Annotated in this window: 111 protein-coding genes, 1 tRNA gene, 2 pseudogenes and 1 riboswitch (2 of these 115 only partly in view); of the genes and pseudogenes, 52 read left to right on the top strand and 62 right to left on the bottom strand. The window is 74.0% G+C overall.

Annotation, left to right across the window (positions count from 1 at the left end; genetic code table 11):
* Positions 1-137 carry the beginning of a metal ABC transporter ATP-binding protein gene (locus tag ACQP04_RS34400; RefSeq protein WP_433504609.1) on the bottom strand. Its footprint begins 691 nt before the window's first position, so 137 of the gene's 828 nt are visible here — the first part of the coding sequence; it begins with the start codon at positions 135-137; the stop codon falls past the left edge of the window.
* Between the two features lie 11 nt (positions 138-148).
* Positions 149-1,120, bottom strand: a complete 972-nt coding sequence (locus ACQP04_RS34395; RefSeq protein ID WP_433504608.1) for a metal ABC transporter solute-binding protein, Zn/Mn family — start codon at positions 1,118-1,120, stop codon at positions 149-151.
* Positions 1,121-1,245: 125 nt separating this feature from the next.
* Here ACQP04_RS34395 and ACQP04_RS34390 point away from each other — a divergent pair, with 125 nt between their 5' ends.
* Complete coding sequence (locus ACQP04_RS34390) at positions 1,246-2,349, top strand: LacI family DNA-binding transcriptional regulator (protein WP_433504607.1); 1,104 nt, start codon at positions 1,246-1,248, stop codon at positions 2,347-2,349.
* A gap of 39 nt (positions 2,350-2,388) precedes the next feature.
* Here the strand turns inward: ACQP04_RS34390 and ACQP04_RS34385 are convergent, their stop codons facing one another.
* Genes ACQP04_RS34385 through ACQP04_RS34370 form a run of 4 tightly spaced genes read right to left on the bottom strand, consistent with a single transcriptional unit; the run spans position 2,389 to position 6,682 of the window.
* Entirely contained in the window at positions 2,389-2,946 is a 558-nt protein-coding gene (locus ACQP04_RS34385) for a TetR/AcrR family transcriptional regulator (protein ID WP_433504606.1), read from the bottom strand.
* A 22-nt stretch (positions 2,947-2,968) separates the two neighbouring features.
* Positions 2,969-3,760, bottom strand: coding sequence for a trehalose-phosphatase (otsB, locus tag ACQP04_RS34380; protein WP_433504605.1), 792 nt, complete (start codon positions 3,758-3,760; stop codon positions 2,969-2,971).
* Positions 3,753-5,180, bottom strand: coding sequence for an alpha,alpha-trehalose-phosphate synthase (UDP-forming) (locus tag ACQP04_RS34375; RefSeq protein WP_433504604.1), 1,428 nt, complete (start codon positions 5,178-5,180; stop codon positions 3,753-3,755). The genes otsB and ACQP04_RS34375 overlap by 8 nt, the downstream gene beginning before the upstream one ends.
* Before the next feature lie 56 nt (positions 5,181-5,236).
* A complete protein-coding gene (locus tag ACQP04_RS34370) occupies positions 5,237-6,682 on the bottom strand; it encodes a threonine/serine ThrE exporter family protein (protein ID WP_433504603.1) in 1,446 nt (481 codons plus the stop codon).
* 67 nt (positions 6,683-6,749) lie between these two features.
* On the opposite strand from ACQP04_RS34370, the gene ACQP04_RS34365 reads away from it, so the two are divergent.
* Positions 6,750-6,821: transfer RNA gene (locus tag ACQP04_RS34365), tRNA-Thr, on the top strand.
* A gap of 128 nt (positions 6,822-6,949) precedes the next feature.
* Here the strand turns inward: ACQP04_RS34365 and ACQP04_RS34360 are convergent.
* From ACQP04_RS34360 to ACQP04_RS34345, 4 genes are all read right to left on the bottom strand, one after another.
* On the bottom strand, positions 6,950-7,912 hold the full coding sequence (locus ACQP04_RS34360) for a TIGR03619 family F420-dependent LLM class oxidoreductase (protein WP_433504602.1): 963 nt from the start codon (positions 7,910-7,912) through the stop codon (positions 6,950-6,952).
* 42 nt (positions 7,913-7,954) lie between these two features.
* Positions 7,955-8,668 carry an SDR family oxidoreductase gene (locus ACQP04_RS34355; RefSeq protein ID WP_433504601.1) on the bottom strand — a complete coding sequence of 238 codons (714 nt, stop codon included), beginning with the start codon at positions 8,666-8,668 and terminating at the stop codon, positions 7,955-7,957.
* Positions 8,669-8,841: 173 nt separating this feature from the next.
* Positions 8,842-9,762, bottom strand: a complete 921-nt coding sequence (locus ACQP04_RS34350; RefSeq protein WP_433504600.1) for an NADP-dependent oxidoreductase — start codon at positions 9,760-9,762, stop codon at positions 8,842-8,844.
* Positions 9,763-9,815: 53 nt separating this feature from the next.
* A complete protein-coding gene (locus ACQP04_RS34345) occupies positions 9,816-10,454 on the bottom strand; it encodes an HD domain-containing protein (RefSeq protein ID WP_433504599.1) in 639 nt (212 codons plus the stop codon).
* A 191-nt stretch (positions 10,455-10,645) separates the two neighbouring features.
* On the opposite strand from ACQP04_RS34345, the gene ACQP04_RS34340 reads away from it, so the two are divergent.
* Together ACQP04_RS34340 and ACQP04_RS34335 are read left to right on the top strand one after the other, a co-directional pair.
* The gene (locus ACQP04_RS34340; protein WP_433504598.1) at positions 10,646-11,623 is read left to right on the top strand and encodes a GlxA family transcriptional regulator; all 978 of its coding nucleotides are present in this window, start codon (positions 10,646-10,648) and stop codon (positions 11,621-11,623) included.
* A 7-nt stretch (positions 11,624-11,630) separates the two neighbouring features.
* Complete coding sequence (locus ACQP04_RS34335; protein ID WP_433504597.1) at positions 11,631-12,056, top strand: SRPBCC family protein; 426 nt, start codon at positions 11,631-11,633, stop codon at positions 12,054-12,056.
* 25 nt (positions 12,057-12,081) lie between these two features.
* Here the strand turns inward: ACQP04_RS34335 and ACQP04_RS34330 are convergent, their stop codons facing one another.
* On the bottom strand, positions 12,082-12,762 hold the full coding sequence (locus ACQP04_RS34330) for a DUF899 domain-containing protein (protein WP_433504596.1): 681 nt from the start codon (positions 12,760-12,762) through the stop codon (positions 12,082-12,084).
* A gap of 251 nt (positions 12,763-13,013) precedes the next feature.
* On the opposite strand from ACQP04_RS34330, the gene ACQP04_RS34325 reads away from it, so the two are divergent.
* The gene (locus ACQP04_RS34325) at positions 13,014-14,207 is read left to right on the top strand and encodes a cation:proton antiporter (RefSeq protein ID WP_433504595.1); all 1,194 of its coding nucleotides are present in this window, start codon (positions 13,014-13,016) and stop codon (positions 14,205-14,207) included.
* A gap of 88 nt (positions 14,208-14,295) precedes the next feature.
* Entirely contained in the window at positions 14,296-14,439 is a 144-nt protein-coding gene (locus tag ACQP04_RS34320) for a hypothetical protein (protein WP_433504594.1), read from the top strand.
* A gap of 8 nt (positions 14,440-14,447) precedes the next feature.
* Here ACQP04_RS34320 and ACQP04_RS34315 read toward each other — a convergent pair whose 3' ends face one another.
* The 3 genes from ACQP04_RS34315 to ACQP04_RS34305 all read right to left on the bottom strand — a co-directional run bounded on the left by ACQP04_RS34315 (position 14,448) and on the right by ACQP04_RS34305 (position 16,560).
* Complete coding sequence (locus tag ACQP04_RS34315; protein ID WP_433504593.1) at positions 14,448-15,527, bottom strand: PLP-dependent cysteine synthase family protein; 1,080 nt, start codon at positions 15,525-15,527, stop codon at positions 14,448-14,450.
* A 25-nt stretch (positions 15,528-15,552) separates the two neighbouring features.
* Positions 15,553-16,161 (bottom strand): carboxymuconolactone decarboxylase family protein, encoded by a 609-nt coding sequence (locus ACQP04_RS34310; protein WP_433504592.1) that lies wholly within the window; start codon positions 16,159-16,161, stop codon positions 15,553-15,555.
* 84 nt (positions 16,162-16,245) lie between these two features.
* Entirely contained in the window at positions 16,246-16,560 is a 315-nt protein-coding gene (locus ACQP04_RS34305; protein WP_433504591.1) for a DMT family transporter, read from the bottom strand.
* A 14-nt stretch (positions 16,561-16,574) separates the two neighbouring features.
* Positions 16,575-16,640: riboswitch (guanidine-III (ykkC-III) riboswitch) on the bottom strand.
* 102 nt (positions 16,641-16,742) lie between these two features.
* Between ACQP04_RS34305 and ACQP04_RS34300 the strand changes: the two genes are divergently transcribed.
* On the top strand, positions 16,743-17,684 hold the full coding sequence (locus tag ACQP04_RS34300; protein ID WP_433504590.1) for an AraC family transcriptional regulator: 942 nt from the start codon (positions 16,743-16,745) through the stop codon (positions 17,682-17,684).
* A gap of 4 nt (positions 17,685-17,688) precedes the next feature.
* Here ACQP04_RS34300 and ACQP04_RS34295 read toward each other — a convergent pair whose 3' ends face one another.
* Complete coding sequence (locus tag ACQP04_RS34295) at positions 17,689-18,186, bottom strand: SCO family protein (RefSeq protein WP_433504589.1); 498 nt, start codon at positions 18,184-18,186, stop codon at positions 17,689-17,691.
* Entirely contained in the window at positions 18,183-19,646 is a 1,464-nt protein-coding gene (locus ACQP04_RS34290; RefSeq protein ID WP_433504588.1) for a hypothetical protein, read from the bottom strand. Before ACQP04_RS34290 ends, ACQP04_RS34295 begins: the two co-directional genes overlap by 4 nt.
* A 184-nt stretch (positions 19,647-19,830) precedes the next feature.
* On the opposite strand from ACQP04_RS34290, the gene ACQP04_RS34285 reads away from it, so the two are divergent.
* A complete protein-coding gene (locus ACQP04_RS34285; RefSeq protein WP_433504587.1) occupies positions 19,831-20,019 on the top strand; it encodes a hypothetical protein in 189 nt (62 codons plus the stop codon).
* Between the two features lie 144 nt (positions 20,020-20,163).
* On the opposite strand, the gene ACQP04_RS34280 is transcribed toward ACQP04_RS34285, so the two are convergent.
* From ACQP04_RS34280 to ACQP04_RS34260, 5 genes are all read right to left on the bottom strand, one after another.
* The gene (locus ACQP04_RS34280; protein ID WP_433504586.1) at positions 20,164-20,307 is read right to left on the bottom strand and encodes a hypothetical protein; all 144 of its coding nucleotides are present in this window, start codon (positions 20,305-20,307) and stop codon (positions 20,164-20,166) included.
* Between the two features lie 119 nt (positions 20,308-20,426).
* Positions 20,427-21,182 carry a gamma carbonic anhydrase family protein gene (locus ACQP04_RS34275; RefSeq protein ID WP_433504585.1) on the bottom strand — a complete coding sequence of 252 codons (756 nt, stop codon included), beginning with the start codon at positions 21,180-21,182 and terminating at the stop codon, positions 20,427-20,429.
* 104 nt (positions 21,183-21,286) lie between these two features.
* Positions 21,287-21,607 carry a hypothetical protein gene (locus ACQP04_RS34270; protein ID WP_433504584.1) on the bottom strand — a complete coding sequence of 107 codons (321 nt, stop codon included), beginning with the start codon at positions 21,605-21,607 and terminating at the stop codon, positions 21,287-21,289.
* Positions 21,608-21,796: 189 nt separating this feature from the next.
* Complete coding sequence (locus ACQP04_RS34265; protein ID WP_433504583.1) at positions 21,797-24,100, bottom strand: hydantoinase B/oxoprolinase family protein; 2,304 nt, start codon at positions 24,098-24,100, stop codon at positions 21,797-21,799.
* Entirely contained in the window at positions 24,097-26,196 is a 2,100-nt protein-coding gene (locus ACQP04_RS34260) for a hydantoinase/oxoprolinase family protein (protein ID WP_433504582.1), read from the bottom strand. The genes ACQP04_RS34265 and ACQP04_RS34260 overlap by 4 nt, the downstream gene beginning before the upstream one ends.
* Before the next feature lie 145 nt (positions 26,197-26,341).
* Here ACQP04_RS34260 and ACQP04_RS34255 point away from each other — a divergent pair, with 145 nt between their 5' ends.
* From ACQP04_RS34255 to ACQP04_RS34225, 7 genes are all read left to right on the top strand, one after another.
* On the top strand, positions 26,342-27,838 hold the full coding sequence (locus tag ACQP04_RS34255) for an FAD-dependent monooxygenase (RefSeq protein ID WP_433504581.1): 1,497 nt from the start codon (positions 26,342-26,344) through the stop codon (positions 27,836-27,838).
* On the top strand, positions 27,835-29,478 hold the full coding sequence (locus ACQP04_RS34250; RefSeq protein WP_433504580.1) for a (2,3-dihydroxybenzoyl)adenylate synthase: 1,644 nt from the start codon (positions 27,835-27,837) through the stop codon (positions 29,476-29,478). Before ACQP04_RS34255 ends, ACQP04_RS34250 begins: the two co-directional genes overlap by 4 nt.
* A complete protein-coding gene (locus ACQP04_RS34245) occupies positions 29,475-30,233 on the top strand; it encodes a maleate cis-trans isomerase family protein (RefSeq protein ID WP_433504579.1) in 759 nt (252 codons plus the stop codon). Before ACQP04_RS34250 ends, ACQP04_RS34245 begins: the two co-directional genes overlap by 4 nt.
* Positions 30,230-30,940: a TetR/AcrR family transcriptional regulator gene (locus ACQP04_RS34240; protein ID WP_433504578.1), complete on the top strand. Its 711-nt coding sequence runs from the start codon at positions 30,230-30,232 to the stop codon at positions 30,938-30,940. Before ACQP04_RS34245 ends, ACQP04_RS34240 begins: the two co-directional genes overlap by 4 nt.
* Before the next feature lie 143 nt (positions 30,941-31,083).
* The gene (locus tag ACQP04_RS34235; RefSeq protein ID WP_433504577.1) at positions 31,084-31,758 is read left to right on the top strand and encodes a VOC family protein; all 675 of its coding nucleotides are present in this window, start codon (positions 31,084-31,086) and stop codon (positions 31,756-31,758) included.
* Positions 31,755-32,003, top strand: a complete 249-nt coding sequence (locus tag ACQP04_RS34230; protein WP_433504576.1) for a hypothetical protein — start codon at positions 31,755-31,757, stop codon at positions 32,001-32,003. The genes ACQP04_RS34235 and ACQP04_RS34230 overlap by 4 nt, the downstream gene beginning before the upstream one ends.
* Complete coding sequence (locus ACQP04_RS34225; protein WP_433504575.1) at positions 32,000-33,256, top strand: alpha/beta hydrolase; 1,257 nt, start codon at positions 32,000-32,002, stop codon at positions 33,254-33,256. The genes ACQP04_RS34230 and ACQP04_RS34225 overlap by 4 nt, the downstream gene beginning before the upstream one ends.
* Here the strand turns inward: ACQP04_RS34225 and ACQP04_RS34220 are convergent.
* Entirely contained in the window at positions 33,238-33,741 is a 504-nt protein-coding gene (locus tag ACQP04_RS34220; RefSeq protein WP_433504574.1) for an Lrp/AsnC family transcriptional regulator, read from the bottom strand. The genes ACQP04_RS34225 and ACQP04_RS34220 overlap by 19 nt on opposite strands.
* Before the next feature lie 210 nt (positions 33,742-33,951).
* On the opposite strand from ACQP04_RS34220, the gene hppD reads away from it, so the two are divergent.
* Together hppD and ACQP04_RS34210 are read left to right on the top strand one after the other, a co-directional pair.
* Entirely contained in the window at positions 33,952-35,112 is a 1,161-nt protein-coding gene (gene hppD / locus ACQP04_RS34215; protein ID WP_433508490.1) for a 4-hydroxyphenylpyruvate dioxygenase, read from the top strand.
* Between the two features lie 111 nt (positions 35,113-35,223).
* On the top strand, positions 35,224-36,075 hold the full coding sequence (locus ACQP04_RS34210; protein ID WP_433504573.1) for a MaoC/PaaZ C-terminal domain-containing protein: 852 nt from the start codon (positions 35,224-35,226) through the stop codon (positions 36,073-36,075).
* Here the strand turns inward: ACQP04_RS34210 and ACQP04_RS34205 are convergent.
* Complete coding sequence (locus ACQP04_RS34205) at positions 36,072-37,073, bottom strand: LacI family DNA-binding transcriptional regulator (protein ID WP_433504572.1); 1,002 nt, start codon at positions 37,071-37,073, stop codon at positions 36,072-36,074. The genes ACQP04_RS34210 and ACQP04_RS34205 overlap by 4 nt on opposite strands.
* An 82-nt stretch (positions 37,074-37,155) precedes the next feature.
* Between ACQP04_RS34205 and ACQP04_RS34200 the strand changes: the two genes are divergently transcribed.
* Positions 37,156-38,565: an MFS transporter gene (locus ACQP04_RS34200; RefSeq protein WP_433504571.1), complete on the top strand. Its 1,410-nt coding sequence runs from the start codon at positions 37,156-37,158 to the stop codon at positions 38,563-38,565.
* A 52-nt stretch (positions 38,566-38,617) separates the two neighbouring features.
* Here ACQP04_RS34200 and ACQP04_RS34195 read toward each other — a convergent pair whose 3' ends face one another.
* Entirely contained in the window at positions 38,618-38,926 is a 309-nt protein-coding gene (locus ACQP04_RS34195) for a YciI family protein (RefSeq protein ID WP_433504570.1), read from the bottom strand.
* Between the two features lie 178 nt (positions 38,927-39,104).
* On the opposite strand from ACQP04_RS34195, the gene ACQP04_RS34190 reads away from it, so the two are divergent.
* Positions 39,105-39,755 carry a hypothetical protein gene (locus ACQP04_RS34190; RefSeq protein ID WP_433504569.1) on the top strand — a complete coding sequence of 217 codons (651 nt, stop codon included), beginning with the start codon at positions 39,105-39,107 and terminating at the stop codon, positions 39,753-39,755.
* A 410-nt stretch (positions 39,756-40,165) separates the two neighbouring features.
* Here the strand turns inward: ACQP04_RS34190 and ACQP04_RS34185 are convergent, their stop codons facing one another.
* Positions 40,166-40,501: a DUF6191 domain-containing protein gene (locus ACQP04_RS34185; RefSeq protein WP_433504568.1), complete on the bottom strand. Its 336-nt coding sequence runs from the start codon at positions 40,499-40,501 to the stop codon at positions 40,166-40,168.
* A 625-nt stretch (positions 40,502-41,126) separates the two neighbouring features.
* Between ACQP04_RS34185 and ACQP04_RS34180 the strand changes: the two genes are divergently transcribed.
* Both ACQP04_RS34180 and ACQP04_RS34175 read left to right on the top strand, forming a co-directional pair.
* Complete coding sequence (locus tag ACQP04_RS34180; RefSeq protein WP_433504567.1) at positions 41,127-44,363, top strand: carboxyl transferase domain-containing protein; 3,237 nt, start codon at positions 41,127-41,129, stop codon at positions 44,361-44,363.
* Positions 44,364-44,425: 62 nt separating this feature from the next.
* Complete coding sequence (locus ACQP04_RS34175; RefSeq protein WP_433504566.1) at positions 44,426-45,271, top strand: class I SAM-dependent methyltransferase; 846 nt, start codon at positions 44,426-44,428, stop codon at positions 45,269-45,271.
* A gap of 3 nt (positions 45,272-45,274) precedes the next feature.
* Here ACQP04_RS34175 and ACQP04_RS34170 read toward each other — a convergent pair whose 3' ends face one another.
* The gene (locus tag ACQP04_RS34170; RefSeq protein WP_433504565.1) at positions 45,275-45,616 is read right to left on the bottom strand and encodes an MmcQ/YjbR family DNA-binding protein; all 342 of its coding nucleotides are present in this window, start codon (positions 45,614-45,616) and stop codon (positions 45,275-45,277) included.
* Positions 45,617-45,733: 117 nt separating this feature from the next.
* On the opposite strand from ACQP04_RS34170, the gene ACQP04_RS34165 reads away from it, so the two are divergent.
* The 3 genes from ACQP04_RS34165 (at position 45,734) to ACQP04_RS34155 (ending at position 49,516) form a co-directional block, all read left to right on the top strand.
* On the top strand, positions 45,734-46,360 hold the full coding sequence (locus ACQP04_RS34165; RefSeq protein ID WP_433504564.1) for a TetR/AcrR family transcriptional regulator: 627 nt from the start codon (positions 45,734-45,736) through the stop codon (positions 46,358-46,360).
* Between the two features lie 220 nt (positions 46,361-46,580).
* Positions 46,581-47,948, top strand: coding sequence for an MFS transporter (locus tag ACQP04_RS34160; protein ID WP_433504563.1), 1,368 nt, complete (start codon positions 46,581-46,583; stop codon positions 47,946-47,948).
* Positions 47,949-47,962: 14 nt separating this feature from the next.
* Entirely contained in the window at positions 47,963-49,516 is a 1,554-nt protein-coding gene (locus tag ACQP04_RS34155; protein WP_433504562.1) for an AMP-binding protein, read from the top strand.
* 10 nt (positions 49,517-49,526) lie between these two features.
* On the opposite strand, the gene ACQP04_RS34150 is transcribed toward ACQP04_RS34155, so the two are convergent.
* Complete coding sequence (locus ACQP04_RS34150) at positions 49,527-50,399, bottom strand: NmrA family NAD(P)-binding protein (protein WP_433504561.1); 873 nt, start codon at positions 50,397-50,399, stop codon at positions 49,527-49,529.
* A gap of 128 nt (positions 50,400-50,527) precedes the next feature.
* Between ACQP04_RS34150 and ACQP04_RS34145 the strand changes: the two genes are divergently transcribed.
* Entirely contained in the window at positions 50,528-50,794 is a 267-nt protein-coding gene (locus ACQP04_RS34145; protein ID WP_433504560.1) for a hypothetical protein, read from the top strand.
* Here the strand turns inward: ACQP04_RS34145 and ACQP04_RS34140 are convergent.
* Together ACQP04_RS34140 and ACQP04_RS34135 are read right to left on the bottom strand one after the other, a co-directional pair.
* Positions 50,779-51,174, bottom strand: a pseudogene (locus tag ACQP04_RS34140) (SRPBCC domain-containing protein); the annotation flags it as partial. The gene ACQP04_RS34145 and the pseudogene ACQP04_RS34140 overlap by 16 nt on opposite strands.
* 54 nt (positions 51,175-51,228) lie before the next feature.
* Entirely contained in the window at positions 51,229-51,603 is a 375-nt protein-coding gene (locus ACQP04_RS34135) for an ArsR/SmtB family transcription factor (protein ID WP_433504559.1), read from the bottom strand.
* A 116-nt stretch (positions 51,604-51,719) separates the two neighbouring features.
* On the opposite strand from ACQP04_RS34135, the gene ACQP04_RS34130 reads away from it, so the two are divergent.
* Positions 51,720-51,878: a hypothetical protein gene (locus tag ACQP04_RS34130; RefSeq protein WP_156067558.1), complete on the top strand. Its 159-nt coding sequence runs from the start codon at positions 51,720-51,722 to the stop codon at positions 51,876-51,878.
* A gap of 40 nt (positions 51,879-51,918) precedes the next feature.
* Here ACQP04_RS34130 and ACQP04_RS34125 read toward each other — a convergent pair whose 3' ends face one another.
* The 7 genes from ACQP04_RS34125 to ACQP04_RS34095 form a co-directional block, all read right to left on the bottom strand.
* Positions 51,919-52,740, bottom strand: a complete 822-nt coding sequence (locus ACQP04_RS34125; RefSeq protein ID WP_433504558.1) for a DUF1707 SHOCT-like domain-containing protein — start codon at positions 52,738-52,740, stop codon at positions 51,919-51,921.
* Between the two features lie 95 nt (positions 52,741-52,835).
* On the bottom strand, positions 52,836-53,633 hold the full coding sequence (locus tag ACQP04_RS34120; protein WP_433504557.1) for a TIGR03943 family putative permease subunit: 798 nt from the start codon (positions 53,631-53,633) through the stop codon (positions 52,836-52,838).
* Positions 53,630-54,595, bottom strand: coding sequence for a permease (locus tag ACQP04_RS34115; protein ID WP_433508489.1), 966 nt, complete (start codon positions 54,593-54,595; stop codon positions 53,630-53,632). The genes ACQP04_RS34120 and ACQP04_RS34115 overlap by 4 nt, the downstream gene beginning before the upstream one ends.
* A gap of 119 nt (positions 54,596-54,714) precedes the next feature.
* Entirely contained in the window at positions 54,715-55,521 is an 807-nt protein-coding gene (locus ACQP04_RS34110) for an adenylyltransferase/cytidyltransferase family protein (RefSeq protein WP_433504556.1), read from the bottom strand.
* Between the two features lie 77 nt (positions 55,522-55,598).
* The gene (gene catA, locus ACQP04_RS34105; RefSeq protein WP_433504555.1) at positions 55,599-56,465 is read right to left on the bottom strand and encodes a catechol 1,2-dioxygenase; all 867 of its coding nucleotides are present in this window, start codon (positions 56,463-56,465) and stop codon (positions 55,599-55,601) included.
* 5 nt (positions 56,466-56,470) lie between these two features.
* Positions 56,471-58,045, bottom strand: a complete 1,575-nt coding sequence (locus ACQP04_RS34100) for a 4-hydroxyphenylacetate 3-hydroxylase family protein (RefSeq protein ID WP_433504554.1) — start codon at positions 58,043-58,045, stop codon at positions 56,471-56,473.
* A 47-nt stretch (positions 58,046-58,092) separates the two neighbouring features.
* Positions 58,093-58,656 (bottom strand): flavin reductase family protein, encoded by a 564-nt coding sequence (locus ACQP04_RS34095; protein WP_433504553.1) that lies wholly within the window; start codon positions 58,654-58,656, stop codon positions 58,093-58,095.
* Between the two features lie 128 nt (positions 58,657-58,784).
* Between ACQP04_RS34095 and ACQP04_RS34090 the strand changes: the two genes are divergently transcribed.
* Positions 58,785-59,615: an IclR family transcriptional regulator domain-containing protein gene (locus ACQP04_RS34090; protein ID WP_433504552.1), complete on the top strand. Its 831-nt coding sequence runs from the start codon at positions 58,785-58,787 to the stop codon at positions 59,613-59,615.
* Positions 59,616-59,687: 72 nt separating this feature from the next.
* On the opposite strand, the gene ACQP04_RS34085 is transcribed toward ACQP04_RS34090, so the two are convergent.
* A complete protein-coding gene (locus tag ACQP04_RS34085; RefSeq protein ID WP_433504551.1) occupies positions 59,688-60,608 on the bottom strand; it encodes an alpha/beta hydrolase in 921 nt (306 codons plus the stop codon).
* An 11-nt stretch (positions 60,609-60,619) separates the two neighbouring features.
* Complete coding sequence (locus ACQP04_RS34080) at positions 60,620-62,317, bottom strand: flavin-containing monooxygenase (RefSeq protein WP_433504550.1); 1,698 nt, start codon at positions 62,315-62,317, stop codon at positions 60,620-60,622.
* 152 nt (positions 62,318-62,469) lie between these two features.
* Between ACQP04_RS34080 and ACQP04_RS34075 the strand changes: the two are divergent.
* Together ACQP04_RS34075 and ACQP04_RS34070 are read left to right on the top strand one after the other, a co-directional pair.
* Positions 62,470-62,946 (top strand): annotated as a pseudogene (locus ACQP04_RS34075) (AAA family ATPase); the annotation flags it as partial.
* 491 nt (positions 62,947-63,437) lie between these two features.
* Positions 63,438-64,940 (top strand): LuxR C-terminal-related transcriptional regulator, encoded by a 1,503-nt coding sequence (locus ACQP04_RS34070; protein WP_433504549.1) that lies wholly within the window; start codon positions 63,438-63,440, stop codon positions 64,938-64,940.
* A gap of 7 nt (positions 64,941-64,947) precedes the next feature.
* On the opposite strand, the gene ACQP04_RS34065 is transcribed toward ACQP04_RS34070, so the two are convergent.
* Positions 64,948-65,358: a winged helix-turn-helix transcriptional regulator gene (locus tag ACQP04_RS34065; RefSeq protein WP_433504548.1), complete on the bottom strand. Its 411-nt coding sequence runs from the start codon at positions 65,356-65,358 to the stop codon at positions 64,948-64,950.
* 86 nt (positions 65,359-65,444) lie between these two features.
* Between ACQP04_RS34065 and ACQP04_RS34060 the strand changes: the two genes are divergently transcribed.
* A complete protein-coding gene (locus ACQP04_RS34060) occupies positions 65,445-66,299 on the top strand; it encodes an SDR family oxidoreductase (RefSeq protein WP_433504547.1) in 855 nt (284 codons plus the stop codon).
* 21 nt (positions 66,300-66,320) lie between these two features.
* Here the strand turns inward: ACQP04_RS34060 and ACQP04_RS34055 are convergent, their stop codons facing one another.
* The 6 genes from ACQP04_RS34055 to ACQP04_RS34030 form a co-directional block, all read right to left on the bottom strand.
* Complete coding sequence (locus ACQP04_RS34055; protein ID WP_433504546.1) at positions 66,321-67,040, bottom strand: DUF1990 family protein; 720 nt, start codon at positions 67,038-67,040, stop codon at positions 66,321-66,323.
* On the bottom strand, positions 67,037-68,086 hold the full coding sequence (locus tag ACQP04_RS34050; RefSeq protein WP_433504545.1) for an NAD-dependent epimerase/dehydratase family protein: 1,050 nt from the start codon (positions 68,084-68,086) through the stop codon (positions 67,037-67,039). Before ACQP04_RS34050 ends, ACQP04_RS34055 begins: the two co-directional genes overlap by 4 nt.
* 124 nt (positions 68,087-68,210) lie before the next feature.
* On the bottom strand, positions 68,211-68,654 hold the full coding sequence (locus ACQP04_RS34045; RefSeq protein WP_433504544.1) for a histone-like nucleoid-structuring protein Lsr2: 444 nt from the start codon (positions 68,652-68,654) through the stop codon (positions 68,211-68,213).
* Between the two features lie 181 nt (positions 68,655-68,835).
* Complete coding sequence (locus ACQP04_RS34040; protein WP_433504543.1) at positions 68,836-69,531, bottom strand: NADPH-dependent F420 reductase; 696 nt, start codon at positions 69,529-69,531, stop codon at positions 68,836-68,838.
* A 14-nt stretch (positions 69,532-69,545) separates the two neighbouring features.
* Entirely contained in the window at positions 69,546-70,325 is a 780-nt protein-coding gene (locus ACQP04_RS34035; RefSeq protein WP_433504542.1) for an SDR family oxidoreductase, read from the bottom strand.
* Positions 70,325-71,335 (bottom strand): aldo/keto reductase family protein, encoded by a 1,011-nt coding sequence (locus tag ACQP04_RS34030; protein WP_433504541.1) that lies wholly within the window; start codon positions 71,333-71,335, stop codon positions 70,325-70,327. The genes ACQP04_RS34035 and ACQP04_RS34030 overlap by 1 nt, the downstream gene beginning before the upstream one ends.
* A 105-nt stretch (positions 71,336-71,440) precedes the next feature.
* Between ACQP04_RS34030 and ACQP04_RS34025 the strand changes: the two genes are divergently transcribed.
* The 7 genes from ACQP04_RS34025 to ACQP04_RS33995 all read left to right on the top strand — a co-directional run bounded on the left by ACQP04_RS34025 (position 71,441) and on the right by ACQP04_RS33995 (position 80,074).
* Positions 71,441-71,941 carry a DUF1269 domain-containing protein gene (locus ACQP04_RS34025; protein ID WP_433504540.1) on the top strand — a complete coding sequence of 167 codons (501 nt, stop codon included), beginning with the start codon at positions 71,441-71,443 and terminating at the stop codon, positions 71,939-71,941.
* Between the two features lie 15 nt (positions 71,942-71,956).
* A complete protein-coding gene (locus ACQP04_RS34020) occupies positions 71,957-72,211 on the top strand; it encodes a hypothetical protein (protein ID WP_156067560.1) in 255 nt (84 codons plus the stop codon).
* Positions 72,212-72,224: 13 nt separating this feature from the next.
* Entirely contained in the window at positions 72,225-73,589 is a 1,365-nt protein-coding gene (locus ACQP04_RS34015; RefSeq protein ID WP_433504539.1) for a diacylglycerol/lipid kinase family protein, read from the top strand.
* Between the two features lie 194 nt (positions 73,590-73,783).
* The gene (locus tag ACQP04_RS34010) at positions 73,784-76,384 is read left to right on the top strand and encodes a LuxR C-terminal-related transcriptional regulator (RefSeq protein ID WP_433504538.1); all 2,601 of its coding nucleotides are present in this window, start codon (positions 73,784-73,786) and stop codon (positions 76,382-76,384) included.
* 145 nt (positions 76,385-76,529) lie between these two features.
* Positions 76,530-76,955, top strand: coding sequence for a DUF7144 family membrane protein (locus ACQP04_RS34005; RefSeq protein WP_433504537.1), 426 nt, complete (start codon positions 76,530-76,532; stop codon positions 76,953-76,955).
* A gap of 48 nt (positions 76,956-77,003) precedes the next feature.
* The gene (locus ACQP04_RS34000; RefSeq protein WP_433504536.1) at positions 77,004-78,452 is read left to right on the top strand and encodes a DUF2252 domain-containing protein; all 1,449 of its coding nucleotides are present in this window, start codon (positions 77,004-77,006) and stop codon (positions 78,450-78,452) included.
* Positions 78,449-80,074 carry an MFS transporter gene (locus ACQP04_RS33995; protein WP_433504535.1) on the top strand — a complete coding sequence of 542 codons (1,626 nt, stop codon included), beginning with the start codon at positions 78,449-78,451 and terminating at the stop codon, positions 80,072-80,074. The genes ACQP04_RS34000 and ACQP04_RS33995 overlap by 4 nt, the downstream gene beginning before the upstream one ends.
* Before the next feature lie 4 nt (positions 80,075-80,078).
* Here ACQP04_RS33995 and ACQP04_RS33990 read toward each other — a convergent pair whose 3' ends face one another.
* Genes ACQP04_RS33990 through ACQP04_RS33975 form a run of 4 tightly spaced genes read right to left on the bottom strand, consistent with a single transcriptional unit; the run spans position 80,079 to position 84,713 of the window.
* Positions 80,079-81,074 (bottom strand): S-adenosylmethionine:tRNA ribosyltransferase-isomerase, encoded by a 996-nt coding sequence (locus ACQP04_RS33990; protein WP_433504534.1) that lies wholly within the window; start codon positions 81,072-81,074, stop codon positions 80,079-80,081.
* On the bottom strand, positions 81,071-81,751 hold the full coding sequence (locus tag ACQP04_RS33985; protein WP_433504533.1) for an SDR family NAD(P)-dependent oxidoreductase: 681 nt from the start codon (positions 81,749-81,751) through the stop codon (positions 81,071-81,073). Before ACQP04_RS33985 ends, ACQP04_RS33990 begins: the two co-directional genes overlap by 4 nt.
* A 29-nt stretch (positions 81,752-81,780) precedes the next feature.
* Positions 81,781-83,538 (bottom strand): hypothetical protein, encoded by a 1,758-nt coding sequence (locus tag ACQP04_RS33980; protein WP_433504532.1) that lies wholly within the window; start codon positions 83,536-83,538, stop codon positions 81,781-81,783.
* A 17-nt stretch (positions 83,539-83,555) separates the two neighbouring features.
* The gene (locus ACQP04_RS33975) at positions 83,556-84,713 is read right to left on the bottom strand and encodes an alpha-hydroxy-acid oxidizing protein (RefSeq protein WP_433504531.1); all 1,158 of its coding nucleotides are present in this window, start codon (positions 84,711-84,713) and stop codon (positions 83,556-83,558) included.
* Positions 84,714-84,866: 153 nt separating this feature from the next.
* Here ACQP04_RS33975 and ACQP04_RS33970 point away from each other — a divergent pair, with 153 nt between their 5' ends.
* From ACQP04_RS33970 to ACQP04_RS33960, 3 genes are read left to right on the top strand one after another with little or no spacing between them, the layout of a single operon-like run.
* Positions 84,867-85,550, top strand: a complete 684-nt coding sequence (locus ACQP04_RS33970) for a TetR/AcrR family transcriptional regulator (protein ID WP_433504530.1) — start codon at positions 84,867-84,869, stop codon at positions 85,548-85,550.
* Complete coding sequence (locus ACQP04_RS33965) at positions 85,537-86,916, top strand: 4-hydroxyphenylacetate 3-hydroxylase N-terminal domain-containing protein (protein WP_433504529.1); 1,380 nt, start codon at positions 85,537-85,539, stop codon at positions 86,914-86,916. Before ACQP04_RS33970 ends, ACQP04_RS33965 begins: the two co-directional genes overlap by 14 nt.
* Positions 86,917-86,969: 53 nt before the next feature.
* Positions 86,970-87,428, top strand: coding sequence for a VOC family protein (locus ACQP04_RS33960; RefSeq protein ID WP_433504528.1), 459 nt, complete (start codon positions 86,970-86,972; stop codon positions 87,426-87,428).
* A gap of 80 nt (positions 87,429-87,508) precedes the next feature.
* Here ACQP04_RS33960 and ACQP04_RS33955 read toward each other — a convergent pair whose 3' ends face one another.
* The 3 genes from ACQP04_RS33955 to ACQP04_RS33945 are packed head-to-tail and all read right to left on the bottom strand — an operon-like array spanning position 87,509 to position 90,335.
* Entirely contained in the window at positions 87,509-88,021 is a 513-nt protein-coding gene (locus ACQP04_RS33955) for an MSMEG_0572/Sll0783 family nitrogen starvation response protein (RefSeq protein ID WP_433504527.1), read from the bottom strand.
* A 56-nt stretch (positions 88,022-88,077) separates the two neighbouring features.
* On the bottom strand, positions 88,078-88,926 hold the full coding sequence (locus ACQP04_RS33950) for a carbon-nitrogen hydrolase family protein (RefSeq protein WP_433504526.1): 849 nt from the start codon (positions 88,924-88,926) through the stop codon (positions 88,078-88,080).
* A gap of 11 nt (positions 88,927-88,937) precedes the next feature.
* On the bottom strand, positions 88,938-90,335 hold the full coding sequence (locus tag ACQP04_RS33945; RefSeq protein ID WP_433504525.1) for an MSMEG_0569 family flavin-dependent oxidoreductase: 1,398 nt from the start codon (positions 90,333-90,335) through the stop codon (positions 88,938-88,940).
* A 1,037-nt stretch (positions 90,336-91,372) separates the two neighbouring features.
* Between ACQP04_RS33945 and ectA the strand changes: the two genes are divergently transcribed.
* From ectA to thpD, 4 genes are all read left to right on the top strand, one after another.
* The gene (gene ectA / locus ACQP04_RS33940; protein WP_433504524.1) at positions 91,373-91,900 is read left to right on the top strand and encodes a diaminobutyrate acetyltransferase; all 528 of its coding nucleotides are present in this window, start codon (positions 91,373-91,375) and stop codon (positions 91,898-91,900) included.
* A gap of 10 nt (positions 91,901-91,910) precedes the next feature.
* Entirely contained in the window at positions 91,911-93,167 is a 1,257-nt protein-coding gene (ectB, locus tag ACQP04_RS33935) for a diaminobutyrate--2-oxoglutarate transaminase (protein WP_433504523.1), read from the top strand.
* A 7-nt stretch (positions 93,168-93,174) separates the two neighbouring features.
* Complete coding sequence (locus ACQP04_RS33930; protein ID WP_433504522.1) at positions 93,175-93,585, top strand: ectoine synthase; 411 nt, start codon at positions 93,175-93,177, stop codon at positions 93,583-93,585.
* A 144-nt stretch (positions 93,586-93,729) separates the two neighbouring features.
* Entirely contained in the window at positions 93,730-94,644 is a 915-nt protein-coding gene (thpD, locus tag ACQP04_RS33925) for an ectoine hydroxylase (RefSeq protein WP_433504521.1), read from the top strand.
* A gap of 82 nt (positions 94,645-94,726) precedes the next feature.
* On the opposite strand, the gene ACQP04_RS33920 is transcribed toward thpD, so the two are convergent.
* The gene (locus ACQP04_RS33920; RefSeq protein WP_231498300.1) at positions 94,727-95,518 is read right to left on the bottom strand and encodes an SGNH/GDSL hydrolase family protein; all 792 of its coding nucleotides are present in this window, start codon (positions 95,516-95,518) and stop codon (positions 94,727-94,729) included.
* A gap of 138 nt (positions 95,519-95,656) precedes the next feature.
* Here ACQP04_RS33920 and ACQP04_RS33915 point away from each other — a divergent pair, with 138 nt between their 5' ends.
* A complete protein-coding gene (locus ACQP04_RS33915; RefSeq protein ID WP_433504520.1) occupies positions 95,657-96,433 on the top strand; it encodes a DUF3159 domain-containing protein in 777 nt (258 codons plus the stop codon).
* A 128-nt stretch (positions 96,434-96,561) separates the two neighbouring features.
* On the opposite strand, the gene ACQP04_RS33910 is transcribed toward ACQP04_RS33915, so the two are convergent.
* The gene (locus tag ACQP04_RS33910; RefSeq protein WP_433504519.1) at positions 96,562-96,699 is read right to left on the bottom strand and encodes a hypothetical protein; all 138 of its coding nucleotides are present in this window, start codon (positions 96,697-96,699) and stop codon (positions 96,562-96,564) included.
* Positions 96,700-96,918: 219 nt separating this feature from the next.
* Between ACQP04_RS33910 and ACQP04_RS33905 the strand changes: the two genes are divergently transcribed.
* Positions 96,919-97,758, top strand: a complete 840-nt coding sequence (locus ACQP04_RS33905; protein ID WP_433504518.1) for a hypothetical protein — start codon at positions 96,919-96,921, stop codon at positions 97,756-97,758.
* Positions 97,759-97,780: 22 nt separating this feature from the next.
* On the opposite strand, the gene thiE is transcribed toward ACQP04_RS33905, so the two are convergent.
* Positions 97,781-98,443, bottom strand: a complete 663-nt coding sequence (gene thiE, locus ACQP04_RS33900; protein ID WP_433504517.1) for a thiamine phosphate synthase — start codon at positions 98,441-98,443, stop codon at positions 97,781-97,783.
* Positions 98,444-98,564: 121 nt separating this feature from the next.
* On the opposite strand from thiE, the gene thiO reads away from it, so the two are divergent.
* The 5 genes from thiO (at position 98,565) to ACQP04_RS33875 (ending at position 102,132) form a co-directional block, all read left to right on the top strand.
* On the top strand, positions 98,565-99,659 hold the full coding sequence (gene thiO / locus ACQP04_RS33895) for a glycine oxidase ThiO (RefSeq protein ID WP_433504516.1): 1,095 nt from the start codon (positions 98,565-98,567) through the stop codon (positions 99,657-99,659).
* The gene (gene thiS, locus ACQP04_RS33890; protein ID WP_433504515.1) at positions 99,656-99,856 is read left to right on the top strand and encodes a sulfur carrier protein ThiS; all 201 of its coding nucleotides are present in this window, start codon (positions 99,656-99,658) and stop codon (positions 99,854-99,856) included. The genes thiO and thiS overlap by 4 nt, the downstream gene beginning before the upstream one ends.
* Before the next feature lie 2 nt (positions 99,857-99,858).
* Complete coding sequence (locus tag ACQP04_RS33885; protein WP_433504514.1) at positions 99,859-100,629, top strand: thiazole synthase; 771 nt, start codon at positions 99,859-99,861, stop codon at positions 100,627-100,629.
* Between the two features lie 74 nt (positions 100,630-100,703).
* The gene (locus tag ACQP04_RS33880; protein WP_433504513.1) at positions 100,704-101,231 is read left to right on the top strand and encodes a gamma carbonic anhydrase family protein; all 528 of its coding nucleotides are present in this window, start codon (positions 100,704-100,706) and stop codon (positions 101,229-101,231) included.
* Positions 101,232-101,235: 4 nt separating this feature from the next.
* Positions 101,236-102,132, top strand: coding sequence for a Gmad2 immunoglobulin-like domain-containing protein (locus ACQP04_RS33875; RefSeq protein WP_433504512.1), 897 nt, complete (start codon positions 101,236-101,238; stop codon positions 102,130-102,132).
* Here ACQP04_RS33875 and ACQP04_RS33870 read toward each other — a convergent pair.
* The 7 genes from ACQP04_RS33870 to ACQP04_RS33840 all read right to left on the bottom strand — a co-directional run bounded on the left by ACQP04_RS33870 (position 102,119) and on the right by ACQP04_RS33840 (position 109,765).
* Positions 102,119-102,730 carry a hypothetical protein gene (locus ACQP04_RS33870; RefSeq protein WP_433504511.1) on the bottom strand — a complete coding sequence of 204 codons (612 nt, stop codon included), beginning with the start codon at positions 102,728-102,730 and terminating at the stop codon, positions 102,119-102,121. The two genes, ACQP04_RS33875 and ACQP04_RS33870, sit on opposite strands and share 14 nt — an antisense overlap.
* Positions 102,731-102,775: 45 nt before the next feature.
* A complete protein-coding gene (locus tag ACQP04_RS33865; protein ID WP_433504510.1) occupies positions 102,776-103,477 on the bottom strand; it encodes a MadR family response regulator transcription factor in 702 nt (233 codons plus the stop codon).
* Positions 103,474-104,922 (bottom strand): MadS family sensor histidine kinase, encoded by a 1,449-nt coding sequence (locus tag ACQP04_RS33860; protein WP_433504509.1) that lies wholly within the window; start codon positions 104,920-104,922, stop codon positions 103,474-103,476. The genes ACQP04_RS33865 and ACQP04_RS33860 overlap by 4 nt, the downstream gene beginning before the upstream one ends.
* 10 nt (positions 104,923-104,932) lie before the next feature.
* Positions 104,933-106,252 (bottom strand): iron-containing alcohol dehydrogenase, encoded by a 1,320-nt coding sequence (locus ACQP04_RS33855; RefSeq protein WP_433504508.1) that lies wholly within the window; start codon positions 106,250-106,252, stop codon positions 104,933-104,935.
* A 273-nt stretch (positions 106,253-106,525) separates the two neighbouring features.
* Positions 106,526-107,644, bottom strand: coding sequence for an XdhC family protein (locus tag ACQP04_RS33850; RefSeq protein ID WP_037048682.1), 1,119 nt, complete (start codon positions 107,642-107,644; stop codon positions 106,526-106,528).
* Positions 107,645-107,682: 38 nt separating this feature from the next.
* Complete coding sequence (locus ACQP04_RS33845; protein ID WP_433504507.1) at positions 107,683-108,846, bottom strand: vWA domain-containing protein; 1,164 nt, start codon at positions 108,844-108,846, stop codon at positions 107,683-107,685.
* 13 nt (positions 108,847-108,859) lie between these two features.
* Complete coding sequence (locus ACQP04_RS33840) at positions 108,860-109,765, bottom strand: AAA family ATPase (RefSeq protein ID WP_433504506.1); 906 nt, start codon at positions 109,763-109,765, stop codon at positions 108,860-108,862.
* Positions 109,766-110,292: 527 nt separating this feature from the next.
* On the opposite strand from ACQP04_RS33840, the gene ACQP04_RS33835 reads away from it, so the two are divergent.
* Positions 110,293-110,514: the 5' end (the start) of a transglycosylase family protein gene (locus tag ACQP04_RS33835; RefSeq protein WP_433504505.1), read on the top strand. 345 nt of this gene lie beyond the right edge of the window; 222 of the gene's 567 nt are visible here — the first part of the coding sequence; its start codon is at positions 110,293-110,295; its stop codon lies beyond the right edge, outside the window.

The raw sequence follows: 110,514 nt of genomic DNA, 5'->3' as shown, positions 1-110,514 counted from the left end.
GGGCCCAGGACCGCCAGGAACTCGCCGGGCCGGACGTCGAGGTCCAGGCCCTCCCACAGCACCCGCCTGCCGAACGCGACCCGCGCATCCCGCAGGGCGACCGCCGCCGGGGGTGCCGTCGGGGGTGTCGCGGTCATGACCTCATTGTTCACGCCGCTCCGTTCACCGCGCCCGCCAGGGCGTCGAGCTGGGCGGTCTGCCACGCGACGTAGGAGTCCACGCCGTCCGGCAGAGTCTCGCTGACCTCGACGACCGGCACGCCCTTGGCCTTCGCCGCGTCCTCCACCTTCTGCGTGGACGGGCTCTCGGTCTGGCTGTTGGCGACCAGCGCCTTCACCGGGTCCGGCCCCTCGACGATCTCGAGCGTCGACGCCAGCACCGCCGCGGCCGGGTCGGTGCCCCCCTCGACGGCCTCGCTGAACTCCTCGGGCGTGGCGTTCTGCAGGCCGGCGGCCTCGGTCAGGTACAGCGGGACCGGCTCGGTGACGGCGATCCGCTGGCCGGAGTGCCCGGCCTTGATCGCGTCGACCTTCTGCTGCAGCCCGTCGAGGTCCGTGCCGAACTTCTGCGCGTTGGCGGTGAACGTCGCGGCGTTGGCCGGGTCGGCCGTGCCCAGGTCCTTGGCGATCTCGTCGGCGACCTTCCGCACGGTCGGCAGGCTGTACCAGACGTGCTCGTTGAACTCGCCGTGGTCGTGGCCGTCGCCCTCCGCGTGGCCGGCCTCGGGGGCGCCGGGCAGGCCGGAGAGCTGCACGGCGTCGATCACCGTGGCCTTCGTGCCGGACGACTCGACGAGGCGGGAGGCGAAGTCGTCGTAGCCGCCGCCGTTGACCACGACGAGCGCGGCCTTGGCGACGGTCGCGGCGTCGGCGGGGGTGGACTCGTACTCGTGCGGGTCGGCGTTCGGTGAGTCGATCAGCGACGTGACCTGGACGAGGTCGCCGCCGACGGCGGAGGCGATGCTCCCGTAGACGTCCGTCGAGGCGACGACGGCGACCTTCCCGCCCGCGGCGGAGGTCGGGGGGGACCCGGTGCCGCCGGCGTCGGATCCCGAGCCGCAGGCGGCGAGGGAGACCAGGCCGGCGGCGGCCAGGAGGGTGGTGGCGAGACGCGTTCTCATCGTGGGGTCGTGCTCCGTATCAGGCTGTGCGCATGGTTTTATTGAAAACCGTTGTCACTTCACTCTAGCGGGTGGTGGCAGGCCGGGCTACCGAGCGCCCACCGGGGGCGGCTACCTTTCGTGACATGACCGGTTCACCCCACGTCAGGCGGCCGGCGACGCTCGCGTCGCTCGCCGCGGAGCTGGGCGTGTCCCGTACCACCGTCTCGAACGCCTACAACCGCCCCGACCAGCTCTCCGCGCCGCTGCGGGAGAAGGTCCTGGAGGCGGCGCGGCGGCTCGGCTACCCGGGCCCGGACCCGGTGGCGCGCTCGCTGCGCACCCGGCGCGCCGGGGCCGTCGGCCTGCTGCTCACCGAGGCGCTGTCCTACGCCTTCCGCGACCCGGTGGCCACCGGCTTCCTCGAGGGGCTGGCGCTGGCCTGCGAACAGGCCGGGCAGGGCCTGCTGCTCGTCCCGGTCAGCCCGGAGCACGCCGACGTCGCCGCGGTGCACCAGGCGGGCGTCGACGGCTTCGTCGTCTACTCCGTCAGCGAGGACGACCCGCATTTCCGCGCCGTGCTCGAGCGGCCGGTGCCCACCGTGGTCTGCGACCAGCCCGTCGGCGTCGAGGGCGTCGACCGGGTCAGCGTGGACGATCGCGAGGGCATGCGCGCGCTCGGTGCGCACCTGACCACGCTGGGGCACCGCAAGATCGGCGTGCTGTGCATGCGGCTGGGCCCGCAGCGACACGACGGGCCGGCCGACCTCGTCCGGCAGGAGAACACCTCCTACCCCGTGCAGCGCGAGCGCATCGGCGGTCTCCGGGACGCGCTCGTCGACGCCGGCGTCGACTGGTCCGCCGTGCCCGTCGTCGAGCGGTTCGAGCACAGTCCCGAGGCGGGGGCGTCGGCCGCGCGCGAGCTGCTGGCCTCCTACCCGGACGTCACCGCGCTCGTCTGCACCTCGGACGTGCTGGCCATCGGCGCGCTCCAGCACGCCACCGAGGCCGGGATCGCGGTCCCGGACCGGCTCACGATCACCGGGTTCGACGGCGTTCCGGAGGCCGAGCGGGTCGGCCTCACGACCGTGCGGCAGCCCGTGCGCCGCAAGGGCCAGGTCGCCGGGGAGTTGCTGCTGCAGCGCGGCGAGCGCAACAAGCCCAAGCAGATCGTGCTGCCCACCGAGCTCGTCGTGGGTTCCACCAGCGGCCCCGCCACGCAGACGGAGAAGTTCTTCTCGGGCTGGTGACCCGTGAGCGGCAACTGTCCCTGGAGGGGCACTCGGCACTCACGACCCCGGCTGACCTGCGACGTCGTCCGGGCGCAGCTGGGCGGTGACCTTGCGGGCGAGGGCGGCGACGTCCTGGTCGGGCCCGGGCGCGACGTTCCCCTCCAGGACCAGCGACGCCAGCCCGTGCACCAGCGACCACGCCGCCAGCCGCCGGGCCCGGTCCCGCCCCTCGCCCTCCAGCACCGCGGCCGCCCGGGCCCGGGCCTCCGCCAGCTCCGGGTCGTCGACGCGGACGAGGTCGGGGCTGCGCATCACGGCGAAGTGCGCCGGGTGCCCGACGGCGAACACGACGTAGGCCACCCCGGCCTCGGCGAAGTCCGTGGCGTGCGCGGCGAGGGCGCCCGCGAGCAGTGACCAGCCCTCCGCGGCGACGGCGGTGAGCAGCCCCGTCTTGTCCGTGAAGTGGTGCATCGGGGCCGCGTGCGACACGCCCGCCCGGCGCGCGAGGTCGCGCAGGCTCAGCGCCGCGACCCCGCGCTCGGCGATCACCTCGACCGCCGAGGTGAGCAGGGTCCGTCGCAGGTCGCCGTGGTGGTAGGGCTTCACCCGCGACATCTTGCCAGTGGCAAGTCGGTGCTCAGCGTCGGACGCGCGCGAGGGCCCGCAGGACGCCCGTCACAGCCTGGGGGTCGACGACGCGGTGCTCCGCCGCGGTGTCCCCCTCGCCGACCTTCACCCCGACGTCGCCCGGCCGGAGCCGGGTGAACACGGACTCGTCCGTGACGTCGTCGCCCGCGAAGAACACGGCGTCGGCACCGAGCCGCTCGCGCAGCGCGTCGACGGCAGCACCCTTGCTGACCTGCAGGACCGCGAGGTCGATCACCGCCTTGCCCTCCGTGGAGTCCACGCCCTCCCACCTGCCGGGCCCGGCCCGGACGGCGTCGAGCACCCTCGTGCCGACCTCTGGCGCGGCGTTGCGGACGTGCACCGCGACACCGGCCGGCTTGTGCTCCAGGGTCACCCCGATCTCGCCCTCGACCAGGTCGACGAGCGCGAGGGTCAGCTTCTCCTTGAGGTCCTGTTGCGCCGGGCTGAGCAGGGAGCCGTCCCCGTCGGTGAGGCCGGGCCCGTACTCGCCGCCGTGGCTGCCGACCATCCGGACCGGCTCGGTGAAGCCGGAGACGGTGCCCAGGTCCGTCAGGCCGCGCCCCGACAGCAGGACGACGGTGGTGCCCGGCGCCCCGGCGAGCTCGCGGACCGCGTCGGCGGAGTCCGGCAGGGGCCGGGCGTCGGAGGGCACGGGCACGATCGGGGCCAGCACGCCGTCGAAGTCCAGGGCGACGAGCAGGGTGCCGGCCTCGCCCAGCCGGTCGATCGCCGCGGACAGGGCGGGGTCGAGCTGGTCCGGGTCGAGCTCGGGCTCAGCCATGGGCCGGCTCCAGGCCAAGCGCGTCGAGGAACGACCGGGCCCACCGGTCGACGTCGTGCGTCATGACCTGCTTGCGCAGGGTCCGCATCCGCTTGCGGCCCTCCTCCGGCGGCATGGTCAGCGCGGCGTACAGCGCCTCCTTGACGCCGTCCGTGTCGTGCGGGTTGACCAGCAGGGCGCTGGTGAGCTCGGCCGCGGCACCCGCGAACTCGGACAGCACCAGCGTGCCGCCGAGGTCGTGCCGGCAGGCGACGTACTCCTTGGCGACGAGGTTCATGCCGTCGCGCAGCGGCGTGACGAGCATGACGTCCGCGGCCAGGAAGAAGGCCGCGAGCTCCTCCCGCGGCAGCGACTGGTGCAGGTAGTGCACCGCGGGGTGGCCGACCTTCGCGAACTCGCCGTTGATCCGGCCGACGGAGAGCTCGATGTCGTCGCGCATCCGCTGGTAGTGCTCCACGCGCTCGCGGCTCGGCGTGGCGAGCTGGATCATCACCGCGTTCTCGGCGGTGATCCGGCCCTCCTCCAGCAGTTCGTGGAAGGCCCGCAGCCGGACGTCGATGCCCTTGGTGTAGTCGAGCCGGTCGACGCCGAGGACGACCTTCTCCGGGTTCCCGAGGTCCTCCCGGATCTGCGCCGCGCGCTTGACGACGGCCTCCGTGCGGGAGAGCTGGTCCAGCTGCGCCGAGTCGATGGAGATGGGGAAGGCGCCGAGCTTCACGGTGCGCCGCCCGACCGTGACCTCGTTGCGGTTGCGGACGGCCCCCGCGCCGGTCAGGCGGGTGGCGAGCCACCGGAAGTTCCGCACACCGCCCGCGGTGTGGAAGCCGATCACGTCCGCGCCGAGCAGGCCCTCGACGATCCGGGTCCGCCAGGGCAGCTGCATGAACAGCTCCGTGGGCGGGAACGGGATGTGCAGGAAGAAGCCGATCCGCAGGTCGGGGCGCAGGTCGCGGAGCATCCCCGGCATGAGCTGCAGCTGGTAGTCCTGGATCCAGACGGTCGCGTTCTCGGCGGCGACCTTCGCGGTGTAGTCGGCGAAGCGCTGGTTGACCTTCAGGTACGCCTGCCACCAGTGCCGATGGAACACCGGCGGGGCCACGACGTCGTGGTAGAGGGGCCAGAGCGTGCCGTTGGAGAAGCCTTCGTAGTAGTTCTCGACCTCCTCCGCGCTGAGGCCGACCGGGTGCAGCTGCAGGCCGTCCTCGACGAGCGGGCCGACGTCGGCGTCGGGCACGCCGGGCCAGCCGATCCACGCGCCGTCCCGGGCGCGCAGCATGGGCTCCAGGGCCGTGACCAGGCCGCCGGGGCTGCGCTTCCAGCGCCGGCCGCCGTCGGGCAGCTTCTCCAGGTCGACGGGCAGCCGGTTGGCCACGACCACGAAATCGGGCGGGGGAAGCTCGGACTTGCTGTTGCGGGCCACCTGATCCTCCTCGCGCCGCCGGCGCGGCCGTCGCCGGCGGATCCTCGGGGAGAACCCTACTGACCGCCGGGCAGGTTCGCGGGCTCTGAATCGTCGGCGGCGGCGACGGGTTCGGGGTCGCCCGACGCGGTGCGCAGGCGCGGCCGGGCGAGGAACTCGCCGAAGGTCACGCCCGCCGCCAGCGCCAGCCCGATGGCCAGCGCCAGCGTGACGGTGACCAGTCCTTCGGACAGCCCCTCGACGGCGAGTTCGTAGAAGCCGCGGTACGCGGTCAGGCCGGGCAGCAGCGGCGTGACACCCGCGAGCGTCACGACCAGCGACGACACCTGCCGGGTGCGGCGCAGCAGGCCCGCCCCGATGCCGATCACGATGGCCGCGATCCCCGTCGCCGCGACCGGCCCGATCCCCGAGTACTGGTTGAGCGCGCTGTAGACGCCCCAGCTCACCGCGCCCGTCCCCGCCGCGTAGAGCAAGGCGCGCAACGGTGCGTAGCCCGCCAGGGCGTACCCGGCGGCGGCCACCGCGCCGGTGGCGACGGCCAGCGTGAACCGTCCGACGCTCGCCGAGGTCGAGCCCGCGACGTCGAGCGCGATGCCGACCGCGAACCCGAACTTCAGGCCGAGGACGACGCCGGTCAGCAGGCCCGCCGACAGGAGTGTGATCTCCGCGACACGGCCGGCCGCCGTGACGTAGTAGCCGGAGATCGCGTCCTGCACGGTGCCGACCACGGACAGTCCGGACAGCAGCACGGTGATCGACGACGCGACGACCAGCGACGGCCGGGTGCCCGGCGGGAACAGCCCCGCCGCGAACAGCCCGATCGTCACGGTGGTGGCGAGCAGACCGCCCGTGACCTGCTGGAAGAAGGCCGGGAGCCCCCAGCGGTTGAGGATCCGCCCGACCCGGTCGATCGCGCCCGTGACCAGGAACGCCGTGATCGCCGTGACGGCGCCGCCGCCCAGCAGCACCGCGATCGCCCCGGCCAGCACGCCCCAGCCCGCCGTCGCCGTCCAGCGCGGGTAGGGGTGGCGGGCGTTGACCGCGTCGTCGAGCTCGCGGGCGGCGGCCCGTACGTCGAGCCGGCCCTCCACCACGGCATCGACCACGGCATCGACGGCCGCGAGCCGCGTGAGGTCCAGCGTCTTGTACTTGACGAGCCGCATCGACGTGACGGGCGACGCCGCGTTGCCGCGGTGGCAGCAGATCGTGATCGACGTGAACGTGATGTCCACGTCCACCGCCGGCAGACCGCAGATCTCCGCGAGCCGCAGCATCAGGTCCGTGACCACCCCGACGCTCTCCCCGCTGGAGAGCTGCACCTCGCCCACCCGCATGCAGAAGTCGAGGACCTCCTGCACCCGGGCGTCGTCGGGCACCTGCGGCCCGACCATCAGCATGGGCAGCGTCGGCGGACCCGCCGCGAGGAGTCGGCGGGCGTCGCGCTTCAGCGTCGCCCGGAGCCGGTTCGCCAGCCGCTCGGCGGGGTTCAGCTCGTCCACCACAGGCGTCAAGGCTGCCAAACGACCGCGGCGCTCTACGATGTGGGCTGCCGGGCGCGAGTCCGGCGGTGCCGGTGTAGCTCAGTGGTAGAGCAACTGTCTTGTAAACAGTAGGTCGTCGGTTCGATCCCGACCTCCGGCTCAGGGCCTGGCCAGCGGGTCCGGTCAGCGTCCGGGCGGTCGATGCCTCGGGCGGAGGCCCATGACCGGTCGGTTCGAGGGGTCAGGCCGGACCGGGAACGAACGGGGTCACATCCTCGCAGTTCACGCTCACGGCGCGAGGACGCCGAGGCGGTCGGCCGCCTCGACCACCTCACCGAGCAGCCCGAGCCACTGGTCGACGTCGGCGCGCTGCAGGCCCACGTCGAGCCCGAGGCCCTGGCCGCCGGCGAGGTACACCTGGGTGACCCCGATCTCGCGGGCGGCCATGAGGTCTTCGGCGATCTGCTCGGGCGATCCGCCGAGGAACGGTCGGCCGTCCCCGATCGGCTCACGGGTGATCGGGGTCGGCCAGGGCGCCTGGTCGACCACCATGAGGTCCTCGGGGTCGCGGCCCGCCTTTCGGGCGGCGTCATGGAACGCGGACACGACGCCGCGCAGGTCCTCCGCCGAGGAGGCGACCGGGATCAGGCCGTCCGCGATCCGGCCGGCGCGCTCGACGGCGGCCGGCGCGAACGCGGCCATCAGCACCGGAATGTGGGTCTGGACCGGCTTGGGGTTCACCTCCGACGGCGCGATCCGGTAGAACTCGCCTTCGTGCCGGACCGGGTCCGGGCCCCACGCGGCTCGCATCGCCGTGATGAACTCCTCCGTGCGGGCGCCCCGGCGGTTGGTCGACACGTTCGCCGTCTCGAACTCGCGGTGCTGCCAGCCCTGTCCCAGGCCGGCGATGACCCGGCCGCCGCTGAACCGGTCCAGGGTGGCGAACCGGCGGGCGAGCGACACGGGTACGTGCAGCGGCGCCACCATGACCGCGCTGCCCAGCTTGATCCGCTCGGTCACGGCGGCGACATAGCTCAGCGTCTCCAGCGGCTCGTACGTCGAGCGGTAGAACTCCGGCACCATGCCGGGTTCACCCGACGAGTACAGAACGACCTTCTCGAGCGGGCGGAGCAGGCGTTCGAACGTCCACAAGGCGGCGAAGCCGAGCCGTTCGGCCTCCTGGGCGACCTGGACGATCGTCTCCGGCGAGGTCTGCGGCCCGGCGGTGGGCAGTGCGAGACCGAGTTCCATGGGTCCTCCGACGGGTGGGACTGGTGAGGGAGCGTGTCGTTCTCAGGCCGCCGCAAGGCTCCCGCCGCCGTCGACGCGCAACGTCTGGCCGGTGATGAAACCGGCGTCCTCGGACAGGAGGAAACAGATCGCCGCGCCCAGCTCCTGTGGCGTGCCGAGTCGGTCCACCGGAATGGCTGCCAGGTAGCGGGCCTCGGCGGCCGATCCCGACGGTGTGTTGCTGCGGAACAGCTCGGTCTCGGTCGGACCCGGCGCGACGGCGTTGACCGTGATGCCGGTCGGACCGAGCTCCTTGGCCCAGACCCGGGTGCACGCCTCGAGCGCGGCCTTCGCGGCGCCGTACGCGGTGCGCTCGGGTGTGCCGAGCGCGACCATGCTGGTGACGTTGACGATCCTGCCCCAGCCGGCGGCGCGCATACCGGGTAGGGCGGCCTGAGCGACCTGCACGGCGACCCGGACGTTCACGTCGAAGAGCCGGCCGAGGTCGTCGAGGTCGACAGACCCCAGCGGGGCGAGCGTGACCATCCCGACGTTGTTGACGACGGCGTCGACGGAGCCGTCCGCGAGGATCGCCTCGAGGGCACCCGCGGTGGCGGCGCGATCGGCGAGATCAGCGACGTGGAACTCGCCGGGGAAGCTCGCCGGTGCGCTGCGGGCGATGCCCACCGGCCGATGCCCGGCCGCGGCGAGCTGCTCCGCGACCGACCGGCCGATGCCCTTGGACGCTCCGGTGATCAGTACCCGTCTGCTCGTCACGCGCGTGAATCCTTTCCACCGAGATGTTGTGACAGCGCCGCTGGTCCGACTGATTGCACGAAAATGGCCGACGTGTCATGCCGGAACAACCGTGGCGCAGGAGTTGGCGAGGAATGGCGCCGGCAACGGCGCCACACGTACTTCTGCGCCCGTTCCTGAAGCCGTTCGCCGAGTCAGTCCTTCGCGACCTGGATGATCGTCTTGCCGGGCGTGCGGCGGTGGCGGGCGAAGGCGGCGGGCGTCTCGGCGAGGGGGCGGACGTCGCCGATGATGGGCTTGAGTCGGCCGTCCCGGAGCCGCTGGGCCAGGTCCGCGAGTCGCGTGCGATCGGGCTCGACCACGAAGAAGATCGCGCGGCCGTCGGCGGGTCGGACGGCGGGTGGCTCGGCGATGGTCACGAGGGTGCCGCCGGGGCGCACGAGGGCGGTCGAGCGCTCGAGGACGTCGCCGCCGATCACGTCGAGGAGCACGTCGACCTGGCCGACCCCGTCCAGCGGGTCGGCGCCCAGGTCCAGGAACTCCTGCGCGCCGAGGTCGAGCACGACGCTGCGGTCGTCGGCCCGACCGGTGCCGATCACGTGGGCTCCGACTTCCCGGGCGAGTTGGACGGCGATCGACCCGACGCCGCCGGCGGCCCCGTGGATCAGCACGCTCTGCCCGGTGGTGAGCCGCGCGTGGTCGAAGAGTCCTTGCCAGGCGGTCAGCCCGGAGATCGGCAGTGCGGCCGCCACGGTGTGGTCGATGTCGGCGGCGAGGGGTGCGAGGTTGCGGGCCTCCACGGCGGTGTACTCGGCCAGGGAGCCGTTGCGGGTCCAGTCGGCGAGTCCGAAGACCCGCTGCCCGACGGTGAGGCCGGTCGTGCCGTAGCCCAGCTCGACGACGACCCCGGACAGCTCGTGCCCGGGCACGCTGGGCGTGCGGTCGCGGCCGGCCCGGTCGGTCCAGGTGCCGGGCCAGTCGAGCTCGCCGGGGGTGAAGCCGGCGGCGTGCACCCGGACGACGACGTCGTTCTCGGCGGCGTGCGGGTGGGGCAGGTCGGTCAGTGCGAGCCCGGCGATGCCGGCGTCGCGGTCCCGGACGGTGATGGCGTGCATGTCAGTTCCTTCCAGCCGACGAGTTGTTGCGCTGTCCTCGATGTCAGTTGCCGTCAGCTCGGCCAGGCCGAGCCGAGAATCCGCTCGACGGTGGTCGTGCGCCGGAAGTCGGGGACGAAGTGCTCGAGGACGTCGGAGTTCACGGTCCCGTTGGTCGTGTCCGGACGGTTCTTCATCCCGTCGTGATAAGCGCGCAGGAACTCGTTCTTGAAATCACCGCGCGGGTGCACGGCGAGGATGTCCTCCACCTGGTCGGGATCCAGGCCGTCGAGGCCGAAGCCGAGCACGTCGGTCAGCACGCCGAGATAGGTGGCGGCGATCTCCGGTCCCATGCGGTCGGGGATCCCCGGCGTCGTGTGCAGCGCGATCGCCGTCCACACGGTGTCGGCGGCCGCGGTGGAGAAACCCTGTTCGAGCAGGAACCTGCGCCCGTGGTCGGCCCCGTCGACCTCGAACCGCTGCTCCACGTCGGAGAAGGGCGTGGCCAGGCCGGCGTCGTGGAACATGGCGGCCAGGTAGAGGAGTTCGGGATCCGGTGCCACGCCGAGCCGCTGAGCATGGATCTGGCCGAAGAAGAACACCCGACGGGAGTGGTGGTAGATGAGCGGGCTCGTCGTCTCCTGAATGAGACGGGACGCTTCGGCGACCGCCGCCGTCTCGGGGATCTCCACGCCCGCGATGACCTCTGTCATGTCTTCTGCGCTTTCCACTGGTCGTTGTCCGACCTCGATGCTGCCGACCACCACACGCCGCGCGCTGCCTTCGTCCGGCCAGGAACCCCTCACATCAGGACCTGAGCTCCGCCGCTTGCCGTGGCGCGGGCGAGGCGCTAGCAAGGGCTGTGTCCTCGTCCGCCGCTCCCGCTGCCGACCGGCCCTCGGCGATGCCCGGTGACGCGCCGCACCGCGTCGCGTTCCTCGTCTACGACGGCGTGACGCTGCTGGACGTCGCGGGCCCGGCGGAGGTGTTCACGGAGGCGAACCGGTTCGGCGCCGACTACCACGTCGTGCTGCTGTCGCCGACCGGCGAGGACGTCACGTCGAACCTCGGGTTCAGGGTCGCGGTCGACGGCGCCGTCTCCGCCGAGCCCGCAGCGGGCACGTACGTGGTGGCCGGCTCGAGCCTCTATCCGCGCACGCCCGTGCCCCGGGAGCTGGCGGACGCCGCACAGGTCCCGGCGGCAGGCGCCGGCCGCGTCGCGTCGATCTGCACGGGCGCGTTCATCCTCGCCGCCGCCGGCCTGCTCGACGGCAGGCGGGCGACCACGCACTGGAAGGTCACCCATGAACTCGCCGCCCGGTGCCCGACGTGCCGCGTGGAACCCGACGCGATCTACGTCCGGGACGGCACCACGTACACCTCGGCGGGGGTGACCGCCGGGATCGACCTGGCGCTCGCACTCGTCGAGGAGGACCACGGATCGGACGTGGCCCGCGACGTCGCCCGCGCCCTGGTGGTCTACATGCAGCGTTCGGGTGGCCAGTCGCAGTTCTCCGCCCCGCTGCAGGGTCCGCCACCCCGGTCCTCGGCCCTGCGGAAGATCACCGACCTCGTGACGGCGGCCCCCCAGGGCAACCACTCGCTCGGTGAGCTCGCGAAACACCTCAACGTCAGCACCCGCCACCTCACCCGGCTCTTCCACGACGAACTGTCCACCACACCGGCCCGCTACGTGGAGAACATCCGCTTCGACATGGCAAGAGCGTTGCTCGACCAGGGGCACACCGCGACACAGGCCGCGGCTCTCGCCGGATTCCCCAGCTACGAGAGCATGCGCCGGGTGTTCGCGAAGAAGCTCTCCATCAGTCCCGCGGCCTACCAGCGCCGCTTCGGCACCGCCCGCCGCGCCAACGCCGGATGATGAGGTCATGGGTTCCTACGAGCGGACGATCGCGGTCGCCGCACCGCCGGACCGGGTGTGGGCGGTGCTCGAGGACGTCGAGTCCTGGCCGGCGTCGACGCCCTCGATGTCCTCCGTGCGCCGCAGCGTCGAGGGCGCGCTCCGGGTCGGGGAGCGGGTCCGGGTGCGGCAGCCCCGCCTGCCCCCGGCGGTGTGGACCGTGACCCGCGTCGAGCCCGGCCGGTCGTTCACCTGGACCTCGCGCGCCCCGGGCCTGCACTCCGTGGGCGACCACGAGATCCGCCCCGGACCCGAGGGGTGCACCCTCGTCCTCCGGTTCGCCCAGACCGGCCCGCTCGCCGGGCCGGCCTGGCGGCTGATGGTGCGCACCGTCCGTCGTTACGTCGACCTCGAGGCCGAGGGGCTGAAGCGACGGGCGGAGTCGTCGGACTGACCAGCGTCCGCACCGACGACGAGACTCAGCCGGTGGGCCCGTAGGCCGCCGCGATCTCCTCCGACCCCACCCAGCGGCTGTAGGTCGGACCCTGCGGCCACCCCTCCGGCGAGTCCTGCCACACCTCCTGCCGGCCGTACGGCAGCAGGTCGACCAGGCCGAACAGGTAGCTCAGCTGCTCGGTGCCGCGACCGTTGGTGTGCCAGGTCCGGTAGACCGTGTCGCCGTCGCGCAGGAACACGTTGACCGCGAACCCGCCGCCGGGCGGGGCCCCGACGTCGGAGCCGAACGAGCTGTTCGCCGTCGAGTACCACTCCATGGTGTTGCCGACCCGGCGCCGGTAGGCGAGTGCCTCGTCGATCGGGCCCTGGGTGACGACCACGAAGCGGGCGTCGAACTTCGCCAGGCCCTCGAGGCGGGTGAACTGCGAGGTGAAGCCGGTGCAGCCGCCGCACTGCCACTCCTCGCCGTCGTGCCACATGTGGTTGTAGACGATCAGCTGCGGGGCGTCGCCGAAGACGTCGACGAGCCGGACCGGGCCGTCCGCGCCCTCCAGCACGTAGTCGGGCATCTCGACCATCGGCAGCCGCCGGCGCTGGGCGGCGATGGCGTCGAGCTCGCGGGTCGCGGCCTTCTCCCGCACCCGCAGCACGGCGAGCTCCTTCTCCCAGGTGGCGGCGTCGACGACGGGCGGCAGTGCGGACATGGTTCCTCCTCCGGTTCAGCTACTCCCCGGGGCAGACCGACCGGGCGCCGCGGACTCATCGGTCCCGCCGTCGAGGAGTCCCGGGCGGCGCCGAACCTGCTTCCCCGCCGTCCGGCGAGGACGGCGGACCTCTCGACCGGGGCGGCGATCCGCGCGATCATGCCCACACCGGGTGCCCGAGGGTTAGCGCGTGGCGGGGTCCCGACGAGCAGGTGGGTGAACGGCTCCCCGTCGGCGAAGGGGATCGGTAGGTGAACGACGTCGGCAGCGCCCTCGACAGCCTGCTCGCCATCGCGGTCGTCGCGGCGCTCGCCCCGCTGCTGCTCGGCCTGTTCCCCCGGGTGCGCGTCCCGCAGGTGGTGCTCCTGCTCGCCGGCGGGATCGTCGTGGGGCCGCAGGTGCTCGGCGTGGCCGCGCCGGCGCCCGTCGAGCCGCTCGCCGACCTCGGGCTGGGGTTCGTGTTCCTGCTCGCCGGCTACGAGCTCGACCAGCGGCTGTACCGGCAGGACGCGGGGCGGCGGGCGCTGCTGGCCTGGGTGGTGTCGCTGCTCCTCGCGCTCGGGGCCGTCGGGCTGCTCACCTCGCTGGGGCTGGTGCGGGCGTTCGTGCCCGTGGCCCTCGCGATGACCACCACCGCGCTGGGCACACTCGTACCGGTCCTGCGCGAGAACGGAATGCTGCGCGGCCGGCTGGGCGGATACCTGATGGCCGGGGGCGCGGCCGGGGAGCTGTTCCCGATCCTCGCGATCGCCGTGTTCCTCGGCATCGCCAACCGGTTCGTCGCGCTGCTGTCGCTGGCGGCGGTGGCCGTGCTCGCGGTGCTGCTCGCCGTCGCGTCCCGGGTGATGCGGCCGGGCGGGCGGCTGGCGCGGGTCTTCGACGAGCGCCAGCACGAGACCAACCAGATCACGCTGCGGTTCACGGTGCTGCTCCTCGTGCTGCTGCTGGCGGTCACCGAGCGGTTCCACCTCGACGCGGTGCTGGGCGCGTTCGTGGCCGGGATGGTGCTGCGGCGCTGGGCCGGGCCGAGCGCGCCGGTGCTGGAGGAGAAGCTCGACGTGGCCGGGCACGGCTTCCTCATCCCGATCTTCTTCGTGTACTCCGGCATGACCATCGACCTGCACGCCATCGCGCAGGCCCCGCTGCGCCTCGTGCTCTTCTTCGGGCTCATGATCGCCATCCGCGGGCTACCGGCCCTGCTCGTCTACCTCGGCGTCCTGTCCCCGCGCGAGCGGATCCAGACCGCGCTGGTGACGGCCACCGCGCTGCCGCTGGTCGTCGCGCTGGCCCAGATCGGGCTGCGGAACGGGACGATGCTGCCGGAGAACGCCGCCGCCCTCGTCGGCGCGGCGGTGCTCACCGTCCTGGTCCTGCCGACCGTGGCCGTGTCGATCCACCGGCCGGCCGTGGAGGAGAGTCCCCGCCGCGACGCGCCCTCGCCCTGACCGCACCGGGTCCCTCCGGCCCTATCGCCGCGGCGGCGGGAGGGGCAGGCTCATGGGCGTCCGTCCCGGCCCGACCGAGGAGCACCGGATGACACAGCCACACGAACCCGCCGCCGTCCCGGACGAGGTGCCGGCGAGCACCGAGCGGCCGGCGACGACCGGCCCCTACGACGACGAGACCCTTTCCCGCCTGTTGCACGACCTCGACGTCGCCAACGACTGGCACCCCTGAGGGTCGGCTCAGAACTCGCCCGTCGCGAGGAACCGCTCGATCCGCTCGGTGTGGGGTGCGAGGTCCAGGCCCTGGGCGGCGACCCAGTCGTCGTCGTAGTAGCTGTGCCGGTAGCGCTCGCCGCCGTCGCAGATCAGGGTGACCACGCTGCCCCGCACGCCGTCGGCCAGCATCCGCGCGACGAGGTGGTAGACGCCCCACAGGTTCGTCCCGGTCGAGCCGCCCGCGAACCGCCCGGTGTGTTCGTACAGGTGGCGCACGGCGGCGATGCTCGCGGCGTCCGGCACCGGCAGCATCAGGTCGATCACCCCGGGCACGAAGCTGGGCTCCATCCGCGGGCGCCCGATCCCTTCGATCCGGCCCGGCATCCCGGTGGCGTAGTCCGACGCGCCGCTCGCCCAGCCCGGCAGGAAGGCCGAGTTCTCCGGGTCGACGACGGCCAGCCGCGTCGGCATCCGCCGGTAGCGCAGGTACCGGCCGATCGTCGCCGAGGTGCCGCCGGTGCCCGCCCCGACGACGATCCACTCCGGCACCGGGTACCGCTCCTGCGCGAGCTGCGCGACGATCGACTCGGCGATGTTGTTGTTGCCCCGCCAGTCCGTCGCCCGCTCGGCGTGGGTGAACTGGTCGAGGTAGTGCCCGCCGCACTCGGCGGCCAGCCGCTCCGCCTCGGCGTACATCCCGGCACCGTGCTCGACGGGGTGGCAGCGGCCGCCGTACCGCTCGATCAGCGCGATCTTCTCCGGGCTGGTGGAGCGCGGCAGCACCGCGACGAACGGCACGCCGATCAGCTGCGCGAAGTACGCCTCGGACACCGCGGTGGACCCGGAGCTGGCCTCGACGACGGTCGTGTGCGGCCCGATCTGTCCGCTGACCAGGGCGTGCAGGAACAGCGAGCGGGCCAGACGGTGCTTGAGGCTGCCGGTGGGGTGCACCGACTCGTCCTTGAGGTAGACGTCGACGCCCCAGTCGGCGGGCATCGGCAGGACGTGCAGGTGGGTGTCCGCGGAGCGGTTCGCGTCCGCCTCCACGCGCCGCACGGCCTCGTCGACCCACAGCCGGTCCGTGCCCGCCCGTTCCACCGCCACGGCGGAACCGTATCCGCCTGTCCGCCTACCGGGAGTCGGGGCCGGCGGGCCGGAAGGTCGCCAGCGCGCCGGCGAGCATCGAGTAGTAGCCGACGAGCCAGACCAGGGCGGCGAGGGTGTCGCGGCCGAGCGCGGCGAGGGTGGCGGCGTACAGCTCGTCGTCGACGTCGCGGTCGACGAGCAGGGCCCGGGTGACCCGCCACGCGTGCTGCTCGGCGGCGTCGAGCCCTGCCGGTTCTGTGCCGTCGAGCAGGGCCTGGAGCTGCGCGGTGGTCAGCCCGGCGTCCCGCGCCGCGCCCTCGTGCGAGGCCCACTCGAACTCCGACCGCGTGTGCGCCGCGACCGTGAGGACTGCCAGCTCGCGCAGCCGCGGGGGCAGGTCGGGGTCGGTGCGCAGGGCGGCGCCGACCTGCTGGACGGCGGACCCGATCCGCGGGGAGAACAGCATCGCCCCGAACGGGCCGAGCAGCCGCTCCTCGTCGTCGACGAGCGGGACCCGGCTCTGGGCGCGGCGCGGACCGGTGGCGATCAGGTCGTGCAGGGCGGCCCGCTCGGGGTCCAGGTCGGCCCGGGCCTTCGGGCGGCTGCGCGGCGGGCCGGGGCGTTCGGGGCGCCCGACGAGCTCGTCGGTCACGCGAGGTGCGCGCTCTCGGTCGTCATGGTCCTCCTCCTGGCGAGGTCGACCGGAGCGTACGGCGGGACCCCGGTGCAGGGACGGTCAGTGCAGGAACTTGAGCCCCACCACGCCGGCGACGATCGCGAGCAGGCACAGCAGCCGGGCCGCGGTCGTGGGCTCGCCGAGGGCGACCATGCCGTAGAGCGCGGTGCCGACGGCGCCGATCCCGACCCAGGTCGCGTAGCCGGTGCCGACGGGGATCGACCGCAGCGCGTACGCGAGGCCGGCCATGCTCAGGACCAGCGCCACGAGGAACGTGACGGACGGCAGGACCGCGGTGAAGCCGCGGCTGCGGGCCAGCGCCGCGGCCCAGACGGTCTCGAGGACACCCGAGACGACGAGGACGATCCACGCCATGACACACCTCCGGGAGGGCGTCGTCTTGTCGTGCCGGGTACGACGCACTCGTCCGGGGAGTCCGCGGGAGGCGGGTCCGCGATCGACGGTAGCAACGCCCGCGCTCGCCGGGGGTGGTTGGTGACCGGTCTGACCGCACCGAACGCCGCCGGAGGGGCCGCGAATCCGGCTAGCATCACGGGATGTTCTCGGCGGCGGCCTCCTCGTTCGACGAGTGGAGCGCGATCGCCGAGACGAGCTTCGTCCCGCTCCGGGTCCGGCCACCCGCCGCGGGAGGCGCGGGGTTCCGCGGCGAGATCGTCGGACGCGGGCTCGACACCCGCCTGGGCCTCTCCCGGATCGCTGCCGACCCCTGCCGGATGACCCGTTCCGGGTCGGTGGACGACGCGCCCGACACCCTCTTCCTCTCGATCCAGCGCAGCGGCGCGGTCCGCGTCGCGCAGGCGGGACGGGTCGCCCGGGCGGTCGCCGGCGAGGCCGTGCTGTACCGCAGCCGCGAGCGGCTGTCGCTCGAGTGCGAGGCGTCGACCTCCTGCCTGACACTGCAGGTGACGGGGGAGTGCGCCGAGCTCGACGAGGCCGCGGTCTCCGCCGGCCTCGCGCGGACGATCCCGGGGTCGACCCCCGCACTGCGCGTGCTGGCCGCCACCGCGGGCACGCTCGAACGGACCGTCGACGGCCTGGACGCGGTGTCGGCCGCCCGGATGTCGTCCGCGGTGCTGCAGATGCTCGACGCGCTGCTCGGCTCGCTCGGCGGCACCGAGACACCGCCCACCGGCCCGGTCGCCCTCGCCGCGACGATGCAGCGGTTCGTCCTGGAGAACCTCACCGATCCCGGCATGTCCGTCGATACGATCGCCCGGCGCTTCGGTGTGTCCGGCCGCTACGTCACGCGCGTGTTCGCCGAGGCGGGACAGCCGCCGCCTGCGACGTTCCTGCGCGACGAGCGCCTCCGGCGGGCCGCCCACCTGCTCGGCCGCGAGCACCGCCCGACCGTCGCCGCCGTGGCCGCCCGGTGCGGGTTCGCCGACACCACCACGTTCACCCGGGCCTTCCGGCGCCGGTACGGGGTCGCGCCCGGGGCGTGGGCCCGCCCGGGTGAGCCGCCGCTCGTGTCGGCCTGAGGGCTCATGTCCGCGCCGCGGCGAGCAGCGCCGTCAGGTCCGCGACGATGCTCTCGGCGTCCCGGGTGTCCGACCAGTACCGGGCCGGGGCCGCGGCGGGGTCGAGCAGGTACGTCATTGCGGTGTGCTGCACGTCGTGGCCCGCCGGGGTGTCGCGGCGGCGGGTGAAGACCCGGAAGGACGCAGCCGCGTCCCCGGTCTGCTCCGCGGTCCCGGTGAGCCCGGTGAACCGCGGATGCGTGGCCTCGAGGTGGGCCTTGAGTTGCTCCGGGGTGTCGCGCTCGGGGTCGACCGTGACGTACAGCGGGACCACGGCCGCGGCCGCCTCGCCCAGCCGGTCCAGTGCGTCGTCGAGCTTGGCCAGGGCGCGGGGACAGACCACGCGGCACGAGGTGAACCCGAACCGGACCAGCTGCCAGCGCCCGCGGTAGGTCCGCTCGGTGACCGGGGTGCCGTGGTGGTCGACCAGCGAGTACGTCGCGCGGATCGGCGGGGCGGTCACGGCGCGGCCACCAGGTCGACGGCCGCGCCGTCCGGCACGTCGAGCACGGACGGGATGCGCGGGGTGACCTCGGTGCCGCCCAGGCGCAGGCGCGTTCCCGGCGGGAGGCCGGCCAGCGTGACGGTGCCCTCTCCGGGGACCGTCCGGTCGCGGCGCAGGCGGGCGTGCAACGTCCCGTCGACGACCTCGGCGCGGCTGACCTCGACGTCGCGGTCGACCGCGGCCAGCCGCGGCGCGTCGTGGTGGCCGGCCGGCCAGGGCTCCTGGTAGATGCGCCGCAGGCCGTCCGCGACGTTCAGCCGCGCGTAGCCGAGCAGGACGTTGCCGGACATGGGCTCGATCTCGGTGCGCCGCCCGTCGGCGTCCGACGGCGTGTCGTTGCGCGGGTAGTAGAGGCCGCCGTCGCGCCAGGTGGGGGCCATGAACCGGTCGGCGTGGGCGAGCAGGCCGTCGAGGGTCTCCCGGTCGCCCATCTCGGAGGCCCAGGCCGCGACCCAGCCGAAGTCGCAGGTGTCGGACACGATCTCCTGGCCCATGACATGGCGGGCGGGCGCCGACGGCACCGACACCGTGCCGTCGGGCCCGGGTTCGAGGAAGTCGGCGACCTGCCGCCGGTAGTGCCCGTGCACGAAGTCGTGGTTCCAGGTGTTCATCAGCGCGCCGCACCAGGCGTCGACCCAGGGGGAGGGACGCTCGTTGGGCCGCACCTCCCGGGTGTCCTGGGAGATCATCATGGCGTAGTGGCCGGCCTCGTCGAGGCGGCCGAAGTCGGCCCAGGCCTTCTCGTAACCGGCGACGACGTCGTCGGCGCGGGTACCGCCGGTGATCTGGTCGTGCAGCCGGAAGCCGAGGATCGCAGGCTGGTTGCAGATCTGGAACACGCAGTTCGGCTCGCACGCGACGCCGAGGTAGCCACTCTCGACCATGAGCCAGTAGAGGTGCTCGGTCAGCGAGTCCCGGTCGTAGGCGAACCGCTTCTCCGGCCCGCCCCAGAAGAACGACCAGTGCCGGAAGGTGAGCGAACCCGGCGCGGCGTAGTGGTCGGTACCGAAGAGCTGGTCGTGCAGCGCGGCGCAGGACTGCACGTACGCCGAGTACATGATGTTGTCCCGCACGACCGGGTCCCACTCCTCGGCGAGCCCGTCCGAGAGGTGGGCGTTGAACACCGAGCCGCCGCGGGAGACATCGCGCCAGTACAGCCACACCTCGGGCATGAGCAGCTTCTCGATCAGCCGGCGGATCGTGGGGGCGAACAGGCCGGGCGCCGCGGGCAGCCGGTGCCGGTGGGCGAGGGCGAGCCCGTAGACCATGTAGGCGAGCTGGAAGCGGTAGCCGCCGAAGTCGTCCTGGCTCACGCCCTTGCCCTGCATCAGCGACCAGTCGTTGGGCAGCTGCCGGGACAGGTTGTCCCAGTGCCGCAGGTGCCCGAGCTGCTCCCGGGTCAGGACCCCGTGGGACATCGCCGTCCTCCCTCCGACGGCCGCCCGCACCGCGGTCCGCCGCGCCGGACGCTAGCCGCTCCCCGGGCCTTCGGACCGTCGATCCGGGAACCCGGAAAAGGCGTTCCCGGAACACGGCGCGCGCCGATGAGTCGGGGCCCGCACCGGAGTCTCACCTGCGAGGACCCGGACCAGGAGGCACACCATGTTCACCACGACGCTCTGCCGGACCTGCACCGCCATCGTCACCGTCCCCGAGGGCGCGCTCGCCACCCGGCCGTGCCGCTGCCGCGGCTGCGGCGCCGTGGTGACGCAACGACCATGGGAACCCGAACCGACGGCCCAGGTGCTGGCCTTCCCCGCGCCGGGAACGCGGCTCGTCCGTGCCGCGTGACCCGCCGGCCCGGGAAGCGCGCCTCCTCCACCGAGCACGAGGCGCCGACGCACCCCCACACGTCACTGGGCGCCTCCCCTCGGGGGAGCGCACGGCGACGATCCTCCAGCCGCGGTGTGCGCTCGCCCCGAGCGCGCACGAGGGTCAGCCGACCATCCGGGCGACGAGCCGGCGCTGCAGGTGGAGGGCGGGTCGGGGGGCGCCGGGGCAGGGGGACGGCGCCTGCTCGTCCTGCAGGTCGCGACGGTCCTTCGGGGCCGGGCGGGTGAGGGTGGCGGTGGCGGTCATCGGATTCTCCTTCGTTCGCTGCTGAGGAGAACCCTGCTCCCGATCGCGGCCCGGCACCGTCGGCCCGACGACGGATGCGCCGGGGGAGCGCCGTGTCGGGCGATCGGGGGACGGCCGCCCTACAGGAACCGGTGGTCGACGGCGACCTTGCCGGTCGACGAGCCCGCGGGCCGCTCGTGCTCGCCCTCCTCCTCCTCCTCCGGCTCGTGCGCGAGCAGGTCGCGCTGGCTGGGCAGGAGCACGACGTCGCGGTTGTGCAGGGCCAGGGCGCGGGCGTAGCGCTGGGCGATGTCCTGCATCGGGGTGTCCGTCCCGCCGACCCCGAAGACGGTGCCCGCGTAGTCCAGCGGGCCCATCAGCTCCCGGATGCGGTCCCGGTCCGACGGCGGGACCAGCTCGGCCGGGTCGCCGCCGGCGAACCAGCCCATCGGCACGGCCGTCCCGGCCGGGACGAACGTGTTGACGTGCACCACCGCGTGGAAGTCGAGCTCCGCGCCGACCCCGAGGCGGGCGCCGTTGAACACCACCGCGCCGGTCGCGATGCGGGTGTCGCCCTCGATCACGCAGCCGGTCAGCGAGGCGTGCGGCCCGACGAGCACGTGGTCGCCGAGCCGGGTCGGGTGCCGGGCGACCCCGCGCACCACCGCGTTCTCCATGATCACGCAGTGGGCCCCGATCTCGACCGGCCCGCCCTCGGCGGTGATCACGGCCCCGAAGAGGACCCGGCTGTGCGCGCCGACGGTGACGTCCCCGCACAGCACGGCGTTGGGGGCGATGTAGGCGGACTGCGCCACCCGGGGACTGTGCAACCGGTGCCGGACGAACACCGCGTGCCGGCCCACCGGCCGTGGGAGCGGCTGGTACTCCTCGCCCATGATGGCCTCCCGACGAACGTGCCCGTGCGGGTCCGCGATTGTCCTCGGGGCCGGCGCACGCGACAAGGTCCGCGAGGCCCTCGGCCTCGCGGACCCGCCGGTCCTCAGCAATGCGGCAACACGGGCGCGACGGAGATCGCGCTGCGGTGCACGTACTCCGAGCCGTGGGAGCCGGAGATCCGGAACCAGTTGGGGTTGCCGGTCAGCGTCTCGCCCTCGGTATGGCAGATGGTCTGCATCCCGGTCCCGGGTGCGAGGTCCCGGATCGGTGCGGACTGCGTCGACGGGCTGGAGTAGGAGGTCGTCGGCGCGAGGACGAGCCCGGTCGGGTCGGCGTGCTCGGCGGCCCCGGCCACCCCGGCCAGCCCGACGAGTCCGAGGACGGCGAGCCCGCCGGTGGCGGCGACCGCGATGCGCTTGTTCATCTTCAGGAGTCCCTTCGTGGCGTCTGCCCGGGTGGTTCCGGGGTCCTCCGAAGGGTGCTGCGGCGTGCCCGCCGCCGGGACCGGGTGATCGGCCGACGCCGCGGGGGACTCGCGAGGCCCCTGACCGATGGACGGCAGGGGCGGAACGGGTGGGCGAGCGGCGGGGAGCGCCGCTCGCCCACCCGTCGGTCAGCCGGCCGTGACCGTGAGCCGGCCGAGGGTGGCGGCCCGGTCGGGATGGTCGGCGGGGACGACCGCGGAGGACAGCGCCGTCCAGCAGGACGGGCAGCTGTACTGCCGGAACACGACGGGCGCGTCGACGTAGTCGGCCGCCTGCGCGATGATCTGCGGCCCGGCGTCGGTCGGCGGCCCGTCGTAGACCGCGAGGGCGAGCGGGCCCTCCCCGGTGTCCCCGAGGATCTCGGCGCAGTGCGCGCAGGCGACCGCGGAGCCGACCTCGACGAGGTTGTCGTCGACCCGCTTGACCGACGACAGGTCCGCCTTGCCGCGGGTCCCGCCCGCCACCCGGGACCGGTCGCGCCGGACGCCGCGCAGCCGCTCCCGCTCGGCCGCCGTCGCCGCCGGGTCGACCGTGCCGTCCGCGAGGACCACGCCGTACACGCCGGCCGCCGCGTCGGCGGTGATCTTCTGTTCGCGCAGGTCCCGGGCGACGGCCTCGGGGTCGCGGGTCAGGGGGTCGCCGTAGCCCCCGCCGCCCTGCCAGGTCATCGCGAAGACCTCGCCGGGCGCCAGGTAGCTCGACGCGTAGTTCTGCCCGGGCTCCAGCGTGTCGCCGACCTCCTCCAGCGAGGACGGCATCCGGCCGGAGCCGAGCAGCTCCGCCACCCTGCTCTGCCGCGCGACGACGTCGAGCCCGCTGTTGCCGGGGTGCCCGCCGGACAGGCCGGCGTTCTGCGCCACCGCCTTTCCTGCGCTCGCGAGCACGAGGCCCATCGGGAGGCTGGTGCCGTGGGGGGTGATCGCGATCGAGGCACCGAGCCCGCCGCGGTGCCGCCCGGGCCCGCCGGAGTCCGGCACCTCGCGCCGCCACAGCGTGAGGACGGGGTAGAGGAACTCCGTCATCTCGACGTCCGGCACCCGGCCCATCGGGATGCAGAACAGCCCGCCGGTGTCGACGCCGTCGGCGTGCGGCCGGGCGCCGTACCCGCCGGCCATCGGCTCCATCATGATCGACAGGAACGGGGCGGGCTGCTCGCCGCGCTCGTCCAGCCCGGCGATGACGGCGGTGTCCCAGGTGCCGCAGCAGGTGGCCTGGACGTTCTTGCCCAGCTCCAGGTCCCGGTCGAGCATCTGGGACAGGCACTCGGCGATCAGGCTGCCGGTCAGCCAGGCCGGCCCGATCGGCCCGCGCCCGACGGCGGCGGGGAAGGTCGCGTTGTTGAGCGTGCCCTCCTCGGTGACCAGGTCGAAGCAGCGCATCAGCCCGCCGGCGGACCACGGGATGTCGTTGGCCAGGATCGGCAGCAGCGCCAGCATGACTCCGCCGCGCATGCCGGCGTAGGTGCAGTTGATCACGCCGGCCTGTGGGTCGGTGCCCGTGAAGTCGAAGGTCAGCCGGTCGCCGGTCTTGGTGGTGGTGACCGTGATCTTGTGCAGGTTCCGGTCGCCCTCGTGGGACTGGTCCTGGTAGCCGGTGGCGGTCCACGAGCCGTCCGGCAGCGCGGAGAGCTTGTCCCGCAGGCGGGTCTCGGCATCGGACATCATCCGCTTCATCACGGCCTTGACCGTGTCCGGCCCGTACTGCGCGATCAGGGCGTGCAGCCGCTCGGCGCCGACGTTGTTGGCGCCGATCTTGGCCCGCAGGTCCAGGCCGACCAGCATCGGGACGCGGGAGCGCCGCACCCAGAGGTCGGCGACGTCACGCTGCAGCCGGCCCTCGCGCACGACCTTGACCGGTGGGGTGGGCAGCGACTCGGAGAAGACGTCCTGCGCCGCCGGGGAGAACGAGCCGAGGCCGACGCCGCCCAGGTCCGGCTGGTGGGCGATGGCGCTGGTCCAGGCGAAGAGCTTCCCGTCGTGGAAGACGGGCTGGTAGACGATCACGTCGTTCTGGTGCAGCCCGCCGCCGACCCACGGGTCGTTGCACAGGAACATGTCGCCGGCCTCGATGCCGGGGTTGTCGGCGCGGTTGCGCAGCGTCCAGTAGATCGCCAGGTCCACGGCGCCGACGAGCATCGTGTTGTAGAGGCCGACCTGGACCTCCTGGCCCAGCTCGTCCGAGATGGCGAAGTCGAAGTCGTTGGCGTCGGTGACGATCGGCGAGCCGGACATGCGCTTGAGCGCCTCGCCCATCTCGTCGGTCACCGACCAGAGCCGGTGCCGGATGACCTCGTAGGTGAGCGGGTCGAGGGCGTCGATCTGCTCCTGGGTCACGCTGTGCACCGGGAGCGACGACGGCAGCGAGCGGGCCAGCTCGTCGGGGTCGACGGGGCGGCTGGAGAAGGCCTCCGAGCCGGGGATCGGCATGGTCATCGGGCGCTCCTGCGAATGGTGAGGTTGCCGAGGTGGTCGACGGTGCCCGTCGTCCCGCCCGGGACGACGACGGTGGTGGTCGGCACCTCGACGATCGCCGGGCCGGTCAGGACGTGGCCGGCGCGCAGCGCGGCGTAGTCGTGGACGGGGGTGTCGACGTAGCCGAGGCGGGCGTCGAGCTGAACGGGGCGCGTGGTGACGGGCTCGGCCGGACCCTCGGCGTGCGGGACGGAGGGCAGCTCGGGGCTGAACGGCAGCACGCCGATCCCCCGGACCCGGAACGTGATGGCCTGGATGCCGGCCTCGCGGAACCCGGCGTCCTTGCCGAACAGCTCGGCGTAGCGCTTCTCGAACGCCGCCGCGGCGGCCTCGATCTCGGCCATCCCCAGGGCACCGGGAGCGACCGGCGCGGTGACCTCGGCGAGCTGCATCGTGTACCGCATGTCGATCTCGCGGTGCAGCTCGACGGTCTCGAACCGCACCCCCTGCCGGTCGAGCCCCTCGCGGACCCGCTTCTCCAGATCGGCGAAGTTCCGCTCGGCGCGGGCCGGGTCGAAGGGCACGATCGTCGGGTCGGAGAGCTCGGCAGCCAGCACGATGTCCGACGACGCCAGTCCGAACGCGGAGAACGCGCTCGCGACCGGCCCGAGCGGGACCACGACCTCGTCGCAGCCCACCTCGGCGGCGTACCCGGCGCAGTGCGCGGGGCCCGCCCCGCCGAAGGCGTAGAGCACGAAGTTGCGCGGGTCGTGCCCGGCCTCGACGACCGTCTTGCGCAGCAGGTCGCCGGTCTGCGCGTTCTGCACCGTGTAGATCGCCGCCGCGGCCTCCTCGACGGTCAGCCCGAGCGGCTTGGCGATCTGCGTGTCGATGGCCTGCCGGGCGAGGTCCAGCGAGAGGGGCTTGCGCCCGCCGAGCAGGCCGCGCTCCGGGAGGATGCCGAGCACGAGGTTCGCGTCCGTGTTCGTGGGCTCGGTGCCGCCGCCTGCGTAGCAGGCGGGGCCGGGGACGGCCTGGGCGCTGCGCGGGCCGATCCGCAGGTTGCCGCCGGCGTCGAGCCAGGCGATGGCGCCGCCGCCGGAGCCGATCGCGTCGACGCGCAGCGTGGGGACGTTGATCGGGTGGTGGTTGATCACCGTGGTGGTGTCGCGGACGGGCTCGCCGTCCACGACCAGGCCGGCGAGGAAGGTCGTGCCGCCGACGTCGGTGGAGATGATGTTGCGGTGGCCGAGCTGGCGGCCCAGGGCCACCGACCCGACGACGCCGCCGGTGAGCACGGACCCGACGGTGCTGATCGCGGCCGCCGGCGCCTCCTTGGCGGCCACGGCGCCGCCGTTGGACTGCATGACGAGCAGCGGACCGGTGAGGCCGTTGTCCCGCAGCGAGGACTCCAGCGTGCCGAGGTAGTCCCGCAGGCCGGGCCCGATCTGCGTGCTCATGATCGTGGTGGCGTTGCGGGAGAACTCCCGGATCCGCGGGCTGACCTCGGAGGACAGTGCGACGAAGACCTCCGGGTCCGCCTCCGCGATCAGCTCGCGCAGCCGGCGCTCGTGCACCGGGTTGCGGAAGGACCACAGCAGGGAGACGGCGATCGCGCGCACCCCGTCCGCCAGCAGGGCCCGGATCGCGGCGCGCGCCTCGTCCTCGTCGAGCCCGACGACCACGGTGCCGTCCCGGTCGATGCGCTCGGTCACCTCGAGGGCGTGCCGCTTCGGCAGCAGCGCGTGGTCCTTGCTCTGCCCGAGGACGTGCTGCAGCTCGTGCGGGGAGCGGCCGAGGTACCGGCCCTCCACGTTCATGATGAAGATCGAGTCCCGGTGGCCCTTGGTGGTGAGGAACCCGACCGGCGGCACGTTGCCCATGACGAGGGCGTTGAGCGACGACGTCGTCCCGTGTGCGATGTGGTGGGTCTCAGCCAGCATCTCGGGCAGGGGTTTCCCGAGCTGGTCGGCCAGCAGCCGCAGGACGTCGAGGACGCCCTGCGAGTAGTCCGGCGGGGTGGACGGGGACTTCGCGGCGAGCACGGTCCCGGCGTCGTCGTCGAGCACGGCGTCGGTGAACGTGCCGCCCACGTCCACGCCGATGACATAGGCCATGGCTGGCGCTCCTTCGCGCAGGGGTGACTGACGGATGCGTAGACTATTCAACACATCCGACGGCAGTCAACCTTGACTTCTCCGGCTTACGTGTCGTCGAATAGTCGACGACAAAGTCAAAGAGGCTGGTACGGAGAGGGAGCAGATGCAGCCACGTCGCGTCGCGGTGCTGGGCGGAGGGCCGGGCGGGCTCTACGCCGCCCGCCTGCTCAAGCTCGCGGATCCATCCTGCGAGGTCGTCGTGCACGAGCAGGGCGAGCCCGACACCACCTTCGGTTTCGGCGTGGGCCTGGCCGCGGGCACGCAGCGCAAGCTCGAGGCGGCCGACCCGGACACGCTGCGGGACCTCGTGGCCGCGGGCCTGCGGCACGACATGACGATGCAGGTCGGGCCGCACACGACCCGGGTGCGCAACGACCGGCTGATCGGCATCGCGCGCACCGAGCTGCTCGCCGTGCTGCAGCGGCACGCGGAGAAGGCCGGCGTGGTGCTGGAGTTCGGCACGCGCGTGACCGCCGGGGAGCTCGACGCGGACGTGGTGGTCGCCGCGGACGGGGTCAGCAGCGCGACCCGCGAGAACGGGCCGTTCGGCGGGCGGATCGAGGTCGGCCGGGGCCTCTACCTGTGGTGCGGCACCGACTTCGCCCTCGACGACGCCGTCTTCGCACCGGTGGAGACCGAGCACGGGGTGTTCGTCACACACGCCTATCCCTACTCCGGCGGGCGCAGCACCTTCCTCGTCGAGACCGACGAGGAGACCTGGCGACGGGCCGGGTTCGACGCGTCGACGCAGGCCACCCCATTCGACGCCTCGGACGAGACCTCGCTGCGCTACCTCCGGGAGGTCTTCGCCGAGCAGCTGCGCGGGCAGCCGCTGATCGGCAACCGGACGCGCTGGCTGCGTTTCCGCACCGTCCGCTGCGACCGCTGGTCGGCGGGCAACACCGTGCTGCTGGGCGACGCCGCGCACACCGCGCACTTCTCCATCGGCTCGGGCACGAAGCTGGCGATGGAGGACGCGATCGGCCTGGTCGACGCGCTCCGCGCCGAACCGGACCGGGATGCGGCGTTCGCGCGCTACGAGGCGGTGCGCCGGCCCGCCGTCGAGCGGCTGCAGGAGCTCGCCCGGCGCAGCCAGCTGTGGTGGGAGTCCTTCCCCGCCCGGCTGCACCTTCCCGTGGAACGGCTGATGGTCGCCTACATGTCCCGGGCCGGGAACGTGCCGCTGGACCGGTTCGCGCAGACCAGCCCGGACGTCGTCGGCACGGCGCTGGAGCAGTACGCCGGTGAGCGCGCCGACGTCGCTCCCGAGGGCATCACCTCCTGGGTCCTCGACCACCCGCCGACCCGCGACCGCGCCGCCGACCTCGTCCCGCTGCACTCCGCGCTCGACGACCCGTGGTCCGCGGCCGGGGACGCGCTCGTCGCGCAGGCGCGGGGCACGGCCGGGGTCCGGCTCACCGGACCGCCCGATCGCCCTGCGCTGCTGACCCGGCTGGACCTGGCCGAGCGGATCGGCCTCGAGGCCGGCGTGCCGACGGCGGTGGAGGGACCGGCCGCGCTGCGCGACGATCTGGCGGCCGGGTTGGTCAGCGGCCGCACCGACCTGGTGGTGCTCATCGACGTGCAGGAGACGCCATGACCCTCGCCCAGGCCCCCCTGGTCCCGTACCCCGAGGCCGACGTCCGCGCCTACCGCGAGGCCGGGCTGTGGGGCACCGCCACGATCGCGACCGAGTTCCACCGGGTGGCCCTCGTCCACCCGGACCGGGAGGCCGTCGTCGCCCTCGACGGCCGGCTGACCTACCGCGCGCTCGACGAGCGCACCGACCGGCTCGCCGCCGGGCTCGCCGGGCTCGGGCTGCGGCCCGGCGACCCGGTGCTGTTCCAGGTCACGAACCGGCTCGACGCCGTCGTCGCCTGGTACGGGGTGCTGAAGGCCGGGCTGGTCCCGGTCGCCACCCTGGCCGCGCACCGCGGACACGAGATCGGCGAGATCAGCCACCGCGTCGGGGCGGTCGCGCACCTGGTCGAGGCGGGGACGCGCGGCTTCGACCTGGTCGGCTTCGCCGAGGAGCAGCGGGCGGGGCACCCGACGCTGCGGCACGTCCTGGTCGTCGGCGACGACCCGCGCGGCGTGGCGCTGTCGGCCCTCGGCGCCGGCGTCGACCGGGACTCCGCCCGGGCGCTCGTCGAGAGCGTCCAGGGCGACCTGGAGCCCGACGCCGTCGCGGCCTTCCAGCTCTCCGGTGGCACCACCGGAGTGCCCAAGGTGATCCCGCGGCTGCACGCCGAGTACTGGTACAACGCCGCGGAGTACGCGCGGTCCTGGGGCTGGACCGCGGACACCCGCGTCGCGCACCTGATCCCGATCATCCACAACGCCGGGATCGTCTGCGCGGTCCACGGCCCGCACAGCGTCGGCGCCTGCCTGGTCCTCGGCACGCCCGACCTCGACGAGTCGTTGCCGCTGATGGCGCGCGAGGGCGCGACCCACGTCCTGCTCGGGCACGGGCACTACCGGGCCGCCGGGCACCCGGACTTCCCCGCGGCCGTCGCGGCCGTGACCCAGGTCGTGCTGTCCGGCAGCAAGGTCCCGCCCGCCCTGTTCGACGGCCTGGAGGCCCGCGGGCTCTGGTCGGGGCAGCTGTTCGGGATGGGCGAGGGCCTGTTCCTCACCACCCGGCCGGGCGCGCCCCGGGAGGCCCGCGCCACGACCGTCGGCACCCCGCTGTCCGCGCACGACGAGGTGCGGATCCTCGAACCCGGGACGGAGGACGAGGTCCCGCCCGGCGAGGTGGGCGAGCTGTGCTGCCGCGGGCCCTACACCCTGCGCGGCTACTTCGACGCCCCGGAGCACAACGCGCGGGCCTTCACGGGCGACGGGTTCTACCGCACCGGCGACCTCGCCGCGCTGGTCGAGATCGGGGGGCAGCGGTGCGTCTCGATCGAGGGCCGGATCAAGGACCTCATCAACCGCGGCGGCGAGAAGATCAACGCCGAGGAGGTGGAGCTGCTGCTGCTCCGCCACGCGCGGATCACCGGCGCCGCCGTGGTCGCCATGCCGGATCCGCGGCTCGGCGAGCGGACCTGCGCGTACGTGGTGGTCGACGGGCCCGACCTGACCCTGCCCGAGGTGCGGGAGCACTTCGCCGAGCTGGGCGTCGCCAAGTTCAAGTGGCCCGAGCGGATCGAGCACCTCGCCGAGATCCCGCGGACGCTCGTGGGCAAGACCGACAAGAAGGCCCTGGCGGCCGACATCGCTTCCAAGGTGGGTACATGAAGAGGATCGGGCTGGTCGTCCCCAGCTCCAACGTGACCGTCGAGACCGAGATCCCCGCCCTGCTCGCCCGGCACCCCGAGCGGTTCTCCTTCCACTCCAGCCGGATGCGGATGCACCAGGTGTCGCCGGAGGAGCTCAGGGCGATGAACGCGCAGCGCGAGCGGTGCGTGGACGAGCTGGCCGACGCCCGCGTCGACGCCCTGCTCTACGCCTGCCTCGTCGCGCTGATGGCGCAGGGGCCGGGGGAGCACCAGCGCGTCGAGAAGGAGGTGCGCGCGCAGATCGACACCGTGGTCCTGTCCAGCGCGGGCGCCCTGGTCGAGGGGCTGCAGGCGCTGGGCGCGCGGCGGATCGCGCTGGTCACGCCGTACCTGCGGCCCCTGGCCGAGCAGGTCGTCGCGTACCTCGAGGCGGAGGGGTTCGCCGTCGTCGACTGGGCGGCCCTCGAGGTGGGGGACAACGCCGAGGTCGGCTGCATCCCCGGCGACCGGGTGCTCGGCGCGGCCCGCGGGCTGGACCTGACCGGTGCGGACGCCCTGGTGATCTCCGCCTGCGTGCAGATGCCGTCGCTGGACCTCGTCGCGCCCGCCGAGGAGGAGTTCGGGCTGCCGGTGCTGTCCGCGGCCACCGCCGGAGCGTACGCGCTGCTGCGCGGGCTCGGTCTCGATCCGGTGCTTCCCGGGGCGGGGAGGCTGCTCGCCGGGGCCGGACGGTCCGCTGCGCACGCTCCGGCGCCACCTACCATCGGCGCATGAGCGAACCGGGGGCGGGCCGGAAGGGCGGGCGGGCCGGCACGGCCCGGCGCGAGCTGGTCGAGAACGAGCTCTACGAGCACGCCACCCGGCTCTTCGCCGAGCGCGGCTTCGCCGGCACGAGCCTGCAGGACATCGCCGACGCCCTCGGCATCACCCGGCCCGCGCTCTACTACTACGTCAAGAGCAAGGACGAGCTGCTGGCCAAGCTCGTCACCGAGGTCACCAACGGCCCGCTGGACGAGCTGAACGCGCTCGTCGAGCGGGACGAGGACCCGGTCCGGCGACTGCGTGGGATCGTCGAGGTGATCGTCGGGAGGCGGACCACGCAGCCCGCGCGGTTCCGGCTGCTCATCCGCTCCGAGGCCGAGCTCCCGGCCGAGCTCACCGCGGCCTACGACGAGAGCCGCCGGGCGGTGCTCAAGGTCATCGCCGGGGTGATCGACGACGGCGTCCGCGCGGGCCGGTTCCGGCCCGTCGACGCCCGGGTCGCGGCGCTGGGCGTGCTCGGCATGTGCAACTGGGTCGCCTGGTGGTTCCATCCCGGCGGCAGGGACACCGCCGTGAGCGTGACCGACCAGCTCGCGGACATGGCCGTCGCCGCCCTGGTCCGCCCCGACCACCAGGCCCCCGAGGCCGAGGGGCCGGCCGCCGCCCTCAAGCTGCTGCGCCAGGACCTCGACCACCTGGAGCGCATCCTCGATCTCTGATCCCGCCGACCCACGGGCCCCTCCGCCGCAGGTGGAGGGGCCCTTCCTGTGTCCGAGCCCGCATTCGTCAGTGTCGTCGAACTGTTGACTCATCCGTCGACAGACGCGTACCGTCGACGGCGTCCGACACGAGGAGGCTGTTGATGAGCGAGCGGGACCACCGGGTGCAGGGGGTCGACCACGTCGCGTTCCCGACCTTCGACCCGGCCGCGACGGTGCGCTTCTACCGGGACGTCCTGGGGTTCCCGGTCGTGCACTCGATCTGTGCGGCGGGCTGGGGGCCGGAGGACCACCCCGACTTCATCCACTTCTTCTTCGACATCGGCAACTCCGACCGGATCGCGTTCTTCTACTACTTCGGCACCGACACCTCGGTCGGCGGCGCGGAGGGGGAGAAGGGGGACGTCTACGCGCGTTTCGGCGCGGACGTCCCGGAGTACTTCGTCCGGTCCCGGCACCTCGCCATCCACGTGGACGACGAGGAGGACCTGCTGGAGTACCGGCGCCGGCTCGACGCGAGCGACTGGCCGGTGGAGATGCAGATCCAGCACGAGACGATCGAGTCGATCTACACGCACGACCCGAACGGCTACATGTTCGAGATCACGAGGGCGATGCGGCCGGTCACGCCGCAGGAGGACCTCGACGCGAACCTCACGATCGACGCGCTGCTGGACGTCGTCGCCGAGCCCGGGCCGACCTTCGGGAAGCTGCTGGCGCGCAAGGCCGAGCTGATCGTGGAGCGCCTCGGGGGACGGCAGCCTGCGGAGCAGGCGGGGTGGGCAGGCCCGGCCGACTGGGAGCCGGTGCGCTCGTGACCACGCTCTACGTGCTCGACGTCCCCGAGAACACCGCCGTCGCGAAGGTCGCCGCCGAGGACCCGGCCGTGAGCGTCGGGCAGATCGGGCCGTACTTCGCGATCAGCGCCGCCGGGCCGATCGTGATCGACCGCCGCGCGACGGGCTGCCGGCACGCGGTCTGGTACTCCTGCGTCGGCGGGGTGGCCCGGGACGGCCGGATCACCCAGCACGACAAGGACGCGCTGCGCGTGGAGCCGGCGTGACCGGCGGTCTGGGCGCGGGCCGCTACCTGGCCGCGGGGCAGCGGCCGGATTCCACGGTCACCACCGTGCACGAGCTGACCACCGTCGACGGGGCGACCGTGCGCGGTGTGCTGGCCACGGTGCCCGGGGCCCGGACGGTGGTCTGCCTGATGCACCCGCGCCAGGACGTCACGCACCACCCGCTGGTCCCGCTGCTGCTGCAGGCCGGTGCGGCGGTGTGGACCCAGCACACGCGCTCGGTGAACAACGACCTCACGCTGGTCCACGAGCAGGCACTGCTCGACGTCGCCGCGGGCCAGGTCTTCCTGCGCGAGCAGGGCTTCGAGTCGGTGGTGGTGCTGGGGCACTCCGGCGGCGGCACGCTCTACGCCTTCTACCTCGAGCAGGCCGCACTCGCGCCCGGCGACCGGATCGCCACCACCCCCGGCGGCCGGCCGACGAAGCTCGCCGACGCGCCCATGCCGGTGGCCGACGGCGCGGTCTTCCTGGCTCCGCACCCGGGGCAGGGGGCGCTGCTGCTGGGCTGCATCGACCCGTCCGTCGCCGACGAGTCCGACCCGCTCTCCGTCGTCCGGGAGCTCGATCCCTTCTCGACGGCCAACGGGTTCGCCGAGCCGCCGACGAGCGCGACGTACTCCACGGAGTTCCTGCAGCGGTACCGGGCGGCGCAGCGCGACCGCGTCGCCCGGATCGACGCCGTGGCGCGGGAGCACCTCGCCCGCGCGGCCGAGGCGCGCGCCGCCGCCAAGGCGACCGGGAGCGCGGCGGACCGCCGCCGCTCGCTGGCCCCGCGGATCCTCACGGTGTTCCGCACGGACGCGGACCCCCGCACCGTCGACCTCTCCCTCGACCCGAGCGAGCGGCCCTACGGCTCGCTGTTCGGCAGGCGCCCCGACCTGATCAACTACGGCCAGGTCGGCTTCGGGCGGCTCACCACCCCGGAGGCCTGGCTCTCCACCTGGTCCGGGCTCAGCACCAACGCCGACTTCGTCCGCTGCGCCCCCGGCGTCGCCGTGCCGACGCTGTTCGTGGAGCTCACCGGCGACCAGGCGGCCTTCCCCTCCGACACCCGCCGCATGATCGCCGCCCTCGGGTCGGACGACCTCACGGTCGCCTCCGTGCGCGGCCTGCACTTCGGCGGCGCGATCGCCGAGGGCGAGCCGACGGGCAACGAGCTCGCCGCCACCGAGATCGAGGGCTGGCTCGACAAGCGCTTCGCCCTCGCCCGAGTCGATCAGTCCTCGCGGCGGTAGGCGGGGGCGCGGGGTGGGGCGGGGCGCGGTGCGCTCTCCAGCAGCGGGCCGGTCCGGGGCGGGACGACGACCGAGAGCACGACCACGCTCGTCGAGCGCCCCACCGAGGGGGACCGGTTGAGCGCGAGCAGCGCCTGCTGGAGGTCCTCGTGCGAGGAGGCGGCGAGCCGGCAGAGCACGTCGGACGAGCCGGTGGTGGCGTAGGCCTCGAGGACGGCGGGCTGGGCGGCCAGCTCGGCGGCGACGTCGTCGAGGGCGCCCTGCGCGATCTCCAGGCTGACGAAGGCCTGCACCCCGTGGCCGGCGGCGGCGAGGTCGATCTCCGGTCCGTACCCGGTGATCACGCCGGCGCGTTCGAGCCGGTCGAGGCGGGCCTGCACCGTGCCGCGGGCGACCTGGAGGGTGCGGGAGAGCTCGAGGACCCCGACGCGGGTGTGCTCCCGCAGCGCGGCGAGCAGGTCGACGTCGAGCGCGTCGAGTTCCATGTGGGCGGACTGTACAGCTGCGGGGCCCGGGAACCGGCCGAGAATGGGCGGAACGGCCAGCTCGGGTCGGCGCTGTTGCGAGGGATCGGCCGGAGAGGTGTCCTTCGTGTGCAGAGCCGCACGAGGAGGCCCGTCGTGACCGTCGATCAGTCCCTCACCGGCCAGGCCCCCGCCGGCCAGGCCCTCACCAGCCAGGAACGCCTCGCCGACCTGGACCTCGACCAGCTCCGCCAGCTGGTCGGCCTCGTGGAGTACGACGGCGAGGGCGATCCCTTCCCCGTCACCGGCTGGGACGCCGTGGTCTGGGCGGTCGGCAACGCCACCCAGACCGCGCTCTTCTACCAGGTCGTGTTCGGGATGGAGCTCGTCGCGTACTCGGGCCCCGAGACCGGCAACCGCGACCACCAGGCCTACGTGCTGCGCTCCGGCGCCGTCCGGTTCGTGTTCCAGGGCGGCGTCCACCCGGACAGCCCGCTGCTGGACCACCACCGCCGGCACGGCGACGGCATCGTCGACATCGCGCTCGAGGTGCCGGACGTCGACCGCTGCATCGCCCACGCCCGGGCGCAGGGGGCGACGATCCTGGTCGACCCGCACGACGTCGCCGACGAGCACGGCACGGTCCGCACCGCCGCGATCGCCACCTACGGCGAGACCCGGCACACCCTCGTCGACCGCTCCCGCTACTCCGGTCCCTACCTGCCCGGCTACGTCGCCCGCACCTCCGCCCACGCGACACCCGAGGGCGCGCCGCGGCGGCTGTTCCAGGCCCTGGACCACGTGGTCGGCAACGTCGAGCTCGGGCACATGGACGAGTGGGTCGACTTCTACAACCGGATCATGGGCTTCACGAACATGGCCGAGTTCGTGGGCGAGGACATCGCCACCGAGTACTCCGCGCTGATGAGCAAGGTCGTGGCCAGCGGCAACCACCGGGTGAAGTTCCCGCTCAACGAGCCGGCCGTCGGGCGGAAGCGCTCGCAGATCGACGAGTACCTCGACTTCTACGGCGGGCCGGGCGCCCAGCACCTCGCGCTGGCGACGAACGACATCCTGCGGACCGTGGACGTGCTGCGCGCGAGGGGGATCCAGTTCCTCCCGACCCCCGACTCGTACTACGAGGACCCCGCGCTGCGGGCCCGCATCGGCGAGGTCCGCGTGCCGATCGAGGAGCTGCAGTCCCGCGGGATCCTGGTCGACCGGGACGAGGACGGCTACCTGCTGCAGATCTTCACCCGGCCCCTCGGCGACCGCCCGACCGTGTTCTTCGAGCTCATCGAGAGGCACGGCTCGCTCGGCTTCGGGAAGGGCAACTTCAAGGCGCTGTTCGAGGCGATCGAGCGCGAGCAGGCCCGGCGGGGCAACTTCTGAGCCCCGTCGGCCGGCTCGGGGTCGAGCTGCTCGCCCCGCGGCTCGGCTGAGGCTTCCGGCGGGCGGGTCTCCCGCCCTAGGCTTTGAGGCAGCTGAATCAAAGGAGATCTCATGCCTCTGGCCCCCGACCTGCTCGGCACCCGCAGCGAGCCCGCCGAGTTCTCCTGGGACCGCGACGACGTGCTGCTCTACGCCCTCGCCGTCGGCGCCGGCCAGGACGACCCGCTCGACGAGCTGGCCTTCACCACGGACAACACCGAGGGTGTGACCACCGCGGTGCTGCCCACCTACGCCGCGATCATGACCCGGGTCGGCGCCGTGCCCCTCGGCGACATCGACCACACGAAGCTGGTGCACGCCGAGCAGGCCGTACGGCTGCACGCCCCGCTCCCGGTGGCGGGCCGGGTGCGGGTCACCGCCGAGGTCACCGGCGTGTTCGACAAGGGCAGCGGAGCCCTGGTCGAGACCACGTGCGAGGCCGTCGACGCGGCCACCGGCGCCCCGCTCGCGACGACGGTCGGCTCCGCGTTCATCCGCGGCGAGGGCGGCTTCGGGGGCCCGCGGGGCGGCTCCGCGGCGGCCCCGGCGCCGGACGGCCCGCCGGACCACGAGGTGCACTACGCCACCGGGCCCGGCCAGGCCCTGATCTACCGGCTGACCGGGGACCGCAACCCGCTGCACACCGACCCGGCCTTCGCCGCCCGCGGCGGGTTCGACCGGCCGATCCTGCACGGCATGTGCACCTACGGCTTCACCGCCCGGGCGCTGCTGCACACCGTCTGCGGGGGCGATCCGGCCCGGTTCGCGTCCATCGAGGGCCGGTTCACCGCGCCCGTCCTGCCCGGCGACCGGTTGACCGTCGCGATCTGGCGGGACGAGACCGGCGGCGCCACCTTCCGCACCACGCGGGACCCCGACGGCGCCGTGGTGATCGACCGCGGCCGGCTGCGGACGGCAGGCTAGCTCCGGCGGGGTCCCGTCGAGTCCCGGGCGACGAGCGGCGCGGGCAGCACGACCTCGGTCGCGTCGATCCGGCCGGTCAGCATGTCGACGAGTGTGCGTCCGGCCTGGTCGGCGGGGCTGGCCAGGGTGGTGAGCGGCGGCCGGCAGAAGGTCGCGCCGAAGATGTCGTCGCCGCCCACCACGCTGAGCGCGTCCGGGACCGCGACGCCGCGGTGCTCCAGCCGCTGCAGGACGCCGATGGCGAGCAGGTCGTTGAAGGCGATCACGGTCGTGGCGTCGGTGGCGAGCGCGGCGTCCGCGGCCGCGGCGCCCGCCTCGAGCGTCGGCGGGAAGGGGCCGAGCACGGTCAGGGCGACCCCGTGGCGGCGGCAGTGCGCCGCGAGCGCCGCGCGTCGGGTCGCGTCGGCCCACGAGGTCGCGGGTCCGCGCAGGTAGGCGACCGTGCGGTGGCCGAGGCTCGTCAGGTGCTCGACGACCTGGCGACCCGAGTCGTCGAAGTCGACGCACACGCTGGGCAGCTCGGGCAGTGTGCGGTTGAACAGCACCACCGGACGCCGATCGCGGAGCCCGTGCAGACCGGCGTCGTCGACGCGGGAGGAGAGCACGAACCCGTCGACGAAGGGGGCGAGCCGCTCCACGTGCGCGGCCTCGAGCTCCGGCTGCTCCTGGCTGTCCGCGATCACCAGGGTGTAGCCGGCGGCGGCCGCCTGGGCCTCGGCGCCGCGGATCAGACGGGCGTTGTGCGGGTTGGCGATGTCCGGCACGACCAGGCCGAGCATCCTCGTCCGGCCTGAGGGCAGGGCCTGGGCGATGCGGTTCGGCCGGTAGCCCAGGCGGCGGGCGACCTCCTCGACGTGCGCGCGGGTCCGCTCGCTCACCCGGCCGGGGTTGGACAGCGCGCGCGAGGCGGTCGACGTCGCGACCCCGGCCTCGCGGGCCACGTCGTAGATCGTGACCGGGCGGGACGGGCCGCCCACGGCGCCGTCGCTGTGATCCATGCCCGGAGTGTGGCACGCGATTGGCAATTCCCGGCAACCGGTTGCCATGATGTGGCGGGCCGAGTCGAGTGAGGGGAGCCGGATGCGCGCCACCGAGGGTGGACGGAACGACACGGTGGACGGGACGACCGCGGGACGCGCAGCAGACGGAGGGGGCAGGGCTCGGCTCATCTGGATCGCGGCGCTGCTCGCGTACGTCCTCGCCGTCACGCAGCGGACGTCGCTCGGGGCCGCGGGGCTCGACGCGGCGGACCGCTTCGGGATCTCGCCGAGCGAGCTGTCGCTGTTCGTGCTGCTCCAGGTCGGGGTCTACGCCGCGGGGCAGATCCCGGCGGGCCTGCTCGTCGACCGGTTCGGCCCCCGGCTCGTCCTCGCCGTCAGCGGGCTGATGCTGGGCGGCGGCCAGGCCCTGCTCGCGTTCGCCGGGTCCGTGCCGGCCGCGGCGACCGCGCGCGTGGTGGTCGGGGCGGGCGACGCCCTGGTGTTCGCCGCGGTGATGGCGCTGGTGCCGCGCTGGTTCCCGGCCCGCCGGGTCCCGCTGCTGACCCAGGTGACCACGATCGTCGGGCAGCTCGGTCAGATCCTCTCCACGCTGCCGCTGCTCCTGCTGCTGCACGCGACCGGCTGGTCCACGGCCTTCGGGGTCGCGGCGGCGGGGAGCGTGCTCGCGGCGGTGGTCGCGGGCACGGTCGTGCGCAACGGTCCGGGCGGCGCCCCGGCGCCCGACCCGGTGCCGGCGAGGGAGCTGCTCGCCCAGGTCCGCGCGGTGTGGCGGCGGCCCGGCACCCGGCTCGGGTTCTTCGGGCACATGGGCACCCAGTTCTCGATGATGACGTTCTCGCTGCTCTGGGGCCTGCCGTACCTGGTGTCCGCGCAGGGCCTCGACGCCGTGACCGCGGGCGCCCTCATGACGCTGCTGGTGGTCGCCTCGGTCTGCGTGGGCCCCGTGGTCGGGATGCTGACGGCGCGGCACCCGATGCGCCGGTCGTGGCTGCTGCTCGGCGTGATCGCCGCGACGGTCACGGTGTGGACGGTCGTGCTCGCGCTGCCGGGTCCGGCGCCGTTCTGGCTGCTCGTGCTGCTGATCCTGGTGCTCGCCGTCGGCGGGCCGGGCTCGGTCGTCGGGTTCGACATCGCGCGGACCACCAACCCGCGCGGCAACCTCGCCGTGGCCCAGGGCATGGTCAACATCGCCGGCTACAGCGCCTCGCTGGTGCTGCTCGCGGCGGTCGGCGCCGTGCTCACCGCGCTCGGCGGCTTCACCGCGGAGGCGTTCCGGGTCGCCTGGCTGCTGCAGTACCCGATCTGGGCGCTCGCGGTCGTGGGCATCCTCGCGACGCGGCGCAAGGCCCGCCGGCTCGACGCGGCCCGCGGGATCGCGCCGCGCCCGTTGCGCGAGGTGGCCGCCGGGCTCCGCCGGCCGCGGCCGCCGCGACGCAGGCCCGCCGCCCCGACCTGCCGGCCCGCGGCCACCCGGCGCGTGCCGGGCTGAGACGCACCGGGCGCGTGCCGGACCGGGAACGGCCCGGCACGCGCTGCGTCCGTCAGGCCTGGCCGGTGAGCGCGCCCGCCACCGGGCCGAGCGGCGGCGCCCACTCGCGGATGTCGGCGGCGGAGACCACACCCGCGGTCGTGAAGGGGTCCTTGTCCACGATCGCCTGCACCGCGGACTTGTCCTCGGCGCGGAAGATCAGCAGGCCGCCCGGGGCCTCCGCGGGCGCCCAGGCGCCGGCGGCGAGGAGGGACCCGCTGTCGACGAACTCGCGCAGGTAGTCACGGTGGGCGGGCCGAGTGGCGTCCCGCAGCTCGGTGTCGTCGGTGTACGTGTAGATGACGGCGAAGGTCGTGGCCATGCCGCCGATCCTCGCACGCGCCGCGCGCCTGCCAGGACGATCACCGGTCGGCGTCGCCGTGATCCCGGCGAGGGACGGGAACCGCTCCGGCACCGCGGCCGTTGAGCAACCGTGCCCGTTTCGCCCGGTTCGTCCGGAGGGGTGCCGAGCGCCGTCACCGTGGAGAAGGAGAAGTCAGGTGGGCCTGTTCGACAAGCTCAAGGAGCGGTTCGCGCCGTCCGGAACCGCCGGGCCGCAGGCCGGGTACGCGCACGGGGGCCACGGACAGGGCGGATTCGGGCAGGCCGGCTACGGACAGGGCGGCTACGGACAGGGCGGCTACGGACAGGGCGGCTACGGACAGGGCGGCTATGGCGGGCCGGCCCGCGACGCCCAGGACCCGGACGAGGCGGCGGTCGAGCGCTACCGGTACATGCTGCGCACCGCGCCCCCGGAGACGGTGGAGCAGGCGCACGCCGAGGCCTTCGCGAAGCTGACCCCGGAACAGCGGCAGAAGGTGCTCGCCGACCTGGGCAACGAGGTGCCGCCGGCCGAGCGGGCGACCTCGAGCGACCCGCAGGCGCTCGCCCGGATGGCCACCCGCGCCGAGATGCGCAACCCCGGCACCCTGGAGCGGAGCTTCGGCGGCGGCCGGGGCCCGGGCATGGGCGGGATGATCGCGGGCACGTTGCTGGCCAGCGTGGCGGGTGCGTTTATCGGCACCGCCATCGCCGGCGCCCTGTTCGACGACCCCGGTCTCGACGGCGACCTCGCCGCCGGTGCCGAGGAGCCGGTCGACCAGGGCGGGTTCGACGAGGGCTTCGACGGCGGCGACTTCGGCGAGTTCTGACCGGACGGCCCGCGCCCGACCGAGGTCCGCCCAGGACATCCCCGGCACGGCGGACTTCGCGATCAAGGCCGTGGTCGAGCGGCTCGACCTGCCCGAGCGGGAGCCGAAGCGGATCGCGCTCCCGCCGCAGCTCGTGGTGCGGGGCACCACCGCCGTGCCGCACGGGGCGTAGGCGGGGCGGCGATCACGGGCAGGAGGTGCGCGCGCCTCCGCCCGTGATCACGGGTCACCGCCACCATCCCTCGACGGGATGACGCGGGTGCCGGCCCCGGAAGGGCGATGCCGTGAGGAACGCATCCAGCAGGCCGGCTGCCCGCTGCGCGGTGCAACGAGCGACTCCTGCCCCGGATACTGCTTCGTCCCACTCGTCGACCGGACGGGGGACCCCGGAGATCGGCGCGTGCTCCTGATCAGCGGCGGGGCGGGCGGACGACGGTCACGACCCCGGCGTCGAGGTCGACGGCGGTGCGTGGTGGGGCGCCCTCCGCCTCGTCGTCGCGCAGCAGGGACCGGGAGTGCCGTTCCTCCAGCTCGGCGCGCTTCGCCCCGGTGAAGAAGGCGTCCACCTCCTCGAAGCCGCTGCCGGACAACGGGAGCGACTGCGGCCCGGACCGCTCGCGGGTCCGGCGCCAGAACAGCAGGCTGCGGCCGCGGGCCCAGAGCCCGAACCGCTCCAGCGCCACGAGCAGGACCAGCAGGCAGACGAGCCCGGGCAGGGTCAGCGCGAAGAGCACACCGGCGGCCACCCGGCCAGCGTCCCGTCGGCGACCCCGCACGGCAAGGTCGATCGCGGCCAGGATCCGGCCGGAGGCGTTCCCGGCGTGGTCCCCATGGACACGCTCACCCCGTTCCGCATCGGCGTTCCGCAGGCCGTGCTCGACGATCTCGACCGCAGGCTCACCACCGCCCGCTTCCCCCCGACGCGCTCCCCGGCATCGGTTGGGGGCACGGCGTCCCGGTCGACCACGTGCGCGAGCTCGTCGACGTGTGGGTGACCGGCGTCGACCGGCGGGCGGAGGAGCACCGGCTCAACGCGTTCGGTGTGCGCGTGTGGCTGGTCGAGCTGCCGCTGCCATACGCGGACAGCGATCATGGGCGGAAGGGAGCTCGGGGACGGTGGCCTTCACGCGCTTTCACACTCCGTGATCGCGAGCTGAGTGCGAGTGCGGCTGGTGGAACCGCCACTGCCGCACGCAGATGGAGATCAGGGGCGGAGCCGGGGACGCCGGACGCGCCGTGGGGCGGAGAGCGGGTCATCCGGCGCTTCCGCTCCGCCACGGTTGACGATGACGCCATCGTCAACAACCCTCTCGGTGACGACGTCGTCGCGGCCACGGCCGCGCCCCACGGAATGCCGAGGTCCCGACCAGCGTGTTCACCCGACTCCTGATCGCCAACCGCGGCGAGATCGCCGTCCGGATCGCCCGGGCCGCCGCCGATCTCGGCGTGCCGTCCGTCGCGGTGCACACGACCGACGAGCCCGACGCGCCGCACGTCGCGAAGGCCGACGCCGCCGTCGCGCTGCGGGGCGCGGGCGTGGCCGGTTACCTCGACGTCGACGACGTGCTGCGGGCCGCGGAGGAGGCCGGCGCCGACGCGATCCACCCCGGCTACGGGTTCCTCAGCGAGAACCCGCGGTTCGCGCAGGCGTGCGCGGAGCGGGGAGTCCGGTTCGTGGGGCCGTCGCCGGAGATCCTCGCGGCGCTGGGGGACAAGACGCGGGCCCGCGACCTCGCCGAGGCCGCCGGGCTCCCGGTGCTCGCCGCCGCGGACCGGGACGGCGCGCGGGCGCTGCTGGCGGCGACCGGCGCCGTCATGGTGAAGGCGGTCGCCGGCGGTGGCGGCCGCGGGATGCGCCGCGTGACCGATCCCGCGCAGCTCGACGAGGCCCTGGCCCGCTGCGCGTCCGAGGCCGGCGCGGCGTTCGGCGACGACCGCGTCTACGTCGAGGAGCTGCTCACCCCGGCCCGGCACGTGGAGGTGCAGATCCTCGGCGACGGCACCGGTGCGGTCACGCAGCTCGGCGAGCGGGACTGCTCGATCCAGCGCCGGCACCAGAAGATCGTCGAGGTGGCGCCGAGCCCGGGGCTCGACCCCGAGGTGCGGGCGCGGCTGCTCGCGGCGGCGATCCGGCTCGGCGAGTCCGTGCGCTACTCCGGCCTGGGCACGGTGGAGTTCCTCGTCAGCGCCGACCGGATCGTGTTCATCGAGGTCAACCCCCGCCTGCAGGTGGAGCACACGATCACCGAGGAGGTCACCGGCGTCGACCTCGTGCAGACGCAGATCCGGCTGGCGGCCGGCGCCACGCTCGCCGAGCTGGGGCTGACCCAGGAGGAGGCGCCGGAGCCGCGGGGCGCCGCGCTGCAGGCCCGGATCACCCTCGAGCGCACCAACCCCGACGGCACGACCACACCGTCGGCCGGCGTGCTGACCGCCTTCGAGCTGCCCGCCGGGCGCGGGATCCGGGTCGACGCCGCCGGGCACACCGGCTACCGCACGAGCCCCCGGTACGACCCGCTGATCGCCAAGCTCGTGGTGCACTCCGCGGACTTCGGCACCGCCGCGGCCCGGACGCACCGGGCGCTGTCGGAGGTGCACGTCGGCGGCGTCGAGACGAATATCGACGTCCTGGCCGGGATCGTCGGGCACCCCGCCTTCGCCGCCGGCGAGCTGACCACGGACTTCCTCGACACCCACCTCGCCGAGATCCTCGCCGCCACCCGGCCGCACCGGTACGTCGAGACCGCCGCGGACGCCGCCGTGCCCGAGGAGCGCCGCGAGGTCGACGGGGACGCGGTGCGGGCCGAGGCGCCCGGCACCGTCGTGGCCGTCGAGGTCGCCGAGGGCGAGGTCGTGCGGGCCGGCCAGGCACTCGTCGTCGTCGAGTCGATGAAGATGGAGCACGTCGTGGCCGCGCCCGCGGCCGGGCGGGTCGGCGCCGTCGTCGTGGAGGCGGGGGACACCGTGGCGCCCGGCGACGCCCTGCTCGCCTTCACCTCCGACGCGGCGGCGGCCGAGGAGGCGGAGGCCGCGGCCGCCGTCGACCTCGACCACGTCCGCCCGGACCTCGCCGAGGTGCGGGAGCGGCACGCCCTCGGGCTCGACGAGCACCGCGGGGCCGCCGTCGAGAAGCGGCACCGCACGGGGCTGCGGACCGCGCGGGAGAACCTCGCGGACCTGTGCGACGAGGGCAGCTTCATCGAGTACGGGCCGTTGGCCATCGCCGCGCAGCGGCTGCGCCGGTCCCTCGACGACCTCATCGAGCGCACGCCCGCGGACGGCATGCTCGCCGGCACCGCGACGATCAACCGCGACCTCGTCGGCGAGGAGAACGCCAACGCGGTGGTGCTGTCCTACGACTACACCGTGCTCGCCGGCACCCAGGGCCACACCAACCACAAGAAGAAGGACCGCGTCTTCGAGCTCGCCGAGCGGCGGCGCTGGCCGGTGGTGGTCTACGCCGAGGGCGGCGGGGGCCGCCCCGGCGACACCGACGGCAGCTGGGCCTCCATGCTCGACGTCCCGGCCTTCGAGATCTTCGCCAGGCTCTCGGCCCGGGTGCCGCTGGTCGGCGTGGTCGCGGGCCGGTGCTTCGCCGGCAACGCCGCGCTGGCCGGGCTCTGCGACGTGATCATCGCCGTCGAGGGCACGAGCCTCGGCATGGGCGGGCCCGCGATGATCGAGGGCGGCGGCCTGGGCGTGGTCGCGCCCGACGCCGTCGGGCCGATGTCCGTGCAGGTCCCCAACGGCGTGGTCGACGTCCTGGTCCCCGACGAGGCCGAGGCCACCCGCGTCGCCCGGCAGTACCTGTCGTACTTCCAGGGTCCGGTGCGCGAGTGGGAGGCGCCGGACCAGCGCGCGCTGCGGCACGTCGTGCCCGAAAACCGGGTGCGGGTCTACGACATGCGGGCGGCGATCGAGGGCCTGGCCGACGTCGACTCGGTGCTGGAGCTGCGCCGCGGCTTCGCGCCCGGGATGATCACGGCCCTGATCCGCGTCGAGGGCCGGCCGATGGGGCTGATCGCCAACGACCCCACCCACCTCGGCGGCGCGATCGACCACGACGGCGCGGACAAGGCCGCCCGGTTCCTGCAGCTCTGCGACGCCTTCGGGCTGCCCGTGGTCTCGCTGTGCGACACCCCCGGCTTCATGGTCGGCACCGAGTCCGAGACGCACGCGACGGTGCGGCACTTCAGCCGCATGTTCTCCGTCGGCGCCAACCTCTCGGTGCCGGTGGGGCTGGTCGTCACGCGCAAGTGCTACGGCCTCGGCGCGCAGGCGATGATGGGCGGCTCGCTGAAGGCCCCGGCCTTCGCGGTGGCCTGGCCGACGGGCGAGTTCGGCGGGATGGGCCTGGAGGGTGCGGTCCGGCTCGGCTACCGCAAGGAGCTGGAGGCCGTCGCCGACCCTGCCGAGCGCGAGGAGCTGTACCGCAAGTACGTCGCGGCCGAGTACGAGAAGGGCAAGGCGCTGTCGGTGGCCACCGTCTTCGAGATCGACGACGTCATCGACCCGGCCGACACCCGCCGCTGGATCGTCTCCTCGTTCCCGGAGCGCAAGGTCGGGCCGCAGCCCGAGAAGGTGCGGCCGAACATCGACACCTGGTGACCCCGCGGCGCCGGCCCCCACGGTTCCGCGGGCTGCTTGCGCCCGCTCGGTAGCGTGGGCGCGTGACCGACCCGACGCTGGGCGAGCTGACGGTGGGCGTGGAGGGCCTCGCGCTGCTGCGGCTGCTCCACGCCGACGGCACCGACGCGGCCACGGCCCGGGCGATGCGGATGGCGGAGACCCGGGACCTGCTCGGCCGGCTGGAGCGGGACCCGTCGCTGCAGGGACCGCTGGGGGTGGAGCTCGACCTGCGCGAGGGGTACGCGCGGTGGGCACCGACCTACGACGGCCCGCTGCGGCTGTTCTCGATCGAGGAGCCGCCGATGCGGAGCCGGTTCGACGCCTGGCCCGCCGGTGAGGTGCTCGACGCCGCGTGCGGGACCGGGCGCCACGCCGTGCGGCTGGCGGAGCGGGGGCACGTCGTGGTCGGCGTCGACCAGTCGCCGGACATGCTGGAGCGGGCGCGGACGAAGATCCCGGGCGGGCGGTTCCTCGAGGGCACGCTCACGGACCTGCCCCTGCCCGACGCGTCCGTCGACGCCGCGGTGTGCGCGTTGGCCCTGGTCCATGTGCCCGAGCTGGAGCCGGCGGTCGCGGAGCTGGCGCGCGTGGTCCGGCCGGGCGGGCGGATCCTGGTCAGCGACGTCCATCCGTTCCTGGTGCAGCTCGGCTGGCAGGCGCAGTTCCCGAGCGAGACGGGCCGCTCCTACATGCGGCTGCACCGGCACCGGGTCACCGACTACGCCCGGGCCGCGCTGGCGGCGGGGTTGGTCGTGCACGGCGCCGAGGAGCCGGTGCTCACGCCGGAGGCCGCCGTGACCCCGACCGTCGAGCTGGTTCCGGAGGCGACGCGGACCGCGTTCGTGGGCCTGCCCGGCGTGGTGGTGTGGGAGCTCGCCCGGCCCTGAGGCCTACGGCTCCGTGCGCATCCGCCAGGCGTCGACGACCAGCTCGGAGAGCCGCTCCGGACCGACCTTCTCCAGGCGCACCATCACCAGCGGCAGCCCGTCGTAGCTCGGCGTGGTGAAGAACAGGTCCGGCTCCCCCAGCAGCAGCGCCTGCTTCTCCGCCTCGTCGCCGACGTACAGCACGGCGATGTCCGTGCGGAGCACCCGGCGCTGCCCCGGCACCCGCTCCGGGTAGGACCAGACGAACCCGCGCCCGCCCACGCGGAAGTCGAACCCGTCGCTGTCGATCTCCTCGACGCCCGCCAGGGACAGCGCCAGCCGCCGCACGTCCTCCGCGTCAGCCACCGCCCCTCCCGATCACGCCCGGGAGCGTAGCGAGAGGGACCGACAGAGCGGACATGTCGTGGGTGAATGTCGACCGTCACGAGTGACTGCTGCGCGCCCCTCGCCTACCCTGCAGGTGTGACGCCCACCTCGGACGTCGACCGGGCGGCACCGTCGCCGCCGGCGGTCGACAGCAGGACCCGCATCCTGGACGCGGCGGTCGCGTGCCTGGTCGAGGAGGGCTTCAGCGCCGCCACCACGCTGCGGATCCAGGCCAGGGCGGGGATTTCGCGGGGCCGGCTGCTGCACTGGTTCCCGTCCCGTGAGGCGCTGCTGCTCGCGGCCGCCGAGTACCTGGCCGACGAGCGGATCCGGGAGACCGTCGAGCGCATCGACACCCACCTGCCCGCCGACGTCCCGGGGCCGGTCCGGGTCGCGCAGGTCGTCGAGTTCATGTGGCTGACCTTCCACGAGCCGCACTTCTGGGCCGCGATGGAGATCTGGACCGCCGCCCGGACGAACGACCGCATCGCCGCCGCGCTGCTCCCGGCCGAGCGTCGCCTCGGCGGGGTGATCCGGGCCGGGGTGGACCGGATGTGGGGTCCGGAGCTCGCCGGGCACCCCCGCTATCCCCAGCTCCGGGAGATGCTGGTGACCAGCATGCGGGGTGCGGCGCTGACCTACTCGTTCGACCACCGCGACCCCCGGCGCGACCCGCACCTCGCGCACTGGACGGACGTCGCCCGGGTGCTCCTCGAGATCTGACGCTCCGGAAGATCCGGGCGGCAGTCAGGATTGACTGTCGGTCGTCCGTCGTCGTAGCCTCGTCGCGCCGCACCCCGGCAGGTCAACGCCCGACCTGCGGCTCCCGGTCGATCGACCGTGACGGGGTGGCCCACCGAGACGTCGGCACGGGCCTGCAGGCACCAATCAGTCAGAGTTGACCGACGAGCCCCCGGCCGCGGTCTGCACCCTGGAGACGACAATGCAGTCAGACGCCGACGCGGCCCTCCCCGAGGCCGCGCCGCCCCGCCGTTCCGCCCGGGCGTCCGTGGCCGCGGCCCTCTCGACCTCCCTCGAGTGGTACGACTTCTTCATCTACTCCACCGCGGCCGCGCTGGTGTTCAACACGACCTTCTTCGCGACGGACAGTGCGGTGGTCTCCGCGCTGAACTCGTTCGCCACCGTGGCGGTCGGCTTCATCGCCCGCCCCATCGGCGGCATCGTCGCAGGTCAGCTCGGCGACAAGTACGGGCGCAAGCCGGTGCTGGTGGGTGCGGTCGTCCTGATGGCCGTCGCCACCTCCCTGATCGGGTTCGTGCCGTCCACCCAGGCCGTGTGGCTCGCGCCGACCATCCTCGTGACGCTGCGGATCTGCCAGGGCCTGGCCGTCGGGGCACAGTGGGGCGGCGCGGTCCTGGTCGCGACCGAGAACGCGCCCGCGCACCTGCGCGGCTACTACGGCAGCTTCGCCCAGCTCGGCGTGCCGATCGGCGTCGTGCTCGGCAACGTCGCGTTCCTGCTCGCCACCGCCTTCGCGTCCCCCGAGGCGTTCGTCACCTGGGTGTGGCGGATCCCGTTCTGGATCAGCCTGGTCATGCTGCCGATCGCCTTCGCCATCCACCGCTACCTGGAGGAGACGCCGGAGTTCCAGGCGGCCGCCGCGAAGGCGGCGACGCAGCCCCAGGTGCGCCGCTCGCCGTTCTTCGAGGTCCTGCGCCGGAACCCGGGCGCGATCCTGACCGCGGCCGGCGCGAACACCGTCGGCATCGTGTTCTTCTACGCCACGATCACCGGCTCGGTGCAGCTCGTCACGACCTACCTCGGCGTGGCCCGGTCCACCGTGCTGACGTGGATCCTGATCGCCTGCGTGGTGATGATCCCGCTCGTGCCGTTCTTCGGCTGGTTGTCGGACCGGATCGGCCGCAAGCTCGTCTTCGGCCTCGGCTCGGCCGCGATGCTGGTGTGGGCCGTGCCGATGTGGCTGCTGATCGCCGCGTCGGGGCCCGACCGGATCTGGCCGTTCGCGGTGGCCGTGCTGGGCGCCGTCGTCGCGATGGCGCTGCAGACGGGCACCCAGGGCACGCTGTTCGCGGAGCTGTTCCCCCCGGAGATCCGCTTCTCCGGGGCCTCGCTCGGCTACCAGATCTCCGCGATCGTGGGCGGGTTCGCCCCGTTCGTCACCGTCGCGCTGATCAACGGCGATCCGGGCAACGCCTGGCGGGTCGGCGTGCTGATCGTCGTGCTCGCCGCCGCCGCGCTGCTGTGCCTGCAGCTCATCAGCCGCCGCCGCTACCACTCCACCGCCGCCCCGGCCGCCGCCACCGGCACCGAGGCGACCGCGGCCCGCTGACGCCGGAGACCCCCGTGCAGACACCCACCTCGGACACACCCTTCCCCGACGCGATCGCGCAGACCGACCCCGGGCGCCCGGCGTACGTCATGGCCGCCAACGGTCAAGTCGTGACCTACGGCGAGCTGGTCGACTCGTCCCGGGCGATCGCCGCCCTGCTCCGGTCGCGCGGACTGCGGCACGGTGACTGCGTCGCGATCCTGATGGCGAACACCGCGGACTACCTGCCGGTGGCCTGGGCGGCGCAGCGGAGCGGCCTGCGGTACGTCGGGCTGCCGGTCCGGCTCGAGCCCGCGGAGGCGGCCTACATCCTCCGCGACTCCGGGGCCCGCGCGATCGTCGTCAGCCCGGCGTACACCGAGCGGGCGGCGTCGGCCCTGCGCGAGGCGCCCGAGGTCGGGCTCCGGCTCACCACGGGTTCCGCGGAGGCGGGGTTCGAGGAGCTGGCGTCGGCGGTCGCCGCCGCCCCACCGGTCGTCCTCGAGGAACGGGAGGGTGTCGACCTGCTCTACTCCTCGGGCACGACGGGGCGGCCGAAGGGTGTCGCCGCGGCCCTGCCGCTGGCCCCGCTGGGCACCCCTCCGGGTGTCGCCACCCTGCTGCACGACCGTTGGGGCCTCGACGAGGAGGCGGTCTACCTCTCGCCGGCCCCGCTCTACCACGCCGCGCCGCTGCGGTTCTGCATGACGGTGCACCGCTACGGCGGCACGGTCGTGATCATGGAGAAGTTCGACGCCGCGGCCGCGCTCGAGCTCGTGGAGCGACACCGGGTGACCCACACCCAGATGGTGCCGACGATGCTGATCCGGATGCTCAAGCTGCCGCCCGAGATCCGGGCGGCGCGCGACCTGTCGTCGCTGCAGGTCGTCGTGCACGCGGCGGCCCCGTGTCCGGCCGGGGTCAAGCGGGCGCTGATCGACTGGCTCGGGCCGATCGTGCACGAGTACTACTCGTCGACCGAGAACTACCTGTTCACCGCGATCGACTCCGAGGAGTGGCTCACGCACCCGGGATCCGTCGGACGTGCGCTGGTCGGGCGGCCGCACGTCCTCGACGACGACGGGACGGAACTGCCGCCCGGCGAGGTCGGCACGATCTGGTCCGAGGGCGGGCTGGAGTTCGAGTACCTCAACGACCCGGTCAAGACCGCGGGCTCGCGCAACGACCGGGGCTGGACCACGGTCGGCGACCTCGGCCACGTCGACCGGGACGGCCACCTCTTCCTGGCCGACCGCCGGTCCGACCTGGTGCTGTCCGGCGGCGTGAACATCTACCCGCAGGAGGCGGAGAACGTCCTGGTCGGTCACCCGGACGTCGCCGACGCCGCCGTGTTCGGCATCCCGCACGACGAGCTGGGGGAGGTCGTCCACGCCGTCGTCCAGGTGCAGCCGGGGCGGGTTCCCGGTCCGGAGCTCGCCGAGCAGCTGCTCGCCTGGTGCCGGCAGCACCTCTCGACGTACAAGTGCCCGCGTGCCCTGGACTTCGCCGACCGGCTCCCGCGCCAGGCCACGGGCAAGCTGTTCAAGCGCGAGCTGAAGGAGCGCTACGCCGCCCGACCGGCGGGCTGACGGGCCGACCTCACTCCATCAGCGGCCGCAGGACGCGGTGCGCCCACTCGCCCAGGGTGGTGGGGGTGGTGGTGAGCGCGGTACGGGGCGGGTCGGGCCGGAGGTCCCGCGTCCCGGCCGTCATGCCGACGATCCCCTCGACCGCACCCTCGCCGAGGCCGGCACCGCGGAGGGCGGTGCGCACGTCGTCGTCGGAGAGGCGGTGGTAGGTGACGGGCCGGCCGAGGACCTCGGTGAGAACGCCCGCGACCTGCGAGTACGTGAGGTCCTCGGGGCCGTGCACGCCCTGCACGACCCGGCCCGACCAGTTCCGCGCCAGCAGTCGCGCCGCGGCGACCTCCCCGATGTCGCGCGGGTCCACCCACGCCATCGGCTCCTCCCGGTCGCGGGCGGCGGCGAGGACGCCCTGCCGCAGCCCGTCGACGTCGGCGAGGAGGTTGGTGAAGAAGTAGCCGCAGCGCAGGTGGGTCACCGTGGCGCCGGTCGCGTCGAGCATCTCCTCGATGCGGCCGAGCCCGTCGATGTGGCCGGCGCCGGTCCGCAGCTCGGCGCCGCCGCTGCTGAGGAACACGTTCCGGCCGACCTCGCTCGCCGCGGCCGCGAACACCTCGCCGAGCGCGGCGGACTCCTTCACCGGGTCGTCCGCGGTGTGCGGGGTGACGTCGAGCCAGAACGCGGCCTCGGCCCCCGCCGCGGCCTCCCGGACGAACGCGGGGTCGGTGAGGTCCCCCTGGCGGACGTCGGCGGCGGCGCGGACGGCCGGGTCGAGCCGTCCCGGGTCGCGGACCAGCAGGGTCGGCCGGGCCCCGGCCTGCAGCAGGAGCTGCACGACCCGGCTCCCGACGTGACCGGTGGGGGCGGTGACGACGATCCGTTCGCTCATCACCTCTGCCTACGGCCCAACCATGACAGGAGCGGTCAGGGACGCCCACCGGATACGTCCGTCACCGCGTTCTGTGTACGTAGTTCTCCCCGGTGCGCGGGACCCGTCCGGACGCGCACAGTTCCTCCATGACGATCCGCCTGGTCACCGGGACGGCCGGGCTCGACGGAACCGCCCCGGACATCCCGCCGCACGACCGGTCCCGCTTCCGGGCCGCGGCCCACCACGCGCGCCGGCTCTACCCCGGCTGCGTCGGCGAGCTCCTCCATCGCGAGCTGGTCGCCTACGCCGACTTCGGGCACCGCTTCGACCGCGAGGCGCTCGTACCGCGCCTCGCCGACGAGCTCCTCGCCAGGCCGGTCCACCCGGTCGACGGGCATCAGCCGGGGGCGTAGGCGCTCCAGTCCGGCATCCCGGTGCCGTGGAGGGAGGCCTCGAGCCGGTCGAGGTACCAGTTCCAGCCCGCCTCGACGTCCGCCGGGTCGAGCCCCGGGACCAGCCGCTGGGTGAAGACCAGGTCCGTGCCCCCGCCGGCCGGGGCGAGGTCGACCTCGATGAGCCACGCCTGCCCCTCGGGCCCGTCGGGGACCTCGACGGCGAGCCGGTGCGGCGCCGCGCACTCGTGGATCGTCACGGTGACCGGTTCGGCCACGGCCCCGCCCGCGTCGACCTCGCCGGTCACGGTGAGCTCCACGGTGCCGCCGGGGCGGCCGGTGCCGGTGTAGGAGCCGAACCAGCGGGCCAGCCGGGCGGGGTCGGTGAACGCCGCCCAGACCTCCTCGACCGGGTCGGGATACGGCGCAGGGTCAGGGTGCGGCGGTCGCCGGGGTCAGGCAGTGCCACGGTGCTCTCCCGTCGGGTCGGCGGCGCGCCGGGCGCGACGGCCGCGGTGGAGTTCGGTGTCGAGGGCGTCGAGCCGCGCGGCGGGCCCGACCGGCGCGGCGTCGTCGGCCAGCGGGCGGAACCGGCCCAGCCAGTCGTCCAGCTCGGCGAGCCCGGCGAGGCGGAGCGTGTAGACGCGGTGCTGGCCCCGCACCGCGGACTCGACGAGCCCCGACTCCCGCAGGACCCGCAGGTGCCGGCTCACGGCCGGGCGGGTGATCGGGAACCGGGCGGCGATGTCGCCCGCCGTGGCCGGGCCCTCGGCGAGGAGCTCGACGACCTGCCGGCGCAGGGGGTCGGCCAGCACCGCGAACGCGTCCACGACCCATATGTAACCGCAGACGTACTTAACCGGCAAGTGCACACATCGGGTCGCGGTTTCGGCCGCCGCCGGGTGGGGATGCCGAGCGTGACCATCCCGGCGTCCAGGGAGGACCCGTGCCGAACCCCGACACCGACCCGCGCGACGACGAGGCGGCCGAGCCCGTCGACGCGCCGACCCGCGACGTCGACCCGGGCACCGCCCGCCCGACCGACGACGGCCGCGACGACCGCACCGACGCCGAGCGGGAGGCCACCGAGTTCGGCGGGGAGTGAGGCCGGGCCGAGGGCGGTCCGGGGCCGCGTCAGGGACGGATCAGCGCGCCTCGTGCGGGTGGACCGCGACGATCGAGCCGTCCGGGCGGGCCTCCAGGTAGCCGGTCTCGCCGTACTCGTTCGACGCGTAGACGGCGATCCGCGGGCCGGTGCCCTCGTCGTCGATGATCAGGTAGCGGCTGGTCGGGTCGGGCACCTTCAGGCTCTCCGGCGCCCCGGCCACGAGCCCGAGCGCGGTCGCCGCGTCGATCGTCGCGAGGTCGACGACCGGCTGGTCCGCGTCCCGCGTGCCGGCGGGGCTGGGGCCGTCGAGGCCGCCGCGGTAGGTGTAGGACTGCGCGCGGCCCGGCGATCCCTCGACCGGCACGGTCAGCACGGCGTAGTCCGGGTAGATCGTCGCGTCGGCGACGACCGCGGTGCCCAGCCGGGAGCGGAGGTCGTCGACGAGGCGGCCGAAGCCCTCCGGGGTGTGCAGCCCGGCCGGGGTGACGACGACCGGGGCGACCTGGCGGCCCGCCGCGACGCTCTCCCCGGCCGCGACCGTGGCCGGGGCGCTGGACCGGGCCACGGCGTGCCCGACCCCGAACCCGACCCCGAGCAGCGCCAGCGCGACCAGCACGCCGGCCCAGCGCGTCCCGCGGGAGCGCTGCGGCCGGTCCGGGGGCAGCAGCGCGATCGGGCGCTCGAGCTGCAGGTCCGCGACCAGCGCCTTCAGCTCGCCGAGGGTGGTGGCCCGCAGCGCGGTGGCCGTGCGCTCGCGGTGCTCGGCCCCGTCCATCTGCCCCTCCGCGTACGCGGCGTCGAGGGCGTTGCACAGCGCGTTCCGGTCCGCGTCGCGGGCCCGGGTGCGGAGGGAGGACACGGCCGAGATCGTAGGACCGGGGTCACACCACACCGGACGGGGCCCGCCGGTCGGTGCTGGTCAGGGCCGGTCTGGTCGGCTCCGGTCGGTGCCGATCAGGGCAGCTCGTAGGGGTCCTGCGGGGCGGCGACGGGCCGGACCTCCAGCGCGGTGATCCGCGCGGTGTGCGTGCCGTCGCCCGGGGCGTAGGTGCCCGTGACCTGCTGCCAGGAGTTGCGCGCGGGCACCCGCTCCGCCGGGGCGCCGGCCGTCTCGACGAGGTAGCTGCGGGCGTCGGCGGCGCAGCAGCTGATCACCATCCGGCTCAGGTACCAGCCGCCCTCCTCGCGCGGTGTCACGAAGCCGGTGAGCACGACGGTATGGCCGGTCAGCGTCCGGCCGTCGCCCCACGCGGCGCGCTCCGCGTAGTCGTGCAGCTCGACCGGGACCGGGCCGGGCCCCGAGAGGGCCTCGGTGGCCACCGTCGCCGGGCGCGGCACCTCGGCACCGGCGCGGTCCGCGGCGAAGGCGCCCAGCGCGGGCGGCGGCACGAGCAGCACGAGGAACACGGGCAGCACCAGCAGCCAGCCGACGCCCGGGACCCGGGAGTGGTCGTGCCCCTCGGTCTGCTCGTCGGCGCGGAGCCGCTCGAGCGTCTCGCGGTCCGCGGCGAGCGGGCCGCGGGTGTGCACCCGTGCCCGGGCCAGCCGCGCGGCCCCCGCGGACTCCTCGGGGTCCGCGCGCAGGCCGGCGACAACCCCCCACACGCCGGCGGCCATCAGCAGCCCGCCCGCGATCGCGAGCAGCGGCCCGTGCCCGGGGCGGACGTAGTCGACGTAGTTGCCGAAGACGACCAGCTGCACCGCCACCGCGCCGAGCACGAACAGCAGGATCGGTGCGACGAGCCGGTTCACAGCAGGACCCCGCCGACGACCGCGCTCACCACGACCGCCACCACGAACGTCGCGGGCGCGAAGCGCTGGGCGAAGCGGCGGCCGAAGGTGCCCGCCTGCATCGCCACCAGCTTGAGGTCGACCACCGGCCCGACGACGAGGAACGCGAGCTTCGCGGTCAGGGAGAACCCGGACAGCCCGGCGACCACGAAGGCGTCGGCCTCCGAGCACACGCACAGCACCACGGCGAGCAGGGCCAGCACCAGCAGCGAGACGACGGGGACCCCGCCGATCCCCGTGGTCCAGGCCGGGTCGACGACGACGTTGAGGGTCGCGGCGGCCAGCGCGCCGACCGCGAGGAAGCCGCCGGCGTGCAGGAAGTCGTGCTGCAGGGTGGTGCGGAAGCGCTCACCGCGGGTGCCGCCCTCGCGGTGCGCGGGCCGCGGGGGGCGCAGCCACTCCGGCCGGCCCAGCGCCGACCACAGCCACCCCATCACCAGCGCCACCGCGAGGGAGCCGACGGCCCGCGCCACGACCATCTCCGGGTTCTGCGGGAAGGCGACGGCCGTCGCCACCAGGACGATCGGGTTGATCGCGGGGGCCGAGAGCAGGAAGGCCAGGGCGGCCGGCGCGGCCACACCGCCGGCCATCATCCGCCCCGCCACCGGGACGGACGCGCACTCGCACCCGGGCAGCACGCCGCCGGCGACCCCGGCGACCGGCACCGCGGCGGCCGGTCGACGGGGCAGCACGCGAGCGAGCGCGCCCTCCGGGACGAAGGCCGAGATCGCCGCCGACAGCACCACGCCCAGCACCAGGAACGGCACCGCCTGCAGCACGATCGCCACGAACACCGTCGACCAGGTCTGCACGGCCTCGTTCGTGCCGAGGACGAGCTCGAAGGCGTACCGCCCGACCAGCGCCGCCGCCGTCACGCCGAGCAGGACGATCGGCACCACCGGCAGGGGCGGCGGCTGCCGCACCCGGTCGTGGTGCCCGGCGGGGTGTCCGCCGTCGGCTCGGGTCTCCGTCACGCGCTCCCCTTCCGTGGGCCCTCTGCTTGTCGGGCCGCGGCGGGAGCCGTTACGGATCGAGGTTCACGTCACCGGATCCGCTCGAGCAGGTCGACCGCGACCGTCCCCTGCGGACGCCCCGCGACCAGCAGCGTCCGTCCCCGCACCTCCACCACCGTCGGGGTGGTGCCGACGCGGGCCCGGTAGCGGCCGTCGGGCGGCAACGCCACGCCGTCGGGGACTGTTGGCCGGGCCCCGTCGGCCCGGGCGAGCACCCGGTGCGGGCGGCCGAGGACGTTCCGCGCCCCGAGGAGGTCCCCCGCCGCGACGAGCGCGCGGACGCGGGTGGACGAGCAGCCGGGCAGCAGCGGCACGCCGTGCGCGGTGAAGTCGTGCCGGGCGCCGAGCCGGCGGAGCAGCCGGACGTCGCCGGCCCCGCGGTGCCCGAAGCGGAAGTTCTCCCCGACGACGACGTCGGTGGCGCGCAGGGCGCGGACCAGCACGTCCCGCACGAAGTCGACGGCCGGGGTGCGGGCGACCTCGCCGTCGAACGGCAGCACGAGGACGGCGTCCGCGCCGTGCGCGCGGGCCAGCTCGGCGCGCCGCTCCAGGGTGACGACCGGGGTGGTGTCGCGGGCGGGCCCCGCCACGGTCGCCGGGTGCGGGTCGAAGGTGGTGAGCACGACCGGGAGCCCGCGCCGTCGGCCCAGCTCGACGGCCCGGTCGAGCAGCCGCGCGTGGCCGCGGTGCAGCCCGTCGAACACCCCGAGGGTGACCACGGACCGGCCCCACCACCAGGGGACCTCGTCGAGGCCGTGCCAGTACCCGCCGGACGCGGCGTCGGACTCGGTCCCGGACTCGGTCCCGGACGGGGGTCGTTCGAGCGTGACCGTCATGGCGGTCTCCCTGTCGGACGGCGGTCCCGCCCGGCCCCGGGCACGCGGGGCCGGACGGACACCGGTTCGGACGGACCTCAGGCGGGCTCGAGGACGAAGTCGTAGACCGTCGTCCAGCTGCCGTCGGACTGCTGCCGGGGGTCGAGGACGAGCTCGTCCTTGGTCGCGGAGGCGACGTCGGAGTCGAGCCACTCACCACCGGCGAAGTAGAGCTGGGTGGTGATCTGGCGGTGCCCGTCGGCCCGCACCATCAGGTGCAGGTGCGCGGGCCGCCACGGGTGCCAGCCGGCGGCGGCGATCATCGCGCCGGTCGGGCCGTCCGTGGGTATCCGGTACGGCGCGGGCTTGATCGTGGTGATCGCGAAGCGGCCCTCGTCGTCCGTGACGATCACGCCGCGCAGGTTGCCGTCGGGCAGGTGCGGGGCGAACCCGGAGTAGTAACCGTCCGCATCGGCCTGCCAGAAGTCGACCTCCGCACCGGCCAGCGGGCGGCCGTCGAGGTCACGGACCTGGCCGGAGAGGACGAGCGCCTCGCCCTTCTCGTCCGGGCGCATCGGCAGGGTCGCGACCGGGCCGAGCCGCTGCTGGCCGGGCAGGTAGTACGGGCCCTCGATGGTCCCGGAGCTGCCGTGCCCGGTCTTCGCGGCGACCTTCTCGACCTCGTGCTCCACGAACACGTCGAGGAACAGCGGCCACTCGCCGCCCTCGCCGACGTCCATCAGCCAGCGCTTCACGGCCTGGAACTCGGGGTAGGTCACCTCCTCCTCGCGGATGACCTGGTGGATCGCCTCCAGGGTGCGGCGGACGAGCCGGTCGGCGCGCTCCGTGGAGGTGGCCGCCGATCCGCGGCGCTCGCTGCTGGCGCGGAAGGCCTCCGAGGCGTTGGCGCCCGAGCCGGCGGCGGTGGGGGACGGTTGCGTTGCCGGATCAGATGTCGTGGTCATCGTGGTCAGCTCCGGTGGCGCAGGAAGGAGACGTCGTCGTTGCCGATGAGGTCGGGCACGGTCCAGCCGTCGAGGTCGTACTCGGCCAGGCACTGCTCGGCCAGGCCCTTCATGTGCGCGGTGGTGCCCTGGGCCTCGGCGGCGAAGAGCAGCTCGGCCTTCACGTTCTCGTGGTTGCCGGAGTAGTTGCGCTCGTACAGCTCGTGGCGGCCGCCGAACTCCGAGCCGACCGCGTCCCACAGCGCCTTCATGACCTTGACCCGGTCGACGGCCTCGTAGCCGCCTGAACCGCGGACGTACTTGTCCAGGTACGGCCGGACCTCGGGGGTCTTGAAGTCGATGGAGTGGGAGTTGAGGTAGATCAGGCCGGACGCGACGTCGGACTCGATGATCTCCTTGATCCGCGGGTACGCCTGGATCATCAGCATCCGGTAGGTCAGGCCGTAGTCCAGCTTGGGGAGCAGCGTTCCGTTGGTCCACTCGTCGGGGTTGCGGGCCATGGCGTCGGCGAGCGCGAAGAACGTGTTGCGCCAGCCCACCACCTCGCCGACGCGGGTCTGCACCCCGCGGAAGTCCTTGCTGCCGGTGATCTCCAGGGCCTTGAGCAGCAGACCCGCGATGAAATCGATCTTCGTGGCGAGCCGGATGCAGCCGTGGAACGTGAAGCGCGGGATGAACCCGGAGACCGGGAAGAAGCCGTTGATCTTCTCGATGTCGCCGTAGAGGAAGACGTTCTCCCACGGCACCAGGACCTTGTCGAACACGAAGATCGTGTCGTTCTCGTCCATGCGCGAGGAGAGCGGGTAGTCGAACGGGCTGCCCATCACCGCGGCCTGCTGGGTGTAGGAGGTGCGGCAGATCAGCTTGATGCCCGGCGCGTCCATCGGCACCGTGCAGATGAGCGCGAACTCCTTCTTCTTGATCGGCAGCCCGTAGTGCGCGATGAAGTTGTAGTTCGTGATGGCCGAGCCGGTGGCGACGACCTTCGCGCCGGACACGATCAGGCCGGCGTCGGTCTCGCGCTCCACCTTCATGAACACGTCGCCGACCTCGTCCGGCGGGAGGTTCCGGTCCACCGGCGGGTTGATGATGGCGTGGTTCCAGTACAGGACCTTCTCCTGCGACTCCTGGTACCAGCGCCGCGCGTTGTCCTCGAACGGCGCGTAGAACTCGCTGTTCGCGCCCAGCGTGCCGAGGAAGCTCGCCTTGTAGTCGGGGGAGCGGCCCATCCAGCCGTAGGTCATCCGGGACCAGGTCTCGATGGCGCGGCGGTCGGCCAGCAGGTCGTCGACCGAGTGCGGGGAGCGGAAGAACGGGTGGGTGACGCCACCGTTGCCGGTGTCGGTCGGCACCGTCAGCTTGTCGCGGGTGGCCGGGTCGTGCAGGGCGTCGTAGAGCCGCGCGGTCATGCGGACCGGGTTGCGGAAGGCGGGGTGGGTGGTCACGTCCTTCACGCGCTCGCCGTAGACCCACACCTCCCGGCCGTCCTGGATGGACGAGATGTACTCGTCACCGGTCATGGGAGCGGTCGCGGTGGGCGCCGCGGCGTCGAAGGCGGTGCGGTCCTGCTGGAGCGTCATGGATCTGGCCCTTCTTCTGCGGTGAACAGCGGGTCGTGACGTGGGGATCAGGCGGCGTGCGGCCGCAGGGGCAGGAAGCGGGTGCTCGTGTCGAACCAGCCGGCCTCGGGGCAGTCGAGCGAGCCGCCCCAGTGGGTGCCGGTCTCGCGCGGGCCGAGCTCGCGGAACGCGCCCGCGTAGAACAGCAGCGGATCGGTGTCCGTGACGGCGATGTGCTCGACCTCGCCGACGACGATCAGGTGGTCGCCGCCGTCGTAGGTGCGCCACGGGCGGCAGGAGTAGACCGCCGCGGAGCCGACGAGCACCGGTGCGGTGGGGCCGTCGGCCCACTCGGGGCCCGGGTCGGCCGGGCGGCCGGCGAAGTGCCACGCGGTGTCGAGCTGGCCGGCGCCGAGCACGTTCACCGCGAACGGCGCCCCGTCGAGGTAGCCGCACGCCTTCGACTTCCGGGTCAGTGTCACCTGGCAGAGCGCCGGCTCGAGCGAGACCGCGGTGAAGGCGTTCACCGTGGCGCCGTGCGGGGTCCCCTCGTCGTTCCGGCAGGTCACCACGGTGACGCCGGTGGCGAAGCGGCCGAAGGCGTTGCGCAGCTCCCGGGGCGGAACCGTCATCTCGCACCTCCCTGTGCTGTGGTCGTACGCTGTGCGTACAAGCTGCACGCTTTGCGTTCAACGGGTTGGAGAGTGCCCCAGGCCACGCGGAGCGGTCAAGCCCCCGTTCCCGAGAGCGGTACGGAAGGATGGGTCCGATGAGCACCGGCGACACCGAGCGGGGGAGCGAGCGGGACTACGTCCAGAGCCTCGAACGGGGCTTCGCGGTCCTGCTCGCCTTCGACGAGGAGATGACCACCCCGACCCTCGCCGAGCTCGCCGCCAGGACCGGTCTCTCCCGGCCCGCCGTGCGCCGCCTGCTGCTCACGCTGCAGCGGCTCGGCTACGTCGAGAACCACGGAACGCGCTGGTCACTGACCCCGCGGGTGCTCACCATCGGCCAGCACTACACCGCCACCAACGCCCGCATCGAGCTCGCCCAGCCGCACCTGCTCCGGCTCGCCGAGCGCACCGGCGAGTCCGCCTCGCTGGCCGAGCTCGACGAGTTCGACGCCGTGTACGTCGCGCGCGTGCCGGTGCGCCGGATCATGAACATCAACGTGGCGGTCGGCTCCCGCGTCCCGGCCCACGCCACGTCCATGGGCCGGGTGCTGCTCGCGTGGGCGGGTCCGGCCCGCATCACCCGCTTCCTCGAGGAGGCGCCGCTGCGCGCCCACACGTCGCGGACGACCACCGACCCGGCCGAGCTGCGGATGGCGCTGTCCGAGGTCCGCGAGCAGGGCTGGTCGATCGTCGACGGCGAGCTGGAGGAGGGGCTGCTCTCCGCGTCCGCGCCCGTGCGGGACCGGACGGGCGCCGTGGTCGCGGCCCTGGCCTCCTCGACGTCGGCCGGCCGGCTCGCGCCGGAGCGGCTGCGCGAGGAGACGGTGCCGCTGCTGGTCGAGACCGCCACCGCGATCTCGACGGAGCTGGGCTGGTCCCCGCGCACCCCGCCCGTCGTGCGCGACGGGTTCTTCTGAGAACCCGTCGGCCGCCGCCGAGGCCCCTTCGACGAGGGGGCGGTCCACCGATTCCCTTGACCGCGGCCGGGGTCACAGCGTCGCCCGCAGGTGCTCGACCGCCGCGGCGTGGATCTCGGCGCTGCGCGGCACCGCGGCGGAGGCCCAGTAGAGCGCGTGCACGAGCCCGTCGACCCGGCGGGCGGTGACCGGGACCCCGGCCGCCCGAAGCTGCGCCCCGAACGCCTCACCCTCGTCCCGCAGCGTGTCGAACTCGGCGGTCACGACCAGCGTCGGCGGCAGCCCGGCGAGGTCGGCGGCGTCGAGGGCCAGCCGCGGGTCGGTGAGATCCTCGGCTCCGCGCACGTACTGCGCGCCGAACCAGGCGAGCGCATCGAGGTGGATCAGGTAGCCCTCGGCGAACTCGCGCCGCGACGCCGTGTCGGCGGCCGGGGAGACCAACGGGTACAGAAGCACCTGGGAGCGCACCGCGGGCTCGCCGTCGTCGCGCGCCCGCAGGACGGCGGCCGCGGCGAGGTTCGCGCCGGCGCTGTCCCCCATGACCGCGATCCGGTCGGGATCGCCGCCGTGGGCGGAGATCTCCTTCGCGGTCCAGCGCAGGGCGGCCACGACGTCGTCGTGCGCCGCGGGGAACCGCGCCTCGGGGGCACGCCGGTAGGTCACCGAGACGACCACGGCCGGGGCGTCGAGGGCGAGGGCGCGGGCGGGTTCGTCGACGACCTCGAGGCCGCCTGCGACGAACCCGCCGCCGTGGACGTGCACCACGACGGGGAACGGCCCGGTGCCCGGCGGCACGTAGACCCGGGCCCGGTGGGCGGGATCGGGGCCGTAGGCCACGTCGGCGACGGCCGCGACCTCGCGCGGCGGCTTCTGCAGTGCCGTGAACGAGGCGACGGCCTGCCGGGTGGCGTCCACCCCGATCGTCTCGAAGGAGCGGAAGCCGGTGCGGGCGAGCCCGTCGAGCAGGGCGGCGACGGCGGGGTCGAGAGGCATGGTCGGTCCCCTCAGGCCTGCGCGACCGCGCGGGCGGCGGTGTGGTCTGCGGTGTCGTCGGCGGGGTGGTCGGCGGGGTGGTCGGAGCCGGCGGACAGCCGGAACCCCTCGTACCCGCGGGCGACGACCTCGTCGCACTTCGCGCGGTAGGCCGGCGCCCCGCCCAGGTAGACGAGGACCCGGCGCGGTTTCCCCGGCACGTTGCGACCCATGTACCAGGAGGTGGGGGAGTCGGGCAGGAGCGTCGCCCGGGCCAGCTCCTCGGTGTGGGCGACCCACTCGTCCTCCGCCTCGGCGGTGGGCTCGACGACGTCCCGCCCGGTCGCGCGCAGGTGCCGGAGGGCGTCGGCGGTGAAGTCGACGTGGTCCTCGATCGCGAGCGGCATGTTGTAGAGGACCGACGGGCTCTGCGGGCCGGTGATCATGAAGAGGTTGGGGAAGCCGGCGGCCATCAGGCCGAGGTAGGTCCGGGGCCCGTCGGCCCAGTGGTCGGCGAGGCGCAGCCCGTCCCGGCCGGTGACGCCCATCGCGAGCAGCGGCCCGGTGCAGGCGTCGAACCCGGTGGCCAGGACGAGGACGTCGAACTCGTGCTCGGTGCCGTCGGCGAGCCGGACCCCGCGCGGGGTGACGGCGTCGATCGGGTTCGCGCGGACGTCGACGAGGCTGACCGTGGGCCGGTTGTAGGCCTCGTAGTAGTCGGTCTCCAGCGGGGGCCGCTTCGTGCCGTACGGGTAGCCCTCGGGGGCGAGCAGGTCGGCGACCGCGGGGTCGTCGACGCGCTCGTGGATCCGGTCGCGGATGTATCCCGCGACCGTGTCGTTGGCCGCCCGGTCGAAGAGGATGTCGCCGAAGGAGTCGATGAACAGGCGGAACCCGCCGCGGTCCCACCGGTCGTCGAACACCCGCCGGCGCTCCTCGGGCGTCACGGCCAGGGCCGAGGGCTGCACGTCCGAGTACGGGACGCCGAGGAAGTGGTTGCGGGAGGCGTCGCGGATCGCGGCGTACCCGGCCTTCTCCGCGGCCTCCTGCGCCGGGTCCGTCGGGTGGTTGCCGATGGGGGTGGCGTAGTTGGGGGTGCGCTGCAGCACGGTCAGCTGCCCGGCGGTCTTCGCGATCTCGCTGATGGCCTGGATGCCCGAGGAGCCGACCCCGATGATCCCGACCCGCCTGCCCGCGAAGGAGACCTCCTCGTGCGGCCAGTTGCCGGTCGCGTACACCTCGCCGGCGAAGTCCTCGATCCCCGGGAACTCGGGCTTCTTCGGGACCGACAGCGTGCCGGCGCCGGAGATCACGTACCGGGCGCGGTGGGTCTCGCCGGTGTCGGTGGTGGCGGTCCACAGCGACGCGGCGTCGTCCCAGGTGAGCGAGGTGATCCGGGTGCGGAACCGGATGCTGCGGCGCAGGTCGAAGCGCTCCGCCACGTGCTCGAGGTAGCGCAGGATCTCCGGCTGGGCGCAGAACCGCTCGCTCCAGTGCCACTCCTGCTGGAGGTCGTCGTCGAACGAGTACGAGTAGTGGACGCTCTCGATGTCCACGCGGGCGCCGGGGTAGCGGTTCCAGTACCACGTGCCGCCGACGTCACCGGCGGCGTCGAACGCGATCACGTCGAGCCCCAGGTCGTCGCGCAGGACGTGCACCGCGTACAGGCCGGCGAACCCGGCTCCGACGACGATCGCGTCGCGCGTGTCCGGGGCAGGGGAAGTCACCACGGGATCCAGCCTCCTTGGATGGGTTCGGGTCGGCGCCCCCGTCCGCAGGCGCGAAGGCGCTGGTGGGACGGGGTGAGCGCTACCACCGAGACTGGCCGGGCGGGCCGGCGGCGCGACAGGGCGAGATCACCCCACTCCGCCGGTGCGGGCCGATGGGGTGGCCACCCGGGTACACCCGTCCGGGCGCGGGTGGCCCCGCCCGGGTGTTCCTCCGTGCGATGCTCGTGATCCCCGTAGCGCGACGGTCAGGAGGCGTCATGGCGGACGTCGTCGGGGACGCGCGGGTTCCCGCCGCCCTCCGGGGACGGGGTCTGCGACCGGCGGTCACGCGGATGACCAGCTTCGTCGGCCGCCGGCAGGCGGTGGACCGGTTGCACGCCGAGCTGCACGCCGGACGTCTGGTCACGGTCACCGGGCCCGGCGGGGTCGGCAAGACCCGCACCGCCCTCGCCGTCGCCGAGGCCGCGGACTTCCCCGACGGCGTGCTGGTGGTGGAGCTCGCCAGCGTCACCGACCCCACACAGGTGGCCCCGGCCGTCGCCACCGCGCTCGGGGTGCCCGACCAGTCCAACCGCGACGCCGTCGACCGGGTCGTCGACCACCTCTCGGGCGCGGCGGCGCTGCTCGTGGTGGACAACTGCGAGCACCAGCTCGAGGCCAGCGCGCTGCTGATCGTCCGGTTGCTCGACGCCCTGCCCCGGCTCACCGTGCTCGCCACCAGCCGGGAACCCCTGGGCGTCCGTGGCGAGCAGGTGCACCTGCTCGCGCCGCTGGCCGTCCCCGGTGAGTCCGACGCCGAGGGCGACTCCGCCCTGGAGCACGTCCCGGCGGTGCGCCTGCTGGTCGACCGGGCCCGCGCGGTGCTCCCGGACTTCGCGGTGACCCCCGAGAACCGGGCCGCCGTCGTCGCCCTGTGCCGGCGGCTCGACGGGCTGCCGCTCGCGATCGAGCTCGCGGCCGTCCGGCTGCGGTCGCTGTCGGTGTCGCAGGTGGTGGAGCGGCTCGACCGGGGCTTCCCCCGGCTCGCGGGCTCGGACCCCGCCGTCGGCCCGCGGCAGCGGTCGCTGCGCGCGCTGATCGACTGGAGCCACGACCTCTGCGGCCCGGACGAACGGCTGCTGTGGGCCCGGCTCTCGTGTTCCCGGCGGCCGTGGACCTGGAGACCGTCGAGGGCGTGTGCGGGTTCGGCGAGCTCACGGCGGACCGCCTGCTCGACGCGCTCGACGGGCTCGTCGGCAAGTCCGTCGTGGTCGCGGACCGGGACGGGGAGCGGCTGCGCTACCGGCAGTTCGTCACCCTGCGCGAGTACGGGGCGGAGCTGCTCGCGGACTCGGGCGAGGAGGGCGTCGTCCGGCGGCGGCACCGCGACCACTTCATCGACCGGGCCCGCGCCTCCGTGGCGCGGTGGTGCGGCCCGCACCAGGCCGCCGACCTGGCGCGGTTGCGCGAGGACCACCCCAACCTCATCGCCGCGCTCGCCTGGTCCGTCGACACCCCCGGTGAGGCGCCCGCGGGCGCCCGGCTGGCCGTGCTGCTGCGCTACCACTGGATCGCGGGCGGCTTCCTGACGTACGGGCGGCGCTGGCTGGAACGCCTCCTCGACCGGCTCGACCCGGGCCTGCCCGAACGCGGCCACGCGCTGTGGGCCGCCGCGTGGGTCGCGCTGATCCAGGGCGACCGGGCCGTCGCGCGGACGTACCTGGCCGAGTGCGCCGGGATCGCGGACGCCCTCCCGGACCGCGCCATGCAGGGGCACGCGGCGCACTGGCGGGCCCTGCTCGACCTGTTCGAGGGCGACCTGCCGGCGGCCGCCCGGCTCTACGACCGCGCGATCGCGATCCACCGCGAGGTCGGCGACGTCGGCTCCGCGCTCACCGCCGCCTTCCAGCTGGCGATGGCCCAGACCTACGGCGGTCGTCCGGCGGAGGCGCTGCGGACCTGCGCGGCGGTGGTCGACCGGGCGTCGGCGGACGGCGAGTCGTGGAACCGCGGGTACGCCCACTGGGTCGCCGCGATCAGCCACCTGCACCTCGGCGACCTGCCGCGGGCCGAGGAGGCCGTGGTCGGGACGATGCGGATCGAGCAGGACTTCCGCGACGGCGTGTGCACCGCGCTGTGCATCGAGGTGTGCTCGTGGATCGTGGCGGCCCGGGGGCGGGCGGCCGACGCCGCGGCGCTGGCCGGCATCTCGGGCTCGGTGTGGCGCCGCCTCGGTACGTCGCTCGACGCCTTCGGGCCGCACGCCAGCGCGGAGGGCCGGCGCCATGCCGGGCTGGTGGACCGCGAGCTGGGCGAGGCGCGGGCTGCGGAGCTCCGTGCCCGGTACGACCGGGTCGGTCTGCAGGAGGCCGTGCGGCTCGGGATCGAGCTGGGGGTGCGGGGCGAGCCCGACCGGGAGCGGGTCGATCCGGGACCGACCGCCTCGCCGCTGACCTCGCGGGAGAACGAGATCGCCGGGCTGATCGCCGCGGGACTGAGCAACAAGGCGATCGCCCGCGAGCTCACCATCTCGCCGCGCACGGTCGACGGGCACGTGGAGCGCATCCTGCGGAAGCTGGACTTCACCTCCCGCACCCAGATCGCCTCGTGGCTCGCGGCCTCTGCCGCCCGGGCGGGTTCCTGACCGGCGTTCAATCGCCGCGGGCGTCGTAGCGCTCGCGGGCGGCGGACATCTCCGCGACGGACCCCTCGAGCAGGTCCGCGAGCCCGCGCAGGCTGTCGGCCACCTTCTTGCCGAGGCCGGTGAGCGAGTACTCGACCCGGGGCGGGATCGTGCTGTGCACCTCGCGGGTGACCAGCCCGTCCCGCTCGAGGGTCTGCAGGGTCTGCGACAGCATCCGCTCGCTCACGCCGTCGACCCGGCGGCGCAGGGCGTTGAAGCGGTAGGCGCCCTCGCCGAGGGCCAGCAGGGCGAGGATGCCCCACTTGCTGCCGATCTCCTCCAGTGCGGTGCGCGACGCGCAGTGGCGGGCGAACACCGTGGTCACGAGCTCGTCGGACGGGGCGCAGGCGGGTGCCGGGTCCGGAGCTCGTGTGGCCACGCTCTCAGCCTACCGCTGACGGGAACAACTGCGCTTACGAATAGTTAGTACTGTCGAAGCGCACACCACCCAGGAGGCGACGGCACATGACCACCTACGCAGTCACGGGAGCGACCGGCCACCTCGGCGCCCTGGCGATCGAGGCCCTGCTCGAGAAGGGCGTCCCGGCCGGGGACGTCGTCGCGGTCGTCCGGGATGCGGGCAGGGCGGCGGCCCTCGCCGCCCGCGGCGTCCAGGTCCGGACGGCCGACTACACGCAGCCGGGGACGCTGCAAGCCGCGTTCGCCGGCGTCGACCGGCTGCTGCTGGTCTCGGGCAACGAGGTCGGCCGGCGGATCGCGCAGCACGGCAATGTGATCGACGCGGCGAAGGAGACCGGCGTCGGGCTGATCGCGTACACCGGCATCACGCGCGCCGACACCACCGGCAGCCCGCTGGCGCCCGAGCACAAGGCCACCGAGGAGCTGCTGGCCGCCTCGGGCGTGCCGCACACGCTGCTGCGCAACAACTGGTACGTCGAGAACTACACCGCGCAGCTCGCCGACTACCTCGCCCGCGGCGCGATCGTCGCCGCGGCCGGCGAGGGCCGGGTCGCCGGGGCCGCCCGCCGCGACTACGCCGAGGCCGCCGCGGTCGTGCTGACCGGCGAGGGCCACGCCGGCCGGAGCTACGAGCTGGCCGGCACGCCGTTCACGTTCAAGGAGCTCGCGGCCACGATCAGCGAGGCGAGCGGTCGGGAGGTCGAGTACCGGCCGGTGGGTCCCGGCGAGCTGATCGGCATCCTCACCGGCGCCGGGCTCGACGAGGGCACGGCCGGGTTCGTCGTCGCGCTCGACGAGAGCATCGCCCGCGGGGACCTCGACATCGAGAGCACCGACCTGCCCGAGCTGCTCGGCCGCCCGCTCACCCCGGTGGCCGACGTGGTGCGCGCCGCGCTCTGAGCCTCGTCCGGCGGCCGGTCGTCAGGTCCGGTCGGCCGCCGGCGGCAGGAGCCGCCGCCCGTGGACGGGGTGGGCGACGCGGATCCGCGCGCGGTCCCACGGGTCCGGCCGGGCGTCGCCGGGGACCAGCACCAGCGGGCCCGTTCCCGGGGTGCGCCGGCCGGGCGGCTCCAGGACCGTCCGCTCCCGCACCCGCTCGCCGATGCGGCGGTAGAAGCGCAGCTGGCTGTGCCGGCCGAAGAGGCCCCAGCCGAGCCCGAACACCGGGCCGAGCCGCGGATCGGGCTTCCAGCGCACGCTCGCCCGGAACTCGACCCGTCCGGACGTCCGGTGCTTGGCCACCCGGTACAGCACCCGCCCGCGCTGCAGGTGCCCGTCGAGCGTCGCGTACGCCCAGCCCCAGATCCGCCAGCCGTCCTCGTCGGCACGGTCGACCACCTCGGTGATCCGCACGCCCATGAGGAAGCGCAGCGGGCCGAACCGCCCGTCGAGCAGGATGTCCCGGCCGAGCAGCTCCGAGTCGCGCAGGTACGCCGCGCGCAACAGCTCGGGCGGCGTGAAGTCGTAGTCCCGCACCAGCGCCGTCGCGCGCTCCCAGATCCCGTCCGGCACCGGCTCGCCCGGTCGCTCGGTGCCCAGCTCGTGCACGTGCTCGTCGACCGTCCAGCCGGCCTCCGCCCCCGGGTCGTCCGTGACCGCGCGCTCCTGCAGCCCCTCGACGACGGCGAGCAGGCCGCTCATCCGACGGCGAGCGCGGGGCTCAGGGTGGTGGCGTCGTGGACCAGGCCGTCGAGCAGGATCCGGACGTTCTCCGCGGTGCCGACCTTCGCCTCCCAGCCGAGCTCCAGCCGGGCCCGGCCGGTGTCCATCACCGGCGTGCGGACGGCGACGTCGAACCAGCCGGGGGACAGCTCGAGCGCGTGCAGCCGGAACAGCAGGCCGATCACGATCCGCGCCAGGTCGTGCGGCACGGGGAGCGGCCGTGCGCCGATCAGCCCGGTGAGCTCGTGCGCGTCGAGGGCGTCGGCGGCGATGTTGAACGCGCCCCGCGCCCGGCGGTCGAGGATCGCGACGATCGCCCGGCCGAGGTCGTCGGCGTGCACGAACTGCAGGACGGTGTCGCTCGGGACCGGGAACAGCGGGACCTTCCCGTCGGCGAGCAGGCCGAACAACACCCGCGGCACGATCGGGCCGAGGAAGAGCCGGGCCATCTCCCGTGAGGCGTCGCGCTGCACCACCAGCGTCGGGCGGACCCGCGCGACGGCCACGCCGGGGTTGGCCCGCTCGAACGCGTCGAGCATGCGCTCGGCGATGATCTTGTCGCGGCTGTAGGCGGAGCGCGGCTGCCCGGTGACCGGCCAGCTCTCGTCGACCGGCCGGGTCGGGTCCTGCGGGGCGGACGCGTAGGCCCCGAGCGACGACGCGAACGCCAGGTGGCCGACACCGGAGCGCCGGACCGCGCGCAGCAGGGCCGCGGTGCCGTCGACGTTCGTGCGCCGCAGCGCCGCCTCGTCGCGCACCGGCTGGATGGCCCACGCGAGGTCGACGACGGCGTCGGCGCCGGTGAACACGTCGGTGAGCTGCCGCTCCGCGTCCGCGGTCGTGAGATCGATCGCGTGCCACTCGGCCTCGTCGTAGGGCGGGACGGGCGGCGGCGGGCGTCGGCACACCGCGCGCACCCGCATGTCGGGCACGTCCTTCAGCACCCGCAGCAGCCCGGTCCCGACATTGCCCGACGCGCCGACCACCACCACGGTGCGTTCGGGCGCTCCTGCTCGTTCCGGCATCGTGCTCCCTTCCCTCGTCCGGAAGGGCATTACCGGTACGGGGCCGCTCAACCCCCGTACGCGGAAGGGCCTCCGACCCGCGGTCGGAGGCCCTTCATTCGGTGCGTTCCCGGGGCGCCGTTCCTCAGCTCGCCGCGGCGACCTTCTTGCGGGTGCGCCGCTTCGGCTTCGCCTCGGATTCCGCCTGCTGTTCCGCAGTGGCTTCCGGGGCGGCTTCCTGCGCCGGTTCGGGGGCGGCTTCGGGCGCCCGGGCCGGGGTGCCGCGATTCGCGTACGCCTCGAGCACGTTCGACGGGATACGGCCCCGCTCGGAGACCTGGAACCCGGCCGAGACCGCCCACTCGCGAATGGCGGCGTTCTCCTCCCGGGTCTTGCCCGGCGAGGAGGGAACCCGCGCGTAGTTCCTGCGCCCGGAGCCGGACGAGGACCGGCGCGCGGCGCCCACGAACGGCGCGAACGCCTCCCGGAGCTCCGACGCGTGCTCCGCGCTCAGGTCGATCTCGAATTCCTTGCCGTCCAGTGTGAACGTGACCGTTTCGTCCGCCTGACCGCCGTCGAGGTCGTCCACCAGGGTGATATTCGTAATCTTCGCCATCGTTCACGTCCGATCGCCGTACTCGCGGGTTGCCCCGATTCTCCACGGATTCGGTGAAAAGTCGAGGACGGTCACGCGGGAGTGGTGATTCGTGCACCGCGAGTGCCATTCCGCGCGCGTTCCGCGGATGTGCGCGACCCGTGAACGACCGCGATCAGGCGGCGCGGAACTCCTCCGGGCGTTCGCGGGTCGCCTCGGCGAGGGCCCTGCGGGTGCGCTCCGCGTCGTAGTCCTTGCCGTACACCGGGGTGCCGGGCTGCTGGCGCCACGACTCCTCGAGCGGACCGCCGTCGACCGGGTCGAAGCCCAGCTCGTCGACGAGCGCGAAGACGGTGTCCTTGCCCGGACCGTCCGCACCCGCGATCGGCAGCGCGATCCGGCCCTCGGTGCCGCGCGGCTTCCCGCGCTCCAGCAGGTGCTTCCAGTAGATGCCGTTGAACACCTTGTACACCGGCGTGCCGAGCAGCCCGGCCACCCACACGCTCTCCGGGGTGCCGTCCTCGAGCGCCTCGATCCGGCCGTCGCGCTGCTGCGGGTAGTAGTTGTTCGTCTCGATCACGGGCGCCCCCGGCTTCGCCGAGGAGACGATGCCGGGCTCGAGGTCCGGGGTGTTCTTCTGCGGGATGCTGACGATCACGACGTCCGCGTCGGCCGCCGCCTCACGGGCCCACACCGGCGTCGCACCGGTCTCCGCGGCCAGCTCCGCCAGGGTCTCCGGGGCGCGGGAGTTCGCCACCCGCACCTCGTGCCCCAGCGCGGTGAGCCGCCGCGTCAACGTGCCGCCGATGTACCCCGCACCGATGATTCCGATCCTCATGTCCGCGGCAACCGAGGCCGCCGCGAAGACCATTCCCGGAGGGTGATCTACAGCACTCCCGGGTAGGCGCCGCCGTCGATCAGCAGGTTCTGGCCCGTGATGAACCCCGCGTGCGCGGAGCAGAGGAAGGCGCAGGCGGCGCCGAACTCCGCGGGCTCGCCGAAGCGGCGCGCGGGGATCGTCGCGCGCCCGTCGGCCGCGATCTCCTCCACGGTGACGCCCTGCTGCTCGGCTGCGACCTTCTGCCCGGCCGCGAGCCGGTCGGTGGCGAAGGAGCCGGGCAGCAGGAAGTTGATCGTGACGTTCGCGTGCGCCACCGACCGCGCGACGCCGGCGAGGAACCCGGTGAGGCCGGCACGGGCGCCGCTGGACAGGTCGAGGCCGGCCAGCGGCATCTTCACCGAGCCCGACGTGATGTTGACGATCCGGCCGAAGCGCCGCTCCACCATCCCGTCGACGACGGCCTGGACCAGCCGGATCGGCGTGGCCATGTTGGACCGCACGCCGGCCAGCAGCGCCTGCTCGTCGATCGCACGGAAGTCCCGGAAGGGCGGCCCGGCGTTGTTGTTGACCAGCACGTCGACCTGCGGCACGGCGGCCAGCAGCCGGTCCGGTCCGTCGGGCGTGTCGAGGTCCGCCCCCACCGGGACCACCTCGGCCCCGGTCGCGGCGGCGATCTCGGCCGCGGCCTTCTCGGCGGCGGCCTGCTCCCGCCCGTTGACGACGACGGTGCAGCCCGCCCGGGCCAGCTCCTCGGCGCACGCCCGGCCCAGCCCCCGGGTGGAGGCGCAGACGACGGCGGTGCGGCCGGCGATCCCCAGGTCCATCAGACGGGCCGCCGCTTCGGCGTGGCGCGGGCGACGAGCGCGGGATCGCGGGTGACGGCCTCGCCGAGGACGTCGTCGATCGCGGCCATCGCGTCGGCCGGGATGCGCACGCCCGCGGCCTTCGCGTTCTCCTCCACCTGCTCGGGGCGGGAGGCGCCCACCAGGGCGGCGGAGACGTTGCGGTTCTGCAGCACCCACGCCACGGCGAGCTGGGCCATCGTCAGCCCGAGGTCGCCGGCGACCGGCCGCAGCTTCTGCACCCGGGCGAGGGTGTCGTCGGCGAGGAACCGCCTGATCGCGTCGCCGCCGCCCCTCTCGTCCGTGGCGCGCGAGCCCTCGGGCCAGGCCTCGCCGGGCAGGTACTTGCCGGTGAGCACGCCCTGCGCGATCGGCGACCACACGATCTGCCCGATCCCCAGCTCCTGCGAGGTGGGCACGACCTCGTCCTCGACGATCCGCCACAGCATCGAGTACTGCGGCTGGCTGGAGACCAGGGAGATTCCGAGGTCGACGGCCAGGGCGTGGGCGCGGCGGATCTGGTCGGCGGTCCACTCGCTGACGCCGATGTAGAGCGCCTTGCCGGCCCGCACGACGTCGGCGAACGCCTGCATCGTCTCCTCGAGCGGGGTGCACACGTCGTAGCGGTGCGCCTGGTAGAGGTCGACGTAGTCCGTCCCGAGCCGGCGCAGGCTCCCGTCGATGCCCTCGAGGACGTGCTTGCGCGACAGCCCCTGGTCGTTCTTCCCGCGCGGCCCCACCGGCCAGTAGACCTTGGTGAAGATCTCCAGCGACTCGCGCCGCTCGCCCTTCAGCGCGGCCCCCAGCACCTCCTCGGCCCGGCCGTTGGCGTAGACGTCGGCCGTGTCGAAGCTGGTGATCCCGTGCTCGAGGGCGGCGCGCACGCACTGCGTCGCGACGTCGTTCTCCACCTGTGACCCGTGCGTGAGCCAGTTGCCGTACGTGATCTCGGAGATCTGCATGCCGGAGCGGCCGAGGTAGCGGAAGTGCATGGCCCCATCGTGCACCCGCCGAGGTTCGCCCCCGTCGGGTGAGGTCCGCACCGGAGGCGGCCACGACAGTCGGTCTCCCGACCGACATCGAGGAGAGGCGGATCCATGGCGACCCTGACCGTCTGGAAGTTCGACGACCCGGGCGGCGCCCGGAACGCGCTGGATTTGGTGGAGCGGCTGCAGAAGCAGGAGCTGCTGACGCTCGAGGACGCAGCCGTCGTGACGTGGCCCGAGGACCGCAAGAAGCCGAAGACCGAGCAGCTGCACAGCATGAAAGGCGCGGGTGCGCTGGGCGGCAGCTTCTGGGGCCTGCTGTTCGGGCTGCTGTTCTTCGTCCCGCTGCTGGGCATGGCGGTCGGTGCGGCGATGGGAGCCCTGGCAGGCTCGATGTCCGACGTCGGCATCGACGACCGGTTCATCAAGGAGGTCCGCGAGAAGGTCACGCCGGGCACGTCGGCGCTGTTCCTCATGACCTCCCGCGTCGTGCAGGACAAGGTGCTGGACGAGTTCCGCGGCACGCAGGCCGAGCTGATCTCGACGAACCTCTCGAACGAGCAGGAGCAGAAGCTGCGGGAGGTCTTCGCCGAGGAGCACGAGACCGTCTGAGACGGGGTGCTCGGCGTGGCCTCCCCTCCGCGGGCCCGGGCGTGGGCGTTCGAGGCGGTCCTGGCCGTGCTGTCGGACGACGTCAACGCCGAGCAGGGCACGGAACGCGCCCGTGCCGTGGCCGCCGCGGTGCTGGCCGAGGCCGGTGAGCCCGGCCTCACGGAGACGGTGGTGGTCCTCTCCTCGACGCTCGCCGAGGCGCTGGAGCGGATCGCCGCCGAGCGCGGCCTGGTCGCGGCCGACCTGGCGGAGATCTGGTTCGTGGACTGACGGGAGGTCGGTCGTGGCCGGGACGGTGCAGGGTGCACGACCGAGCGCGGCGCGGCGGCTCGCGGCCGCGGGCGCGTTGCTGGCGGCGATCGCCGCGGTCGTGGTGGTGATCCTGGCTCTCCTGCAGAGCCCGCTGCGGGTCGTCGCGGCCCCGATTCTGGTGGGCGTGGCGGTCGCCGCGGGCTGGACCGCGCTCGTGCGGCGCGGGGCGTGGCGCATCGCGGCCTGCACGGTCGCGGTGCTGGCCCTCGTCGGCGTGGTCCTGCTGGTGGTGGCGGCCTCGATCCTGCGCACCGCGGGCGTGGTCGTGCTCGTCCTGCTGGCGGCGAGCCTCGCCCGGGTCGCCCTCGGCCGCGACCTCGTGCCCGAGCCGTCGGGAATGAAGTCCGTCCCGGCGGCCGGGCACGGGGTGCTGCTCATGAACCCGCGCTCGGGCGGCGGCAAGGTCGCCCGGTTCGGGCTGGAGGAGGAGGCCCTGCGGCGCGGCGTGACCCCTGTCGTCCTGGAGCCGGGCGACGACCTGCGGGCGCTCGCCGAGGCGGCCGTCGCCGAGGGGGCCGACGTGCTGGGCATGGCGGGCGGCGACGGGTCCCAGGCCCTGGTCGCCGACGTCGCCCGGAAGCACGACGTCCCGCTGGTCGTGATCCCGGCGGGCACCCGCAACCACTTCGCGCTGGACCTCGGCCTGGACCGCGACGACGTCGTGGCCGCGCTCGACGCGTTCGGCCCGGCCCTGGAGCGACGCATCGACCTGGCCGTGCTGGGCGACCGGGTGTTCGTGAACAACGCCTCGCTCGGCGTGTACGCGGGCGTGGTGCAGTCCGAGGGCTACCGCGACGCCAAGCTCGCGACGACCGCCCGCATGGCCCCCGAGCTGCTCGGACCCGGCGCGGAGGGGTCGCACCTGCGGTTCCGCGGGCCGGACGGCGTCGACGGCGGCCCCACCGCCATGGTGCTCGTGTCCAACGGCGACTACCGGCTCGACCGGCTCGACGGCTTCGGCACCCGCGCCCGGCTCGACGGCGGGGTGCTCGGCGTCGTGACCGTGCGGGTGGAGAAGGGTCGCGACGTCACCGAGATGCTGGCCGCACAGGCGACCGGACGGCTGCGTTCCTTCCGCGGCTACCGGCAGTGGAGCGCGCCCGAGTTCGAGGTCGACTCCGACAAACCGCTGGTCGAGGTGGGAGTCGACGGCGAGGCGCTGCGGCTGGCACCCCCGCTGCGGTTCCGGGTGCTGCCCGGGGCGCTGCGGGTGCGCGTGCCCACCGGATCGCCGGGCGCGGCCCCGGCGGCAGCGGCGCCGGCGGGCCCGGGCGAGGCGATCGCGGGCCTGGTCCGCGTCCTCCGGGGGCACTCCGCGCGACGACGACCGGGCTGAGCGGACGAAGCGGACGAACTACGCCGAAATGCGCCGAACGGCGCCTTCCGCTCCTCCGCATCCGGTCCCGACTGGGGACCTTCGTCCTACCCGGGCCGGGCCCGACGCTCGGCTTCACGACGTATCCAGACGGTCCAGCATGGATCGAACCAGCCGGTCCAACAGCGCGCCGGCGTGCGGGGGTGACTTTGTCCATGCAGCCGGTACCCGAGTCGAAGATCCGTGTTCCCGTCCGCCCACCGCAACTCGTCACGCGGGCCGCGGTCCGCGCGGCGCTCGACCGGATCTCCGACGTGGGCCTGGTCCGCGGACCCGCCGGCTTCGGCAAGACCCTGGCCGTGGCGGACTGGGTGCGCACGAGCCCGGGCCCCGGAACGGCGTGGGTCCGCGTCGACGCCGAGGACGAGGATCCCCGGCGGTTCTGGTCTGCCGTCCTGGCCGCCCTGGCCCGATGCCCCACGGTCCCGCCCGCCAGCCGGCTCCGGGACCGGCACGGCTGGTCCGCGGACGGCGGGCCGGAGTTCCTGGCCGCGCTGACCGCCGCGCTCGACGTCCTGCCGCGGCCGCCGCGCCTGGTGCTCGACGACGTCGGCGAGCTGGCCGGCGCGAGCCTGCACGGGCTGCGCACCTTCCTCCGCGACCGGCGGCCGGACCTGGCCGTCGTGCTGTGCAGCCGGGGCGAACCGCCGCTCGGCCTCGCCCGGCTGCGGGTGGCGCGGCGGCTTCGCGAGATCGGCCCGGACCTGCTGCGCTTCACCCCGTACGAGGCCGAGGAGCTCCTCCGCACCGCGGCGCCGGGCCTGACCCAGGGCGAGGTCACCGTGTTGCACGCGCGCACCGCGGGCTGGCCGGCCGCGTTGTGGTTGGCCGCCGCGGCCTGCGCCGATCCGACCGACCCCGAGGCCGCGCAGGGCTTCTCCGGCGAGCACTCCCTGGTCGCCGACTACCTGGAGGGGGAGGCGCTCGCCGGCCTCGACGACACCGAGCTCGACGTGCTGCGACGGATCGCCGTGGTCAACCCGGTGCCGACCGGGCTCGCCGCGGTCCTCACCGGCCGGGCCGATGCCGGCGGGATGCTCGACGCCGTCGAGCACCGGACGGGTCTCGTGCGCGCGGAGGGCCGCGGCCGGGAGGTCCACCGGGTCGAGCCGCTGCTGCGCGACCACCTGCTCGGGGAGCTGCGCCGGTACGCGGCCGGGGCGCCGGCACGGCTCGAGGCGGTGACCGCGCGCTGGTACGCCGCCGCCGGCCGGCCCGACGCCGCGGCCGAGCACGCCGCCCGCAGCGGGGACGCGCTGGTCGCCACGGAGATCCTGCGCGACGCCGGGCCCACACTGCTGCTCTCCGGTCGGCACCGCCCGCTGCGCCGCGCCCTGGACACCGTCGGCGAGGTCGGCCTCGCCCGCGAACCCGGGCTGGCGGCGCTCGCCGCGCTCGCCCGCACGGCGGCGGGCGGCCCGCCGGCCACCCACGCGCCGCGGTGGCCCGAGGACCCCCCGCCCGAGCTGGCCGTGCTGCGGGCCGCCGCCGAGGAGTTCGGTGCCGTCCCCGCGACCTCGGACCGGCTCGACCCGGACGTGCTGCCGCACCAGCCGGGCGTGCGGGCGCTGGGCCTGCTCGCGCGGGCCCTCACCGCGGTGCGGGTCGGCGACCCGGGCGCCGCACGGCCGTTGCTCGCCGACGCGCTCGAGCTCGCCGACCGGCACGGGTTCGTGCACCTCGCGGTGCAGGCGCTCGCCCTGCGGGCGGTCGCGGCCACGGCCGAGGGCGACGCGGCCGAGGTGCGGCAGGCGGGGGAGGTTGCGCTGGCCCGGGCGGAACGCTCCGGGCTGCGGCACTCGTCCTGGGCGGCCGCCGCCGCGGCCGTACTGGCCCACGCGGCGCTGCTGCGCGCCGAGCCACGCGACGCGCTGCGGCTGGCCGAGGCGGGGCTGGCCGGGCTCGACCACCCCGGCCGCGGGCCGGCCGAGCTGCGGTTCGGCCTGGCGGTGCTCCGCGCTGCGGCGGACGTGGACGGCGCGGGCGAGGCCCGCGGGGACCGTGCCCGTGGCCTGGACCGGCTGCAGCACGCCCGCGCGGAACTGGGCGACGAGCCGGTGGACCCGCACGTCGCGGCCATGGCCGCACTGCTGGAGCACCGCGCGGCGCTGGACCTCGGGCACCCGACGGCGGCCCGCAGCGTGCACGGCTGGCTGGTCCAGCGTGTCGGGGAGACCGCCGAGAGCGCCCTGCTCCGCGCCTGGACCGATCTCGCCGCCGGCCGTGAGGACCGGGCCCGGGCCGCGGCGCACCGCGCGCTCGTGGAGTGCGGGGCGCCCCTGCTCGGCGTCACCGAGGTGGAGGCGTGGCTGGTCGAGGCGACGCTCGCGGCGGAGGCCGGGGAACGGGCTGCCGCCCGCGAGGCGTTGGAGCGCGCCCTGGCGCTGGCCGAGCCGCTGCGGGCCTTACGCCCGTTCGCGGGGGCGGGCCCGGAGGTGCGGCGGCTGCTCGTGCAGCTCCACGGCGGTCCCGCCGCGGCCGGCTCGTTCGCGGGCGCCGCGCTCGCGGTCTCCGCGACCACGGGGTCCCCGGCGGCGGCGCTCAGCGAGCGCGAGCGGGCGGTCCTCGGCCTGCTGCCCTCCCTGCTGTCGCTGGAGGAGATCGGGGCCGACCTGTCGGTCTCGGTGAACACCGTGAAGACCCACGTCCGCTCGATCTACGGGAAGCTCGGCGTGAGCAGCCGCCGGACCGCCGTGCTCGCCGGCTACGAGCGCGGCCTGATCGCCCCGGCGCCCGCGCTCACCCTCCGGGGGTGAGGTCCACGCCCCCGGCGGCGTCCCTCCCCGGCGATCTCCGCGCAATGCCCCGCGGAGGACGGCGAAGTCACACGGAGCGGGCGAGGTGCGCCGTGCCCGCGACGCCGACCGTGGAACGACACAGCGCTCGAGGGAGGAGCACACCATGAGCGACACGACCCATTCGCCCGCATCGGGGGCGACGCAGAGCACGGCGGCGGCATGGGCGACCGGATTCGCGATGTTCGCCGGTGCGGTGCTGATCGTGACCGGCATCTGTCAGGCACTGGCCGGCATCGCCGCGCTGTTCCGCGACCAGGTCTTCGTGGCCACCCCGAACTACATCTACTCGTTCGACGTCACGGCCTGGGGCTGGGTCCACATCATCCTCGGTGCGGCGCTCGCGCTCACCGGTCTCGGGGTGATCCAGGGCCAGACCTGGGCGCGCGTCGTCGGCATCATGCTCGCCTCGCTGAGCATCATCGCCAACTTCCTGTTCATCCCGCACTACCCGATCTGGTCCATCGTGATCATCGCCCTCGACGTCGCCGTGATCTGGGCCCTGGTCCGCGAGACCCGCGAGCTCGCCTGACCGGGCTGCTCGTCGGCCTCGTCCGTACCCGCCGCCGGAGGTGACCCGATGACACGGACCGCCGCTCGACCCGCACCACCGGAACGGCACCCGGCCGCGGTCGGTCCGGCCGAGCGCATCGCGCTCGGCCGGGCGGCGCGGACGGTGGCGCCCCGGTCGAGCCACGCCGAGCTGCCGGCCCGGCGCGGCAAGGGGGCGCTGAAGATCCTGGCCGCGCAGGACACCGGCCGGGTCCAGGACCTGCTGCCCATCCGGTACGCCCGGATGGCCATCTCGCCCTTCACCTTCCTGCGCGGGTCGGCGGCCGTGATGACCGCCGACCTCGCCGACACCCCGGTCAGCGGCATCGACGTGCAGCTCTGCGGCGACGCCCACCTGGCCAACTTCGGCTTCTTCGCCTCGCCGGAGCGGCGGCTGGTCTTCGACCTCAACGACTTCGACGAGACCCTGCGGGGCCCGTGGGAGTGGGACCTCAAACGGCTGGCGGCCAGCGTCGAGGTCGCCGGGCGGGACCGGGGCTTCCGGACCCGGGACCGGACGGCGGCGGTGGAGGCGGCCGTGCGCGCCTACCGCCGGGCGATGCGCGCCTTCGCGGCCATGACCAACCTCGACGTCTGGTACGCGCTCGTCGAGACCGACGAGCTGTGGGCGCGCTACCGGCGCCGCGTCGCCGCGCCGCGGCGGGCCCGGATGCAGCGCGACCTCGCCAAGGCCCGCTCGCGGGACAACCTGGGTGCGCTGAGCCGCTTCACGGCGGTCGTCGACGGCGCCCCGCGCATCGTCGCCGCGCCGCCGATCGTGGTGCCGGTCCGCGACCTCTACCCGGAGGAGGTGGAGCGGCGGGGCATCGAGGACGGCATCCACGAGCTGCTCGCGGGCTACCGGGAGAGCCTGCCCCCGGACCGCCGGACGCTCTACGACCAGTACCGGCCGGTCGACATCGCGCACAAGGTGGTGGGCGTCGGCAGCGTCGGCACCCGCTGCTGGATGCTGCTCTTCCTCGGCCGCGACGACCGGGATCCGCTCTTCCTGCAGGCCAAGGAGGCGGGACCGTCGGCCCTGGAGTCCGTGCTGGGCCCGGCCCCGCAGGCCACGGCAGGACAGCGGGTCGTCGAGGGGCAGCGGCTGATGCAGACCGTGGGCGACATCTTCCTCGGCTGGCAGCGGGCGCCCGGGGTCGACGGCGAGGTGCGGGACTTCTACCTGCGCCAGCTGCGGGACTGGAAGGGATCGGTCGAGGTCGAGAGCCTGCGCCCGCAGGGGCTGCAGATCTACGCGGAGATCTGCGGGCAGACCCTCGCCCGTGCCCACGCACGCAGCGGCGACCGGATCGCGATCGCGGCGTACCTCGGCTCGTCGTCCTCCTTCGACCGCGCGGTCGCGGACTTCGCCCGCGCCTACGCCGACCGCACCGAGACCGACCACGCCGCGCTGCGCCGGGCGATCGACGCGGGGCGGGTGATCGCGTCCGACCCGAGCACGGACGGCCACGCGTGAACCGGTGGAGGCCGCTGATCGCCCTCGGCGCCGCGCAGTTCCTGGTCGTGCTCGACACGGCGGTCATGAACGTGTCGATCAGTGCGCTGGTCGCGGACTTCGACACCACGGTCGCGGCCATCCAGGGCGCCATCACCCTCTACACGCTGGTCATGGCCGCCTTCCTGATCACCGGCGGCCAGATCGGGGACATCCTCGGGCGGCGCCGCGCGTTCGCGATCGGGCTGGTCGTCTACGGCGTCGGGTCCGGGATCACCGCGATCGCGCCGACGCTGTGGGTGCTGGTGCTCGGCTGGTCGGTGATCGAGGGGCTCGGCGGCGCGCTCGTGCTGCCGGCCCTCGCGGCTCTGGTCGGCGGCAACTACCACGGCCGCGACCGGGCCGTCGCCTACGGCGTCGTGGGTGGGCTCGCCGGCGCCGGGATCGCCGTCGGCCCGATCCTCGGCGGGTGGGCGACGACGTATCTGAGCTGGCGCGTCGTGTTCGCCGGCGAGGTCATGGTCGTCGTGGCGATCCTGCTGATGCTGCGCTGGATCGGCGACGCGCCGGCGACCGGACCCCGCCGGCGGCTCGACCTGGTGGGCGCGGCGCTGTCCGTGGCCGGGCTCGCGCTCGTGGTGCTGGGCGCCCTGCAGAGCAGCGTCTGGGGCTGGCTCGAGCCGCGGAACCCGCCGTTCACGGTGTTCGGCTTCGCCCCCACCCTCTTCGTGATCGCGGCCGGCCTCGTCCTCCTCGGGCTGCTGCGCGGTTGGGTGCGCCGCCGGGAGGAGCAGGGCCGGGACCCGCTGGTGCGCTGGGCGCTGCTCGCGATCCGGCCGCTGCGCGCGGCCCTGTCGAGCCTGCTGGCCCAGAACCTGATCCTGCTCGGCGTCTTCTTCACCATCCCGCTCTACCTGCAGGTGGTGCAGGGTCTCGACGCCTTCTCGACCGGGCTGCGGCTGCTGCCGGTCTCGCTCACGATGCTGGTGACGTCCATGGCCGCGCCGGTGATGAACCGGATCGCGGCGCCGCGTGCCGTGGTGCGGACCGGGTTCCTGGTGCTCTGCGTGGCGACGCTGTGGCTGGTCGGCAGCGTCCAGCCGGAGCTCGATGACCTGTCGTTCGCCCTGGCCACCGGCCTCCTCGGCATCGGGATGGGGCTGCTCGCCGGGCAGCTGGGCAACGTCGCGCAGTCCTGCGTCGGGGAGGCCGAGCGCAGCGAGACCGGCGGGCTGCAGTACACCGCGCAGAACCTCGGCTCCTCGCTCGGCACGGCCCTGATCGGTTCGTTCCTGCTCGGTACCTTGACCCGGGTGAGCCTGACGGGGGTGGCCGCGGCGCCGGTGTCCGACGCGACGCGGGCGCAGGTCGGCACCGCCCTGGAACAGGGGATCTCGTTCCTGTCCCTCGACCAGGCCCGCGCCGCGCTGACCTCGGCCGGCATCCCGGCCACGGAGGCGGAGGTGCTGATCGGGGAGTACGCGCAGGCCCAGCTCGTCGGGTTGAAGATCGCGTTGCTGGCGGCGGCCGGGATCGCCCTGCTCAGCCTGTTCCTCACCCGGGAGCTGCCGCGCCACCGGGAGACCGAGCAGGTTGCGCCGCCCGCCCCGGTCGTCAAGCCGCCCGTGGGCGCCCCGGGGTGACGCCTCACGGCAGGAGCAGACAGGAGTCGCCGAACTCGTGCCAGCGGTAGCCCGCGTCGAGCGCGGCCGCGTACGCCCGCTCGACCAGCCGCCGTCCGGCCACCGCGCGGAGCAGGAGCAGGTGCGAGGCCTCCGGCTCGTGCCAGCCGGTCACCAGCCCGTCGACGACGCGGGCCGGCCGGTCCGGGCCCAGGACCAGCTCCGTCGTGCCCTCGCCCGCCCGGACGGTCCCGTCGCGTTCGGCGACGGTCTCCAGCGCGCGGGTCACCGTGGTCCCCACCGCGACGACCCGACGCCCGGCCGCACGCGTCGCGGCGACGGCCTCGGCGGTCGCGAGCGGCACCCGGTAGCGCTCGGGCAGCGGGGTCTCGCCCGCCTCGAGCGACGACACCCCGGTGTGCAGCACCAGCTCGGCCACGCCGACGCCGCGCGCCTTCAGCCCGTCGAGCACGGCGGGGGTGAACGGTCGGCCCGCGCTCGGCATCTCGGCGCTGCCGAAGCGGCCGTCCGGGCGGGCGAAGACGGTGCGGTACTCGGCGAGGGAGGGGCGTCCGCGCAGGTAGGAGTAGGTGATCGGGCGTCCCGCCGCGGCCAGGTACCGGCGCAGTCCGCCCTCCACCGGGATCCGCGCCCGCCAGATCCGCGGGCCGCCGGCGAGCAGGGTCGCGGTCACCCCGCGCGGCAGCCGGACGGTCTCGCCGGCCCGGCCGTCCGTGATCCGGTGTCCGTCCGGCGTCCGCAGCTCCACGGACCAGGTCCCGCGCGGTGCCGGCCCGGACACGTGCAGCACGACGGCCCGGCCCGCCCGCGTGCCGTCGAGGGCCGCGGGTTCGGTGTCGGAGGTGTTGACCACGACCAGGTCCCCGGGCTCCAGCGCCTCCGGCAGGTCGGTGAACCGGCGGTGCCGCACCGGGCGGCGGGCCTGCGCGACCATGAGGCGCACACCGTCGCGGACCGGCGGGGGTGCGGTGGCGACCAGTTCGGGCGGGACCGGCCTCACGGCGCGACCGCCAGGTCGGCCGCGGTGTAGCGGCCCGAGGGCGGCCGGTCCGCGAGCAACCGCAGCAGCGCCGGTACGACCGTCTCCGGCTCGGGCCGGTCCGAGATGTCCTCACCCGGGAAGGCCCGCTGGTGCATCGCGGTGCGCATGTCCCCGGGATCGAAGGCGTACACACGCAGGTCCGGCTCCTCCACGCCCAGCACCGCGGCGAGACGGTCGAGCGCGGCCTTCGCTGCGCCGTAGCCGCCCCAGCCCTCGTAGGCCTCGACGGCGGCGTCGGAGCTGAGCGTGACGACCGTGCCGCCCGCGGCGCGCAGGGCCGGCAGGGTCTCCCGGGTGAGGCCGAGCGGGGCCAGGACGGTGGTCTCCAGGACGCCGCGCAGGGCGTCGAGCGGGTAGTCGGCCAGCCGGGGCAGGGGCGAGGGACCGAGCTCGCCGGCGTTGTGCACCAGCAGGTCCAGCCGTCCGCCTGCCGCAGCGGCGAGCTCGGTGCGGAAGCCCGGATCGGTGACGTCGCCGGGCAGGGCGACGACGCCGGGCACCCCGTCGAGCGCGCCAAGCAGGCGTCGGGCGTCCCGGCCGCAGGCCACCACGGTGGTCCCGCGCCGGGCGAGGGCGACGGTGAGGGCGAGCCCAAAGCCCTGTCCCGCACCGGTGACGATCGCAGTCGGTGTCATGCGGACCACACTGCGACCTGAAGCTCGGTTCAGGTCAAGGGATCGTCGTCCGCCCAGCGGCGCCAGGTGTCGCGCGCCTCGACGAGATCCGCTCGTCGCGCGGAGACGAGGTAGTCCGGGGAGCCGAGTTCCACGCCGGCCCCGGGAGGCGTCTCGATCCCGAGCGCCCGGAGATAGACCCCGGCCCGCTGGGAGAAGGAGCCGCCCGTCCCGAAGTGCGCCGTCAGGTCCTTGACCATCAGCCCACCGCGGCCGCCGACGAGGTCGTTCGCCCGGCCCACGAGCCAGCAGATCGTCCCGGCCGAGATCTCCGACCGGGCGGCCCGTCGGAACGCCACCGGGTCGGCCGCCGCCGTCCTGCTGAGCAGGCGCCGGCACGCCGTCCGCATCTCGACGGCGTCCCCGCCGTCGAACAGGGTCTCGCAGCCGGAGTCGACCAGGACGAGCACCTCGCCCACCCGCGGCCGGACGTCCTCGGGGACCCCCGTCCAGTCGAAGGGCTCGTCGGGCAGCGGCCCGGTGGACAGCGCATCCAGGGCCGCGCGCCCGCCGACGGCCCGCGCGAGCTCGTTCAGCCCCCACTCCGGGTCGGGCGGGTCGAGCACCCCCAACGCCTCCAGCAGCGCCTCCGGTCCCTGCCTGCGCCCGGTCCGGACCAGCCGCCGGTACTCGGGCTCGAAGTCGTCGACCGCCGCCAAGGTCGCCTGCGTGTGCACCGACCTGACCCCACGATCGGCGTGGCAGAAGCGGACGTAGGCGCGCAGCAGATCGGGAAGCAGGTCGAGGAACGGGGCGTCGGCGACGATCTTCCGTGGCACCCAGTCCAGCAGCAGGATCTCGACGTTCACGGGGCTCCAGCGCAGCGGGTCGCCGGTGCCGTGGCCGCTGCCGAACCACAGCAGCGACTCCAGGAGCTCCCGGTGGTCGGGATCGTCGAAGCCGGTGCCCTGCGGCGAGCGCAGGAAGCGCTCGGTCAGGTCCGCCAGCTCGGCGTCGGACCACTCGGGGAACTCGTGGCCCCGCCCGCCGGTCGGCAGCATCCCCGTGACCCAGCGGACCAGGGCACGGCAGGCCGGCCACGTCTCGGTCTCGAAGGGCGGATAGGTGATGGCGGCCTGCTCCATCGCCTCGACGATCCGGGCGCGGGCGTCGGCGGGGTCGAGGTCGCGCACCACGGAGTCCGGGTCGTCGGCGATCTCCTCCAGCTGCGCGACAACGGCGTCGGCCGGCGCCGGCAGCGCGAAGGCGTCCTTGACCAGCGTGCCGACATTGTGGTCGACGTAGACCACAGTGGTGAACTCGGTGCCGTCGGGCAGGAGCACACCGAGCACGTGGTTCTCGCCGTCGCCGAGCACGTGGGCGACCTCGCGGACCGAGGTCACGCGCGTCCGGCCTAGGTCGGCCAGCCAGCCGGGCAGGGCGTCGGCGCGGCCGGTGATCTCGCGGAGGGCCCGGCGCCGGAACAGCTCGTCGTCGGAGAAGGCGGCGAGCACCGCGAGCAGGGCCGACGTCTCGTGCAGGTCCGTGCCGAGGAAGCTCTCGACGAGGTCGTCGAACCCCGGGACGTCGGGCGAGGGTTCGGGCCCGAAGGGGTGGCGGGGTGGTTCGAGGATCGCCAGGATGCCGCTGACCAGCTCGAGCAGCGACAGCGGATGCTCCTCGAGGGCCAGGGCGACCCGGTCGACGAGGTCGGGCTGCTGGTCCCGGCGCCGCTGCTGGTCCCGGCGCCGCGTGCGGGCGCGCCCGTCCTTCTTCGGTGGCCTGCGTCCGCGGGGGCGCTTCGACATGTCCGGCAGCCTAGGGCTCAGTCCACGCGGCGCAGGCCCGCCGCGCGCAGGCGGGCGAGGTCCGGGAAGCCGTCGACCGCCATGAGCAGGTCCGCCTCGGCGAGGAACGAGCGCAGGTGGTGCACCACGCCCTCCTCGCCGCCGACCGCCAGCGCGTAGACGTGCGGGCGCCCGGAGCCGACCGCGGTGGCGCCCATCGCGAGCGCCTTGACCACGTCCGAGCCGCTGCGCACACCGGAGTCGAAGAGGACCGGGGTGTCACCGGCGGCCTCGACGACCTCGGGCAGGGTCTGCAGGGCCGGCAACCCGCCGTTGGCCTGGCGGCCGCCGTGGTTGGAGCAGTAGATGCCGTCGACGCCGTGGTCCTTGGCCTTGCGCACGTCCTCGGGGTGGCTGATGCCCTTGAGCACGATCGGCAGCGAGGTCGCCTCGCGCATCCAGGCCAGGTCCTCCCAGCGCATCGAGAAGCCGAAGGTCCGGGCGAACAGCCCGACGACCTCGGCCGGGTCGGAGCTCGTGAGGTGTTTCCGGAAGTGCTCGTCGGAGGTGTAGTTGGCCAGGCAGTAGCCGCGCAGCTGCGGGAAGTTCGCGGTGTTGAGGTCGCGCGGGCGCCACCCGGTGACCCAGGTGTCGAGCGTGACGACCAGCGCCCTGAAGCCCGCCCGCTCGGCCCGCTGGATGAAGCTGACGGCCAGGTCCCGGTCGTTGGGCGGGTAGAGCTGGAAGAAGCCCGGGGTGTCGCCGAGCGCCGTCGCGACCTCCTCCATCGGGTCCTGCGAGAGCGTCGAGGCGATCATCGGGACGCCGGTGCGCGCGGCGGCGCGGGCCGTCGTCAGGTCGCCGTGCAGGTCCTGCGCGCAGATGCCGAGCACGCCGATCGGGCACAGGAAGAGCGGGTGCGGCAGCTCGATGCCGAACAGCGTGGTGGAGAGGTCGCGGTCGTACGCGCCCTCCATCATCCGCGGCACGAGGCCCCACTTCTCGAAGGCCTCCACGTTCGCCCGCTGGGTGCGCTCGTCGCCCGCCCCACCCGCGACGTAGGAGAGCACCCACGGCGGCAGTGCCTCGGCGGCCCGGCGCTCCATCCCCGCGAAGTCGACCGGGAAGCGGGGCAGCAGGCCCTTCGTGCCGGCCAGGTAGATCTCCAGCTGGTAGTCGCCGTAGCGCGGTGACATCCGTGTCCCTCCTGATCACGCGGGTCCCGCCGGGACACTAGCGCCGGAGATGCCCAAACGATCGGTCGACAACTCCCGACCGAACGGTTGACCAGTAGCACATCCGCAGCTAGCGTCGGTGTTCGTCGGACCGCCGAGTCGCAGGAGACGCTGGTGCCGGAGAGTGGGATCGAGCGGTCCGTGCCGCCGCACCGCCGCGCGGTGGCGCCCAAGGCGCGCGGCCGCGACCTCGGCCCGTCGCGGTACGAGCAGATCGTCGACGCGGCCGCGGAGCTGTTCCGGCGCAAGGGCTATGCGGGCACGAGCATCAGCGAGATCGCCGAGGCGGCCGGCATGCTCAAGGGCAGCCTCTACCACTACATCCACACCAAGGAGGACCTGCTCCACGCGATCGTGGAGGAGGCGCACCTCAACACCGCCGCGCTCGGCGAGGAGCTGCTCGCCTCCGGCGCCCCGGCCGTCGACAAGCTGCGGCTGGCGATCGAGCGGCACCTGCGCGGCACCGAGAAGAACCTGATCAAGATCAGGGTGTTCAACGCCGAGTTCTCCGGGCTGCCCGCCGAGCGGTTCGCCGAGATCATCGCGCGCCGGGACACCTACGAGCGCTCGATCCGCGAGATCGTCCGGCAGGGGCAGCGGGAGGGCGCCTTCCCCGCGCACCTCGACCCGCGGCTCACCGCGGCGTCGATCCTCGCGACCCTCAACTCCGTCCAGGCGTGGTTCCGCCCCGACGGCGACCTGTCCATGACCGAGATCATCGACGGCTTCACCGACCTCCTGCTGCGCAGCGTCGGCGTGGAGACCCACCCGGAAAGGACCCTGCATGAAGACCGGTGAGCAGTACCTGGCCTCCCTCGACGACGGCCGCAAGGTCTGGTTCGAGGGAGAGCTGGTCGAGCGGATCGCCGACCACCCGATCCTCGGGCAGAGCGTGAAGCTCATCGCCGAGGGCTACGACAAGGTCTACGACCCGACCGGCGACCACAGCCCGTTCTCCGACGTCCCGACGGACGCGCAGGGCCTGCGCGAGCACATCGACTTCGTGCACGACATGGGCATGCTCGCGCACGTCACCTACACCTCGATCATGACGCTGCTGACCGCCGCGGGCCGGATCATGGACTCCTGCCCGGAGGAGGTCGAGCGGATCAACGCCTTCGTCGCGCGCGCCCGCGCCGAGGACATCCGGATCACGCAGTGCATCACGGACGCGAAGGGGCACCGCAAGGTCCGCCCGGGTCAGCAGGAGGACCCCGACTCGTACGTGCACGTGGTCGAGCGCCGGGACGACGGCGTGGTCGTCCGCGGGGCCAAGCTGCACATCACCGCCGCCTCGCTCGGCCACGAGCTCATGGTCATCCCGACCAAGGGCATGAAGCCGGGGGAGGAGGACTACGCGATCGCCTGCATGATCCCGGTCAACGCACCGGGCGTGAAGATCGTCGACGTCAGCTACGCCCCGCGCAACGCCGGCAGCGGCACCTTCCCGGTCTCGGGCCCGGTGTCCTACCCCGAGTCGTTCGTGATCCTCGACGACGTGTTCGTCCCCACCGAGCGCATCTTCCTCGACGGGCAGACCAAGTACGCCACCGTGTTCGCGCACTCGCTCGGCCTGTGGGAGCGGCTCGGCGGGCTGTCGTCGATGGCCGACGGGGCGGACCTGCTGGTCGGGCTCGCCCAGCTGATCGCGCAGGCGAACGGCACCGAGTCCGTGGCGCACGTCCGGGACAAGATCGACGACATGATCATCCAGGCCACGCTCATCCGGGCCTCGCTCGAGGCGGCGATCACCCACTGCCACGTGGGCGACAACGGCGCGGCGTTCCCGGACGAGCTGTACACCAACGCGGGCAAGTACTACGCGGCGTCGCACTACGACCGGCTCGTGCAGAGCCTGCACGACATCGCCGGTGGTTCGATCGTCACCGCGCCCTCGCTCGCGGACCTGCAGAACCCGGAGATCGGGCCCGCGGTGCGCAAGTACATGCAGGGCAACCCGGAGTTCGACGGCGAGACGCGGCTGCGGCTGTTCCACGTGATCCGCGACCTCACCGCCGACACCTACGGCGGCTGGCGGCTGGTCACCAACATCCAGGCCGGCGGTGGGCTCTACGCGCAGAAGATCGTGACGCGGAAGTGGTACCCGATGGAGTCCGCCGTTGCGAGGGCGAAGGAGCTGGTGGGGGTCCCGTTCGCGCCCTGACCGGGTACCGGTCGGCCCTACCGCGGCGACGGCGGGCGCCCTAACCTGCGCGGATGCTGCTGGACGGGCTCAACCACGTCGCCGTGATCACCGCCGACACGGACCGCCTCCACGCCTTCTACGGCGAGGTGTTCGGGGCGACCGTCGCGCACGAGATGCGGCAGGACGGCTTCCGGTTCTCGATCGTCGACATCGGCCCGCACACCGAGCTCAACGTGTTCGAGGTCGACGGCAACACCGAGGCCGAGCGGCAGACGCCGATGCTCGGCCGCGGCCGGCTCGACCACCTCGGGCTGCAGGCCGCGTCGATCGAGGCGTTCGAGGAGATCCGGCGCCGCCTGCTCGCCCGCGGGGCGTGCGACGAGTTCGTGACCGACTTCGGCCCCGTGCTCAGCCTGTTCTTCCGGGACCCGGACGGGCTGGAGGCCGAGGTCTGCGTGCCCAACCCGGACGCGGAGCCGGGCCGGCACAACCCGCCCGGCACCCCGGCCGCGCGGTACGTCTCGGGCTGACGCGCCCCGCACCTCGGACCGGGGACGGGCGAACGGCGCTCTCGCTCACATCTGGTGAGCGAGAGCGCCGTTCGCCGTGCTCAGAGCTGGTAGGTGGAGTTGATGATCGCGCCCTTGCGGGCGTAGTGGATCAGCGCGTCCTGGACGTCGAGCGGGTGCGTCGGGATCACGCCCTCGATCAGGTCCTCCTCACGGGCGCCGTGCAGCGACAGCCCGAAGCGGCAGCAGTAGACCTTGCCGCCCTCCTGGATGTACGTCTTGAGCGAGTTGTTGATGTTGTGCTCGCCCGGGAACGCCGAGTTGCCGGTGGTCGGGAACCCGCGGGTGGCCAGGCAGTTCAGCGAGCCCGGGCCGTAGAAGTAGATCGCCGACTCGAAGCCCTTCCGCAGTGCCCGGGTGGCCTGCAGGATCGCCACGAAGCTCACCGAGGACTCGTGCGCGATGCCGTGGACCAGCGTGAAGTAGCTCTCCCCGTTCTCGGCGTGGTAGTCGGGGAAGACCTTGGTGCCGCCGTAGATCGACGACCCCTCCGGCATCGACGGGTGCGGGATCTCCTCGAGGCTCTGCTTCTCGAGATCGGTCAGGTCGGCCATGTTCTCCTCCGGTGTGGACAGGTCCTGTGGACGGGTGGGCGGTCGGGGAGTGGTGCTCAGACCGGCTGGAGCGCCGGCCGGGTCAGGACCCCGTAGACGTCGGGGCGGCGGTCGCGCAGGTTGTTCATGCCGGCGCGGTGGGCGTCGAGGTCGGCGTCGAGGTCGAAGTCCGCGACCACCATCGACTGGGTCTGCCCGGTCGCGGCCACGATCTCCCCGCCGGGGTCGACGATCTTGGCGTTGGCGGCGAAGCGCAGCGAGCCGAACGCGCCGAACTGGTTCGACGCCACCCACACGACCTGGTTCTCCAGCGCGCGGGCGCGGTCGAACAGGTCGAAGCGGCGGGTCCACCGGTCCTGCGCGGGGTCGGGGTGCGGGTTGGTCGCGCTGACCGGCCAGGCCGACATCGAGACGATCACCCGGGCGCCGTCGATCGCCAGGGCCCGGGCCGCCTCGGGGAAGCCCTTGTCCCAGCAGATCTGCATGCCGATCCGGCCGATCGGGGTGTCGACGGCCTCGAAGGCGTCGCCGGCCGCGTACGTGGCGTCCTCGCGCAGCGGCTGGTGGACCTTGCGGTAGGTGCCGAGCACACCGTCGCCGGTCACGCAGACCGCCGCGTTGTACCGGCGGCCGTCCGCCGCCTCGCAGTAGCCGGCGGTGACCACGAGGTCCCCGGCCAGCGCGGCCAGGCGGGCGATCTCCGGGCCGTCGACCGCGAAGGCCGGCGGCGGGGACGCGGAACCGCCCAGGTCGGAGACGTAGCCGCCGAGTGCGGCCTCGGGCAGGGCGAGCAGCTGCGCACCCTGCCGCTTCGCCTCGTCGATCAGGCGGGCGATCCGGGCGAAGTCGGCCTCGAGGTCCCGGTCGAAGGGGGCCGCGACGGTCGCGACACGGGTCGTGGGCATGGCGGGGCTCCTCAGCTGGCCGACCGGGGGGCGACCCAGTCGTCGTCGGACGGGAAGGTGCTGGTGGGGGTGCCGGCCAGCCAGTGCAGACCGTCGCCGACGCGGCCCGCACGGCGGGTCTCGAGGATCCGGCCGACGACGTGCTCCGCGTCGTCGGCGACACCCGAGAAGCGGCCCGAACCCCAGGTGTACTGCCAGGGCAGACCGATGAAGTAGAGGCCCGGCTGGCTGGTGACGCCGCGCTCGTGGGTCGGGTAGCCGCGGCCGTCGAAGATCGGCAGCTCGATCCAGCGGTCGTCGCGGCCGTAGCCGGTGGACCAGATGACGGTCGTGATGCCGGCGGCCGCGAGGTCGGTCTCCTCCGGCTCGTCGGCCTCCGGCGCCCAGACCGGGGCGGTGCGTTCCTCGGCCGGCGCGTCGATGCCGTTCGCGGCGATGTACGCGTCGATCGAGTCCTTGATGCCCTCGGCGACCGCGTCGGCCCCGTCCAGGTTGGACCGCAGGTCGCCGGCGAAGCGGAGCCGCCCGTCGGTGATACCGACCAGCCGGCCGTGCAGGTTCATGCCCTCCAGGGCGAACTTCCGCAGGTCGATGTCGCGTCCGCCGTCGCGGCCGGTGACGTAGTGGTTCGTCTTGTGCCGCACCGCCTCCGCGTCGGGGAACCGGTCGATGCCCTTGGTGTAGGTGCCCATCTCGGACAGCCAGGCGACGCAGTCGCGGCCGCGGTAGAAGCGGGCGACCCGCGGGGCCGTGCCGGTGGCGAGGTGCACGGTGCGGCCGGCGAGGTGCAGGTCCTCGGCGATCTGGCAGCCGGACTGGCCGGTGCCGACGACCAGGACCGCGCCCTCGGGCAGCCGGTCCGCGTTGCGGTACTGCGAGGAGTGCAGCTGGGTGACCGCGTCCGGGAGGCGCTCGGCCATCCGCGGCGTGCGGGCGACCTGGTACGGCCCGGTCGCGACCACGACCTGGTCCGCCGTCACGGTGCCCTTGTCGGTGGCGATCCGGAAGCGGCCCGTGTCGCCGGCCCGCAGCGAGGTGGCGCGGACGCCCTCCACCAGCGGCGGGTCGAACGACGCGACGAACTTCTCCAGGTACCGGGTGATCTCGTCGCGGACCATGAAGCCGTCGGGGTCCGGGCCGTCGTACGGGAACGCGGGGAGCCGGCACTGCCAGTTCGGCGTGACCAGACAGAACGAGTCCCAGCGCCGGTCCTGCCACTCGTGCCCGGCGGTCTCGGCCTCGAGCACGAGATGATCGACGTCGTGGTGGGTGAGCCAGCGGCTCACCGACAGACCCGCCTGTCCGCCGCCGACGACCACGACGGAACGGTGCGCGCCGTCGAGGTCGGACGTGGCGGGGGCGGGATCGGGGACGGCGCGCAGATGGGTGGCCGGCTGCGACGGGGACATGAAGGATCAGCTCCTGAGGGGCTCCGAGGGCGAGGGGCTCCGAGCCGGACCGTGACTGGCTCGGGAACCAGTTCAGGGCGGAGCCGTTGCCGGGATGTGTCATCCGGAACGCATCTGTGTTTCCGGATCATGGTCGTGTTGCGGCGAGGTGAGATCAGAGCAGTGCTCTCGCTCAACGGGGCTGTGTACGGCCCGCCCGGGCACGGATTGTCCCTGCGCAGCATCGCGGTCTGCGCGGTCCCGCGAACTCTCTCCGGCACTATGCGGCCCGGCGACGAATAGGCCGAAGGTGGGCGGGACGGCCTGCCCGGAGAGGGTTGAGTGCCGTACGTCTCATGTGTGGCGTGCGTTATGTCCGGAACCGTGGAGCCGGCGAAGGCGGAGCCGGGAAAAATGCGTCACCACACCCGGGGAAAGCGGTTGGGCCGAACAGCGCAACGGCGGCTTCGATCGGAAGCGGCACGCTGCCGGGACCGGTGTCCTGCGGGCGCGTGAAGATCCTCCCGAGGGGGTCGGTGCGCGTCGCGGACCACGTGTCGGCCGGCCCGGAACCTCCGGACCCGCCGGCCGCGATCCCGTCCTTCGCGCGCGACCGCGACCGCGACCGCGCCCGCGTCCGGGTGCGCCCGCGTCGATCGCGCCCGCGGAGGCGGCGGTGATCCACTTCGCGCCCTCTCGGGCCCCGGCAGCGGTCCGACGGGTCAGGCCGACCCCCGACCGCTCGCCTCGCAGCGCGGCCCGACTCCCCCTATCGTGCGGAACGGGCGGGAGCGTGGCGAGCGTCATGCTCCGTGACGGGCCGTGGCAGACGGCGACGGTCAGTAGGGCCCGGGGCGCCGAGGCCTCCACCGGGCTCGCCCGCAAAATCGGCGATGCACCTGCGGAAACTGCGGCGTCCATTCGGTGATCCGGACGGTCCCCACATTTCCCGGGCATTAAACGATGTTGTGATGACGATCACGGAACTCCGCGATCGAATGTTGTCGACAACTGCCGACGGGTGCAGGTTCGCAATACCCCTGTTACGTTCGTTGGCCATGACCGCAGCCACCACCGACACCTCGGATCCGCCCGGCGACGAACCCGAACTGACGGTGGGGCCCCCGACGGTCGACGACGGCGTCGACCTGTGGCGGATGGCAGCGGACTCCGGCGTCCTCGACGTGAACTCCCGGTACGCGTACCTCCTCTGGTGCCGCGACTTCGCCGCGACCTCCGTGATCGCCAAGCTGGACGGTCGGCCCATCGGCTTCGTCACGGGGTACCGCCGCCCGGACGCCTCTGAAACATTGCTCGTCTGGCAGGTCGCCGTCGGCGCCGCCGCCCGCGGTCGCGGAGTGGCGGGCCGAATGCTGGACACGCTTTTCGCGCAGGTGCCCGGCGTCCGGTTCATGGAGACGACGGTGACGCCGGACAACGACGCGTCGAACGCCATGTTCGCCGCATTCGCGCGCCGCAACGACGCGGAGGTGTCGAGAACGGAATTGTTCCCCGGATCCCTTCTCGGCGACGGACACGAATCAGAGATCCTCTATCGAATCGGCCCGATCCCGACCGAAGGATGATGAGAAGAGAATGACCATCTTCGAGGACGTCGAGTCCGAGGTCCGCTCGTACTGCCGCAACTGGCCCGTCGTGTTCGACACGGCGAAGGGCGCTCGCCTGTGGGACGTGGACGGCAACTCGTACCTCGACTTCTTCGCGGGTGCGGGCGCGCTGAACTACGGCCACAACCCCGAGCCCCTGAAGAAGAAGCTGCTGGAGTACCTGTCCCGGGACGGGATCACCCACGGCCTGGACATGTACACCACGGCCAAGGGCGAGTTCCTGAAGACCTTCCGGGAGAAGATCCTCGGCCCCCGTGGCCTGGACTACAAGGTCCAGTTCCCCGGCCCGACCGGCGCCAACGCCGTCGAGTCCGCGCTGAAGCTCGCCCGCAAGATCACGGGCAAGGAGGCGATGGTGAACTTCACCAACGCCTTCCACGGCATGACGCTCGGCGCGCTCTCGGTGACCGGCAACTCGATGAAGCGCGGCGGTGCCGGCATCCCGCTGGTGCACTCCACCCCGATGCCGTTCGACAACTACTTCGACGGCAAGGTGCCGGACTTCCTGTGGTTCGAGAAGGTCCTCACGGACACCGGCTCGAGCCTCAACGAGCCCGCGGCCGTGATCGTCGAGACGGTGCAGGGCGAGGGCGGGATCAACCCGGCCCGGATCGAGTGGCTGCAGGGCCTCGCGGACCTGTGCAAGCGCCACGACATCCTGCTGATCGTCGACGACGTGCAGATGGGCGTCGGGCGCACCGGCCCGTTCTTCTCGTTCGAGGCCGCGGGCATCCAGCCGGACATCGTCACGATCTCCAAGTCGATCTCGGGCTACGGGCTGCCGATGGCGCTCGTCCTGATCAAGCCCGAGCACGACGTCTGGGGTCCGGGTGAGCACAACGGCACCTTCCGCGGGCACAACCCCGCGTTCGTCACCGGGACCGAGGCCATCCACCAGTTCTGGAGCGACGACACGCTCGAGCGCGACGTGATCCGCAAGGGCGAGAAGGTCGAGGAGGCCTTCAACCGGATCGTCGCCGACACCAAGTCGACCGAGCTCACCGCGAAGGGCCGGGGCCTGGCCCGCGGCCTGCAGTTCGCGCAGGAGGAGCAGGCCGCCAAGGTGTGTGCGGCGGCGTTCGAGCGGGGACTTCTGATGGAGACCTCGGGACCCGAGAGCGAGGTCATGAAGATCCTCGCCCCCCTGACCATCACCGACGACGAGCTCGACGAGGGCCTCGCCATCGTCGCCGAGTCCGTCAAGGCCGTCACCTCCGGAGGCTGAGCACTACATGATCGTCCGCAAGATCGATGACGTCACGGGCACGAAGAACCACGTCGACACGCCCGGCTGGTACTCGCGCCGCGTCGTCACCGCGCACGACCGGGTCGGTTTCTCCGTCGGCGAGACGGTGCTGCGGGCCGGCTCGACGAACGACTTCTGGTACGCCAACCACGTCGAGGCCGTCTACATCGTCTCCGGCGAGGGCGAGCTGTACGACAAGGACAACGACCGGACGTACGAGCTCGGCCCGGGCACGATGTACCTGCTGAACGGCAACGAGAAGCACCAGGTGCGGGTCAGGTCCGACATCACCTGCGTGTGCGTGTTCAACCCGCCGATCGTCGGCACCGAGGTGCACGACGAGAACGGGGTGTACCCGCTGCTCGAGCTGCCGCCGGAGCCGGCCGGCCAGGCCTGACGCGCGCGGCGCACCGCCGGGTCCGACCGGGCCCGGCGGTCGCGCCGTGTACCACCGCCGCACCACCGAACGACCGCCGAACCCACCGCAGAGGAAGGGCGGATCCACTCCCACAGGGACCGACGAGGAAAGGAAGGGACGCGCATGTCTGCCCCGAGCAGCAGCCAGACCCGGACCACCCAGGACCGCTACTACACGCGCGTGTCGAGCGAGCCCGCGCTGATCGAGCGCGTCGAGCCGACCGTCTGGGGGAGCGAGTCCAGCGCCGGCATGTACGGCGCCCAGGAGCTGCACGGCCACGCCGAGAAGGGCTTCAGCCAGGTCCCGCAGCTGCTCACCCCCGACGAGGTCGCCGGGTACGCCGCGGAGCTCGACCGGCTGGCCACCGACCCGCTGGTGCGGGCGGACGACCGCTGCATCGTCGAGAAGAAGTCCGACGAGGTGCGCTCGATCTTCGAGGTGCACCGGATCAGTGACGCCATCGCGCGGCTGGTGGCCGACGAGCGCGTGGTCGGCCGGGCCCGGCAGATCCTCGGCGGCGACGTCTACGTCCACCAGAGCCGGATCAACTACAAGCCCGGTTTCGGCGGCGGCGGCTTCTACTGGCACTCGGACTTCGAGACCTGGCACGCCGAGGACGGCATGCCCACCCCGCGCGCGGTGAGCTGCTCGATCTCGCTGACCGAGAACTACGAGTACAACGGCTGCCTGATGATCATGCCCGGGTCGCACAGGACCTTCGTGAGCTGCGTCGGGGAGACCCCGGAGGACAACTACCGGTCGTCGCTCAAGGAGCAGGAGATCGGCACGCCGGACCCGGACAGCCTCACGGCGCTGGCCAACCGGCACGGCATCGCCATGCTCACCGGCAAGGCCGGGTCGGCGACCTTCTTCGACTCGAACTGCATGCACGGGTCCGGGGACAACATCACCCCGTACCCGCGTTCGAACATCTTCATCGTCTTCAACAGCGTGGAGAACGCCTGCGTCGAGCCGTACTACGCGCCCAAGCGGCGCCCCGAGTACATCGGCGCGCGGGACTTCACGCCGGTGCGCTGACACCGCGCCCACCCCTCGCGACGGACGGGGCGGCTCCCACCCGGGAGCCGCCCCGTCGGCGTCGACAGGGTCGAACCGTGGGTCAGACCGCGGGGAAGGAGCGGTTCAGCCGCTCCAGCGGCGCGAGCTCGGGGCGCTTGGGCAGGTAGCCGTCCCCGGTGTGCCCGCCGCGCAGCCGCTTGCGCACGTACGGCATCACGTGGTCGCGCACCCAGGCGAGGTCCTCGGCCTGCCGCGTGCGCCAGCTGGCCTGCTCGGCCACGGGCCACGGGGTGCGCCAGTCCGACGGCACCGGCTCGCCCAGGACCTCCAGGGCCCGCAGCGAGACGCGCTCGTGGGCCTCGGGGGTGAGGTGCAGCCGGTCGCTGGCCCACGCCCGGGGGTCGGCCAGCACGTTCATGCCCCAGAGGTCCACCACACGGCAGCCGTGCTTGTCGGCGCTGGCGCGCAGGTTCTCGTTGAAGGTCGCCACGCGGCCGCGCAGCCGGCGCAGCAGAACGTGCATGCGGCGCAGGTCGAAGCCGGTGAAGATCAGCACGTCCGCCCCGGTGGCCACCAGCCGGGCGAGGGCGGCGTCGAAGCGCACCGCGAGGTCGTCCGGGTCGCACTGCAGGCCGATGATGTCGTTGCCGCCGGCGCAGAACGAGACGAGGTCGGGGCGCATCGCCTCGGCGACCGGCACCTGGTCGGCGATGATCTGGTCCAGCAGCTTGCCGCGCACGGCCAGGTTGGCGTACGTGAATCCGGGGCGTCCGGCGGCAAGCCGTTCGGCCAGCCGGTCGGCCCATCCGCGCGGCGACCCGTCGTCCCGGAGATCGTCCAGGCCCTCCGTGAAGCTGTCGCCGACGGCGACGAAGCTGTTCCACCGGTTCACGGCAACCAGCTCCCTTCGCATCCGTTCTTCTCGTGTCCATCAGGGGGACACCTCATGCTCGAACAGGATCACCCATCCGTCACGCAATCCGCCAGCACAGGGTGATCTCGATACCGGGATAGGGCACCCTTGCCTCTCGTGAGCACACCCGAGGGACCCGCGGGCCGTCCGGACGGCGGCCCCGGGAGCGACACCGAGCACGAGGGCGGGCGCGACGCGCGCCGGGAGGGCGCGGAGTCGCTGCGCGCGATCCTCGGCGGCCGCGGCGGGGCGATCGACGCCTCCGTGCCGGTCGTCGCGTTCGTGCTGGTCTGGCTGCTGGCGGGGGCGCTCGGCTGGTGGTCGCCGGTCGGCGTCGCGGCGGCCGCGGCGATCCTGGCCGGGATCGCCGTCGCGGTCGTCCGGCTGGTCCGGGGCACCCGGCCGCGCGCGGTGCTGTTCGGCCTGCTCGGCGTGGCCGTCGCGGCGATCGTGGCGCTCTACACGGGCCGGGCCGAGGACTTCTTCCTGGTCCAGATCCTCAGCAACGTGGCGAGCGCGCTGGCCTGGGCGGTCTCGATCGTGGTGCGCTGGCCGCTGCTGGGCCTGGTCGTGGGCACCGCGCTCGGGCAGAAGACCCGGTGGCGGCGGGACCCGGACCTGCTGCGCGGCTACCAGCGGGCGAGCTGGGTGTGGGTGGCGCAGTACGTCGTGCGGGTGGCGGTGTTCCTGCCGCTGTACCAGGCGGAGTGGGTGTTCGCGCTCGGCGCGGCCAGGGTCGCGTTCAGCCCGGCGCTGGTGGCGTTGAGCGTGGTGCTGTCGTGGCCGGCGTTGCGTTCGGCGCTCCCGCCGGACCATCCGGGGATCCGGCACCCCCGGGTCCCGGGTCCCGATCCGGGAGGCCCTACGGTGGACGGTCCGCCCACGGACGGGTGACAACTCTCACTCATCGTGATCGTCAGGTGCGTTCCCAAGATCGCCCACGTTCATATCGGGTGAGGAACCCCGGCAGCCCTCGCGTGATGTGAAACGGAGTCATGGCCCAGCAGCACCCCCGCCCGCAGTCATCCCGGTACCCGCAGGCCGGGCCCGGCCCCCACGGCCGACCCGTCCCGCCGCAGCCCGGCCCGCCCGATCTCCCGCGCACCGGGGCCGCCCAGCGGCCCGGCGCCGGACGTCCCGACGACCGCCGCCCCGGCCACCCCGGTCCGCAGCGCCGGTCGGGATCGGGGGGCGCGACGAGCTCGCGGGGCACCGGCGGCACCGGCGGCACGGCCGGTTCGGGTGCCACCCGCCGCGTCGGCCCGCCGTCGTCGGGACTGCCCACCCAGGTCACGACGACCACCGGCCCGAACCCGCGTACGCCGTCCGACGGTCTGACGAGCGCAGTCGGATCCCCGGTCGGCTCCGGGGCCGGCGCCATGACCGCCACCTCGGCGACGATCGAGGAGAAGAAGCCGGACCTGACGGTCAACAAGATCATCGCCGGTGCGGGCGCCGCCGCCACCACGGCCGTGTTCGGCTCCTTCTTCGGCGCCACCGGCACGGTGGCCGGCGCGGCCCTCGGCTCGGTCGTGACGACCCTGGGCACGACGCTCTACCAGCGCTCGCTGGACCGCACCAAGGAGACGGTGCTGGCGCGGGTGAAGATCCCCGGCAAGAAGGACGCCGTGGTCATCGCCGAGCCGGTGGACCCGCTGGCCACGATCCCGCTGCAGCGCCGGGCGGACGAGGGCGCGGGCCCCACGATGCTCCAGCCGGCGCTCGGCGACGCGGCCGCGGAGGGGGCCCCGGAGCAGACGCGCCCCTGGTACACGCGCAAGCGCCTGCTGCTGGCGGCGGCCTCGACGGTCGTCGCGTTCGTGGTGGGCCTGATGGTGATCACCGGCGTCGAGTGGATCAAGGGCTCGCCGATCTCCGGCGGGACCTCCGGCACCTCGGTCAGCCGGGTCGTCTCCGGGACCCCGATCACGTCGGACGACAACACCGACCAGGGCGGCAGCACCGACACCACGGAGAGCTCCACCCCGACGACCACGCCGGAGCCGTCGGACGAGCAGGGCCGTTCCACCGAGCGGACCGGCAGCGACGAGCCGTCGCGCAACCCCACCGCGACCACCACCCCGCGGACCGGGTCGCCGACCCGGACCACCTCGCCCGACTCGGGCGGCAGCGGGTCGGGGTCGCAGCAGGGCGGCGTCGACGGGCTGCTCGACGGCGGCGGCAACAGCGGCAGCGGCGGCGAGAACAGCTCGAACTAGGAAGGTCCGAGCGGCGCTCCGATCAGGGCAGGCGCGCGCGGAGGGCCCGGGCCGCGGCCTCCGGGTCCTCCGCCTCCGTGATCGCCCGGACGACCACGATCCGGGTGGCCCCGGCGGCCAGGACCTCGTCGAGGTTCCCGCCGTCGATCCCGCCGATCGCGAACCACGGCCGGGCCGGCGCGCGGCCGGCCACCGTGCGGACCAGGTCCAGGCCGGGCGCGGGCCGGCCGGGCTTGGTCGGGGTCGGCCAGCAGGGCCCCACGCAGAAGTAGTCGACGCCGGGCTCGTCGGCGGCCCGCAGGGTCTCCTCCGCGCTGTGCGACGAGCGCCCGACGACGATCTCCTCACCGGCCACCCGGCGGGCCCACTCGACCGGCAGGTCGTCCTGCCCGAGGTGCAGCACGTCGGCGCCCGCGGCCAGGGCCACGTCCGCCCGGTCGTTCACGGCGAGGAGCCGGTCGTGCTTCGCGCAGGCCTCGGCGAGGACCTCGAGGGCCTGCAGCTCCTGCTTCGCCTCCAGCGGCTCGCCGCCCTTGTCGCGGAGCTGGATGACGTCGACGCCCCCGGCCAGGGCCGCGTCGGCGAACTCGGCCAGGTCCTTGCGGTCCCGCCGGGCGCCCGTGCACAGGTAGAGGCGGGCGTCGGCGAGCCGGGTCAGCAGCGTCTCACGGTCGGGTCGGGGCACGGTCCGGGAGCGTAGGCTGGGCGACCGGGAACGAGAGCTGTGGGTGCAGGGCACGGGAGTCCGCGCGCGAGCGGGCTGAGAGGGGACTGGCCGGTCCCGACCGTCGAACCTGATCCGGGTCATGCCGGCGCAGGGAGGAAGCAAGGTGGAGGATCTCGTCGTCGTCGGTGGCGGCGTCATCGGGCTGAGCTGCGCGTGGCGCGCGGCGCAGGCGGGGTGGCGCGTCACCCTCCGCGACCCCGCTCCGGCGAGCGGGTCGTCGTGGGTCGCGGGCGGGATGCTGGCTCCGGTCACGGAGGCGTGGCCGGGCGAGGAGGGCCTGCTCGAGCTGGGCCTGGAGTCGCTGGAGCTGTGGCCGGCGTTCGCCGTGGAGCTCTCCGCGGCCGCCGGGCAGCCGGCCGGGCTGCATCCGGAGGGCACCGTCGTCGCCGCGACCGGGTCCGGCGACCGCGCCGAGCTCGACGCCCTCGCCGGGCACCTGGGCCGGCTGGGCCGGCCCGTCGAGCGGCTGAGCGGGCGCGAGCTGCGCCGCCTGGAGCCCGGGCTGGGCTCGGACGTCCGCGGCGGGCTGTCCGTCCCCGGCGACCTGTCCGTGGACAACCGCGCGCTGCTCGCGGCCCTGCGGGCGGCGGCGGAGAAGGCCGGCGTGGTGGTGGAGGAGCGGGCGTGGGAGCCCGGCGACACCACTGACGCTGCTGGTTTCGTGCTGATCTGCGCCGGCGCCCATTCGGCGGCGCTGCACCCGGGGCTCGCCGGGCTGGTCCGGCCCGTCAAGGGCGAGATCCTGCGGCTCACGCACCGGCACGGTGCCTTCCCGGTGCCCACGAGGACCGTCCGCGCGCTGGTCGACGGCCGCCCGGTCTACCTCGTCCCGCGGCCGGGCGGCCTGGTCGTGGGAGCCACCCAGAGCGAGCACGGGTTCGACACCGAACCGACCGTGGGCGGCGTCCGCGACCTGCTGCGCGATGCCGAGCGCATCCTGCCGGGCATCGCCGAGTACACGCTGGCCGAGGCGGCCGCGGGGCTGCGCCCGGGCAGCCCGGACAACGTGCCGATCGTCGGCCGGCTCGACGGGCGGACGCTCGTCGCCACCGGGCACAGCCGCAACGGGATCCTGCTGGCCCCGCTCACCGCCCGGCTCGTCGTCGGGCTGCTGGCGGGCGCGCCGGTGCCGGCGGCGGTCGACCCCGCGCGCTTCGGGAGGACGGGAACGTGAAGGTGGAGATCAACGGGGCCGCGCACGACCTCGCCGACGAGGCGACGGTCGCCGACGCGCTGGCCGCGGTCGAGGCCCCGGGGAAGGGCATCGCGGTGGCCGTCGACGGGCAGGTCGTGCGGCGGGCGGACTGGGCGTCGACCCGGCTGGCGGCGGGCGCCGCGGTCGAGGTGCTGACGGCGGTGCAGGGAGGGTGACGGTGGACGTGGTTCAGGACGAGACGCTGGTCGTGGGGGGTCGCAAGATCGGCTCCCGGCTGATCACGGGTACCGGCGGGGCCGCGAACCTGGAGGTCCTGGAGCGGGCGCTGGTCGCCTCGGGGACCACCCTGACCACGGTCGCGATGCGCCGCATCGACGCGCGGACCGGCACCGGGGTGCTCGACCTGCTGCGGCGGCTGGGCATCGAGGTGCTGCCGAACACCGCGGGCTGCCGCACCGCCGCCGAGGCCGTGCTCACGGCCCGGCTCGCGCGGGAGGCGCTGGAGACGGAGCTGGTCAAGCTCGAGGTCGTGGCCGACGAGCGGACCCTCCTACCGGATCCGATCGAGCTGCTCGACGCCGCCGAGCAGCTGGTCGACGACGGCTTCACCGTGCTCCCGTACACCAACGACGACCCGGTGCTGGCCCGCAAGCTCGAGCAGGTCGGCTGCGCGGCCGTCATGCCGCTGGGCTCGCCGATCGGGACCGGGCTGGGCATCCGCAACCCGCACAACATCGAGATGATCGTGGCCGAGGCCGGCGTGCCGGTCGTGCTCGACGCCGGGATCGGCACCGCCTCCGAGGCCGCGCAGGCCATGGAGCTGGGCTGCGACGCCGTCCTGCTGGCCACCGCGGTGACCCGGGCGGCGGACCCGGAGCGGATGGCGCACGCGATGCGGCTCGCCGTGGAGGCCGGGTACGCCGCGCGGCACGCCGGCCGGATCCCGCGGCGGTACTGGGCGCAGGCCTCGTCGCCGGAGATCGACTGAGCAGCGTGCGGAACGAACAGGGGCACGGGCCCCGCATCGACTGATTCCGGCCGCGCTCGTGGCAGGGTGAGGCGGTGCCGCTGTTCTCCTTCGAGGGCCTCGCCCCGACAGTCCACCCGACCGCCTTCGTCGCCCCGACCGCCACGCTCGTGGGCGATGTGCGGGTCGAGGAGGGCGCCTCGATCTGGTACAACGCCGTGCTCCGGGCCGACTTCGGCCCGATCGTGGTGCGGGCCGGGGCGAACGTGCAGGACGGCTGCGTGCTGCACGGCGGAGACGACCCCGTGACCGAGATCGGCGCGGGCGCCACGATCGGGCACCTGTGCGTGGTGCACGGCAGCGTGATCGGCGCGGAGTGCGTGGTCGGCAACGGCGCCACGATCCAGGACGGCGCGCGGATCGGCGCGCGGTCGCTGATCGGGGCGGGGTCGACGGTGCCGCCGAACAAGGTGATCCCCGAGGGCACCCTCGTGCTCGGGCCGGCCGCCGCCACCAGGGGCGGCCTGACGCCGGAGGCCGAGCGCTGGGTGCGCACGAACCCGGACATCTACCGGGAGCTCGCGCAGCGGCACGCCAAGACCGCCACCCCGGTCGTCCCCTGACGTCATGGGCGCGCCGGGGAAGGGGCGCCGGGGGCCGCTGCTGACGGCCCTGTCGACCGCCGTGGTCGTGGGCCTCACGGGCTGCGGGGGCGGCGCTCCCACGCCGCCACCGGCTCCCTCGGCGTCCGCCCCGGCTCCCTCGGCGACCGCGCCGGCCCCCGCGACGACCCGGCTCCCGGCGGCGGCCGGCGGGCTCGTCGTGTGGTTCGTCGGCTCGACCCCGGCCGGGGACCGGCTCTACCGGGAGCGGCGGGCGACGACCGAGGGCGGGCCGGACGGCGTGGCCCCGGACCCGGCGGGCGACGCCGTCCGGGAGCTGCTCGCGGGGCGACCGGAGGACCCCGACCACCGCTCGGACTGGCCGCCCGGGGTGACCCTGCGCGGCCCGGTCACGATCGTCGACGGGGTGTTCACGGTCGACCTGGCGCCGCCCGGGCCGCTGCCCGGTCCGGCCGGCCTCGCCCTGCAGCAGCTGGTGCAGACGGTGCAGGACACCACCGGCAGCACCGCACCGGTCCGCGTGCTGGTCGACGGCCGTCCGGCGACGACGCTGCTCGGGGAGGACGTGTCGCGGCCGCTGACGGCCGACGACCCCTTCCGCGTCCGGGCCCTCGTCCAGCTCGACGACCCGGTGGAGGGCGCCGTCGTCGGCTCGCCGGTCGTGGTGTCCGGCGAGGCGGCCGTGTTCGAGGCGACCCTGCTGTGGGAGGTCCGGGACCCGGCCGGCCGCACCGTGCGGTCCGGGTCCGCGACGACGAGCGAGGGCCAGACCTTCGCGCCCTACCGGTTCACCGTGCCGCTCGGCCCCGGGACCTACGACGTCGTGGTCTCCGAGGACGACCCGAGCGGCGGGGAGGGCCGGGCACCGATGACCGACTCGGCGCGGATCACCGTCCGCTGACCCGGGGTGCCCGGAGGCCCAGGGACCGCAGCTCCGCCTCCGCCAGGGCCGCGACGGCCGCGGGGTCACCGGAGCGCCAGGCCCGGGCGGGGTCGGGGGTGATGCGCAGCAGGGAGCGCAGGGGGCGGTGCGTGAGCGCCCGCAGGGCCAGGACGTCCGGGCCGGCCTCGCGCGCCTCGGCGGCCGCCGTGGCCCGGCGGGCGTAACGGACCCGCAGCGGCAGCCACAGCGCCAGCACGGGCAGCAGCCCCAGCACCGCGACCAGCACGCCGGCCCCGGTCGCCACGGCGGCGACGGTGTCGATCTGCTGCTGGCCGGCGGCGACGAGCGAGGACCCGGCGTCGGCCCCGGGCGCGAACGCCCCGGCCAGCCGGTCGCCGACGAACGGGACCTCCCCGGCGCCGCGGGCCGCGCCGTCGAACGCGCCGCGGATCGACTCGCCCGCCTGGACCAGCGTCCGGCCGGGCCCCTGCAGGCGCAGCAGCAGGTCGTGGGCGGCCACCCCCAGCCAGATCCAGAGGACCGCCCACGCCACCGCCACGACGTCGGCCAGCACCTGACCGGCGGCCCGCTCCGGCCGCTCCGCATACACGCGCACGCCCGCGGTCCTACCGTGTCGCGTGCCGGGGCGCGAGCCAGGGCCCTAGAGCAGGCCCAGCTTGGTCGCCGCGTACACCGCCTCGGCGCGGCGGGAGACCATCAGCTTGCGCATGAGGTTGCCGACGTGGAACTTCACCGTGGTCTCGGAGATGAACAGCTCGGCCCCGATGGCGCGGTTGGACAGGCCGCGGGCGAGCAGCCGCAGCACGTCGAGCTCGCGTTCGGTGAGCCGCTCCCGGTCCGGGACGCCGCCGGAGAGCGAGCGCACCATCGCGGAGGCGCTGCGGGCGTCGAAGGCGCTCTCCCCGCGCGAGACCGCACGGATGGCGCGGACCAGCTCGGTGGTGTCCACGTCCTTCACGACGTAGCCGCGGGCGCCCGCCTGCACGGACTCGACGACGAGCCGGTCCTCGGCGAACGTGGTGAGCACCAGCACGCCGATGCCCGGGTGGGCGGCGCAGAGCTTGCGGCAGACGTCCAGCCCGTCCGTCTGCGGGCCGGAGGTCAGCTTGAGGTCGAGCAACACGACGTGCGGGCGGGTCGCGGCCACGGCGGCGATCGCATCGGCCGGGGTGCCGGCCTCGCCGACCACCCGCAGGTCCTCCTCGCGCTCCAGCACGGCCCGCAACCCCTGGCGCATGATGGAGTGGTCGTCGACCAGCACGATCCGCACGGGCACCGGGCGCGCCCGGTGCATCGGGCGCGGGGGCAGGCCCCCCGGCGGTGCGGTGCGAACGGCGCTCATGACGCCACCCCTCTCTCGTCGCTCCGGGCGTCGCCCTGTGCACTGCCGCGGCCCGTCGGCCGCCCGCCGTCGGCCCCGCCGACCGGCACGTCGACCTGGACCTGCAGCCCGCCCATGCGGGCGCGGCGAAACGTCACCGTCCCGCCCATCTCCACGGCCCTGGTCTGCATGTTGACCAGGCCGCGGTGCTCGCCGGACGGGGACAGCGCCGACGCCCGCAGGCTGCGCCGGACCTCCTCCGGCCGGCCCTTGCCGTCGTCGGACACGGTCAGCCGGACCGCGCCGGGCCGGTAGGCCAGCCGGATCGACGCGCGGGAGGCGTCGGCGTGCATGGCCGTGTTGAACAGCGCCTCGCCGGCGATGCGGAACAGCGACTGCTCCTGCTCGGCGGGCAGCCGCACGGGCTCGCCGCCGATCCGGACGTCGATGCGCAGCTCGTCCGGCATGTGCACGGTGGTGAGCTGGCGCAGCATCGCGGGCAGGTCCTGGTCGGCGGTCTCGTGATGACTGAGCGCGTAGATCGCCGAGCGCAGCTGCTCGACTGCCCGCTTGGTCAGGTCCTTCGCGGTGTCGAGGTGCTCGAGCAGCCGCGGCTCGTCCAGCTCGCCGCGGACCAGCTCGATGTGCATCCCGGCGGACAGCGCGTACTGGGTGACGCTGTCGTGCAGCTCGCGGGCGATCCGGTGCCGCTCGCTGTCCAGCACCTCGCGCTGCCGGGCGGCGCCCAGCTGCTCCTGGGTGCGCTGCAGCTCGGCGTTGCGGGTGCGGAGGTCCTCGGCCTGCCGGGCGGTGCGGGCGTAGAGCTTCTCCGAGCGCTCCAGCAGCGCGCAGTTCTGCAATGCCGACGCCGTCTGCCCGGCCAGGATCCGCATGACCGAGTGGTCGGTGTCGTCGACCTCGCGGTCGCGCGGGGTCCACGCCACGAACCCGCCGACGGTGCGCCCGTCGAGCCGGACCGGGACGTGCAGGTGCGTGCGGGCGGTGTCCCGGTCGTGGGCGGGGCCCTCGTGGCCGGTGTCGTCGCCGCACCGGACCTTCTCGACGTGCGCCCGGACCGTTGCGGGCACCAGGTCCAGGTTCGTCCACTCCACCCCGTCCGGACCCAGGACGAGGTGCCGCGGGCTGGCGTCCTTCAACCGGCCGTCGACGAGCGCGAAGGCGACCCAGTCCGCGGAGAGGTGGTCCGCGGCGGCGTCGACCACGGCCCGGACCAGCGCCTCGGAGCCCTCCATGGTGCGGACCAGCGCGGCGGAGATCCGTTCCAGCGCGAGGATCACCCGGCGCAGCCGCACCGCCGACACCCGGTACTCCGGGTAGAACGACGGTTTGCCGGACCGCAGCCCGGTCAGTGCGTCGAGGTCGGGGCCGGGCCACGAGCGGCCCGCGGGCGCCGGCGTGTCGGCCCGCCGCGGCGGCCAGGGGCCGGAGGAGGGCGCGTTCGTCACCGCGGCTCCCTCACAGGGCGGCCCGGAACAGCGTCTCGACCTCGTCGACGGAGGCGGGGCGGGGGTTGGTGGTCAGGCAGGCGTCGCCGAGGGTCAGCACCGCGAGCCGCGGGATGTCGGCCTCGGTCACGCCGAGCGCGCCGAGCCCGCTCGGCACGCCGACCTCGTCGCCCAGCTTGCGGATCTCCGCGGCGACCATGTCGACGGCCTCGTCCCCCGGCACCCCGTGCCCGGCCAGGCCCATCGCCTGCGCGATCGGCACGAACCGCTCGGGGGTGGCGGCGCCGTTGAACCGGACGACGTGCGGCAGCAGCACGCCGTTGATCACCCCGTGCGGCAGGTCGAGCATCCCGCCGACCTGGTGGCTCATGGCGTGCGTGGCGCCGAGGATCGCGTTGGTGAAGGCCAGCCCGGCCTCCAGCGCGGCCTGGGCCATCGCCTGCCGGGCGCGCTGGTCCTCCGGCCGGACCATCGTGTGCGCCAGGTTGGCGTTGACCAGCGACACGGCCTGCAGGGCGTGGTGGTCGGTGAGCGGGCCGTGGGCCAGCGAGACGAACGCCTCGATGCCGTGGGTCAGCGCGTCGAGCCCGGTGGCGGCGTTGAGCCACTCCGGCATCGTGACGAGCAGCCGTGGGTCGATCACCGAGACGTCCGGGACGAGCGCCCGGCCCATGATCGTGATCTTGGTGTGCCGCTCGGTGTCGGTGACGATGCAGAACTGCGAGACGTCCGCGCCGGTCCCCGAGGTGGACGGCATCATGATCAGCGGCGGGATCGGGTTGGCGATCCGGTCGATGCCCTCGTAGTCGAGGATCCGCCCGCCGTTCGACGCCAGCAGGGCCACGCCCTTGGCCGCGTCGATCACCGAGCCGCCGCCCAGGCCCATCACGACGTCGCAGCCGGAGGCCACGTAGTCGTGGTAGCCCTGCTCGATCTCGTGGTCCTTGGGGTTCGGCGTGACGTCCGTCCACAGCCGCGGGGCGAGCCCGGTCCCGCGCAGGTGCGCGAGCAGCTCGGCGGGCCAGCCCGCCTCGAACACACCCGGGTCGGTCACCACGAACGGCCGCCGCGCGCCGAGCCGGGCGGCGGCGTACGCGGCCTCGCGCAGCGAGTCCGGGCCGAACACGATCTCGGGGGCGTGGAACTTCGACAGCCGCGGGTTCGTGGCGCCGGCCGCCGGGGCGCCGCAGCCCCCGCCCCGGTGGACGGTGAGGTCCGGCTCGCGTTCGGCCGCGTCGTCGCGGAGCACGTCGTCCACCAGCACCGTCTCGCCCGCCCGCCGACACGCGTCGACGGTCCCGGTCGCCGGGGTCCTGCCCTCGAGAGCCACGCTGCCCTCCCGCACCTCGTCCGACCGCGCACGACGACGTCCGGATGCCCGGGGCATCCGGATCGTGTGAGCCACGCTACTCCGCACGGAACGCTCACGGTGCTCCGTGACGGGACCGGCGGAGGGTGTGGACACGGTGCGCGGCACCGGCATCAGCGGCGCCGGAAAAGGGGGCGGGACATGCGGGACCTCCTCGTCTGCACCCCCGCACGGTAGTCCGCCCGACGGCCCGGGGGACCGGTCCGACGGAGGGTGCGCCCCCTGTCCCGACGGTCAGGTGTGGATGTGGATGGGCCCCTCGCGCTCGGCCAGCCGCGTCCCGGCGCCGCCCCAGTGCTGGGCGATCATCTCGGCCGCGATGGAGACGGCGGTCTCCTCGGGGGTACGCGCCCCGAGGTCCAGACCGATCGGGCTGGACATCTTCGCGATCTCCGCGTCGGTGAGGCCGCGCTCCTTGAGCCGCTCGATCCGGTCCGTGTGGGTGCGCCGCGAGCCCATGGCGCCGATGTAGGCGACCTGCGGCAGCCGCAGGGCCACCTCGAGCAGCGGGACGTCGAACTTCGGGTCGTGGGTGAGGACGGTGAGCACCGTCCGCCCGTCGATCCGGCCCTCCTCGGCCTCCTTGGCCAGGTACCGGTGCGGCCACTCGACCACGACCTCGTTGGCGCCGGGGAAGCGGCTGGCGGTGGCGAAGACCGGGCGGGCGTCGCACACCGTGACCCGGTAGCCGAGGAAGTTGCCCATCTTCGCCACGGCGGCGGCGAAGTCGATCGCGCCGAAGACGATCATGCGGGGCGGCGGGGCGAAGGACTCGACGAAGACCATCAGGCCCTCGCCGCGGCGCTGGCCGTCGACACCGTAGGTGATGGTGGCGTTGCGGCCGGAGGCGAGCAGGCCCCGGGCGTCGTCGGTGACCGCGCCGTCGAGCCGGTCCGACCCGGTGCCGCCGTCGACCGCGTCCTCCCAGACGATCAGCCGCTTCCCGAGCCGCTCGGCGGGGCCGGACACGACGGTGGCCACGGCCACCGGGGTCTCCTCGCGGATGGCCTCGGCGATCCGGCCGAACTCGGGGTAGGCCTCGGGGGAGACCTCCTCGACGTAGACGTCGAGGATGCCGCCACAGGTCAGGCCCACGGCGAACGCGTCGTCGTCGGACACGCCGTAGCGCTGCAGCACGGGCCGGTGGTCGCCGAGGACCTCCTGGCCGAGCTCGTAGACCGCGCCCTCGACGCAGCCGCCGGACACGCTGCCGACGGCCTCGCCGCCGGGGCCCACCAGCATCGACGCGCCGGGCTGGCGGGGGGCGGAGCGGAAGGTCGCCACCACCGTGGCGAGCGCCGCCGGCTCGCCGTTCTTCCACCAGCCCTCGAGCTGGTCGACGACGTCACGCATGGGGAACCTCCACTGGCCGGACCTCCCTGTCGGGCCGGTCAAGCATCTCTCATCACCGCGAGCAAACGTTCCAGGGTCTCCAGGCTGTGCCCGGCGAGCAATTGGTCCAAGTGCGGCAGGACGGCGACTATTCCGCCCTGCACGGGGGCGTAGCCCTCCTTGCCGGCGTGCGGGTTGACCCACACCACCTTGTGCGCGAGCCGGGAGAGCCGCTGCACCTGCCGGCCCAGCAGGTCCGGCTCACCGCGCTCCCAGCCGTCCGAGAAGACCACGACGACGGCGCGGCGCGCGGCCCCGCGCTGCCCCCAGCGGTCGACGAACGCCTGGACGGCCTCGCCGAGGCGGGTACCGCCGGACCAGTCGGGAATCGCCCGCGAGGCCTCCCGCAGTGCGCGTTCGGCGTCCCGCTGGCGCAGCTCCCGGGTGACCCTGGTGAGCCGGGTGCCGAGGGTGAAGACCTCCGTGCTGCGCGGCGACCGCCGCACGACGACGTGGGCGAAGCGGAGCAGCGCGTCGGCGTAGGGCTCCATCGAGCCCGAGACGTCGATCAGCAGCACCACCTTGCGCGGGCGCCGGGTGGGCGCGCGCCGGTACAGCGCGCCGATCTCGCCCTCGTTGCGCAGCGCCGCGCGCAGCGTCCGGCGCGGGTCCGGGCTGCCGTGCCGGGAGGGGCCGCGACGCCGGGAGGCGCGGGTGGGCGGGTCCGGCCGCAGCAGGGCCAGCAGCCGGCGCAGGTGCTCGCGCTCCAGCGGGCCGAGCTCGCCGAGGTCGCGCGTGCGCAGCACCTCGGCGCCGGTCGCCGTGGCCCGGACGACGGGGGAGTCGTCCTCCTCCTCGTCCTCGCCGGACTCCTCGCCGCGGTCCCGCGCGGGCATGAGCGAGCGCAGCGTGGGCGGAGGCGGCGGCCGGTCGCCGGCCGACGGCGGCCGCGGGCCCTGGCCCGGATCGAACCAGGCGGCGAAGGCGGCGTCGTAGCGCCGGATGTCGTCCGGGTCGGAGCAGAGCGTGAGCCGGCCGGCCCAGTAGGTCTGCGTCCGGCTGGTGACGTCGAGGGTGTCGAGCGCCTCGGTGAAGGCCGCCACCCGGTCGGTCGTCATGGGCACGCCGGCGGCGCGCAGGGCGGCGGTGAAGCCGACCAACCCGGGGAACGGGTCGGCGTCCCGGGCCGCACCGGTGTCGGGCACCGCGCTGGGGTACTGCACGTCGGTCCGTCCGTCAGGAGGCGAGCAGGGAGTCGAGCCGGTTGCGCACCCGGTCGGCGTCCTCGCGGTACTTCAGCACGGCACCGAGCGTACGGGCGGCGCTGTCGACGTCGAGGCTGCGGGCGCCGACCAGCTGCAGCGCGCGGGCCCAGTCCAGCGACTCGGCGACGCCGGGCGGCTTGATCAGGTCGGTGGTGCGGAGCTTCTGCGCGGCGGTGGCGACCTGCTGGGCGAGCCGTTCGGGCACGCCGGGCAGCCGGCTGCGCAGGATCTCGATCTCGCGGGCGACGTCCGGGTGGTCCAGCCAGAGGTAGAGGCAGCGGCGCTTGAGCGCGTCGTGCACCTCACGCGTGCGGTTGGATGTGAGAACCACCACGGGCGGCACCACGGCGCGGACCTCGCCGATCTCGGGGATCGTCACCGCGTGCTCGGAGAGCACCTCGAGGAGGAAGGCCTCGAACTCGTCGTCGGCGCGGTCGATCTCGTCGACCAGCAGCACGGCCGGGACGGTCCGCAGGGCGCGCAGGATCGGGCGGGCCAGCAGGAAGCGGTCCTCGTAGAGGGAGGCCTCCACCGCGTCGGCGTCGAGCGTGGAGCCGTCGACGGAGGCCGCGGCCTCCAGAGCGCGCAGGTGCAGCAGCTGGCGCGGGAAGTCCCAGTCGTAGAGGGCCTGCGCGGCGTCGATCCCGTCGTGGCACTGGAGCCGGATCAGCTCGGCGCCGAGGACCTGGGCGAGGGCCTGGGCGAGGGCGGTCTTCCCGGTGCCCGGCTCGCCCTCGCAGAAGAGCGGGCGCTGCATCTCGAGCGCGAGGTACGCGGCCGTCGCGAGACCGTCGTCGGCGAGGTAACCGGTCGCCCGGAGGGCGTCGGCGAGGGCGGCGGGCGAGTCTGGCCGGCCGTCCCGGTGGGCGTCTGTCACCCCACCAGAATGGACCACGTTGCGCCGCGCAGCCACTGCGAGGCTCCTCGAACAGTCACTCTGCGTCGATGTGACGCCTACCGTTCGTCATCAGATGCTTGTGAGCGAAACGACAATATTTCCGGATCGGTCATATTCGATCAGCCGTGATACATCCGTGATCTCAGTGTTCTGACCAGCGCTTATACGGTTATCGAGCGCATCACGGTTGCGTTACCGTGATCGAGGTCACCAATGATCGGTTTGACGCAAACCGCCGTTCGAAACGTAGCGTTCTCGCTCGGCCGCTCCGACTGGGGCGGCTCGAAATGCCACCCGGAACCGTCGCGCCAGCTCCCTGTCCCGCGGTTTCCGGTCCGTCGAGAGAAGGGAAGGGGACAGGGCGGGAAAGTATTTCCGGAACGGAAGGGTTCGCGTCCGTGAATCACACGGATGTGAGCCCGCGATACTCCCCAGGTCGCACCGTTCGCGGATCCCGGGCGGTCGGAGGCCCCACTCCGACCCGGCGCGATATATGGAGCTACACGATGAAGCTGACCGGTCGATCCCTCCTGCGCCTCGCCGTTGCCGGTGCCGTCGCCGTCGGTGCGCCGGTGGCCCTGGCGGGCAACGCGAACGCCGCCTCCGCCTCCTCCTGGGACGCCCTCGCCCAGTGCGAGAGCGGTGGCAACTGGAACATCAACACGGGCAACGGCTACTACGGTGGCCTGCAGTTCAACCTGACCACCTGGAAGGCCTACGGCGGCCCG

Origin of the sequence: Pseudonocardia halophobica, from assembly GCF_050948485.1 — a bacterium.
Classification (GTDB): domain Bacteria; phylum Actinomycetota; class Actinomycetes; order Mycobacteriales; family Pseudonocardiaceae; genus Pseudonocardia; species Pseudonocardia halophobica.
Note: the sequence above shows the minus strand (reverse complement) of the source record. Positions and strands in the feature narration are given on the sequence as shown.

Bases quoted from the DNA above. Each gene is read 5' to 3' on its own strand.
- ACQP04_RS34100 (WP_433504554.1), bottom strand. From the start codon at position 58,045: ATGACGCTCCAGCAGGACCGCACCGCCTTCGACGCCGCGGCGCCCACC.
- ACQP04_RS34250 (WP_433504580.1), top strand. From the start codon at position 27,835: ATGACCCTCGCCCAGGCCCCCCTGGTCCCGTACCCCGAGGCCGACGTC.
- ACQP04_RS34000 (WP_433504536.1), top strand. From the start codon at position 77,004: ATGACACGGACCGCCGCTCGACCCGCACCACCGGAACGGCACCCGGCC.
- ACQP04_RS34030 (WP_433504541.1), bottom strand. From the start codon at position 71,335: ATGCACTTCCGCTACCTCGGCCGCTCCGGCATGCAGATCTCCGAGATC.
- ACQP04_RS34285 (WP_433504587.1), top strand. From the start codon at position 19,831: ATGTTCACCACGACGCTCTGCCGGACCTGCACCGCCATCGTCACCGTC.
- ACQP04_RS34095 (WP_433504553.1), bottom strand. From the start codon at position 58,656: ATGACGGTTCCGCCCCGGGAGCTGCGCAACGCCTTCGGCCGCTTCGCC.
- ACQP04_RS34150 (WP_433504561.1), bottom strand. From the start codon at position 50,399: ATGAGCGAACGGATCGTCGTCACCGCCCCCACCGGTCACGTCGGGAGC.
- ACQP04_RS34090 (WP_433504552.1), top strand. From the start codon at position 58,785: ATGGGTCCGATGAGCACCGGCGACACCGAGCGGGGGAGCGAGCGGGAC.
- ACQP04_RS34320 (WP_433504594.1), top strand. From the start codon at position 14,296: ATGACACAGCCACACGAACCCGCCGCCGTCCCGGACGAGGTGCCGGCG.
- ACQP04_RS34050 (WP_433504545.1), bottom strand. From the start codon at position 68,086: ATGCCGGAACGAGCAGGAGCGCCCGAACGCACCGTGGTGGTGGTCGGC.
- ACQP04_RS34235 (WP_433504577.1), top strand. From the start codon at position 31,084: ATGAGCGAGCGGGACCACCGGGTGCAGGGGGTCGACCACGTCGCGTTC.
- ACQP04_RS34275 (WP_433504585.1), bottom strand. From the start codon at position 21,182: ATGGGCGAGGAGTACCAGCCGCTCCCACGGCCGGTGGGCCGGCACGCG.
- ACQP04_RS34345 (WP_433504599.1), bottom strand. From the start codon at position 10,454: ATGACAGAGGTCATCGCGGGCGTGGAGATCCCCGAGACGGCGGCGGTC.
- ACQP04_RS34280 (WP_433504586.1), bottom strand. From the start codon at position 20,307: ATGACCGCCACCGCCACCCTCACCCGCCCGGCCCCGAAGGACCGTCGC.
- ACQP04_RS34290 (WP_433504588.1), bottom strand. From the start codon at position 19,646: ATGTCCCACGGGGTCCTGACCCGGGAGCAGCTCGGGCACCTGCGGCAC.
- ACQP04_RS33905 (WP_433504518.1), top strand. From the start codon at position 96,919: ATGACCGCCACCTCGGCGACGATCGAGGAGAAGAAGCCGGACCTGACG.
- ACQP04_RS34350 (WP_433504600.1), bottom strand. From the start codon at position 9,762: ATGCACGCCATCACCGTCCGGGACCGCGACGCCGGCATCGCCGGGCTC.
- thiO (WP_433504516.1), top strand. From the start codon at position 98,565: ATGCCGGCGCAGGGAGGAAGCAAGGTGGAGGATCTCGTCGTCGTCGGT.
- thpD (WP_433504521.1), top strand. From the start codon at position 93,730: ATGTCTGCCCCGAGCAGCAGCCAGACCCGGACCACCCAGGACCGCTAC.
- ACQP04_RS34385 (WP_433504606.1), bottom strand. From the start codon at position 2,946: ATGTCGCGGGTGAAGCCCTACCACCACGGCGACCTGCGACGGACCCTG.
- ACQP04_RS34260 (WP_433504582.1), bottom strand. From the start codon at position 26,196: ATGGCCTATGTCATCGGCGTGGACGTGGGCGGCACGTTCACCGACGCC.
- ACQP04_RS34160 (WP_433504563.1), top strand. From the start codon at position 46,581: ATGCAGTCAGACGCCGACGCGGCCCTCCCCGAGGCCGCGCCGCCCCGC.
- ACQP04_RS34210 (WP_433504573.1), top strand. From the start codon at position 35,224: ATGCCTCTGGCCCCCGACCTGCTCGGCACCCGCAGCGAGCCCGCCGAG.
- ACQP04_RS34195 (WP_433504570.1), bottom strand. From the start codon at position 38,926: ATGGCCACGACCTTCGCCGTCATCTACACGTACACCGACGACACCGAG.
- ACQP04_RS34390 (WP_433504607.1), top strand. From the start codon at position 1,246: ATGACCGGTTCACCCCACGTCAGGCGGCCGGCGACGCTCGCGTCGCTC.
- ACQP04_RS34220 (WP_433504574.1), bottom strand. From the start codon at position 33,741: ATGGAACTCGACGCGCTCGACGTCGACCTGCTCGCCGCGCTGCGGGAG.
- ACQP04_RS33960 (WP_433504528.1), top strand. From the start codon at position 86,970: ATGCTGCTGGACGGGCTCAACCACGTCGCCGTGATCACCGCCGACACG.
- ACQP04_RS34330 (WP_433504596.1), bottom strand. From the start codon at position 12,762: ATGTCCGCACTGCCGCCCGTCGTCGACGCCGCCACCTGGGAGAAGGAG.
- ACQP04_RS34340 (WP_433504598.1), top strand. From the start codon at position 10,646: ATGCCCGGTGACGCGCCGCACCGCGTCGCGTTCCTCGTCTACGACGGC.
- ACQP04_RS34265 (WP_433504583.1), bottom strand. From the start codon at position 24,100: ATGACCATGCCGATCCCCGGCTCGGAGGCCTTCTCCAGCCGCCCCGTC.
- ACQP04_RS33950 (WP_433504526.1), bottom strand. From the start codon at position 88,926: ATGCCCACGACCCGTGTCGCGACCGTCGCGGCCCCCTTCGACCGGGAC.
- ACQP04_RS33985 (WP_433504533.1), bottom strand. From the start codon at position 81,751: ATGACACCGACTGCGATCGTCACCGGTGCGGGACAGGGCTTTGGGCTC.
- ACQP04_RS34055 (WP_433504546.1), bottom strand. From the start codon at position 67,040: ATGAGCGGCCTGCTCGCCGTCGTCGAGGGGCTGCAGGAGCGCGCGGTC.
- ACQP04_RS34240 (WP_433504578.1), top strand. From the start codon at position 30,230: ATGAGCGAACCGGGGGCGGGCCGGAAGGGCGGGCGGGCCGGCACGGCC.
- ACQP04_RS34270 (WP_433504584.1), bottom strand. From the start codon at position 21,607: ATGAACAAGCGCATCGCGGTCGCCGCCACCGGCGGGCTCGCCGTCCTC.
- ACQP04_RS33930 (WP_433504522.1), top strand. From the start codon at position 93,175: ATGATCGTCCGCAAGATCGATGACGTCACGGGCACGAAGAACCACGTC.
- ACQP04_RS33965 (WP_433504529.1), top strand. From the start codon at position 85,537: ATGAAGACCGGTGAGCAGTACCTGGCCTCCCTCGACGACGGCCGCAAG.
- ACQP04_RS34300 (WP_433504590.1), top strand. From the start codon at position 16,743: ATGTTCTCGGCGGCGGCCTCCTCGTTCGACGAGTGGAGCGCGATCGCC.
- ACQP04_RS34395 (WP_433504608.1), bottom strand. From the start codon at position 1,120: ATGAGAACGCGTCTCGCCACCACCCTCCTGGCCGCCGCCGGCCTGGTC.
- ACQP04_RS33945 (WP_433504525.1), bottom strand. From the start codon at position 90,335: ATGTCCCCGTCGCAGCCGGCCACCCATCTGCGCGCCGTCCCCGATCCC.
- ACQP04_RS34025 (WP_433504540.1), top strand. From the start codon at position 71,441: ATGGCGACCCTGACCGTCTGGAAGTTCGACGACCCGGGCGGCGCCCGG.
- ACQP04_RS34205 (WP_433504572.1), bottom strand. From the start codon at position 37,073: ATGGATCACAGCGACGGCGCCGTGGGCGGCCCGTCCCGCCCGGTCACG.
- ACQP04_RS33980 (WP_433504532.1), bottom strand. From the start codon at position 83,538: ATGTCGAAGCGCCCCCGCGGACGCAGGCCACCGAAGAAGGACGGGCGC.
- ACQP04_RS33875 (WP_433504512.1), top strand. From the start codon at position 101,236: ATGGGCGCGCCGGGGAAGGGGCGCCGGGGGCCGCTGCTGACGGCCCTG.
- ACQP04_RS34255 (WP_433504581.1), top strand. From the start codon at position 26,342: ATGCAGCCACGTCGCGTCGCGGTGCTGGGCGGAGGGCCGGGCGGGCTC.
- ACQP04_RS34005 (WP_433504537.1), top strand. From the start codon at position 76,530: ATGAGCGACACGACCCATTCGCCCGCATCGGGGGCGACGCAGAGCACG.
- ACQP04_RS33975 (WP_433504531.1), bottom strand. From the start codon at position 84,713: ATGTCACCGCGCTACGGCGACTACCAGCTGGAGATCTACCTGGCCGGC.
- ACQP04_RS34245 (WP_433504579.1), top strand. From the start codon at position 29,475: ATGAAGAGGATCGGGCTGGTCGTCCCCAGCTCCAACGTGACCGTCGAG.
- ACQP04_RS34035 (WP_433504542.1), bottom strand. From the start codon at position 70,325: ATGGACCTGGGGATCGCCGGCCGCACCGCCGTCGTCTGCGCCTCCACC.
- catA (WP_433504555.1), bottom strand. From the start codon at position 56,465: ATGACCACGACATCTGATCCGGCAACGCAACCGTCCCCCACCGCCGCC.
- ectA (WP_433504524.1), top strand. From the start codon at position 91,373: ATGACCGCAGCCACCACCGACACCTCGGATCCGCCCGGCGACGAACCC.
- ACQP04_RS34145 (WP_433504560.1), top strand. From the start codon at position 50,528: ATGACGATCCGCCTGGTCACCGGGACGGCCGGGCTCGACGGAACCGCC.
- ACQP04_RS33955 (WP_433504527.1), bottom strand. From the start codon at position 88,021: ATGGCCGACCTGACCGATCTCGAGAAGCAGAGCCTCGAGGAGATCCCG.
- ectB (WP_433504523.1), top strand. From the start codon at position 91,911: ATGACCATCTTCGAGGACGTCGAGTCCGAGGTCCGCTCGTACTGCCGC.
- ACQP04_RS34200 (WP_433504571.1), top strand. From the start codon at position 37,156: ATGCGCGCCACCGAGGGTGGACGGAACGACACGGTGGACGGGACGACC.
- ACQP04_RS34040 (WP_433504543.1), bottom strand. From the start codon at position 69,531: ATGGTCTTCGCGGCGGCCTCGGTTGCCGCGGACATGAGGATCGGAATC.
- ACQP04_RS34360 (WP_433504602.1), bottom strand. From the start codon at position 7,912: ATGGAACTCGGTCTCGCACTGCCCACCGCCGGGCCGCAGACCTCGCCG.
- ACQP04_RS34085 (WP_433504551.1), bottom strand. From the start codon at position 60,608: ATGCCTCTCGACCCCGCCGTCGCCGCCCTGCTCGACGGGCTCGCCCGC.
- ACQP04_RS34110 (WP_433504556.1), bottom strand. From the start codon at position 55,521: ATGACGGTCACGCTCGAACGACCCCCGTCCGGGACCGAGTCCGGGACC.
- ACQP04_RS34010 (WP_433504538.1), top strand. From the start codon at position 73,784: ATGCAGCCGGTACCCGAGTCGAAGATCCGTGTTCCCGTCCGCCCACCG.
- ACQP04_RS34060 (WP_433504547.1), top strand. From the start codon at position 65,445: ATGACCACCTACGCAGTCACGGGAGCGACCGGCCACCTCGGCGCCCTG.
- otsB (WP_433504605.1), bottom strand. From the start codon at position 3,760: ATGGCTGAGCCCGAGCTCGACCCGGACCAGCTCGACCCCGCCCTGTCC.
- ACQP04_RS34305 (WP_433504591.1), bottom strand. From the start codon at position 16,560: ATGGCGTGGATCGTCCTCGTCGTCTCGGGTGTCCTCGAGACCGTCTGG.
- ACQP04_RS34335 (WP_433504597.1), top strand. From the start codon at position 11,631: ATGGGTTCCTACGAGCGGACGATCGCGGTCGCCGCACCGCCGGACCGG.
- ACQP04_RS33865 (WP_433504510.1), bottom strand. From the start codon at position 103,477: ATGAGCGCCGTTCGCACCGCACCGCCGGGGGGCCTGCCCCCGCGCCCG.
- ACQP04_RS33850 (WP_037048682.1), bottom strand. From the start codon at position 107,644: ATGCGTGACGTCGTCGACCAGCTCGAGGGCTGGTGGAAGAACGGCGAG.